Raw genomic sequence first — 115,343 nt, forward strand, 5'->3', positions numbered from 1 at the left:
TTGTTTATAATAATCTCTTTGTTAATCGTTTTGTAATAGTAATGAAGAATTGGCTGTATGGATTATTTTCTGATAGGACTTAGCCTGGCGCGAGAAGCTATAGCCTTCTTTTTTAATTGTCATAAAACCATAGTAATATCTACTCATTTTACAATTTTCCAAATAATTAACATTTTTCAAAAAGGTATTTAATACCAAAAGTAGAATAAGTACATTGTAACTCACGGTTAAAAAAATATTAAAAAGGAGTGTTCTCAAAAATGAAAATTAAGAAACTAGTTCTGAGTGCTACTGCAGCAATAGCTATTGTAGGTGGTTCTGCTATTCCAACTTTTGCCGCATCAGGAAATACTGAAAGCCAACTAACTTCAGCAAGTAACGAACTATCTACCCCATATGTGAATTTAACTGCATATGCTGCAAATTCATCAAGTGTTACTATAAGTCCGCCTGAATGGAAAGCGGTGTCAGGAGCTGTGGTTGGTAAAGGTCAGTATGGTAAAATAAAGCTTTATTCAACTGGGGTTGCAGGTTTAGATGTGCAAGAAAAAATCGGTAATAACTGGGTAACTATGGGTGGTACTGGTTTAACCTTGTTCGAAGAGGGTGGCGAAGCTACGCTAGATTATTGGATGGAAAAAGGTAAGGAGTATAGGATAGAAATAATCTCAGGTACTGCGTCAAAAACAACTGGAACAATAAGAAATTCACTATAAAAATACACTCAATAGAATCAATTTTAAACCTATTTCCCTTATTTTGTATCAAAAACTAAGAAACCGTCTTGCTAAAAGCAAAAGACGGTTTCTTGGTTTTTTCAAGTCAAATTAAAAAGTCGTGCCGTATGGACCGACTTACTATTGTGTGTTCCATTTTTACTTTGGCGGATATCCCTTAATGACATGTTATCTTTTAATAATTACGTTAGAGTACATATATACTCTAAGCTTTTTTAAAATAAATAACCAATACACATCATTAATGGGTATTTCCCTTTTAAAAACGTTAGATTAAAATGACATATTACTATCCATAATTTATACTAAAATATACTAAGGACTAAGTAAATAAAATTCTCGAAGTAGAGATTATAAGTTGAAATTACTATATAGTTTTTAAAAGGGGGATAGAAGATGAAGTATGATGGTTTTATTTCGTTTTTAGAAGAAAAGAATTATAGTGAAACTACTATAGCGAGTTATGAACTTGTTTTAAATCAATTCTTCTCATTCCTAAGACAACTCTATAAAAAGAAAATAGAATTATATGAAATCAAATCTAAAGATATAAGAGACTATCTTTCAACTCAGGGAGATAATCAGAAGGCAATCTCCACAATTAATAAAGAGTTGGCCATTTTAAAATCCTACTTTGATTATTTATGGGAAAGAAACAAAGTACCTATTGATCCAGCAGCAAAAATAAAAAGACTAAAGGTACAAAAACACCTGGATATTAGTTTGTTTTATGAAGATTTACTTAAGGTAAAGGAACTTGTAATAGCAAATACCAATTATTCAGCAAAGCGAAAAGCATTGTTTATACTTGCTATGGAAGGATTAAAAGCCTCCGAATTTAAGTTTAAAAAGGATGATGTTTCTATAATCGATGATAGAATTAAGATTAATCTTTCCAATAGAGTCATTACATTGGATAACATTGATGCAAGTATTTTTCTTGAGTTTTATTATAATAATTTACTAAACGAGTCAGAGTATCTATTCACTTATACGGATTCAGTAAATAATAGAATAATACCTATTACTTTTATGGGAATACACTATCACTTAAAAAATATACAAAAGGATTATGATATTAATCAAAACCTGCAGTTAACAACTATTAGAAAAGCTCTGTGCTACTATTTATATATTAATAAAAAACTCGCAGTCCAACGTATAGCTTTGATTATGGGTATAGAAGAACAAACTGTATCTATCTATTTAAGTAAGTTAACGAAGAGTATGAAAAGCATCTAAAACTTAATTAGAATCATATTAATAATAGGTTGAAATATAATAACTTTATAGGCTATAATACATTTAAATAAATCATTCAATGGGAAGAACCCAGAATAAACAGTTCTATAAAAGAGCTGTTTATTCTGGGTTCTTTTTTTAGGGAGAGAAGTTGATTAATGGAAAGGGAAAACAGCTTTATTAACAAGGTTATTACTGCGTCCCTCTTAAGTGAAGGAGAAAAAGAAATACAATCAAGTTCGCGAAAACTTAAAGTTCCATTTAATAAGAAAAAAATTCTTTATTTATCTAACTTATTAGCAGAATACAAATTAGAAAATAGCGTGTCAGTGCAATTCAAAAAAGGAGAATTCACTATTCATAGTAATGCTTTAGGATTCTTCCTAAGCAATTGGTACATTAAAGACCATAAGATATTTAGTTATCGTGTTGATCCATCATTAATTGATAAGGAAGCTATCATAATTGCTGCTATTTTGTTTGGGGAACGAAAACAGGATTATATTAGCATACACTCCAGCATTCACAAGGATCATCTTAAAACTTTGTGCTTATGTATAAATAAAAACATCAATGTCCCAGTTTCTTTCCATGGGGATCGAATTAGAATTTTTAATGTTAAACAGTTCTTTATGAATGTTTTTAGAAATTCTTCGACTATTCATACAGCGGAACTTGTTGATTTTCTTACAGAACAAGAGAAAAAAGAAATAAAGGAAGGGAGTTTTTTATGAGATATAAACCATTTTACTCTTCACTTTTGATCTCAGGTTTTATCATACTCTCAGGTTGTAGTAATGATCCATTTGTTAAGGAAGCGAAAAAAATAAATGACACAAAGGATACACATGAAGAAACTGAAACTGATAGTAAATCCCAGGACTTAGAATCATTCTATAAGGATCAGGTACGGCCTTTAGATGAGGTTGTCGCTGAATTGGACGGTGAATCTGTCAAAATACTAGATAAGAAAGAAGTGGAAGTAAAATCTTCTTATGAAGATCCAGAGGAGTTTGCAAGGTATGCAGCCGATATCTTATACAAATTCCAATCTCTGCAAATTTCTTCTGAGGACTTCTATAACTTTATTTTAGACTATGGTAGTATTCAGACCGTTGAAGAATTACCACAAAAACAGGATGCCATAAATATTTTCAAATCAATACAAGATTCCTATTTACAAGCTAATGTCAAAGGGGAGTCTTATGATATTACAGTAGTAAACTTAGATAGATTTAAAAGACAGGGGTACTTTTATCGCAAAGTATTAAGTACAGAAGGAATTAATTATTTTATTACTTCTATTTATAAAGAAGATGGTGCTTGGAAATATATTACTGATGAGCCATCAGATCCTTTTTATGAAGAATCCCAAGGAGGAAAAGAAAAATGAAAACTTTAGAAGAAATTCAGCAAAAAACAGAGGAAATGTTGATGTTACACTATCAAACAAATGGAGAGTTTAACAAAGATTTTTTTCTTTTGAACCAATATGTGCGTATACACCTTGAACAATTTATGGACGCAGAGAAAATTAAGGAATATGAGAATCATCTATTTAAAGTATCAAAATCTCTTTTATTTAATGGATATTTTATTGGGATGGAAATATTAAACAATCTAGAAGAGATATTTAAAGATGATGAAATATTTGAACAAAGTAATGCCAACCTTAAACAACAAACTTTTGATATGCTCCGTCAGGTCTTAGGTGAAAGTGTAGAGGATACATTAATTACAGAACCACATAGAAAATTAACTGCAAAACTAGTAATAGAATATGAAAATATTCTTCCTACTTTATTGAACTATGCATTTTATACAACCGTTTTGGGTGTACAACTTGCCTTTCAAGATGAACGGGATAGAAGAGAAATAAGTTTACCGAATCAAAATAAAGAGGGAGGAATATTAGCGAATATAGAAGATACACACTTCCTTTTTCCAGATGTATTTATGAATATTTCAGTTGTAAATAACAATGTAGAGGTATGGACCATTACCCAATCATTCTGGAATGGTTTCGACAAGATAGGGGACATTTTTGTCATTAAAAATTCTATAGGTGACCTCTATTTAAATGTAACGATGAAAAACACTTTACCTCTCGTTCAAAGAAACATGATATTTAACCGTATTGAAGGGATGATAAAAGAAAAAGCAAAAACAGGTAAATTGTTTAAAACTATGACCGTTGGAGAAGAGTTCTTTGATACAAGTGAAGAAAACTTTGATGAACTTTTGGAGGAATGAAAATGAAAAAATTCAAGAGATTTAGGCAGGAAATCTCCAGTGAAAGTAAACTTCGATCTACTCAATATAACCAAAAAGAACCAATCAATTGGATGGATTTTATTTTTAGCAAAATAAATAGAAATAAGGAAATAAAAGCAAAAATTCGTAAAAATTTAGAAACATTTTCAATTGAAGAACTAAGAGAAATGGCTTCATCAGTTTTACTAAATGGCTTGATGTTTTTTAGGTCAACATCAGAAATTAATAGTGAAAGTATGAATAAAGATTTCATTGATTTTCAGTTAGCTGTAAATTGGCATTTAGCAGATTCTCTTCACAATGTACCTGAAGCAATGTATGCAGAGAATAATTTAAGAGGAGACAAACCATCTTTAATATACTATCTTTCTGAGTACTTTAACTTCTTGCATGTATTCGAACAATTAGAAGACAAACCAAACTTTTACTACTATAGAAAATATTACACGAACTTCCAAATAAAAGAGGAATGGAAATTACTTTATGAAAATTAAAAAACTAAACTAGAAGAAAGGGAAAGAAAACTGGAGCTGTGAATGCAACTCACAAACGTAGTGAGATATTTAGAAAGCTTGTTTAAAATTTTTGGATTTTTATTTAGCTTGGAGGGATATTAATGGCTATTTTCGATCGTTTGGTTATTTCTGCTTTAATTGGAGCAGTTGTTGGGATATTGTGGGGGAGTGGGGCATTATTACTTTATTTAGTTTATTTTTTGTTTGATAAAATGTTTTATTTATAAGGCGTAGCTGAGACCTGTTGGAAAATAAAAGAGGTAATCAATCAAGAATAATCTATTCCGAAAATTTCCAAAGAATTTTATTAAATGCGCCTGTATATTAGTGAAAAGAGGAAATGAATGATGGATACTAGAAATTTCTTAACTCCATTCTTTTGGGTGGTAGGGATACTCTCGCTAATAACTATGTGCTTTTATTTTTATGAAGGATATAAGTTCGAATCAACTAGCGTTAAATATAAGGTCGAGTTAGCCAGTAAATTTGCTAATAAAAAAACAGTAATGGAACTTGATCCTGTAATGACAGCTGCAGGTGTACCAATCACAACATCAAAAGAAGAAATTAACTTATACTTTAAAATATTTGTTAATGAAAAGCCTTATGATATATTGGTGACAGAAAATGAATTTAATAACTACAAAGAAGGAGACAAAATTGATATATTGATAGGGTCTGGAAAAGCAAAGTTGGATAATAGCAAAGAGTAAAATAAAAAAGTAGCACAAACAAGTTCTATGTCTGTGCTACTTTTTTTATCCTAAAATCGGTTCACTCTTCATATAACCTCTTTTTGCATGATATAGAATCCTGTGAGTTGATAGACTTTTAGTTTCAAATATTTCATTCAGTACAGTAATTACAGATATAGCACTATAACGATTAGTTATTAATCTCTGAGGATTGGATGCAGCTAGTTCCTGACAACTTAATTGAGAAGGAGCTATTTCATCATTGTCCTCTAAAATATCTGGATATAACGTACCTATTGGTTCTGGAAGTATTTTCCAATCAGACTTGAAACCACAAACCATTTGTCCAGTGAAACCTGAATCTTTATATTCTTCCAATTCCTCTTTCGTCCAGGACTCAATTGGTCTATTTCTGTGATCCTTTGGTAAGATAACATTTTCATTGCCTACATCAAAATATAGTAGGGTCTGAGCGGTGTTAAAATACTCATGGAATATCTTTCTTGAATAGTTATTATCAACACAAGAAATAAGAATAGGGACTATTCTATAGTTATATGGAATTCTTTCATAATTGAGTTGGAACAATGTGTCTATTGTTTTAGTGTCTTCTACATAACCTCCAGTGTAAGTGGCTATGTCTAGTTGATAAGCAGCACGATACCTTTTAGCTAAGACATCTGCTTTATTTTTACCTACATCTTTTGCTAAGCATAGTTGGTTATTTCTATTTTTTTCTTCATAAATATCTGGTTCAGCAATTATTAACTTTGCCGATATCTCAAACATACTTAACATTTGGCACAATTGCTGAATAACAATTCCTCCAGTACCTCCTGCGCCTATAACTAGAATCTGATAATATACTTCACTTTGATAAGAGCGGCTTAAATCTATAGAAATAGGTTGCATCTATTCAACCTCCACTACAGTTAGATCATAGCCATTTACCTTTTGTTTAGTTGTCAATGTAAATTCAAATACTTTGCTACTATCTATAATAATATGTTCATTTAATTCTTTATTGAATGTACGAACTAGCACATCAGGGAATAATCCATTAATATTACCAATAATGGCATATAAAATAGGAGCACGCTGGTTGTCATCGTCTATTTTGGACGGTGTAGGACTTAAAATATGATGTGAATGTATTTCCATTACCTTTGAATACCTTCTCTCTATGAGTTTAAGAGCGGTCTCTTGTGCCTCTTCTGTAATAGTGACTAAATATCTGCTAACTCTTTGGGAAGGAATATCCATAAAAAATTCCTCAGTGTCATGATCAAAGTAAATATTAGCAAATACTTCAGTACCGTGATTATCTGAAAAGTACTTAGCAATATGGATAAAATCTAATAAGATTTGAAATGGAATCTTCTTTTTTTGTTGTTTTAAAGAAGAGTCCTCGAAAGAGAACTCTTTATTATCCATGCTGCCATTTTTCTTTGCTTGCATAATAGGAATAACCACATCTTGTTTTTCTACATATACCAAGGTGGTATATTTAGGTACTAAGATTGGAAAGTCTTTTTCTAATTTCTTTCTAAGTTGTTCTTCACTAATAGGTTTATATTCAATTTCTCCATCCTCAGACGTTTTTTTAGATGGAAGTCCTCTTTCAATTTCGTCCTTGGAGAAATAATTAGTAACTGGATATTCATTCATCCCAAACCGAATAATGGTTTTACTTGTTAATTTAAAGTTATCTTTCTTATTTGTTGAACTCTTTGTAGAACTAGAATTAGTATCAGTCTTTAGCTTTGGTTTATTTTCCTTTATATCATTCATTTTATTAAGGTCAACTTTTTTAGTCTCCACTTCAATATCAAATAGTGAAAAGATATCATCCTGTTTTATTGTCATTTTCAATTCCTCCATATTGTATTTTTATTATAGATTCTCTAAAATTTGAATTTTCGAATGTGGTAATAAGATTTCATCATCAAATTGTTTATTTTCATATTTTTCAAATAATGATGCCACACTTAAATTAGTAGTTGTTTTTGCTCCATAATCTTCTCCAAAAGGTGCCTGCAAAAACAATAAATGCAAACTGTTTAATTGATAGATGTCATCTATTTCAGGAAAAGTATTTCCTCCCATGCAAACATGACCGTCTAAAGATACATGTGAAAAGGGGAAAAGAAATACTTCCGTATCTTTTGTCAAAAATTTGGAGCCTTTAACAGCAACAATGTTTTTCAATTTTACTTTTTTCTCCATTACTTCATATAAGAAGATTAGTCTTGGTAGTCCAACCTGTTTAAATAGTGTTTTTCCATACCGCATATCAAGTTGTTGTTTTGGTACCTCTATATATACTAGTTGATGCTTTGCTAATTCATTAATCCAAACATGTTTCACGCAATTTTTTGGAAGAATTGGAGTTTGAGAATCAATTATGTAATCCTCTATACTTTCTTGAAGAATACTAAAAAGATTAGGGAGGGTAATGTTATATAATCCCTCTATCATTCTTCCATTTAACTTAATCATTTGATCTAATGAATCTAAAGTATTATTGAAATCAGAAGTGATTTGTAACACTTCGACTTGTGCATTTAAGTGCTGTGGTTCATCACTAAGCCGAAAGATAATGTCCATTTTGTTGTTCCTCCAGTTTTTCGTAAATATTATTAGTCTCATCAGCCACCTCTATTAAAGCTGATAATAATTCATGATAAAATCCATCAAAAATGAATCCAATAATAATCCCCAAAGACTCCTCTACAAATGCTTCACATTCTAAATCAATGTGATTCAAAGTTGACTTAATAAAGGCTATATACTCATCTTTTTGACTAGAAAGTAGTATTTTTTCCACTTTAAAGCTATTCAACACTATATACCATTCTGCTTTTGGGTTGATTACACTCTCGATTTGTTTAGCAAGTGAGATTTCTTCTGGATCATCCGTATAAACTGTTGCGTGTTTTGTATCAAAACCTAAATCATTCATACCTCGCATTAAAAAATCGTATCCAGGATTAGACATAAAACCTACTTCTACTCGATAGTTACCGTATCCACTTACATCCACATTAGCGTCATGGAGAATCTTTAACATTAATAAGTTAGAAATTGAATAGTCATAACTTGCTTTAGACTCTGCATCCATCAAAATTGATGTCATTTTCTTCACCTCTCTAAATAAAATCATCCTCATACCAATATATTTTTTTGCTTTCTTGACTCCAACGGACAAAAAATTCTTGGGTTTGCAAATAAGAGGACCACATATTATTTTTTATATTTTCATAGTCTTCTTCAGAAAAATCATCCGTATATTCATCCGATGGTAAATAATAGAATTCATCGAAGGCAAGAATTGCTTCATCATAGGTAAATGAATTGAAATTAATACTATCTGTTTCAGAATGGTTAATAACTATATCCATAAAGTAGGCCATTCCTGCTTCCGATGAATTTGGTTTAACAATAGTATTTTTATTTTTAATTTCCTGTGAGAGTTTCCTCATATTTATTTTCATAAATCCTCCAATAGAAAAAGAAGAAAGGAGAGCCTTTCTTCTAACATTTTGTTATTTATTTCTCACCGGAAGAATCAATTGTATTTCCTCATGAGAAGAATCACAAGGTGTTAATAAAAATGGACGCATAGAACCTTGGTATTTAAAGGACACATACTCTGATTCCATTGCTTTTAATGTATCGATCATATAATTATTATTAAAGGCAATATCAAAATTATCTTCACCTTCTAAACTTTCATAATCGATTTCAATTTTTCCGCTTCCAGTTTGCGCTTGATATGTTGATAAAGTCGCAACTCCATTTACATGGAGTTTAACGATTCCTTTAGTCTCATTATCTGCTGCATTAGTCAAACCACTAATCATTTCAAAGCCTTCCAAAAATTCTTTTCTGCTTATTTTCATTTCAGCAAGATGCTCTTTTGGAATTAAGCGGCTTACATCTGGATAAGTTCCTTCTAATAGACGGCAATAAAAAGTGAGATTATTATTTTGTAAAATAAGCATTCGATCATTTTCACAAAACACAGTAACTTTCTCACTTAAATCAAAGGACTTCAAACTTTCCAATATTGATTTTGCTGGGATAATAATCTTCCTGGACTCCTTATGAGATTCTGTGACGTCAATAACGCCTAAACGGTGAGAATCCGTACAGACAAGTCGTAGCTTATCTTCTGTAATTTCAAAACAAATTCCTTGTAGAACTGGTCTAGCATCAGAACTTGAAGCTGCATACCCTGTTTTTTTGATAAATGAATTAAATTCGGTTCCTTTAATAGACAGAGTTGGCTCTATACCATCAAATCTAGGTAATTTAGGATACTCTTCTGCCTTAAAAACTGATAGTTTAAATTCACTCTTTTTTTTCTTCCCATGTTTTATTACTAATTGCGTATCATCTAACGAAATGCTTAATTCGGTTTTAACTTTCTTAGCAATTTCATATAACTGATAGGGAACAACTACCTTACCTTCTTTATTAATAAGTATTGACTCATCTTCGAATAAAACTGGTAATTCATAACGAATAGTAGTGTTTAAATCAGATCCAATAACGATTATCTTATCTGACTTAACTTCTAAATAAAAACCTTGTAGTATTGGATTTGATGTTTTAGTTTTTACTAATTTCTCTACTTTTGATAGGACCTCTAATAAACTTTCTTTATTAATAATAAATTCCATGTAATTTCCTCCTAAAAAAGGTTAAAAAAATAACACAAAAATATTTTTGTGTTTGTTTACGCTGTTTGATGTTCAAACATATTATTTTTTATATCACCTTCAATAAATCCATTGATTTCTTTAATGTCTTCTCTGTTCAAACGTAGTAAACAAGAATGAAGATTATCGATCCTCTCTTGTGGTTTTAAAATCCTCACATAATTTAATACATTCTCAACTGGTATTTTATAATGAATACTCATTTTAACTAAGTCACTTACGGGTTTTAAGGTTTCATAGTATTTAATTAACTCTTTGTCAGTAGCCTTTTCCTTAATATCTTTTATTTCAACACAATCAGATTTAGTATCAGAATTTATATGATGAAATAACTCCATTGCTGCTCTTGGTTTAAGCTTGATTTTATTTATAAATTCGGTGATAGAAATAAAATAAGAATTCCTATTGAAGGTGTTATTTCCAGTCTTCTTATCAATTTCTCTTTTTTTATTGTTATTATCGCTAGTACTAGTTGTTTCATTGTTTTTTCCTTGTTTTTGCTCATCAGGTGGTAAAGCCCAATCAGGTAAACACGGTGGTTCATAATAACCCACTACTTTGTTTTTTTTATCATTCAAGTAGATAGAATTATTACTTTTAGTTTCAGAAACTTGAACATATATCGGCTCTAATTTGTATAAATAACGCCCAATACCAAACTGTACAGCAGCTCGCTTCATCGCATTCGATAAACCACCCTTAAAGGCTTCAAAATTAGAAGGTTCAGAACCATCCGATTTGGTAATCCATTGGCCATTAATATAACAACTAAGTTCACAAATTATACCACCGGAGAATTCTACGTATGAGTTTTTCCAGCCGCCAATACCAAATACTTCATCTAGTCTATTTTGAATAGCTCTGTTATTCACGTAAGCTACTACAAAAGCATAAGCTCCGTTGTTACCTTTGTTACTTGTTTGAACTTTCCATTCTATATCATTTTGTGAGAATGGTTGTCTTAATTTGTTAAGAATTTCTTCTGTAGATTGCGTCGTCATTTTTTTCTCTCCCTTTCTTAGAATAATTTATAACTCTTTTACATCGATAAACATAAAAAAGCCTTTGGAGAGATAGGGAAAGAATAGCAAAATGCTATTCTTAAAATCTATCAACCCAAAGGCTGTATGTTTATTTTAGAAACCGCAAATCCAAAAGGATCGCCACAAAATTAAAAATATAAAAAAGTTATAATTAAATTATACATTTTGTCTCCAACTGTAACAACTATTAAATAATTCATTCTATATATTTTTTAAAGTCTATGATATACTCTATTTAGATTAATAGTAAACATGAAAGCGATAACCGCTAGTATCCTCTTATCTAAGGGGATATTAGCGGTTTTTTTTATTTTTTGGAAAGAAGGGGAAAAAATGATGAGAAATTTAAACCAAATTTGTATTGAAGATGATGTTGAAAGACTTATTATTTTGAGGAAACGATTGAAGTTAAATCAATTTCAATTCGCGAAAGAGATAGGAATCAGTAGCAGCTATTTAAGAAAAGTGGAAAGCAGAACAATTCCTTTTCCATTTAAATTCCGAAAAAAAATTGATGAATACTTAAAACAGGAGCATTTAATCTATGAAAAAGGTTCTAACCTCTATAAGTGATGAACAGATCATCGGGGCAATACAATCAAATGATGTAGAAATTGTATTCTATGATTCTAACTTCATTAACCATGAAGAAGAAAATTACATCTTTAATTTGTTAATTATTACTTCAGATGAAATAAACAATCAGTTCTTTACGACTCTTAAAGTCCATGATATTTACATTTTGGGTAATTCAAATGACAATAAAGCAAATGGGAGAAACATGTATTTCTTTGAGAATGAGGATTCGCTCAGAAAGGCTCTATTCATCTGGCCAAAAAAAGTAAAAAATAGTCAAGATAAAGATATTAGTACTTCTGAGAATACACTCAATATGGAGGTTCAAGTTGACCAGGGATCTTTACATACTTCAATTACAGGAGAAGCAAAAGAAAATAAAATAATAGACTCCATTGAAACTGTTGATTGTAACAATGCACCACCGGTGAGTATTAAAGATGATTTCCCATCAACGGAATATCCTATTAACATTAGTCATTTCAGTACAAATAAAATTGAAGCTATGAGAAAGCAATATGTATACAAAGGAAAACAATACCCACAAAACAAAACGATTGCTGTATGGTCTCCACTTCATCGTATAGGAGTATCGAGTTTTATTCTAAACTTTGCAATATACCTTCAAGAACAAAAAATACAAACAGCTGTTATAGAGGCAATGCAACCTCCAAAATTATCTAGTGTTTTGTCTAGATATGAACCAATGCCGGTTAATTTTCGTTCTTTTATAGAAGTGTTTCATTTAGAAGAATATGAACTTATGGAATTAGATTATCACAAAACAAATTGGCAATATATGGGAGTTTTATGGTTACCTATTGGAGAAAAAGATTATGTTTATAACTGGACTGAGGACTTTTTAGAAGTGTATTTTCAATTTTTTCGATATCATGATGTAATTTTAACAGATTTGCCAAGTGGAAAGATGACAGAAGAAACAGAAAAAGTACTTAAAAATATTGATGAACTTTGGGTAATGGTAGACAATTCAATTGTAGATATTCTAATGTGGAAAAAGTATATTCACCAATTAAGAGAAAAACATGGAATATCGATGAAATTAATCTATAATCGTAGTTTTCCATTTAGTAAGATTAACTCTTTAGTGAATGGCCTCGAACTCCCCATAATAGGGACCATTCCGGATCTAACAGAAGAATATATTCGATTACAATATAAAAAGAAGCCTCTTATCTCATTTGATGAAGTAAGGGAAAAAGTAAAAGAGAATTATGAAAATCTTATTAAGGCGGGATTTCAATTGGATTCCATATCAAATTCAAAAAAATTTCCTCTCAAAACACTTATCAAAAAACTTTTCCAATCAAGAGGTTGAATAGAACTTAAATAAAGTGCTATGATAAATACATAAATTGTATATATTTTAGTATTTTGTTGCTTTCTTTTTGATAAGCGGTTTAATAATTAATAATAGCGGACTTTGGTTCGTAGTTTTGAGGAGTATTTCTGTCCTTTAACTACATACCAAAGTCTTTTTTTTTGGAGGTGAAGGAGATGAAATTACAAGAAGTAAAAAAAGTACTATTTAGTGGAAAAGGCAAAATTATAATCAGCATTCATACTATGCAGCGATTAGAGCAAAGAGGTTATACCAAAGCAGATATAGTTACTGCCATATTAAATGGAGAAATAGTGGAAAGGCAATCCATTTCAAAAGTTGCAGTACTTGGAAGAGATACTGACGATAATCCAGTGGTAGTAGTAATTGCAAAAGTATCAAATCATCAATTTAAGATTGTTACAACTATGCCACCAATTGATCGTAGTAGATTTAAATATTGTATTTAACAAGACGAAAGAGGAGGATAAGTATGAATTCCTTATATAGAAAAACAAAAGTAAAAGGGTTTTATGAATATTATCGTACTCCTTGTCCCATTTGTGGCAAAACAGGAGCATGCATGACCAATGAAGATAATAGCAAAGTAGTATGCATTCGAGTAGAAAGCGATATTCAGTTTTCAAAAAACTCCGCGTTAATTAGTTACTTGCATGTATTAAAAGAAGATAATAGAAATAAAGTGAATGTTAAGGGAATGGCTGAAGAAGTAAATGGATTTCCCAAAAAGGACCGTATCACACTAGATACCATCTATCATGCGCTTTTAGATAATCTAGTTTTAGATGATTTTCATTATAATCATTTAACTTCAAATGAACGGAAATTGAGTGATGAACAAATAACTATCAGAAATTATAAATCATTCCCTGATAAGCCTTGGAATATTGTAAAGGCCATTAGCAATGATTTAGGGATAAATGATTTTCAAGGAATACCAGGGTTCTATTTTCAAAATGGTTATTGGAGTATAGCAGGAATGAAAGGAATTCTCATTCCTTACAGAAACCAATATAACCAAATCGAAGGCTTTCAATATAGAATTGATAACCCACCGAATATAGTGGAAGTTAAACTTAATGGGAAAGAATTTCAGGCTAAAGTAATCGAACAGCCAAATGTTGTAGAAGTAAAATATAAAGGAAATATCATATTTCAAGGCGAGGTTCCTCTACAAAAGGAATGGACTACTATTACAGATAATAATGAGTTATTGGGATGGATTAGAGTTAAAAAAGCGAATAGATATTACTGGTTAAGTTCTGCCAATAAACCTAATGGGACAGGTTCTGGTAATCCAGCACCTATTCATGTATCAATTCCTAGTACAAAGTTAAAAAAATGGGTTCCTGGTACTCTTTATAAAGCTAAAACCGTGTGGCTTGGTGAAGGAGCTTTAAAAGGAGATATAGCAGTTGACTTAATGGCTAATCTATATGATCCATTAGAGATAGATCAAATTGGAGATACTTTCATTAGTCTTCCTGGTGTAGGAGCATGGAGGTTAGCAATCCCCGTATTAAAAGAGATGGGGGTTCAAACTGTTAATATTTGTTTCGATGCAGATGCTATTGAGAATGTATATGTAAAAAAACATCTATTGGAGTGTGCAAAGGAATTAAAAAAACAAAAATTTCATGCTAATTTAATTGTTTGGAAAGAATCGGATGGAAAAGGGATTGATGATTTATTATTAAACAATAAAATCCCTAACATTAAAAGGATTTATTGATGGAATTTAGTATAAGTATAAAGAAGTTATAATCTAAAAAATTTAAAAGGTGGACCTTAATATGCCAGTATATAGCATTTTTAATAATACTAAAGTGAAAGTAACTCCAACGGAAGCAGCAATAGATGTTGCAGCCGCTTATATAGGAAATAAAACGCTAACCATCTTACCTAGTTTTAACGGACAAGACTATAAAGGTGATACAATCACTCTCTTTATAGTAGGTGGAAGTTATAAAGGACATGAATATTTACCTGAATCGGGTATTACCAAAATACAAATAAGATATAAATATAATTTAAACGTATTCTTATGTAAATTAAGAGAATACTTCAAGGTCAATATTCTTCATGAAGACATAGTTGATTCACTTTCAGATATCAAAATTAGTTAAATGTAACAATTAAAATGGCATTCAAAAATCTCTCGGCTTGATAGGTACATTATTCAACCGAGAGATTTTTAATATTTAGAAAATGTATTTTACTTTCTACACTTAATAAATAAAGAACATTATTTATTAAGTGTAGAACTATCATAACAACCAAAGATAATTTCTTAGATAAAAACTTATTAATAAGAAATTGAAATTCCTTTTTATTCCTTGTGTTTTCTATTGTTGAACAAGGTTCTTTAATTAATAATCTTTTTCTTTCTTCAAGTAACAATCCTACATCTTTGTCTTCCTCTTTTTTTAGTAAAGCTGCATATTAATGTTAATTCAAAACAAATAGATGAACTATTATATGTTATTCGATTGGAAAATATTCTAAGAAGGTATCGATGAGGTTTTTGAGGTCGGTGGAAGTATTGGTTGCATCATATTGGTTTTTTAGATGGAGTAACAAATCATAGTCGTTCAATTATATCCCTCCTTTCATATTAATCTTTCTATTTCATAAGTATATAATCCTACTAGTTCACAATTTATTCAAAAAAAGTTTAATTTTTGGTACACTCTCTTCACTTTTTCCCTATAACTCTTTAGATGTTTAATATTAACCGTTTGTCCTAATAGAAGTTAAGATTGCAAGTATCTAATTATAGGGCTGAAATTACTCGAACATTTTCCGGTTATATATAAAGGACAGTTAACTATAATAAAGTCACGAACGAAGTAATCTATTTACTTAGAAAGTTCAAAGTGAAAGGAGATAATAAAATGAAGAAAAAAGAAGTAATTAACCAATTAGAAAATTTCTTAAATGAGATAAACAGAAGAAAGGAAGATCAACTTTTAAAAAAGTTATATGATAAGCAAATTCTTGATGAATTATCTTCAGATGTTCTTTATATTAAGGTCAGCTTAGAAGGAAGTTCAAATAACGAAATTCTTCTCAGCGAAATGGAAGAATTACAAATTCATTTTGACCATATGAAAGAACTTGTTGAATCAGATCTCTTTAGTCCACTCTATCATTTAATGATAGGTTTAGAGTTCTTTTAGAATAAAAGATCCGTTTAACTGGACTGTGTTAGAAAGATTCCCACTCTTTGGGGAATAAGTCAATACCCTAGGGGAAAATAAACCATATATCATCATAAGGATAAAGAAGGGGTAATCGTCAGGAAAATAGGTTTAGCTTTGCAAAACCGCATTTTCCTGACGCTACCCCATGCTATGAGAAGAAAATTTTAATACTCGCATTTTTTTACTTTATTTGATGTAAAAACTTTGCTTCAATACACCTTCTAGTGAGCACAGTTTATGGTTTTATTATTACATATCAAAACTCCATGATCCTTGTACGACACCAAAAAGCAATAAAAATTCGAGTGAACTAGTAACTTGATGGGAATAAATTTTCTTGCTACCAGTTGGGTAATTCATATAAAATTCATGACTTGGTGCTCTATCATGTTTTCCATAAGCAATAAATGATTTATTAGAAAGTTGAGCAACATAATTATAATCAATTTTAGGAGCAGAAATTTTTGGAACACCCACTGCATGATTCACAGCCCACATTAAGTCATTAGTTTTAACTCTATGTTTAAGTAATTTAATTCCACTATCCGATGCAGTTCCAAGAGATTTTGGTGATGAACAGCTTGAAGCAGTACAATAATGTGATTTTGAAACACTTTTCCATAAGGTTACTGCTGCTGGTTGACTTAACATTGCATATACTCTAGCTTCTGTTCTGTATTTATCAGAATAAGCAGTAGGATTTGATCTATTATCTCCTTTTAAGTAAGGATAGTCATCATTAGTTAAAACATTTGGATTTTTAACTGACTTGAATGGTATATAAGTCCTGTAATCAAATGAAAACTCATTTGATTTAGGAATTGCTTTTGTACCAATAGTGCCGCTACCCTTTGCCTTTTCAAAGATAGGATCCATAATTGGATCTTCAGTCAATGACTCTTCCTCTACGGATGGTATTGCTACTAGGGTAGATATTGAGCCATCATATTCAAACATTTCATCAGTTAATACTATTTTTTCTTTTATTGCTTCATTTTTTATTAAATCTGCAGTTTCTTCAGAAACAACATTATTAATTTTTAGCATGTAATTGTATTCTTTGCCACTCTCTACATTAGTATCAACATAATTTAGATCTGTTGTCTCAGCGATTTTTACATTATTTTTGAATATTTCATAAACATTATCTTCATCTGGAAGTTTAGGCCATTGTATAGTTACTGAATTAGAGGTGACGATAGTTTCTAATCTTGTATTTTGAACTATGCTATCAATATATTCCTCTTTTTCTGCGGTATTCATAGATGTTGGTTCAAAAATATTATGTTTATTATCAGCCGCTTTAACAGAGAGTACCTCGTTTAGTTTACCATTTGAATAGACTCCTATTTTATATTTTTGTGATTGATCAATATAGTCTGTATATTTATTGTTTGTACCACTATATTCTAACTGGTCGTCTTTGTATATTTTATAGTATTCGTTCTTTTTAGGGCTTAACTCTAAGATCACCTTATTATCATTTGTTTTAACAGTTACATCATTGTCAGCGCTAACAATTAAGGGAGACATAGCAAATCCTAAGGCTATAATTGAAGTAAAAATAATCTTTTTTTTTTACATTTTTTCCTCCTTTTATTTTTTAAATTTTCATTACAAAGCTATATATGTATAGTAGTAATGCTATAATTAATTGTAACAATATACATCTATACTATATATAGGTATAACTTACTAATATTGGAATTAGGAGGAGGTACTATGTTTATCATGAAATTAATAAACAACTTTTTTATCAGACTATTAATTTGTTCTGTTTCTTCAGCTTTTTTTCTTGCTCTTTTTTTGTTTTACTTTATTAACACGGTTCCATTTTCTATTTTCGACTCTTTTGATTTAGCTTCATTCTTGTTATTTTTTACAATTTTTAGTTTAATCTATCTAGTAATAGGAGCGCCCATTCAATTTTTCTTTAGAAAGTCCCTAAATAATTCCTATATTAAAAATTTTGTATTATTTTGTATATTAGGTTTTATAGTTAATTTGATTTTCTATCCGCTTGCTACCGATCTAAATCCCCAATTTTACTTAGACCAAAATTTTTATTATATGATCATCTCTAGTAGTGTAATATTTTGGTTGAATGATTTAATTTTCCTAAGAATTAATCACGAGAAATTAAAATTCTAAAATCATATTAATAAATATATCAAGAGCAGCATTATCTAGTATTTCTTTTAATAGTTTTACTTTCTGATGTTTTAAATTAAAGTTGGGTTTCGTATCAGTATATTTTTTGGCTAAAATACCTTGACCATATTTCTTGTTTTTATTATGATAAGGTTACAAGTGAAAAAACAACGGGAAGTCCCCGAGAATTCTATGGCATTGTACATAAGTACAATCTTCCATAGTCTTTTCGGGGACTTTTTTTATTGGTTTTTCCTTGATTTAAAAGGAGGGATTTTAAGAATGAAGACAGGGGCAATCAAAAGAGTAAAAGGGTTAAATGATATTCCTTTTTACCTAGGGGCACTGATACTAACCTATCTTTACTTATTTGTTCCAGAGTCTGCATTAGCAGCATGGAAAAAAGCTGGAATCACCAGTCAAGGGAATGTAAAAGACAGTAAGATATATACCCAGTTAAATAACGTTGTATATCTTATCACAGGAATCGGTGCAATATGGGCACTAGCTTGTATTATCTTTGCTGGAATGAAGTTATCTGGCTCACAAGGGAATCCACAAAATAGAACACAAGGTTTTATTGGTCTTGCAATGGCGGGTATCGGAGTCTTTGTTATTGTACAAGCAAAAGTAATAGCTGGTTATTTTGCAGGATTTGGAGCTTAAATATTGGTTTGAAACCCCTCTATCGTACTTTACATTGAGGGGTTCATTTCTAGGAGGGAAATTATTAAATGAGTCGAAGAGCTGAGGTTCCAATAGATATGGCATCTGAACAAAAAACTATTTTGGGATTCATCTCAATTAGACAATTGATTTATCTAGGAGCAGCAGGGTCAATAGTTTATGCATATATCCCAATGGTATACAAAATATTCTCAAGTGCCGGTGTTATTGTGGCATTGATAGCATGTGTATTTAGTGTTATTCCAACAGCAATTTTCGTAATTGTTTTTGGCTTTTTTAAAAAGAAAAATCTTCATTTAAACTTCGATCAGTACTTTTTAATAAAAATGAACATGAAAAAACAAAATGGCATATGGAGAAAAGGAACGTATCCAAAGAAATGGATGGTGAATAGTTAAAGTGGGAACTCTTTTGATTATGCTGCTCTTTGCAGTTGGTGCATATGTTTTCATGAAAATCATGCTGAAGGAACCGATTATCCCAGGTAGAGGAAAAAAAGCAACACCAATAAAGTTAAATAAGAAAAATAATGAAAATGGGAAGAATAATCCTCTTCAAGCCGAAGAAGATCCAAAAATATTCGAAGAGTTATTCTCAGATGTAAAAGATATATCTAATCACCTTATTCATTATACTGACTATTCTTTTTCTATAATCGCTGAAGTAGACCCTGTTAACTATTTTCTTAAAAGCCAATTTGAACAAGAGGCAATTGATGTGACTTTTGAGAGTTGGACAGCAACACTTAACTATCCTGTAAGTGTTTATCTCCAAAATAGATTCGTTGATGTTTCGGAGCCTATTGAAGCAATGAATAAAGTAATGGAAGAATCCAAGGATTTAAATGAAGCTGCCCTTTCATTTGGAAAAGCGATGATTGCAGATATTGTTGAATGGCAAAAATCCGCACCAAGATTTGAAACTAAAATTTATATGATTTTCACTCATAAAATAAATGTTAACTCTATTAGCGCGGATTCTGAAGAAGAGTTAGAAGAAAAAATTGTAGATAAAGCTTTTGCTGAATTAATGAGAAGGGTTAATTCTGCAAGAAATCAATTGCGAAAAGCCGATATACATGTCTCTCTTTTACCAACAGAAGGTATTTATGAATTACTTTACTATACATTTAATCGTCGTAAAGCTGTAAAAAACCGATTTAAGGATTTGGTTAATCAAGAAAAGGATGCATTATATGTAACTGCAGATCAAACAGACTCTCATATTGACTTAGTAAAGGAGACGATTCAGGAATATGAAGATAATGAAAACGAAAGAGAGAGAGCAAGAGAAAAAGAAGCTAGCTAAAAAAAATACTAGTAAGAAAGCAAAAGGGAATAAAAATAAAAAAAGCAATGAAGTAAAAGATATAGATTATCAAATTGATACAAAACCAACAATGTGGGAAATTATTTCTCCGGAAGGCTTAAAAATTGAGTCGGAAGATTATGGAGTTATAAAGACATCATTAGGTACAAAAACATATTTTAGACCAATGTACATACCTCGAGATGGATATCCACGGAAAATGCAAACCAATTGGCTCAATTCCTTACTATCAAGTGGAGAGGTAGATGTATTTCTTGATATTCATAAAGTTGGTAAATCAGATGCAATCCGTACTCTTCAGCGACAAATTACAATGTTGGAATCTAACCTCTCCTTTCAAACGAAAAGAGGGAATATTGACCAAATTAATGATTTAACAGCAAAGATAAGAGATACAGACTTATTGATGTCTGAAATACAGTTTGGTGAAAATGATATGTTTAATGTTGGAACTTTGGCCATGTTATATGCAGAAAATGAGAAGCAATTAAACTATTTTAGTGAGTCTTTAGAGGATGAATTAAGTAGTTCATTCTTTGGATTAACTAGTACATGGGGCAGGATCCAAAAGGGGTTCAAAAGTATCTTGCCCTTTGGAAAAAACCAAATACATGATTCTCTTAGAAATATAGATAGACGTGCTTTATCTACTTTCTCGCCTTTTATTTCTGGAAGTGGAAAGTACATGGGTGGAGTTCCTATTGGGATAAATAAAATTACTGATCAACTTGAATTTATAAATAGTTTCGGAAATGAAGATTTTCGACCTGATAATTATAATATGTTTATTTCTGGATTTTCTGGTAGCGGAAAGTCCGTTACTCTTAAACTCTTAATTGCAAGAGAACTTACCGGAGCAGATGTATATGCTAGATTAATAGATCCTGAAGGTGAATTTGTTAAAATTACAAAACGTTTAGGTGGAATTAATTTAAATATTAACGAAGAAGAAGATATCTGTATCAACCCTCTTGCATTAAACTATTCTGATATTCCCTTTGAAGATGGAGATGAAGAACTTAGTTTAATAGAAGAAAGCGACGAAAAGGAAATTATAGAAAAGGATGGGAAAATCTATATTCGATTTGTACCTATTCGAGAAAAAATCAATGAGGCAATCGATTTCTTTGACATTATATGTAGAGGTAAAAACCAAGAAGCTGAAGGGTTAGATGTCTTTGAAAGAAACTATTTAGAAGAAGCACTTCAGCATGTTATTCATAACAAATTAAACATAAATTCACACCCTGAATCCTTATTTGAAAACAATGTAAGAACTATCGATAATCATCTTGTTCAATCACGGGTTAGAAAACCAGAACCAACAATAAGTGATGTTAATGAATACTTAATAACAAAATACGGCGAAGAACCAAGGGCGTTTCGCTTAATAGCTGCCATCAAACCATTCTTAAGAACTGGTAGTAAACCTATTTTTGATGGACAAACTTTTTTAGGAAAGGGAGTCACTCAATCATTAGAAAATGCTAGACTCGTAAATTTCAATATTAGTCAAATGGAAGAAGGCTTTTTAAGACCTATTGCTTATCATGTACTCCTTAACTATACATGGGAACACTTTGTTAAGAGTTTGGATAACGCAAAGAAAAAGAAATTTGTTTATGCCGATGAAGCTTGGACTTTAATAGATTCAGAGCAAACTGTTAACTTTCTTGAGAAAATGGCAAGACGTTCTCGTAAGCGGAACGCTGGTTTAAGACTTGCAAGTCAAGATTTTGTTCGTTTTGTTGAAAATAAGAAAGCTAGGGGGATCCTACAAAACACTTACTCTTTTATGTTTTTAAAACAAAGCAAATTGGATTTAAAAGCTATAAGAGAAAATTTTGATTTATCTGAAGGAGAAATTAACATTCTATTCGGTAATCCGGATAAAGGAGAAGGAATTCTCCGAGTCGGAAAATCATCTGTATGGTTACGAACGAATCCTAGTAAAGAAGAATTATTCTTTATTGAATCCAATGAAGCGGTTTATGAAGAAACAATGCAAAGACAAAAACAAAAAGCTAGTAGTTTTTATTAGGAAGGAGGCGTTATCTTGCTTTGAATAAAATCCAGGAACTTATATCCTCACTTTTTTCTGCTATGGGTGATTGGATAGCATCGCCTTTTAAAAGTCTCCCAACATTAAAGAATTTGATTTTTGGAGGGGATGAAAATTTAGCTTTCTTAACTTTTACAGAAAATGAAATTACTAAGGTTTACACTCCAGGAATGAATATTTTCACAGCCTTAGCAGTTACCGCTTTATTAATTAGTATTATTATGGCAGCAATGAAAATTTCATCGACCAGTATCAATCCATCTAATAGAACCTATGTAATTGAGTATTTTAAAGAATTATTATTAGTTTCAGTACTATTCGCAAACTTGTACTCAATTTATGCCATTTTGTTTCTTACTAACCAGGCAATTGTCGGATTATTTGGATCTGATGTAGACTTATTAAATTTAAAAAATGCTATAGAAATGTCTAAATATCCAGGTGGAGTGTTAGGTGTTTTAGCAATTACGATTGTAAAAGTCGGTCTTTGTATATGGGCGTATTTCTATTATTCAATGCGGAAATTTACACTTATGTTGTTGTTAATTACCGGTCCTTTGATGCTGGTATTTTTCTTAATTCCTCAAACAAAGTCCATTACAGTGGCATGGTTTAAAGAATTAGTAGGCACTATATTTGTTCAATCTATTCATGCAGCCGTTTATTTCATAATGGCTGTTATGGTTGGTGCAGCAAATCCGATTGAAGCAGTTATTCTAATGATTATCTTTATTCCAGTAACTGAATCTTTAAGAGCTTTAATAGGTCTTGGAGGAAAAATGAATGATGGCTTCTCAAAAGCAGCTGCTATGATGGGTGGGTCCGCTTTAGTTGGAATGTATGGAGCAGCTAAAGGGGCATTAGAAGGTACATCAGTTACAGATGCTATTAAAAGGGGATACCTTAATGCTAAAAACAAAGGTAAAGGTAACGGAAAAGACTCTGACAATGTATCATCAGAAGATAATGATCCAGTAGGAGACATCAAAAAAACTCTTGCAGGAAATACAGGAACAGATACTGGGACTACTGCTAATGCTGAAAAAATGTTAAAACCAGGAAACATTTTGTCTAGAAGCGGTAAAGCTGTATTTGGGGCTACTGGTGCCCTTGCTGGTTCTGCTCTTGGACCAATGGGTGTGCTAACTGGTTCAACAATTGGTTTTCATGCCGGCGGTGTTGCTGGTGGACTTGCAGGAAGAGTTGGTGGAGCAAGTGCTCAATTATTAGCAAACAGAGGTTCAGCTCTTTTGAAAAGTGGACTTAAAGGTTTTAAAGATATTAATAATGCTGATAAAGCAGCGGATGAACAACTAGCTAATACTATTGCTGATGAAAAAGCTACAGCATGGGCAAATGAAAATGAAGAAGGGTTCAGAAAAGACTTTAAAGAACGTTTCCCGGATGCCCATGAAGAAGCTGTGAATAAAGCTTGGGATAATGAAAAAGCTTCAAAAAAAGCAGGATTTTTAAATGAAGCAAGAGGAATGGTTGCGGGTATGAAAAGCAAAGAAGGGAAAAATGCTAATGCTTCTTCTTTAGTTAAAAACGCAACTAGTAATCTAACAAATAAATGGGCGGAGAAAAATAAAGAACCATTTATGAAGGAATATGATCAGAAAAATCCTCTTCCCGAAAATGCAAGTAAAGAGGAGATATCACGCCATCAAAATGCTCGTGAAAATGCATGGCAATCTCAATTAAAGGAAAAAGAAAGCTCGATACAAAATTTAGCGAGTGATGTTGCTAATGATATCGGAAATGGTGCTTCCCTAAATCATAGTTATATAAATAAAGAGGACTTTGAAAAAAGAATGGCCGAAAGAATGGCTGGTGGTATATCCCAAAAGGCTATTACTAAAACAAGTACAAACCTTGCCAAAGATTGGGCTAAAGATAACAAAGATAACTTTATGAAAAATTATGATGAGAAAAATCCTTTACCTTTAAATGCGACTGCAGAACAAAAATCTGCTCACTCAAATGCTAAAGCAGAAGCATGGAAAAATGAAATTGATAATAAACAGAAAAGTATAGCTAATGTTCTTGGCAATGGTAATTTGAAATTAAGAAATGGGCAAGAAAAAAATCAGCTATTTACTAATCAATTGGCAAAAGATATCGGTTCTATTATAGGTGTAAACGAAAACTCAGAAAAAATGGATCAAATAAGTGATCAACTTCATAATGTGTATTCACCTAATCCGATTTCAACCGCTACTCAATCATTAACATCCAGTTGGGCTAAAGATAATAAAGCTAGCTTTATGAAAAATTATGATAAATCTAATCCACTTCCAGATAATGCGACATCTGAAGTAAAAGCCAACCATGCTCAACAAAAACAGAATGCTTGGGATAACCAGGTACAACAAAAGCAACAAAAACTTGGAAATATTTTAACTAGCCAAAGTAACGCAATAATGAGTGGTAAATATGTTCCACTAGAAAATGTTACAAAGTCAATTGCACAAGAACTAGGAATTAGTACTTCTGATAGTAGTAAAATGAATGCTATTTCATCACAAGTACAAACTGGATTGTCGTCAGTACAAGGTGCTAGTTCAAAAGTAAGCAATACTACTGAAGTATTAGCATCTAGTTGGGCAAAGAACAACAAACAAAATTTCATGAAAAATTATGATAAGTCTAATCCACTTCCTGCCAATGCAACTTCTGAAATGATAACGAGTCATAATCAACAAAAAGAAAAAGCATGGAATTCTGAGGTTCAACAAAAACAACAAAGTATTAGTAATATTATCCGAGATAATAGCAATGCTGTTCTTCATGGAACTCCTTCTCAAATTAGTAAAGTAACTTCAGCTATCGCAAATGAAATGGGAATTAGTTCTAACAATGCAGCTGGTATGAATGCTATTACTCAACAACTTCAAACAGGTATTTCATCACCATCGTTAGTTGATAAAGGGTTAAAATCAATTAGTTCTATTAATAATGTAAAAGATTCAATTGCATCTGTTAAAGGGACTTCCATGTACTCTGGTAAGGAAGTGAATGTTCCTTATGTTAATAATCAAATAGCAAGTATGAAAATAAATGAAGCTAGAGAGACCTTTGCGAATAATAGTAATCTACCACGCGCACAAGCGTATCAAAACTTTGATTCAAGTGGCAAAGCCCAAGAGATTACTTCGTCTGTTCAAAAATCGATGCCTTCTAACATTCCATTAGGACAAAGAATTATTCAGAATTCAGCTGGACGTATTACAGCTGGACTAGGAAATGGATTAGTACAAGGTGTTGTTGGTGCCTCTGGTCTTAAAGAGGTAAGTCAATTTGTTGGAGATACCAAAATTGGCCATGCAACAAAAACACTTGGTATGACTGCTGCTACTTCATTTATTAAAAATAAACCAAACCTAAATAGTCTAGCACAAAATCCTACGCAGTTAGTTTCTGCGGCAAAAGAAAGTATTGTAGATGGCGGAAAAGCCTTTGCAAATGATTATAAGTCTTATACTCCAAGTAATTTAGTAGAGAAGCAAGCGAAATTCCGAAACGCTGTTGCTTACGCAGGTGGTATGGTTGCAGGAGTTGGGGGTTATCAAGTGATGGCTAAATATGCCGCTCCAAGTATGAGCAACTCAAAGGCTTTTGGTCTAAAAGGTTTTAATCCATATAATAATGCAGTTAATAAACAAATAAAAGAAATTTCTGATGTTGCACATATGGCTCAAACAGTTACTTTAGATAATGGCCAAACTGAAATTGCACAAGGGGCTATTCAAATGGTAACTGATAATAAAAATACAGTTGTCCAAGTTAGGGATAAAACTGGTCAAACTCATGTAGTTTCGCGTATGGCTTCAGGTCACTCTGGATTGAAAAATAATCAAGTGGTTTATCAAGATTTAACTGTTAGGGACGGTCAATTATTATCCGCAAGTTCTTCCTACTCTTTAGACAGTGGAGGTGGTAAAGTACCAGCACCTAAAATTAATGTAAATCCAAACCAGTTATTTACCAATAGAAACACTAGTAAGACTCCAAGAGTAGTACAAGAGGTTCAAAGCTACAATCAATTAGTCGATAGTGGACAGTATTACATGAAAGATGCTCTAAACGAAATGGAAAACATCAAAATGGTCATTGATCATAATAGAAGTTATATGATTGGTACTAGAAATGGAACGACTTATCGTATTTCTCCTTACGGTCCAGGGGATGCAAGAGTTCAAAATGATAAAACAATAACTGCTAATTGTGAAGTACGAAATAAAAAATTAATTCCTTCTTTTAGTGATAGTGACTTTACAACTTCACTTAAACCCGAAGATTTAATGGCATATGCTGTACCGAATAAACGTAATTTTGCAAGAAAGCAATTAGAAATGCATAGAAATAAGGCATTTACTAGTTCTTTAAGGTGATAAGTGATGAGTGATAACAAAAATACTCAAGAAACCTTAAATGAAAAATTAGTAAATGGAATGAAGGGATTAGGTAGATTACTATCTAAACCCTTTAGTAAAAAATTTAAACAAAAAGCTGCTGCGGTTGCCAAAAAAGCCATAAAAGTTGCAGCCAAAGTAATTTTAAAAGTACTAAAACAGATTTTTGCTTGGTTAATTGGTACAGTAGGTATTCCTGGTATCTTAATAACTTTAGGAATAATAATTGTAACTGTTATCATCTCTGTTGCATTATCCTTTTTTTGGACTTCAGATGATAATTTAAGTGGTGATGATGCAAAAATTCAAGCGTATATTAAGGAACAATCCGAATCTACTGTGAATATGGATAGTGATTTAGAAAGACCTTATCGTGTACCAGAAGGGTTAATATCCTCAACTATAATGTTAGATTTTTTTGAGCAAAAAGATTACAGTCTTTCCCAAACGAAAAAAATTATTAGAAACATGGCTACTAAACTCGCTCCTGAATTTGAGTATGGTCAATATGATGAATGGAAAGAAAAGCAAGTGACTGTTTGTGAGGAAGGTAAAGAATGTAATGTTGGGAAAGTTCAACATACAAAAAACATGGTAACCAAATTAAATTCTGTAGAATATTGGAATGGTTCAACTATATTCTCCTATAAACCCAAAGTCACAGCGTGGAAATCAAATACAGTCATTATCCACAAAACCATAAAAGAAAATAAAAAAGTTGACTATTGGAAAGCGTTAGAAGTCCCTATGTATCTTGTAGATAGGTCAGATCCTTACTTTCCATTTTATAATTCAAACAGCAAAACGTGGAAATCACTACTAGCAGAAGAAACCAGACAGAAAAAAAATAAGATTAACACTTCAGGTTATGTTAAAGTGTACCTTTTAAAAACTAAGACAGTTAAAGTTGAAAGAATTGTAGAAGTAAAAACTACAACTAAAACTAGACAGCAATATTTTGAATCTAGTAAACAAGTAAAACAAGATTATGCGAATTTTGATGCAATATTAAACTCAATGGGACTGGGCTTGGATGATAAGATGCTTATAGAAGCAAATTATAGCTTCCTTGAAGGAGATATAAATTATATAGATTGGTTGAAAGGGAATGGTGGCGTATACGGGTTTGATGATATCAGTTATGATGGTGACATAATTCCTGGAGCTGGGGTACCTCCGCAATACATGCCTATATACCTTGCTGCAGAAAAAAAGTATGGGGTACATTGGTATACACTAGCCGCTATTCATAGTAAGGAGACAGCCTTCAGTACAATAAAACCAATGCTTTCTTATGCAGGAGCTGTTGGTCACATGCAATTTCTTCCTGCAACTTGGGCAGGATGGAAATACAATATTGGAGGGGGAAGAGTTTCAAATACTACAAATTATACAGATTTGAATGTTATTAAAGCAGGTGGAGGATACGGAGTAGATGGTAATAATGATGGAAAGGCAGATCCTTTTACTTTAGAAGATGCTATTTTCACTGCAGCAAATTATCTTTCAAAGAACGGCTACTCTACAGATAAGAGAAAATCAATTTATCAATATAACCATGCAGATTGGTATGTTAACGATGTACTAGCTAGGGCAGAAAAATTCAAAACAAGCGCTAGTTATAGCGGTGGATCTGATTCTCCAGAACTAAATCCAGGAAGTTTTATTAGACCTACCACAGGAAAAGTTACTTCTGGATTTGGTGCAAGATGGGGTGCTACTCACTATGGTATAGATATTGGATTAGGTGGTAGATCAAACGTGAAAATATATGCTGCTGCAGATGGTGTCGTTCATAGATCCTATCTAAGTAGTTCATATGGGAATGTTGTTTACATTCAACATACAATAGGTGGTAAGAAATATGAAACTGTATATGCACATATGCAAAATAGAGCAGTTTCTGCCGGTACAAAAGTAAAACAAGGGCAGTTTTTAGGATATATGGGTAGTACTGGGAACGTCACCGGACCTCATTTGCATTTTGAAATCCATTCACCAGCATGGACTGCAAATAAAGCAAATGCTAAAAATCCCGCTTTATACATCAAATTTTAAGTTATAGGGGTGAGTATATGAAAGCTACTAGTAAACTACGTTTTTCTTTTCTAATTTTGTCGTTAGTAATAATTTTAAGTGGATGCTCTTCAAGTTCTAAAGCTAATATAAAAGTGACAGAAGATAATATAGACTACCTCATTGAATACGATGAATCGTTACAAACATTTATAACAGAAATGACTAGTATTTTAACAAATTTTAATAATTCTTTAGATGGTCTATACACCCATGAGGTAAGTAATAGTCAATTTGCAACAATAATGAAAGAAACAATAAAAAAATCAAATGAACTTGTTTCCAACGTGGAGGCACTAGATGTTAATCCAGAACTTTTTGAGGCACACCAAAATCTTATTGTTTTAGTCAATCGTTCGCATCAATTATTACTTACAGCAATTGAAAGTGCCAATAATAGTAGTACAGATGAATCTAATACCATGGATAAGGACACATTAAGACAAGAATATATAGAAATTAAAAAGGAACAAGCAAATACTGCTAACCAATGGAAAATACTAAGAGAAGAGCTGGCAAGTGCAGCTATGGAAGAAGAAAAATGATGAAAAAACATTATATTTGGATTATCAGTATCTCAATAATCACAATCTGTATTGCGATATATATCAATGTTTCTTCCAGTCAAAAACTTACTCCAGTTGATTTAAAAGATATGCAAAACAATGTGGCTAAGGAAGTATCATTTAATAAAGAATATCAAGAAAAGACAATGGAGTGGGCAGAAAAAAATGCAAAAGGTGACATGGAGTTAGACTTAGGTTTTTATGAACCAAATGAACATAGTGACGTTTCTCCTCAGAGAAACGTCATCAACTACTTTATGACTGGGTTATTACAAGATAATATTGATTATTTTACTTCTGCATTTGATATTGAAGTTCTTTCACAGGATTTATTCCAATCAAAAGAAGAGGACAAAGAATTAGTGGTAAAGGAAATAATAAACAGAATTTCAAGAAACGGCAGTATTGAGGGATTAAAAATCAAAGAAGCGAAAGAAGGGATTGGTCCTAATTCTAATAGAGTATTATTAGAATTAAAATACTCAGACGGTCTTTCTAAAAGGATAGAAATTCGTATTTCTCCCTCGGAGTACGCTCACTCAGAGGAGCATCACCATTCCACATATTCTATTGTAACTTCCGCTTGGGAAATAGTTAAACAAATAGAAGGTACGGTAAAGTAATTATTCCGTACCTTTTGACATTGTTAGATAGGCTTTATCAATTTCTTCTTTTGCTTTTAACCATGTATCGAAAGTTTTTATATACTTATATGAAGAAGGTAAATTATTTTCCCTTGCAAATTCATCCCACTTTGTTTTAGTAGAATTGAGAAATTTGTATAAATACTCTGGTTTTAATGTAAGTTTTATTAGTTCTTCTTTTGATAAATTAAAAACTTTTTTCTTTCCTACTATATCCAATATTTCATCGTACGTATAATGATTTCTAATTGTTTTATAAGTTGGTAATTTATTCTCAGAAGCATATATATCCCATTGAGAACGTGAAATAAAAAATTCATTATGTTCTTCAAGAATTTCTTTTATTTTTTGCTTTGTATACTTCGGAGTTCTTTCATTCTCTACTCCAATGGCATTTTTAAACGATGACCAATCTTTAAATACTGTTAAAATCTGACCAGGAGAGGGAAGATCTAGTGTTTGATTAGCAGAGTAATCTTTCCACATTCTTATTGTTTTAGCGTGCTCTTTATGTTCCTTTCCGATTTGAATAAGGCTATTTCGATTATATTTTCCCTTTATCTCTGTTCCTAAAGCGCTTCTAATTTCGTTCCAATCATTAAAGAACTTTCTTAATGAGTAATAGGATGGTAGGTTGTGCTTTGAAGCATATTCTTCCCACTTGCCTACCGTTGTTAAATGTTCTTTATGAGGAATTAACAATTCTATTAAAGTTTCTTTATTCATTATTCACTCCTAGTATTTTGGGAGAATCATTTATCATTTTAACTATATCTTCATTTGTTGCATTTAATTCTTTAAGGTCATTAGTAACTTCTTGAAATTTTTCGCTTGATATGTCTCTATATAAAAAATTTAAAAGATGTTGTTTTTGAGAAAAATACTTTTCTACCTTATCTTCTAAATAAATTCGATAATCATTTCTTTTGCCGAAAGAGCTAATGTAATGCTTAATGTCTATTAAATCAAGATCCGGCATATAAAAAGACTTGATATCCCAAAAGTCTATATCCACTAAAAATTCATATTTAATTAATTCACTATTTACATTATACTCGGGATTTTTCTTCAAAGAAATGACCATTTTTTCTGGTCTATATTTCATGATATTAGAATCATCTTTTTTTTCTAACACAACATTTTTCAGAGTAAATGGTACTGCTTTTATAGGAGTAGAATAGTTCCTCCTATATTCGATATCCATCTTTCTATTATATTTCAATAAAGGGTCAGGCATTAAGATATAGAGTGATCCATCATAGGTTTCTCCTAGCATGAAAACTGTATCACCAAAAATGGGCAATCTATTTAACTGACTAATTGTATCCTCTATATAATAAGTAGTGCAGTATTTTTTTAATAAATCAGAAGGGGAAAGACGAGACTCTTCATACTTTAATTGCTCTTCCTTATATCTATCAGAATGTTCTCCAAAAGTCTCTTGATGCCAGTTTTCATATGACTCCTCTGCCTTTTCCTTTTTAGTACGAAATCCAAAACAATAAGCAATATAATATCCTAACATCCATACTATTAAAAGGGGAATCATTATAGTAAGTACCACATATGCTAATAAATTTTGTCCTAACTTAGAAGAGCCAATAATCATTAAAAATAAACTTAGAATTAAAGCTACGGCTAAGAAAAACATTATTACTATTGCTGCTCTTGATAAGAATAACATTATTGCGTACAACGTCGTTCCTGGTTCGCCCTCATATATCAAACCCAAATTATCAAAGAAATCAATAATTTTCAGCGATTCTAAAATTGGATAAGTAATATCCCATCTGTAAACTGCCAAAACAAAAATAATAAGTCCTAATAATCCAGCTAAACCTGTCTGTTTCCCCCTTCGGTATTGAACAAAACCGTTAAGGAATGTAAGTATCGTATTCATAACTGCCCTCTCCCTTTTTATGAACAAAACAATGACTACACCGCTTATAACTGAATTATAAATTATAACCAATGTTTAGTCAATGTTCTTCGCCACGATAAAACTGTAATCAAAATTAATACAATCATACATACTTCAAATGCATAAAATAGACGGGATGGTTATATATTAGTCTTAAAGCATGAATCACCACACTTAAGTCCTTCTAATAAACTGAAGGGCTTTTCCTTGGTTATGTCACCACATTATTCCTCTTTTAACAATAACGTTCTATTTATCGACCAATCTGTCTCTGTTATGATATTAGAAGAGGTGAAAAATCTGTGTTAAACACTCCTTTAAAACCAATGTTATTACAACCATCTGAGGTTATATCAACTGATTCAAATTATATACATCAGTTGAAATTTGACGGACATAGAGCTTTATTCCATTACGATCATGGGAAAATCACTATCTACACCAGACATGGAAATGATGTTACATTAAAGTACATTGAATTACTTAATTTAAACTTGCCTGTCCAAAAATGTATATTGGACGGAGAAGTGATTGTTCTTGATAAGAATGGTGAAATACCCAAACCAAATTTCGAATGCCTAATGGCACGATTTCAAGCGTCTCAAAGAGATAAAATTGTTTCTCTAGCGAAAGCTATCCCCGTACACTTCGTTGCATTTGATATTCTTTTCCTTAATGGAGTATCTACAATACATGATCCCCTAGAAAAGAGATTAGATATCTTAAGTTCGATTATTGATAATGACCATCTAATTTCGGCAGCTACCTCATTTAACGATGGACTAACCTTATTTAATAAAGTGAAGGAGCTAGGATTAGAAGGGATAGTAAGTAAAAAACTCTCATCTAAATATATATTAGATAGTCGAACCTTCGCTTTCCAAAAAATCAAAAATTACCAATTCTTAATAGGAAATATTTATGGATATAAAAAAAACTCTTTTGGATGGTTGATAAAAGAAGGGAACCAATCAAGAGGAATTGTGGAATTTGTCCCCAAAAAGGAAAGGGAAGCCTTTTATAAAATTTCAAAACAATTAATTATCGGAGAAGATAAGAACTTTGTTTATTTAGACCCTCTTCTAAAGGGCGAAATTAAATATCAATGTTTAACTTCTAAAGGTTTTATGAGAAGTGCTAGCTTTCAAAAATTTATCATTTAACACCCTTTACACAATGTAAGGGGTTTTTGTTTGTCCTAATGGAAAAATGGTGTGATATAATGGTGATACAACTACATAGGTGCGGGTGGTATGCACTCTTTTCCTGTCTAAGAGGGAAAGGAGGTGACATACAAATGGATTTCGTATTGGACTTACTCAAAGATGTAGCAAAAATCTTTTTTACTACTCTTGCTGCGGGCTATGCAAATCGCTTTGCAAGCAAAAAGAAGAACAAACGAAAACCCGCCCCGCGCCGTAGGAAGCAAAAGGGTGGGTCTTCTAAATAACTATTTAGCATACCACTCGTAAGTAGTTGTCCAAGGAGTTGTAGCTCCTTGGTTTTTTTAGTTTGATTCTTATATATTATAATATACCCTTACTACAAAAATTTCAATCCGTTAGAATCTAAAATCACAGATAGATAATCCTCTAACATTCTCTATTCATCTTCAATTAAATTCCCCGATAATAGGTATTTTTATTTCACCTTCTTCTTCCATTTTCTCATTTCATCATATCAATTATTTAAAATTCGATAGTATAAATCACACATTCCAGTAAGAAAATAACATTGTAATCGAACATAAGTTCTTATATAATTTTTATATTAATTGGAGGAGATAGTAATGACTTATTCTTTTCTTGAAGAAGAAACAATTTATAATGCAATGGAAACTAATTCTTCGGTTTCTTTTTATGTTTTTGACCATCCAGCACTAGGTGAGGCAATCATAATAGGGAAAACTATATTCATCGATTACAACAATAAGCATTTTCGTTTAGTTAAAGATACAACAGAAGAAATTTTATATCTACCTTTTTCAATGATAAGTAAAATAACAAAATAGGTGATTGTTTATGTTCGACTACTCTCAGTTTCCTCATAAAAACATACTAGCAGTCGATATGAAGTCATTTTATGCTTCCGTATCAGCTGTATTATTAGGTCTCGATCCTCTTACTTGTCACTTAGCTGTAGTAGGAAATACGGAGAGGGAGGGGAGTGTAGTACTTGCTGCCTCTCCTGCTATGAAAAGAGATTTTAAGATAAAAACGGGTTCTCGGAAGTTTGAAATTCCAAAAGATCCTCGTATTGTTGTAGTGGATCCATCGATGTCCTTATTTGTCCGCGTATCTACAGAAATTATTAAGTTATTTTATAAATATGTACCTCCTAATAAAGTACATGTTTACTCCATCGATGAAAGCTTTTTAGAACTTGGCCCTTCTGATAAATGGGGCACTCCAGAAGAAATAGCTAAACAAATTCAATATGATATTTACAGTGATTTCGGACTCCCCTGTACAGTAGGAATCGGTCCAAATATGCTTATGGCAAAACTGTGTCTAGATTTAGAAGCTAAAAAGGTGGATAGTGGTATTGCAACTTGGACTTTCAATGATGTACAAAAGAAATTATGGCCAATATCACCATTGAGTGAATTTTGGGGGATTGGTAAGCGAACTGAAAAAACATTAAACAGTATGGGGATATTTTCTATAGGGCAACTTGCTAGATACGATTTAAAATTACTGGAAAATAAGTTTGGAATATTGGGAAACCAATTGTTTCATCATGCTTGGGGAATAGATTTATCCGAAATTGGTTCACCAATTATGGCTGGGCAAGTCAGTTACGGTAAAAGTCAAATATTACTTCGGGATTACAAGGAAAGAAGAGAGATAGAAACTGTAGTATTAGAAATGTGCGAAGAGGTATGTAAAAGAGCAAGAAAAAATCATCATGCGGTTCGCACTATAAGTTTTGGGTTAGGATATAGTCGAGATGAGTATGGTGGGGGATTTAATCGGTCAAGAACAATCGAAAATCCTACTAATGCAACCATGGATATATATAAGGTATGTTTGGATATTATGAGAGAAAATTATCGCGGACAAACTGTTAGACAAATATCTGTTAGTTTGTCCAAACTCGTAGATGATTACGAAGTGCAATTGGATCTTTTTGATACTAATAGTTGGAAAAAACGAAAAATAGGTTATGTAGTAGACGAATTAAGAAATAAATTTGGCCCCACCTCTTTACTAAGGGCAGTCTCCTATACTCCAGGAGGGACAGCTGTACACCGTTCCAAATTGGTTGGTGGGCATAGAGCCTAATCCCCCCTTAAAGGGGGATTTTATTTTATACCAAGACTCTCCAATGTCTCTCGTACATTTTCGGGGTATACTTCAATATACAATTCCTGTAATTTTCTTCTTAGTTTTCTGTAGATTAAAAATAGTACTAATGAAATGATAACTACTGGAATAGTTGTTAGAAAAGCATAGAGAGGATTAACTAAAATAAAGAATCCGTAACAATGAGAAGAAATGAGATTTATAATCCTATCGAAAGTATTTATCCGTCTTAAACTATTTTCAGTTTTGAAATACCTCTCTGCAGCTGTTAATTCACGGTTGGTTTTCCCTTTCCAAGACCATTGAGCCTTCGCGAATTCTATCCATTCCTCCTTTTCCAATTTCGTTTCCTTTGAAGAAGCAGAATTCCTAATATCGCTCTTTTTTTCTGAGTAGAAATGAGCATATGCTTTCTTAATTTCTTGTCGATAAATTTCCCCCTCGATTTCCTGCACCTTTTTATAAACACCAGTTAAGCGGGATATCAAGTATGCACCATAACTGAAAAACATTACAGCAAGGAATATAAGAATCGTTTCACTAAAGTAATTTGGATATATGTATGTAATAGCATAGATAACTATAAAACTATATATAACATATGAGAGATATAAAAATAATCTTTCTTTACTAAACGGCCAACTCATTATAATTTACAATCCCCTTTCTTATCTACTATTATTATCGACGATTTTAAAATGTTCTTGATATTTAAACGGTGTAAGCTCTTGACACAGCTTTAACAGTTGGGTATAAATATAAGTTCTCCAGCCACCATCAAAACCATGATATAAAGTATCGAATAAACAATTAAGTTTAATATGATCTCTTCTTTGTAATAACATCGATATAGTGAAGAGGCTTTATTAACATATGGAAGGTCAATAAAAATAGTAGTTTGCTTCCACCATTACTCTCTTCAATCATTTCACAAGCATCCCGATTAGTTATCGTTACTTGTTCTGCAAAGGAATGTAAATTTTTCTATTCGTCTTATTAGTTCATCTGGAGGTGCTTTAATTTTTATTGGTTTTGAAATACATAATCAAACTAATGATTTAAAAATAATTTTCAGGTAATGTTCATTTTATAAAATCATCAAATAGGATGAATAGAAAATCTAATATAGGAATAAATTTGTGGCATTAGAGGATAAAAACTTCTATGCTTTTTTGTGTAAAAGCACAATTAATGGTGTTGCAATAGTCTCTCTTTTAGTCTTGTTTATTAAAAAGAAATATAATTTCAATTATCATTGGATTTTTTCTTTAAGTCCATATAGTTCGTAAATTAGTATTTATAATGGAAAAAATTGTAGAATTTTTTCTTTTCCTTGATGTATAATGAAGTAAAGTGTAAATAAATACCCAAAAATGTAAAGAGTTGTGTAATATAAATATATAAATATGAAAGAAGTACAGTTTTATTTCTAAGTAAATCACTAAATTATTACTTGTTATCTACTAAAAGGAGAAATTTAGTTTGGTACAACTATATTCAGTAAAGATTGAAAATTACGAAAATAATATAGAAGATATTCTTTATTTGCTATCAGAAGAACGAAAAAAACGAATATTGAGACTCCGACAAATACCGGATCGAATTAGAGGTGTTGTAGCAGAAACATTAGTAAGAACTCTAATAATTCATAGACTCAATATTGACAATAATGACATTACTTTATGTATTAATAATTTTGGAAAGCCCTATTTAAAAGAGTACCCTGAATTCCAATTCAATATTTCTCATTCGGGTGACTATGTTCTGTGTGCAATATCAGATCGTCCAGTAGGTATTGATATTGAAGAAATAAAAGATATAGATTTAAAAATAGCTGATCGCTTTTTTACTAATAGTGAAATCAACTACATAAATCAAGCAACTAATGAAAATCGTATTAAACGTTTTTATTCTATATGGACAGCTAAAGAAAGCTATATCAAATTTATAGGTGAAGGTATGTCTATACCGTTAAATTCGTTTACCATTGAAATCTTTGATAAGGCAATAAAACTATATGAGTGTAATGGACAAATAATCACTGAACCATCTTGCTATTTTAAATCGTACAATATTTCAGAAAAATACAAGACTACTTTGTGTTCACAAAGCCCATATCATTCAGATGTTATTCATTTCAAGTTTTCAGATTTATTCGAGGAATTTACTAAAATTGCTTACAAATAGTAGCGTATTATTAAACTTTATTAATTCCTAAATCCTTATAAATATCAATTTTACTAAATGAAAAGGAGAGTGAATCTTTGAATAGGTTAGAAATAGAAAAAAAACTACAAATTGCTATTAGTAATTGCTTAAATGTAAATATAGATTTTAACCAAATTGGTAAGGAGGATAATTTATTTAGTCTTGGTTTAGACTCCGTACAAGGGATTAAATTGTTAGTTGTTATTGAAGAACAATTTGATATTGAATTTTATGATGATGAGTATAGTTTGGAAAACTTCAAAAGTATTGGATCAATTATTAATTTAATACAAAGTCATGTTAGTAGTGCTACTCCTGAAATATAAAAAAATTTCCTAAAGAATATTGAAAGGAGGTGTTAAATATGAAGAAGAATGAAACCTTGAGTCAGCTAAAATACTTAATTTCCAAAGTTACTACAGATGCAAAAGGAATGGAATACAGAGAAGTGGAATTTGTTAAAGCTAGTCCTGCTACCAAAGCAGCAAATTAATACAAGGCAAGACAGGATATAAGAGTAGTTTCTTTTATCCTGTTCTTGCTAAACATCACTTTTTTGGAGAACTCTCTGCTTGAAGAACATTATTAAAATATATATTCTTTTTGCAAAAAATTTTATGTTTTCGCTTAATGGCTATATATTAAATGCAAATGGCACTTTACATAAATCAGGTGATTTCCTGTCCTTTAGACCGTTTACTTATTATCATGCTTTACTTTCTAAATGGAGGAATTGAAATGTCCTATAAATATAATTGTTTAGACTTAAGTAATATATTAAATCATAAGGCCTGTTCACTAAAGGACTCTGAAGAAGGAGGATACCTAACAATATCAGGTTCTTCCATTCCCGAAGAATATATGCCTTTTAATAAGGTTTTTGAATATAATACTATACCATTCTATATGGGTAAGCAAAGTAATTGGGATAATTTGGAGTTATCGGGACAACGAGTTTTTTTATCAGATACAGAAGCTTCAGCAATACATGTTATTGGAACATCTAGTATGACAGATATGGAAGAAGAAATAGAGATTTATTACAAAGATACAACAATTCATACTGCACCCTTAAAACTTAGTTATTTTGGAACTGATCCCTCAAAGACTGATAATGAATGCTTTATTCAAATCCCTTTTCTGTATTCAGGAACAAAAGTAAATTCAAAAATCCAACCATGTATTTGGTATACAAAATTAAGTCTTCCAGTCCCATCTCTTATAGACTCTATTTTACTTGGGGAAAACCCCTGTATGCACATTTTTTCAATTACAGTTGAAAAACAAACTGAAAAGGAATAATGATATGTTAAATAATCCCGGCAAGGAAGAATTTTTAAATATATTACAAACTAATGAAGCGGAAAAGTTAGAAGCTAAAGAACAAATTAATATAACAATTTTCACAAATGTAACCTTAAAACCTATATTTGATACTTATTTAATTCATTTCCTCTTACAAAACCAAATAAGTGCTGAATTATCTTTTCTTGATATTGATGAGACTATAATGAAAATACATAAACAACATACTAATCTACTACAACAAGAAAGTGATTTTATAATTATTTTTCCTAATATCAATGCGTTAAATGACAATTTATTCAAAAACCCCTATCAACTGGATAAAAATAAATTAATTGAAGAGACAATCTCTGTTAAACATAATCTATTAACACTTTTAAAGGGAATACGCAAACATTCAGAAGCTATTATACTATGGAATTTGTTTGAATTGCCGAGCATACCTACTGTAATGATAAATTCAAATTTAGATTATAATCCTTATAAAATAATAAAAAATTTAAATGATTTTATGGAAGTTGAACTTGATAAATCATATAACACTTTTGTTATAGATTTGAACCTTGTTTTATATCGTTTCGGAGCCGAGTTTATTTATGACAAACGACAATGGCATTGGAGCCGTTCACCATATAGTAAAGATGGCTGTCGAGAGATAACCAGATATATGGCAAGTAACATATGTGCACTTCGTGGTAAAAGTCGGAAATGCCTAGTGTTAGATTGTGATGATTTACTATGGGGTGGAATCATAGGAGAAGAAGGAATTCAAAATATTCGTTTAAGTCCTTACCATCCTGGTTCTGCTTATTATGAATTCCAGCAAGAAGTGCTAAATTTTTACAATAGAGGAATTCTAATTGCTCTTTGTAGTAAAAACAATGAATACGATGTAATTGAAGTGATACGAAATCACCCTCATATGTTAATTAAAGAGAATCATCTAGCAGCATATGAGATAAATTGGGATGACAAAGCAACAAACCTATTACGAATTGCAAATAAACTTAATATATCATTAGATAGCTTGGTATTTATGGATGATAGTGAATGGGAAGTTTTTCAAATTCAAGAATTACTTCCAGAAGTGAAAGCTATTCATATGCCAAGGAAAAAACCATATTTATTTCGAGATAAGTTACTTGAAGCATATGAGTTGTCAAATCAATCATTAACTTCTGAAGATACAATGCGTACGAAAATGTACCAAGAAGAACAAGATAGAATTCGAGACAAAAGTCTTAAAAGTGATATGGATATTTTGAAATATTATAGAACTCTACAAATGAAAGTAAAAGTTTCATTGGCAGAGCAAATAATAATTCCAAGAGTAGCTCAACTAACTCAGAAGACTAATCAATTTAATTTAACAACTATTCGATGTACTGAGGATGAAATAAGACAACGGTGTAACAATGAAAATTATGATGTGATTGTGATTCAATTGGAAGATCGTTTTGGGGATTTTGGGGTTATTGGAACCAGTATAATTCATTATGAAGGAGAAAAAGCAGTAATTGAACACTTTATACTATCCTGCAGAGCATTAGGGCGTTTAGTAGAAGATGCATTACTCTCATCTATAATCCAGCGTACGAAATATAAAGGTATAACGAAATTAATAGGGGTTTATAAGGCGTCTCCTAAGAATAAACAAACAGAACTATTTTACGAAAAGCGAGGATTCCAACAAACTAGTAAAAATGAGATAAGTACCATTTATATTTGTAATCCATTTAAGTTTAAAAATAGTGAAAAGTGGAGAGAGAGCATAGAAATTTGTTCAACTTTTGAATAGATTAGGGTGATGATAGTGGATAAAAACGAGGAACTATATCTTGCATGTTATCAAACTCTTCTAATGTACTATTTTAAAGAGAGATTAAAGATAAATAATCCAATTGATTATATGTATTGTAATGCACTGGAAACAACTAGCAGAATTTATAAAGGCAGTTTCATAGAGAGAAAATCTAGATTCGACTATGAAAATCAGGTTAAATTATCAAATCTAAAGTATCTTAATATAAATCTTTTCGTTACAACATGTTCAGATTATCAAGAATTAAAATCTAATATGATTGAGCTACTTGGCAATGGTAAAGAAGTATTTTTATATGTTGATGAATACTATCTTCCTTATTCTCTTCAATACAATAAACTTCATACTAGTCATAGCCATATGATCGTCGGATATGAATATGCTGAAGATGGGAGTATGATATTCAATACAATCGATAACGTTGGAGCAAATATTAAACAACAAAAATGTCCTGAAGAGTACCTTAAGCTTGCGTTTAATGCTATAAGGAAAAAGTTTGTTATCCATTTTGAAATTAGTCAAAATTCTAATGAAACCTTAGATAAACACCATTTTATTAATCAGATTAGAAAACTCATTTTAGAGTATGAAGATGATTACGAGGTTTATTACGACTTCATTAATGCTTCTGAAGAGAAGTGGGAAAGCTTAAGGAAGCAATCTGAAGATTTGACTTTTTATTCACATGTTTTTGGATTAATTTCTGGTTCTAGGTACTGTTTCTTAAAAGGGCTAATTTCACTTGGTTGTCATAATCATTTAATTCAATCTTATCTTACTCAATACTACCAAGAAGCAAAGGTACTAATGTTTCTCTTTGGAAAAGCTGTGTTTTCCTCCAAATTAAATATGGAGAATATTAAAACAAAATGTAAACATTTATTGGAATTAGATAAGAACTTAATTAAGGAAATAAGAAGAGATCCATATATTATGGATTTTGCAAACAGGAGTAAAGAGAAAGCTTAACTCTAATTGTCGCTATATGAGTAGAAAGGGAGAGGGTTTTATGTTAGAAGCAGTTTATCAAAACGAACGTTATAATTGCACGCATATTACGATTGCCGCGATGCTGGAAAGGCTAGGGATTGATGTTACACTGCTTTTTAATCAAGCTGGACTCTACTTTGAATTTCAAAAGGGGCAATCTCCAACGATTGTTATAGAACCCTATTTTCAAAGTTTTAAAGATAACATAAAACAATATTTTGGACTGAATGTTGAAACTGAAGAATATCTGGATATAGATTCATTTATACATCGTTTAGAAGAACTGTTAGTCGCCAATCAAACAGTTGGTGTCTTATCAGATGTATTTTCATTAGATTACAGTCGTCTTAACGAAAAGAGAGTTCATTATTTACATAGTTTTGAAATACTAGGAAAAGTAGATAGTAATTATAAAGTAGCTGATCATTATTTTTCTCATAGTGAGAAAATGAACAAGTTTAGATTGATAAATATATTGAATGAGTTTCAAAATCAACTGTCAGGTGGGCGTTTAGTTCTTTTCTTTTTAACTAGAGATACTAATCAGTTTTTTTTACCAGAACAAAACTATATAGAAGTAATAAAAAACAATTGGAATGTAATGAGAGGTGAGCGTTGCTTTTTACTACAAGACACTACTGAATATCCTGGAGTGTTAGGGCTACAAGCTATAAAAAAATGTGGCGACCAGCTATTGAATATTATTAGAGGTAATTTTGATAATAAAGACTTTTTGGTTTCCCACATATATACAAGTCTGAAAGAAGTTTCAAATTCAAGATATAATGCCCATTCATATCTTAATAAATTTGGAGAGTTAGATTTAGCTAAGCTGTATCTAACTAGTCATCAAAGTTGGATTGTATATGCCAATTTACTAATGAAAGCTTTGATGTATCCAAATATAGATATGCAGGATAGATTACAAAAACGTATACAACTACTATTTAGCCACGAGCAAGCAATATTGGAAAATATAGAAAGACTCATAGTTAAAGTTTAAATTAACAGAACAAGGAGGTGTAAAGAAATGATGTTTAAAAAAATCCTATTCTCTCTAATCTGTATTATTTTTTGTTCATTACATGTATATAATTCGGCGTTTGCAATATCTTCTAATACATTAATAGATGATATAGATTCTTTTGTAGAAGAACAAAAAGAGAAAGCAAAGATTCCCGGTCTTGCTGTTGTAGTAATAAAAGATGGTAAAACTATTTATAAGGAGACAAAAGGATACTCAGATATTGAATCTCAGAAGCTGGTGTCAGACTCAACGATGTTTGAAATTGGTTCTAATACCAAAGCTTTCACTGCTTTAGCAATATTAAAGCTTGAAGAAGAAGGGAAATTAAAACTATCTGATCCAATCTCTAAATACCTTACATGGTTTGATGCGACTTTTGAAGGAAAAAGTGCTGATATAAAATTAGAACATTTTTTATATCATTCAAGTGGTATTCCATACTATACAATGGTAGATATTCCAAAGAGTAGTTCTGAACATGCACTTGAAGAGAATATTCGAGCACTTTCAGGTGTTGAATTAAAAGAGGCACCTGGTAAGGAATATCACTATGCAACAATTAACTATGATGTATTGGGCCTAGTAATTGAAAAAGTAACATCTACTAAATATGAGGATTATATTACAACAAATATCTTAAGTCCACTTGGACTTAATGGTATGTCCGTAGGTAGACCTTCTGATGAATCAAATATTTCAACGGGCTATAAACTTGCTTTTGGAAAACCCTTTCCATATAAAGCACCAGATTATCGAGGGAATACCCCAGCTGCATATATACTTACCGATTTAAATAATGCAGAAAAATGGTTGCGTATTCAAATGGGACTTGAACATAAAGAGTGGTTCAATCTTATATCTCAATCGCACCAGCCAGATCGAAGTGTTGAACCAACTATAGATGGTTCTTCATATGCTGCAGGGTGGGCAATTTATCAGGATGGCGATGGAATGGTAGCACACCTTGGTTCTAACCCTAACTATTCGGCTCATACATTATTTCGTCTGGGGCAAAAAAATTATGCAGTAACAGTTTTAGCTAATCTTAGCTCTTCAAATGTACAAAAAATTGGCCAAGGAATCATGGAGTTAATGGATGGTGAAGAAATAAGTGTTAGTGATAGTTTAGACGGCTATATTAAAATAGATTGGGTTAGCACATTAATATTAGGTGTAGGAGCTATATTCACAATATCCCTTATTGCCTTTTTAGGGTTACTGATTAAAGAAGTAATTCAGGGGAAAAGAAAGCTACGCAAGTTAGGAGTTAAAGAAAGTGCAATCATGTTTTTAGCTACTATACTTATAGTTATATATGAGCTTGCTATTTTTTATATTCCAGATATTTTTTTAGGACGAGCGAATTGGGAGTTTATTAAAGTCTGGGCTCCATTTACTTTATCCTTAGCTGGTTGGACTTTAAGGATAATTGGATTTGTATATTATTTATATTTTATTTTTCTACATGTAACTATAGGTACAAAGAATAAAGTAGTTTTTAATTTAATTATTTTAAGTATTGTCAGTGGTTTAGCAAACTCATTATTAATTTTTATAATCAACAGCAGTATTGGTATAGAAGATGAAGATCGAAATAGGATTTTTATGTATTTTATTATGGTTGTGATTGTGTATTTAATTGGTCAAAAGTATGTCCGTGGTGGGTTGGTTACACTTACCAACGAGTTTCTTTATGAAAAGAGAAAAGAATTAATTAATAGACTGATTAATTCTTCATATGAAAGCATCGATAGATCTGTAAAAAGTAATATCTATGCAACATTGAATGGAGATATGGAAGTAATCAGTAGAGCTGTCAATTCTCTTGTTACAGCTGGAACAAACCTTATAACATTACTCGTATGTATAGTGTACTTATCATTTATTCAATTTGAAGGATTTTTGCTATCAGTTGGGTTAATTGTCTTAGGCCTAACTCTATATATTTTGACGGGAAGGGTTTCCCAACGTTTTTGGGAAAAGAATCGGGATGTACAAAACATATTTTATAAATTAATTGAGGACATGATCTCTGGCTTCAAAGAACTACACATGCGCCAAAAGAAGAAGAGTGCTTTTTATAAAGACATAATTGAACAGTGCTTAAAACTTAAAAATTTTCGTATTAAAGGTGACTTGAAATTTATAAATGCTTATGTACTTGGTGAGTTTTTATTCATTATCGTTTTAGGGTTATCGGTATTCCTTCTTCCTAATATAATTGATAGTTTTGAGGACACTACTATTCTAAACTTTGTTGTTGTCTTTTTATTTATTATTGGTCCTGTAAATGGGTTGTTAAGTACAGTTCCAGTTTTATTTCAAGCTAAAGTTAGTTGGGGAAGAGTAGTTCAATTAGAGAAGGAATTAAAAACTTCTGCACATCCCCCTATAGATGAAGAGGTTCTTTTAGAGGAGTTTTACCATATAGAGCTTGAGGATGTAAGTTATCAGTATTTTGGAGAAGATTCTTTTAATGTGGGTCCATTGAATGCTCATTTCCGCTCAGGTGAAGTAACTTTTATAGTCGGTAGTAATGGTAGTGGGAAATCAACACTCGCAAATCTTATAATGGGATTATATGAACCTAGAGGTGGAAGCATTAAAATAAATGGTTCAAGTCTTTCTTCTAAACAGTTAGGTGAATATTTTTCAGCAGTTCAAAGTAACTACTATCTATTTGATCGATTGTATGGTATTGAAACGAACGGACGCGAGGAAGAAATAAAAAGATATTTGAAGTTGTTTAAGTTAGAGGCTAAAGTGCAAATTCAAAACGGTGAATTTACTACCACGAAACTCTCAACTGGGCAGCGGAAAAGGCTTGCTCTTCTAATTTGTTTACTTGAGGATTCACCTATCTATCTATTTGATGAATGGGCTGCGGAGCAAGATCCTCAATTTAGAGATTTGTTTTATCATGAGTTTATACCTGATTTAAAAACAAGGGGTAAATGTATTATTGCAATAACTCATGATGACCGATATTTTGATATAGCTGATCAGGTAATAAAAATGGAGTTAGGGAAAATAGTAGATTCTAATTATTCCTCAAAAACTGGTTATATATATCAACCTAGTTTAAATTAATCAAATGGGAAAATAATGCATTTTTAATGTGAAAGGGGAAAAGGTAAAGGTGGACTACAGACTATCAAAAAATGATGTGGAAGACATTGTGGCATTATCCCCTATGCAAGAGGGTTTATTGTACCACTATCGTATGGAGCAAAATTCGAATCAATACTGTCAGCATTTGATTTTAGACATTGAAGGTCGAATAGATATAGAAAAACTAAAAACAACTTGGATGAGAGTTCAGAAGATTAATGAATCACTTAGATCCATCTTTAGATGGAAAAATATGAAAAACTCTGTTCAAGTTATTCTAAAACAGAAGACATTACCTCTTCATATACATGACTTTCGTGAATATTCATTTCATGAAGCAAATCAGAAAGTAGAAATGGAAAAAAAACATGTTTTTGCAAAGCCGATTCCAATTGATTTAGAACCATTTTGCATTACCATTTATCTTATTACTGATTCATCCGCGGTTATGGTTTTTAGTTATCACCATATATTACTTGATGGGTGGAGTTTAGTTCAACTTCTTCATGAATTTATAAATCTTTATGAAAACGAAAATAGTGCTGAAATAGTTTTACCTAAACCCAAATTAAAGCAAACTGCTAAATGGCTTTTACAGAGGGATAAAATATCACTACAAGATTTTTGGAAGGATTATTTACATGGATCAAATGCCCAAACATTAATTCCTGTTAATAGTAAGGCAATTTCAGATGATAAAAATACTAATGCTGCTATTTATAATCATAAATTAACTTTCGAGAAAACGGATGAAATTTTGAATTTTGTTAAAAGCAATAGCTTTACTTTGTCATCAACTTTGTTAGCAGCTTGGGGGATCTTGACACAAATTTATAATGATACAGATGATGTCTTAATCGGTACAGTTGTATCTGGTCGTAAAGCACCTATTATTGGTATAGAAAATCTTGTTGGAGTTTTATCAAATACGATTCCTTTTAGAGTAAGAGATAATGGCAAGGATACAGTTCGGCAATTTATTAATCGGGTACATGAAAACTATATTAGTTTAGAACCATACGAGAATACTCCACTGGTGGATATAAAATCTTATAGTGGTATAGACAGTAGGAATTCCCTATTTGATACATTAATTGTTATTGAAAACTATCCCCTTCATGACTTATTAGAATTTTCAACTGATAAAAGTATTCAAATAAAATCGTTCGAATTTATAGAAAGTAATCACTTTCCTTTAACCCTAACACTAATGGTGGTAAACGGAAAACTTGAATTTAATTTCACTTATAATCCGGAAGTATTTCAAAGTTCAATCATCAAAAGAATAATTGAGCTTTATGAATCAATTATCAATAAATTTATTAGCCAATCTGAAAGTAGATTAGGGGCAATTAATTGGATTTCTGATAATGATAAAAATCTTCTCATTAATAGTTATAATACAACTGATCATGATTACAAAAATAATTGCCCTATACCTACATTACTAGAAAGTCAGGCTAAGCGTTGGCCAAATCGTATTGCATTAGTCTGTAACCAAGAAGAAATAAGCTATTCAGAATTAGATAATTTAGTAAATCGAATTGCAAATGGTCTCTTAGACAAAGGGGTTCAGCCAGAAGAAGTTATTGGTATTATGATGCCACGTTCTATTAATTTGGTAGCGAGTATGCTTGGAATTATGAGAGCTGGTTGTGCTTATATGCCAATTGATCAAAAGCTTCCATTAGATAGAATACAGTATATGTGTTCAAATGCTGGTGTGAAACATTTAATCTTGGATAACGGTGACACCCTTATAGTTTCAAATGTCATTTCACATCCTATCGATGAACTCGAAAAATATCCATCTGTTAAGGTTAAAATAAATGTAGCTCTAGAACAATTAGCATACGTTATTTATACTTCTGGCTCAACTGGAGTGCCAAAAGGAGTAATGGTTACTCATAAGGCAATCCTAAATAGATTAAATTGGTCACAAACGAAATATCAATTAACCTTAGAAGATACGATACTGCAAAAGACACCTATTAGTTTTGATGTATCCGTATGGGAACTATTTTGGTGGATTTTTGGAGGAGCTAAACTTTGTTTATTAACACCTGGAAAAGAAGGGGATCCGAGTTCATTAATACAGCATTTATATGATAATAATATAACAATAATTCACTTTGTCCCAAGTATGCTTGGTTATTTTTTAGACTACTTGGAAAGAAATCCGCATGAAATAAAGAAACTTAAGAGCCTTCAAAGAATTTTTACGAGTGGGGAAAGTATAAAGCTAAGTCATGTAGAACGGATTAACAAACTGCTAACGATTCCAAATGGTACAAAAGTTACGAATATGTATGGTCCAACAGAAGCTACAGTAGAAGTTTCATACTATGATGTAAACGATATAGAAGAAGGTCTTACTTCAATTCCTATCGGTAAACCAATAAGTAACGTGAACCTTCATATCCTCGATAGGAATATGAAACTTCAACCAATTGGAGCAATAGGAGAGCTTTATATCTCTGGTGTTTGTCTGGCAAAAGGATACATTAATCAGCCACAACTAACTTCAGAGAAGTTCATTCAGCATCCATGGAATAAAGATGAGTTAATTTATAGAACTGGCGACAAGGCGATTCAACTTCCTAATGGGAACATTCAATTTCTTGGTAGAGATGATGACCAAGTGAAAATTAGAGGTTATCGAATTGAAATAGGTGAGATTGAGGAAGCTTTGTTATCTGTACCATTAGTTAATGACGCACTTGTATTAAAAGTGGAAAAAGATGATGATGTCATTCTTCACGCTTTTGTTATTTCTTCTGAAGAATTAGAAGCGGAGAACATTCGGAAGGTATTGTTAGAAAAACTCCCAGAATATATGGTTCCCAACTATTTTCACAAGGTTCTAGAGTTTGCTAAGACTCCTAGCGGAAAAATAGATAGATTAGCTATGGTTAAAAATATTAAAGTGCAATCCAATAATTCAAAATCTCTCAGTCCAGAAAGTGAAACAGAGAGAAAACTCATTTCTATATGGAGCGAGGTATTAGATCTTTCTAATATTGGAGTTCATGATAATTTCTTTGAAGTTGGTGGACATTCACTGTCATTGTTAAAAGTTCAAATGATGATTCAAGATGTTTTTGGAAATGAACTTACTGTTTCGGATATGTTCCGTTTACCTACAATAAAATTTCTTGCAGAATATTTAGATGGAAAAAACCAAGAAAACACTGTAGATATCCAAGAACAACAGAGCCAAAATCAAATAGATAATGATATTGCAATTATAGGAATTGCAGGACGTTTTCCAGGTGCAGATAATACCGAAGAGTTTTGGGGAAATCTAGTAGAAGGTATTGAATCAATTCACTTTTTTTCAGATGAAGAATTAGTGAATTCTGAAATACCTGAAGAACAAATTAGAAATCCTAAGTATGTAAAAGCATCAGGGATTATTAATGATGCAGAATTTTTTGATGCAGAATTTTTTAATATGAGCCCAGTTGAAACTGAGATGACGGATCCACAACAAAGATTATTATTAGAGTGTTCATGGGAAGCTTTAGAGAACGCAGGATATAATCCATTTGAATATAAAAATAAAATAGGATTATTTGCTGGCACTAGCATGAGTACTTATCTCGTAAATCAATTACTCCCTCTCGCAACTTCACGGTCATTGGACGAATATAGATTAATGCTTGGAAATGACAAAGATTTTCTAACAACACGAGTATCACATAAGCTTAACCTGAGAGGTCCGAGTTTAGCCATCCAGACAGCTTGTTCCTCTTCATTAGTTGCAGTACATGTAGCTTGTCAAAGTTTACTTAATAGGGAGTGTACAATCTCATTGGCAGGAGGGGTATCTGTTGAAATCCCTCAAAATCATGGTTATTTGTATCAAGAAGAAGGAATTCGTTCTCCTGATGGACATTGTAGAGCTTTTGATGAAGGTGCATCTGGAACTGTTAGAGGAAGCGGAGTAGGCATGGTAGTTCTGAAGAGACTTAATGATGCTATTAAGGACGGGGATCATATTTATTCTATTATAAAAGGATCATCTGTGAACAATGATGGGGCTGTAAAAGTTGGTTATACCGCTCCTGGAGTCGAAGGACAGGCAGAAGTGATTATGGATGCTCATAATAGGGCAGGTGTGAATCCTGAACAGATTACTTATGTAGAAACGCACGGAACTGGGACAAGTTTAGGTGATCCTATTGAGATTGCAGCCCTGACGAAGGCATTTAGAAAGAAAACAGATAAATATGGATATTGTGCAATTGGTTCTGTAAAGACGAATATTGGACATTTAGATGCAGCTGCAGGCATTGCTGGATTGATTAAGACTGTACTCGCAATTTACAATAGGGAACTTCCTCCTTCGCTTCATTTTCAAAGTCCTAATCCTAAAATTGATTTTGAAACGAGTCCATTTTATGTTAACAACTTGTATAAAAAATGGGAGTCACCTATCTCAGTACCACGAAGAGCTGGTGTTAGTTCATTTGGTATTGGGGGAACCAATGCTCATGTAGTCTTGGAAGAATTTAAATCAGAATTAAAAAATGATAGTAAGGGGAGAACTCAAACTTTAATAGTACTATCAGGCAAATCCGAAAATTCAATTATACAAAATAAAAAAAGGTTAGCTTATCATCTACGTAAACATCCAGATATTAATCCTGCCGACATTGCTTTTACTCTTCAAGTAGGAAGAGCTGCATTTGACACTCGACAATACTTGCTTGTTAAAGATCGTGATGACTTGATTAAAAAACTAGAACAATCCGAACAAAATAAGATTGCCAACATAAAAGAAAATAGTCCGATAGCTTTTTATTTTACTGATCAAGATTCAGCGTATATTGGTATGGGTCGTGAGTTATATGAAACACAAGAGTATTTTTGTGAACAAGTCAATTTATGTTCTCAAATTCTGTCTCCATTAATTGGTTATGAAATTAATAAGGTATTATATCCAGGTGAAAGAAAACCAATAATAGAAGAGAATATTAGTAATTCTTTAACGGCTCCAATGTTATTTACCATTGAGTATAGTCTTGCAAAATTTTTGATTCGCATCGGTATTATTCCAAACTGTTTAATTGGGAATAGTGTTAGTGAAATTACCTCTGCTTGTTTATCTGGAGTATTTTCTTTAGAAGAGGCTCTTTGGCTTGTCACAGAGCGTGAAAAGGTATCTCAATTAACGTTTGCTGATTTCACACAACAATCGAGTCAATTAAATCGTCTTAAGAAAGAACTTCATCAACAGCTAGCTAAAAAGGTAACATTTAATGCTCCAAATATTCCATTCTATTCAAATATAAGCGAGGATTGGATAACAGATGAGCAAGCGACTAGTTCCGAATATTGGATTCAGAATATTTTTACGAATGCTAAGATAAGACACTGTCTGCAGTTTATTGAAAACTTTCATAGTATCTTAATCAGATTGGGTTCGGATAATAATGATACTAATATGATAAATACTGCGAATGTAAAACTTAATACTTTAGCCTCTTATGAAGATAAAAATAGTGATATGTATTACCTCTTAAATACTATTGGGAAACTTTGGATGTTAGGATTTAATCCAGATTGGAATATCTTGCATGAAAGAGAGAATAGAAGGCGTTGTCCACTACCAACCTCTTATTTTGAAAGAAAACGATACATGTTGCATGGTGAAAAAAATTTAAATGTTTTGTTAAATCAGGATTCTAACGATATTTATCAAACTTTTGTAGCAAATTGGTCAAGAGCTTTTAAAAGTATTAATAGGATTGTAGCTACAAATGGACTTTCTTTTATTATTTCTGAAGAAGAGAATGAATTAGAAGAGGAACTAAAATATAAATTAGAAGTGCTTGGTAAGACTGTGTTCATACTAAAAAAGGAACATGATTTTAATTGGGAAGTTGTGCAAGGATACTTGAAGAATATAGAAGTACCAGTTTCTATTTTCGATATAAGAGGCTTATATTCAAAACAGCCACTAATTGCGAGTTGGAGAGATTTATATAAACGATTATCAGCTTTCGATGGAAAGCTAAATTATATTCTTGTTGGGGATAAATACTATAACATAACAGGAATTGATAAAATAATCCCTTCTAAGACTGCGGATTTAGAACTCTATTTGGGGAATATCCAAAAGTCAAAAAATATTATGGTAAAAGTAATTGATATTCCAACGCCTGATAAAATTTCATATGACATAGTAAATCTATTAATACAGGAAGCAGAGATTAAAGAAAGTCACAAACAAATTGTTGGATACCGTGGAGGGAAGCGTTGGATAAGAAGTTATCAAAATATAAAACTTCCACAGGGTGCAAATTTACGAACTGACTTGCAGAAGGTTTTTTTAGTTATTAGTTTAACATCAACAAGTGATGAATGGTTACTCTTAGAAAAGTATTCTGAAATGGAAAATATAAATATTGTTCAAAAAAACATCTCATTTAATGGGAGTTATCGTGAGGAAGAGCAAGATTACAGTAAACTAATCTTGCAAGTTAAAGAGAAGTTTGGGCATATCGATGGAATTATTTTCTCACTTAATGGCTCAGAATTACTTGGAGGCAAATCATTTGAAGAGTGGGAGCATGTAATATCTTTATTAGACTTGGAAGTACGAAGATTGCAAGATTCTATCAGAGATTTAATTTTGGATTATACTGTCATACTTCTAACTGGTCTAAAGAAGTATACGAGTGTATTACATGCTTTTACCTCTTCGGTTGCAAATGTAGTCGCAGCTGAAGGTGAAGTGCATTTGTGGAATAGCGTTTATATAGAAGGAAGTTTAGAGAGTCTTGAGATAAATCATATGAAAGAGATTTTAGGGAATATAGATACAATTATTTTTGATATGGAACCAGCTGATTGGGTTATTTCAATTAAGGATGAAATGACATTAGTTACTAATAAACAAAATGTAAAAGATGACTTAAAGACATTTTATTCAAGGCCAAAGCAAAGTAATGAATATATAGAGCCTAGAGATTATGTTGAGAAATTTATTGCCCAGGTTTGGCAAGAATTACTTCATATTGATCAGATAGGGGTAAATGATCATTTCTTAGAACTTGGTGGAAATTCACTTTATGGCTTACAGATAGTGTCTAGATTACGAGAAGTGTTCCAAGTAGAGTATATGCTTGAAGATTTATTTACCCATCCAACTATTTCAACCACTTACAAAAAATTGGAATCTATTTGGGGGAATAAAGAAATATTGGAGGAAATTGTTAAGGTTTATAACGAAATCATTCTTACAACGAGATAAGTACGATTATTATTATAGTAATAAGGAGCGATAGAGGTGGAATGGTATGCGATTTTTGTTGAATCAGGAAAAGAAGAAACTGTGCAAAAATTATTGAAGTTACATTTTGGTGAAAGTTTCGTCGCCATTATTCCAAAACGTATAATTCCAGAAAAAAGAAATGGAAGGTTTATTAATGTAGTAAAAACTTTATTTCCTGGATATGTATTAATTCGGACTAAAATAAATAACTCTATTCATGCCAATGTTAATTCTTTACCATATATATTTCGTATACTTGAGAATAAAGGAACTTGCGTTCCTCTAGAGCCCAAAGAAATTTCTATTCTATTAAAACTACTTAATGGTCAAGATATTATAGAATTGTCAAAAATTGATGTGAACACAAATATTAAGGTGATTTCGGGCCCTTTATTTGGACTTGAAGGTATTATCCAAAAGATTAATAAACACACTCGGAGAGCAAAAGTCTTCGTTAATTTTGCTGGAAGAGAAACTTTATTTGATGTAGGTATAGAATTTTTGGAGAGGGTATAAATCCCTCTCTGCTTTGTAGAATTAAGGCACATTATATGAGGGATTTTGCAGAAAAAAATAAAGTATTTTAGTGGGAATTATTGAAATATTTGGTTAACATGGTAATATAGTTATATAATATCCTATTATTCTTTTAATGAAGCTTAGGCACATTATAAGAATTGTGGTGTTTATACAAAATAATTAGTTATGGACACAGTTCATGACCGGCGAAGCATGCCTTAATTCGATTATTGTCAGTAATACATCATTTTAATATGAGAATATAAAGGAGGGTTAATGAGTTGGCCACAAATAATACACAGTTTTATCCCTTAACGTATTCCCAAAAAAGAATCCTCAATATTGAATTAGAACATTCTCATTCCTCTTTGTGCAATATTGGAGGTCATGTGACGTTTGAAGGATCAATCCAATTAGCAATTTTGGAACAAGCAATTCAAATGTTTATAGAGGATAATGAAGCTGTCCGAATACAAATTACTGAAATTGAAAGTAATTTTTTTCAAAAGGTCAAAGAATATCAAAGAAGTCCTTTTGAAATTATTGATTTTTCTGAAAGGGGAAATAAACAGGATAACTTTTCTGATTGGATACAACATGAAGCTGAAAAGCCATTTGTTTTTACTAACAGTTGGCTTTTTTATTTTGCACTATTTAAACTCTCAGAAAATAAGTATGGTTATTTAGCAAAATTTCATCATATTATCGCTGATGGTTGGTCTATGCAACTAATGACTGACCAAATAATTGATAACTACCAACTACTAATTGGTCAAAACCTCAACAATAAAAATCAAAAGTTAACAACTTATATAAATTATATTGAACAAGAACAAAACTATTTGAATTCTCAACGATTTATTAAAGATAAATCATATTGGAATAAAAAATTCGAATCACTCCCGACTGATTCGGTTAATACATTAATAAACAAACAAACTAATAGTACAAAGGGCAAACGTCTAGTTTTTAATATTGAAAAAGAAACCTCTTTACAAATAAAAAATTTCATTAAAAATACACCTTACTCATTACAAACATTTTTTGTATCATTGTATTCCATATTAATACACAAAATTAGTCGGAAATCGGATGTTTATCTTCGTATACCCGTTTCGAACCGTACAAATGGTATTCAAAAAAATACTTTTGGTATGTATGCTTCTACTATTCCTTTTTGGATTAATATTTCATCAGATGATTCTATATTAGAAGTCCTGAAAACAGTACATCTTGAATTAAGACGCGATTATATTCATCAAAAATATCCATTTAATCTTATTATCAGAGAGTTACAATCTAACTCCAAAATATCGGATCAAATATTTGATTTAAGTATTAATTGTTACAACACTTATTTAAGGCAAGTAATGGATGGAGTAAAGGTTTATAATGAAGAATTTTATAACGGACATCAAAATTATTCAATGCAACTTATTGTGAGGGAATGGTCAAATTCAGGGAGTATAGAGTTAGATTTTGATTTTAATGTTGGAAATTTTTCCGAAGAAGAAGTAGTTTATTTATATGAAAAACTACTTTTTTTAGTTAATCAAGTATTAAAAACTCCAACAAAGAAAGTTGTGGAACTTAGTATTCTGAGTGATAACGAAATAAGAGAATTACTTGTGGACTTTAATTCTACTGAGTCTTTTTATCCTAAAAATAAATCAATGCATCAGTTATTTGAAGAACAAGTATTACTAAACCCATACAAGATTGCAATAAATTTTAATAATCTAACCATTACATATGAGGAACTTAATGAGAAAGCAAACCAACTTGCAAACTATCTAATTTCACGAGGGATAGGTCAAGGTAGTATTGTGGGAATCTTAGCAGAACATAATCAATATTCAGTAATCGGAATTCTAGCTATTCTTAAATCTGGTGGAGCATACTTACCAATTGATCCAACATATCCTATTTCTCGTATAAAGTTTATCCTTGAGGATTCAGGTACTAAATTAGTTTTAAGCGATAATGTAGAAGTTGAGCAACAGGTCGAAGTTTACGATGTGGAATTTATGAAATTAAATGACGGAAAATTTTTTTCTGGGAAAAATCGCAATCCTGAGTCTAAGTCTAAACCCAATGATTTAGCCTACGTAATTTATACATCTGGTTCAACTGGACGTCCAAAAGGGACACTAATTGAACATCAATCACTTGTAAATTATATATGGTGGGCAAAAAAAATGTATGTAAGTGATATCAATGAGATTTTTGCATTATTTACTTCCTTTGCATTTGATTTAACTGTGACTTCTATTTTTACACCCTTAATAAGTGGTGGAAGTATTGCAATTTATAATAATGATGGAAAAGATCATGTGCTTCGCAGAATATTAAATGAGAATAGAGTAACGGTTCTAAAACTTACCCCTGCTCAATTATCGTTAATGCAGAAATTCGATGAATTAACTAACAATACATCTATTAAAAGAATGATAGTCGGAGGAGAAGAATTAAAATCGAATTCAGTTCGCCTTCTATATGAAAAATGGAAGCGACCAATTGAGATTTTAAACGAATATGGGCCAACAGAGGCAACTGTCGGATGTATGATAGCAAAATATAATCATAAAAATAACCATTTGAAAAGTGTACCAATTGGAAGACCAGCTGATAATGTTCAAATTTATTTACTAGATTCCTATAAAAAGCCAGTTCCAAAACAAGTAGAAGGTGAAATATATATTTCTGGAGAAGGATTAGCAAGAGGTTATTTGAATAATCCAAAGCTAAATGAAGAAAAGTTTATTGATAACCCATTCATACCTGGTAAGAAAATGTACAAAACTGGTGATAGGGCAAGGATGCTGTACAATGGCGATTTAGTGTATTTGGGTAGGAATGAAGACTTTATAAAACATAAAGGTTATAGAATTGAATTAGGTGAAATAGACAGTATTTTACTATCGTGCGAAGGCGTGCTGGAATCAGTCACATTGCAGAGGATGGATAATTCCGCTAATGCATATCTTTGCTCCTTTGTCGTGTGTGCTTTTCATAGAACTGAAAGGGAACTAATGGAAGAACTATCAAAGCAAATCCCTTATTACATGATACCAGAAAGTATTAACTTTCTTGATAGAATGCCTTTAAATAAGAGTAATAAAATTGACAAACATCGTTTACTCACATTAGAAACTCATATAAGCAAAATAAATAAAACCTCATATGAAGAGAGAGTAGCTGTACTAGTTAGTGTAGTATCGAAGATTCTTCAAGTGAAAAATGTGTATAAGGAAAGTAATTTTTATCATCTTGGTGGGGATTCGATTAAGGCTATACAAATAGCATCTGCTTTAAATGAGAAAGGATATCAGATTCTTGTAAAAGATATTATGACTAATCCTGTTATTAAGGATATTGCAATCTATATGTATTCACAGCAAAATATCGAAAGAACTATAGAGTCAACTCAGGGTAATGTTCCTTTAACTCCTATTGTTTCGTGGTTCTTCGAACAAAAATTTGAATTTCCAGAGATGTATCACCAAAGCATTCTTTTGCAAGTAAATGATGATATAGGAGAAAGTGACCTAAAATTAATGTGGAGTGAAATAATAAATATTCATGATTCATTAAGAATGGTTGTAAACTATGATACTGGTCAGTTAATGTATCAGAAAGAACTGGACCATCATAAGCTTTTCTTGAAAAAAGACTTTAGTTGTCTTCCATCCGAAACCCAAGAAGAAAATATTCAGAAGACTATCCAGGAAATAAAGCGATCAACTGACTTAGAGAAGGGTCCATTGGCTAGGGCTTGTCTTTTTGAATTAGGCTCGATGGGGAAAAAATTATTACTAACTGCTCATCATCTAGTTATCGATGGTATATCTTGGAGAATTATATTAAAAGATATGCAAACTATAATCTCCCAATTAAGGGGAAATAAAAACTTAACTTTTTCTAATAAGTCTTCTAGTTATAAAGATTGGGCTCTTAAAATAAATCATTATAATTGTGCAGAAGAGGAAAGTTATTGGAAACAACAGAGCGAAAAAATTTATATGACATTACCGTATAAATATACTGATTCTTTTGGAAATCAAAATATATGCGTAGTACAAAATTTACTTGAGCTTGATGAAACCAATGATTTATTGTACTCAGCTAATCAAGCATATCGAACTGAAACCAATGATTTACTATTATGTGCACTTTTTTTAACGCTATTTGATTTTTGTAATACCAAAAAAGCTGTTGTTGAGATAGAAGGCCATGGAAGAGAAGAATTGTTTCAAGGTATAAATCTAAATAGGACTGTTGGATGGTTTACAAGTTTATATCCTTTTGCTTGGGAACAAACAAATGAGGATCTTTCCTTACAAATAAAATCAATTAAAGAAAGATTAAGAGAAGTACCAAACCATGGAGTTGGTTTTGGAATTCTAAAATATATTCAAAAAAAGAATAATATGAATCATCCACTAATTCGATTCAATTATTTAGGAGAATTTATTAATGAAGGTAATGAAGAATTTTGGAAGGTACTTGATATATCAGGTATCACAAAGAATACAAAAAATATAGCAAATCATTTATCAACGGAAATTGATATACAATGTATCGTGTTGAAGAATAGATTATCCATTTCAGTGAATTATAGTCTCTCTTCCTTTACTGAAGATACTATGCAATCTTTCTTACAAGCTTATATGAATCATCTCCGTAAAATCATCCAACATTGCTGTAATCGTGAGTCTTTAGATTTTACACTCTCTGATTTTGATGGAGTCCAATTATCTGAAGAAGATTTTAATAAAATCTTCGAATAGACGTAAGTGAGGAATATTAGATGAAAACAAATTTGTATGTACTTCCATATGCTGGTGGTTCTTCAACTCTTTATATGAAATGGGCTCGTTATCTTAATAAGGACATTGAAATAATTCCAATTGAGCTTCCAGGGCGGGGTAAGAGAATCAATGAACTCCTACTGGTTAATTTTGACGAAATGCTCCAAGATATAACCCATAGTATATCAGAAAAAATTTCTAGTGATGGAGATTCTAGGTACGCAATTTTTGGATACAGCATGGGGAGTCTTCTTGGTTATGAATTGTATTATCAAATAGAAAAAAAGAAACTCCCTTTACCTAAACATATGTTTTTCTCGGCTATGGAGGCTCCGCATTTGCTAAAAAATGAACTTATTCATACTCTTTCCAATGAACAATTATGCAATAAAATTGCTACACTTGGGGGGACCACGCAACAATTTTTTGAATCAAAGGAGTTACTAGAATTTTTTCTACCGATAATTAGAGCAGATTTTAGTGTAATTGACTCATATCTTTTTATACCAAAAGCAAAAAAAATTAATTGTGATATTTCAATCTTATATTCACAAGATGATGTAGAAACTAAGGTAGAGAATGTACAAGAATGGAAAGATTATTCTAATAAAGAATGTAGTTTTCATTCTTTTAGTGATGGTCATTTTTTTATTAATAAATACCCAATAGAAATTATGCAAATTATAAATAGAACGCTCTTATGAAAATGAAAGGTTGGGAATGCTAGATGACCAGATTATCTGATCAACAAGTCAAGCAATTCACCGAGATTTTGAAGGATAAAGGAATATTAACTTCTAAACAAAGCTATATTCCAATACGAGAACAAAATGGTATGGCTAGACTCTCTTTTGCTCAACAAAGAATATGGCTATTTGAACAGTTAAATCCAGGGAATACAGCGTATCTAATTCATACTGGAGTTAGAATCAAAGGCCATCTAAATTATGATGCTCTTTGTTTTAGTATTAAAGAACTAGTTAAACGTCACGATATGCTACGAACGACTTTTAAAAATATTGATGGTCAGCCGATGCAAATAATGGATCCAGATATAATAATAGAACCAGAGGTAATTGATATTACTGAATTTGATTCGAACAGCGTTCAACATGAAATTAAAAAATATTCTAGGCAGGAAACAACAAAACCCTTTAATTTATCATCAGAACCATTAATGCGAGTTAAGATTCTAAAAATAAGTCCAACTAACAATATAATGTTTATTACTATTCACCATATAATTTCTGATAGTTGGTCGTTAGATATCATGTTGAAGGAAGTAGCTGTACTTTATGATGGTTATATTAATCAGAAGTTATCTTACCTTCCGGAGAATAAAATCCAGTATGCTGATTATGCAGAGTGGCAGCATAAATTAAATTGGGATTCACAAATTTCATATTGGACTAACAAACTTAGGAATGCTCCACATGTATCCGAATTACCAACTGATTTTCCTAGGCCGGAAATACAGGAATATAACGGTGGATTATATCGTTTTCAACTTTCAAATGAACTTACTTATAACATTCGTAAATATTGTAAACAAAATAATGTGACCCAATATATGTTTTTTCTAGCTGCATTTAATGTACTTATTATGCGGTATACAGGTCAAGATGATATTTTAATTGGAACGCCAATTGCTGGGCGTGAACATGCTAATCTTGAAAATTTGGTAGGTATGTTTGTAAATACTACTGTAATTAGAACTCGATTAATTGAAAATATGACATTTAAGCAGTTAGTAAATCAAACAAAAGAAACAACTCTTGAAGCGTTCGAAAATGGAAGTCTACCATTTGACAAATTAATTGAGAAAATTGCACCTAAACGTGATAATAAGAGGTCACCTCTTTTTCAAATTATGTTCATGATGCAAGAGTCTGCTGTTCACTCATTTAATATGCATAATTTAAAAATATACAAAATTGATACTGATTATGGTACTTCCTTATTCGACCTTTCTTTAGCTTTTAAACTAGAACAAGACTGTTTCTTAGGTGTTTTTGAATATAATAGTAATTTGTTTCAAGAAAACAGTATCCAACGTTTACAACAACATCTAATTAATTTACTTAATCAAATTTGTGTTTTTCCTGATAAACCAGTTGTGGAATTATCTTTTTTGACCCAGGCTGAACTTCAATATAATGAAAAATTGGAATTAACACATTATGAACAAAACAATAACATAGAAGGAATCCATAAAATTTTTGAAAAACAGGTTATTAATTTTCCGAACCATGTTGCCATTACTAACGGGGAAGAGTCTTTTACCTATGAAGTATTAAACAATAAAGCGAATCAACTAGCGCACTACATAAGAAGAAATGAAAAAAATACTGGTAACGAAATTGGAATAATGCTCGGTCATAGATTAGATACTGTTATTGCGGTTTTAGCAGTTTTAAAGGCCGGATATAAATATATTCCTATTGATGTTAATGCACCAATGGACCGAATATCGATAATTTTAGAGAATCATGAAGATTGTTTGGTCATTACTACATCAGAATATTCTTCAGTTTTAGAAACTCTTGGAGTAAATTTTATACTGACAAGTCCTAACGCAAATGAGATATATAATGAATCACTGGAGAACTTAGAGTTAAATACTTTTCAGAATGATGCATGTGTTATTTACACATCTGGCTCAACTGGTAAGCCGAAAGGAGTAAAACTGAGTCATAGGGGGTTAATAAATGTCACAGAATCATTTATTAACTCATATAATGTGACCCCAAAGGATAGGATTTTGCCCTTATCATCTGTTGCTTCAGCGAGCTTTGTTGGAGAGATATTTCCCATGTTGTGTGTAGGTGGTAGTATTGCCTTATTTGAACATGATGGGATATTGGACGTGGAAAATCTATATAACAGAATCAGCGAGAATGATATTACAATTATCAGTACTGTTCCATCTTTTATTAGGTATTTAAATCAACATCAACATCAAATTCCTTTGTTACGTTTAATATTGAGCGGCGGTGAACCTTTGTATTTTAGTGATATTTATAACCTAATTAATGAAAAAACCATTGTAAATGGATATGGTCTAACAGAAACAACAATTTGCTCAACTTATTACATTATTAGTAAGGAAGATTCAAAAATAGATGGACCATTACCAATTGGAATACCTATTCAAAATACACAGGTTTATATTCTTGATAGAAATAGAAATATAATGCCGTTTGGTTGTATTGGCGAGATTTATATTTCTGGTAGTGGAATTTCAATGGGTTATATAAATGATAATGAATTGAACGATAAACGTTTTATTGAACATCCATTTATAGTAGGAGAAAAAATCTTTAGAACAGGTGACCTTGGACGCCGCATGTCGGATGGAAAAATATTGTTTATAGGTAGAGAAGACTATCAAGTGAAGATTCGAGGTTATAGAGTAGAGCCAAATGAAATTGAAGCCTGTCTTCAACGCCATTCTGATATTCAGAAAGCACTCGTAATAATTAAGGAAGAAGATAAACATGAAAAAGTAATCTCTGCATTTATTCAAACAAAGAGCGGACAAGATATAGAATTAAATGGTCTAAGAAATTGGCTAAGAGACAGATTACCAGAATATATGGTTCCAACAAGGTACCTTTATCTTGAGGAATTTCCAATAGGAGTTAATGGTAAGGTTGACATTCAGAAACTCATGAATAGTCAATCTTATTTTAATTCTAGCAATGAAATTTTGGAGGAAGCTGGTACATTAATAGAACAAAAGATTGCTGAAATATGGAAAGAGGCATTATCAATAGAAAAAGTCGGAATCAATCAAAACTTCTTTGACATTGGAGGACACTCATTGATGCTAATAAGTCTAATGTTGAGGATTAAAAATGAAATCTATTCTGAAATAAAAATTGTTGATTTATTTAAGTATCCTACGATTGCTTCATTGTCCAACTTTTTGGATAATGAACACAAGGATCAATTCAGTGAAACCAATTCCATACTGGAGAGGGTAGCTAAACAAAAAGCAATGATCAAGAAAAGACATGAATTTATAGACAATATAAAGCTCAGAGGGAGGGATTTAAAAAATGACGAATAAGCCTCAAGAGGAGAATATCGATGGAATTGCAATTATAGGAATGGCAGGGAAATTTCCTGGTGCCAAAAACATAAGGGAGTTTTGGGAAAATCTAATTCAGAACAAGGAAAGTATTACATTTTTTGAAGAGGAGGAGCTTCTTCAAGCAGGAATACCTTCTCATCTATTAAAAGACCCATATTATGTTCGTGCTAGAGGAGTTTTAGAAGATATAAATTTATTTGATGCATCATTTTTTAATATGACTCCTAGAGAAGCGGAAGTTACTGATCCTCAACATAGATTGTTTTTAGAAAGTTGCTGGGAAGCCATGGAAGATGCAGGTTATAACACAGAAAGATATCCACATCGAGTCGGTATTTTTGCAGGTGAGAGTATGAATAGCTACTTAATTGAAAATGTTTACCCACAATTTAGTGGTGCCCTTGGTGTTGATTCGTTACAGATGGCTATAGGTAATGATAAGGATAGCTTAACAACAAATGTATCTTATCGTATGAATTTAAGAGGACCAGGTATAACCATACAAACTTCTTCCTCGACTTCTCTTGTTGCTATAGCAATGGCATGTCAAAGTTTACAAAACTTTCAGTGTGATATGGCATTGGCTGGCGGCGTTGCTGTTGGAGCACGCCAAAAAACAGGGTACTTGTATCAAGAGGGTGGAATACTTTCTCGAGATGGACACTGTCGAGCATTTGATGCAAACTCTAGCGGATTTGTTACTGGGAGTGGAGTAGGTTCTATTGTCCTTAAAAGACTAGAGGATGCTTTAGAAGATAAAGATCAAATTTATGCTGTTATTAAGGGATATGCTGTAAACAATGATGGTTCTAAAAAAGTTAGTTATTCAGCTCCGAGTGTTGAAGGACAAGCAGAGGTGGTTTCAGAAGCTCTTGCTTATTCTGAATTTGAACCGGAGAGTATTGGATATATTGAGGCACATGGTACAGGAACACCAATGGGAGACCCAGTAGAGTTAGGGGCATTAACTCAAGCATATCGGATGATGGGCGCAAATAAAAATCAATTTTGTGCTATTGGTTCAGTAAAAACCAACATCGGACATCTTGATACAGCAGCTGGAGTAGCAGGCGTAATAAAAACAGCTCTATCATTAAAGAACAAAAAGATTCCAGCAAGCTTACATTTTCAATCACCAAATCCTCATATTGATATAGAGAATAGCCCTTTTTATGTAAATACAAAATTAACTGATTGGAATGCTGAAGAATATCCTAGACGTGCTGGAGTGAGCTCTCTTGGAATGGGGGGAACTAATGCCCATGTTGTTATAGAAGAAGCACCAGCTAGACCAGCTATAAAGGAAACTAGTAATTCGAAATTATTACTGATCTCCGCTCGAACTGAAACAGCACTACATTCCATTGCAGATAATTTAGCAGAATTTTTATTTGATAACCCACATGTCAATATGGATAATGTTGCTCATACACTCCAAATTGGTAGAAAAGAAATGGAATTTAGAAGTCATATAGTTTGTAATAATGCGAAAGAAGCTATTCGTATATTAAATGAACGAAAATATGATATGAGTATTGTTGGCGGAACTTCTAGTATCAAGCCTATTACCTTTATGTTTAGTGGGCAAGGCTCCCAGTATGTAGATATGGCTAAGGACTTGTACAACCAAAATGAAGTATTTCGTAAGACAGTAGAAGAATGTTCAACTATCTTAGAACCATTGATTGGTTATAAGATAGAAAAGATTATATATCCTGAAACCACTGAAGTAAAGACAGATATTGAAAACCTCATAAATCAGACAATATATACGCAGCCTGCAATCTTTACCATTAGCTATGCGATAGCCTCACTTTGGATTGAAATGGGGATAAAACCAAATTATTTAATTGGACATAGTATTGGTGAAATAGTCGCAGCTTGTATTGCAGGGGTTTTCCCGCTAGAAGATGCATTAAAGTTAGTTGCTGGTAGAGGGCGATTAATGCAAAATATGGAACCTGGGGCAATGTTAGCAGTAAATTTATCTGAAGCTGAAGCTTATGAAATTGCGGGTGATAAATTATCAGTAGCTGCGATAAATAGTCCAAACCTCTGTGTTATTTCTGGGCAAATCGACGAAATAGATCAACTTCAAAATAAATTAGAAACAAATGGAGTATTCTACAAAAGGTTACGAACGTCACATGCATTTCATTCTATTATGACAGAACCGATACTAGATGAATTTAGGAAACTTGTGAATATGATTTCATTTAACTCTCCAGAATTTACTATTATTTCTAACGTAACAGGACGTATTATCGGAAAAGAAGAAATCACTGATCCAGAGTATTGGGTAAAGCATATGAGACAGCCTGTGAATTTTGACGCAGGTATAAGAGGATTATTAAAAAAATCTGAAATGATTTTCTTGGAAGTGGGGCCAGGGGACACACTATGTTCTTTGGTTCAAGAACAATTGTCCATTGAAGATAAAGAGCAGGTTTTATCATCTATTAGGTCAACATTGGATAAAGTTAATGATTATGAGTTCTTTTTAAATACTGCAGGAAAACTATGGGGTAATGGATTTAAATTTGGAGATTCAGCTTTTTATCAAAAAGATGAAGCATCAAGAATTTCTTTACCTACCTATCCGTTTGAACGAAAAAGTTATTGGATAAAGGCTAAATATGAGCATAAACACATTATTGAGAACAATAACAATATAGAAATACCCGAAACAATTGATACTTCAGAGAGAGTAACGCTTAGGTTAAATACTTATGAACAAAGGCCACGACTTTCAAATGAATTTGTTAAAGCTGAAAATGAATCTCATCAGAAAATTGCGAATATATTTACTGATTTATTAGGAGTTGAACCAATAGGGATTTTTGATAACTTTTTTGAGTTAGGAGGCAACTCATTACAAGCTACCCAATTAATATCAAGAATTCAAAAACAATTTGGTGTCAGCCTTCCTTATCAAAACTTTTTCGAGGAACCAAATATAAATAATATTAGCAATTTTATAGACTCTCTAACAAAAGAAGAGGATACAATCGATTCTATTCTCGAGGAATTAGAAGGACTGACTGAAGAGGAAGCGGCCAAAATATTTATTCAGTTCAATACTGAGAAATAAGAGGAAGTGATTGCATGAAGACTATTTCTGATAGAATTTCTCAATTATCTCCAGAACAAATTATACGTCTTAAAGAAAAATGGGAAAATCAATTACAAAAAAATATACCAAATCAGGATACTACCTCTCTTTTGTCATTAAATCAACAGAGAATCTATTTACATCAACAAAATTATCCTGCTGATAGTTCCTATAATATGACTTACGCCGTTGAGCTACTTGGTCCAATAAATATATCAGCATTAGAACATGCAATTAATAGAGTAGTTTCTAGACATGAGATATTAAGAAGTCGATTTATTGAAAGAGAAGGTAAACCTCAACAAATAATTGAATCTTCATTAATTATTGATCTTTCTTATGAGGATTTAAACAAGATAGATTTTAATGAAAGAAAAAATGAAGCAATTAACAAGATTAAAAATATACAAAACATACCATTTGATTTAGAAGTTGGTCCTTTACTTAGAGTAACGGTATTTGAACTTGAGAAAGAGAGATTCATATTTTCATTAATGATGCATCATATTATTTCTGATGGATGGTCCATTCAAATTTTTGTTAATGAACTTTTGTCATTTTATAAGGAAGCTGTAGGGTTTATCCAAGTAAAACTACCTCCTTTAAAGATGCAATATAAAGATTTTGCAGAATATCAGAGACAGTGGATGAAAAGTGAAGAATTTAATCATCAAATGAACTATTGGAAAAGTCAATTAATGGACTCGACAGGTTTCCTAGATTTACCTACAGATTTCTCCCATCCAGTTAAGATTTCTAATTCTGGAAGTGTACATTCAGCAACTATTGATTCTGATAGATTAAATAAACTTAGAATGTTAAGTCAGAAAAATGGTACAACAACATTCATGACAACTCTTGCTGTTTTCAATGTACTTTTATATCAATTTACTACCCAGTCTCGGTTAGTAGTAGGAGTACCTTTTTCGGGAAGAACTAATTATGACTTTGAATCTATCATTGGCTTTTTTACAAACACTGTGGTATTCGATACAAACTTAAATGGAAATCCAGAATTCAGTAATGTATTGGAGCGTATTTCCAAAACGAGTATAAATGCTTATAGTAATGCGAATATTCCTTTTGATATGTTAGTTGAAGAATTATTTCCAAATAGACCACATGGGAAAATCCCTTTATCTCAAGTTATGTTTATTTATCAGAATATTAAAACTACAAATATGAATTTGGATAACATTCAGATTAATAATGTACCTATAGAGAGTTCTACCTCAATGGCGGAACTTTCATTAGAGTGTATTGAAAATGAAAACACAATTGAGCTTCGATTTGAATACAGAACAGATCTTTTTAAATCAAAAACTATTAAACGCTTGGCTGATCATTTTTTAACATTGGTAGATATCATTGTGAGTAATCCATCTATTAAGCTTTCAGAGTTACCTTTACCAGTGGGAGATTGTAAATTATTGAGCATGTGGAATCAGACGAGAGAAGATTATGAGTTGGAAAGTACCATTCATGATCTTTTTTCAGTTCAGGTATCTGATCATCCTGATTCTGTGGCATTTATTCAAGGCAATCGCTCTATCACATACAGCGAATTAGAAATTAATTCAAACAAATGGGCAAGATATCTTAAGAAACATGGTGTAATGAAGGGAAGTAAAGTGGGAATTTGTTTAGAGAGATCGTTGGAATCAATGATTTCTGTACTGTCTATCCTAAAACTTGGAGCAATGTTCGTACCATTGGACATTAATTATCCAAAAGACCGTCTAAAGTACATGATTGAAGATTCAGGTATTAAGACTATTTTAACCAAGGCAAAATACACTTCCTTATTGCCTATATCTACGAATCAAACTGTGATTTGTGTGGATGAACATCAATATAGCTTGATGCAAGAGTGTAGTGAACGTCTAGGTACAATTATAAATTCTCATACTCCAGCGTATATGATGTACACATCTGGGTCTACTGGACGTCCTAAAGGAGTTATAGGTACTCATCGAAATGTAATTAACCGAATAAAATGGATGGTCAATAAGTATCCGTTTGAGGAAACGGAAATATGTTGTCATAAGACATCTTCCAATTTTATTGATTCGATTTGGGAGATGTTTGGTCCACTATTAAATGGGATACCCAGTGTAATTATTTCTGATGAAACAGTAAGAGATATCAATCAATTTATATTTGTGCTTCAACAGAACAAAATAACAAGAATTGTCCTTGTTCCTTCGGTTCTTAAGATGATAGTAGAAAATAATATTTATATTTCTAGGGATTTGCCTTTCCTAAAATTTTGGGTTGTGAGTGGAGAAGAGCTAAATATTACACTAGTAAATAAATTTAGGCAGCTTTCAAATCAATGTACTAAGCTAATTAATTTATATGGTTCCTCAGAAGTCATGGCAGATGCAACTTATTTTGATACCTCTGATTTAGTTCAAACAAATCAAAAGGTTCCTATTGGTAAGCCAATAGGAAATACAGAGATATATATTTTAGATTCTGAAATGAAACAAGTTCCAATTGGTGTGGTTGGAGAAATATATATCGGCGGAGAAGGGGTTGCAATAGGTTATAACAAAGAGGATTTAACACAAGAAAAATTTGTTATGAATCCATTTAAATCAGACAAAGGAAAAGTTTTATTTAAATCGGGTGATTTAGCAAAGTTTTTGGAAGATGGGAATATAGAATATATAGGACGTAAAGATTCCCAAATTAAACTTAATGGAATTCGTATTGAATTAACTGAAATTGAATCTGTTTTATTGAATCACAGTGAGATCATTGAAGCAGTAGTATTAATGAATAATCGAATAAATACTCTTTGCGTATACTTTGTGGGAGCTATTGATAAAGAGGAATTAAAAAAATATCTTAGAAAACATCTTCCACAGTATATGATACCTCATTTGTATTTACGTTTGGAAAGGTTGCCATTACTACCAAACGGTAAAATTGATAAAAAGAAACTTGTATCGATGGATTATTCATACACTAGGGTCAATGAAGATCTTCCAAAAAATAAAATAGAAGATAAACTTTTAAAAATATGGAAAGAGGTATTAAAACAGGACTCAATTGGAACTAATATTAGTTTCTTTGAATATGGAGGTAATTCAATTAAGGCTTCCCTGCTTTCAGTTAGCATATATCAATCATTTGGAGTCCAAATTCCTCTAAGGGAAATATTAGAAGGGGTAACAATTCAAAAACTAGCTACAATTATCAATAACCATGATATTCAGATGAAATTACCGAAAATAGACAAGCAATCAAATCTATCAAATTACAGAGCAAGCTCATCACAATCAAGGCTATTCTTTATGAACAGATTAATGGAAAATGGAATTCATTATAACCTTCCAAATATTATTCAATTTGAGGGAAAACTAGATGTGGAGAGGCTAAGAAACTCAATTGATATTTTGATTTCTCGTCATGAGATTCTTAGAACATCATTCCAACTAACAGCTTCTACTGTAGAACAGAAAGTTCATGATGATATTGAGTTTGAACTGGTAACAATCTATGAGGGAATAGAATTTTTAGAAGCTAGAATGCGTAAGTTTGTAAAGGAATTCGACTTAACAAAAATTCCGTTGTTTAGATTTCTATTAGTAAACCATGGGGAAAATTTTCATTCTTTACTAATTGATATGCACCATATTATTGTGGACGGGATTTCTATAGATTTATTACGTACTGAACTTTTAAGTTTATATAATGGTGAAGAGCTATCCCCTAAAACATTACAGTATAAAGATTATGCAGTATGGCAAGGAAACTTACTACAAACTGATGAAATGTTAAATGGTGAACAATATTGGTTAAACAAATTTAGTGACGGTGGTCCTATTCTTCAGTTGCCTACTGATTATTTACGACCACCAATAAAAAAATATGAGGGCGAAGAACAGGAATTTGTGATTGATTTAGAAAAATTAGCTTTCTTAAGAAAATTGGCATCAGAATTGGGTGTTACCCTGTATTCTCTTGTTTTATCGATATTTGGAGTTCTGTTAGCAAGAAATTCGGGTCAAGAAGATATAGTTATAGGTACAGCTGTGTCTGGAAGAAGGCATCCTGATATTACTGATATGATAGGTGTATTTATTAATAATGTCGGCTTGCGGATTTACCCAAAATTAGAAAAAACTTTCAGATCATATCTCTATGAAGTAAGAAAGACTGTTTTTGATGCTCTTGAATATCAGGATTATCCTTTCGAAGAACTTGTAAACAAGATTCCTTTAAAGAGAGATTTGAGTAGGAATCCTCTGATTGATGTAATGTTTATTTGGCATAACTATAAATCTGACGAACATATATCATTTCCAGATTTAAATGTAAGTTATGTAAGACCAACATCACTTGGTGCTAAATATGACTTAACTTTAAATATTTGGGAGGAAAAAGAAAATCTAACCTGTCACATAGAGTACGATAAAAATTTATTTAAACCAGAATCCATAGAACGCATTAGTGAACAATTTCAATTAATGATAAATGTAATTGGGGACTATATTGATAAGGAAATATTAAGAATTCCTTTAGTAAGAGAAGATGAAGTTTCTGATATTACTAGTACAAGTCATTTGTCTTCATCTAAAATTGAATATCATACTATCCTAGAAAGCTTTGATGAATGTGTTCGTACTATGCCAAGTAAAGCCGCTATTGTTTTCAATGAGAGAGAGTATACGTATATCGATTTATATAGAGATATAAACGAATTAGTTAGAACTCTTTTAGAGTCTGGTGTTGGCCCCGAACAAATTGTTGGTGTAATGCTTGACCGTTCATATACTACTGTTGTAGCAATACTAGCAATCCTTAAATCGGGAGCAGCATTTCTTACAATAGATCCAACATATCCTGCCGAGAGGGTATCGTATGTTCTACGTGATAGTAATACATCAGTAATAATCTCTGAAGATAAATACAGAACCAGTTTGGATTTTAATGGGAAGACTATCTATATCAATAGTGATAATAAAAATGTCAATCAGTCTATCCCTGTAAATCCAATAAAATTGGAATCAAATAACTTAGCATATGTTATGTATACATCGGGATCAACAGGGGAACCAAAAGGTGTGATGATTGAACATAAAGCTTTGAATCACTATATATCAAGCATCAGTAGTAGATTAAATTTAGACAGCACAGCAAGGTTTTTAGCATTAACTACAGTGTCATTTGATATTTTCATAACAGAAATGTTGTTTCCATTAACTTTGGGAGCGAGTGTGGTAATTAGTGATGAAGAACAGCAGAGAGATATGCAAAAGTTAACTGAGTTAATAATTGATAATAAAGTAAATGTAATTCAAACAACCCCTTCTAGAATTCAGCTAATGTTATCTCACTCAGGTTGTAATGATATTTTTAACAATTTGGACCTGTTAATTGTTGGGGGAGAGACATTTCCGAATCAAATGCTACCAAAACTGAGAGAGAAATACAAAGGAACACTTTTAAATGCGTACGGACCAACAGAGACTACAGTTTGGACGACAATCAAAGAGTTAAAGAATGAAGACAAAATCACTATTGGTCAACCATTACCAGGTTATAGATGTTACGTATTAGATGAATATCAACAATTATTGCCTCAGGGTGTTCCTGGTGAACTCTATATTGGTGGGCCAAGTATTGCACGAGGGTATAAAAATAATGAGAATTTAACTCTTGCAAAATTTATCAATGATCCTTTTAATCCAACTGAGCGAATTTATCGAACAGGAGATAAGGCAATAAAATTAAAAAATGGAGAAATCGAGTTAATTGGAAGAACAGATGACCAAATGAAGATAAGAGGTTATCGAATTGAACCAGTGGAGATCGAGAATACTTTAGGTCTTTTAGAAGGAGTTAACCAAGCGGTAGTATTAAAAAAGAAAAAAGGAACTGAAGATATATTATTTGGTTATTATGTATCTGATGAAGAGATTGACACAAAACTAATGCGTCAGTTTCTAACCACTAAATTACCAGCATACATGATTCCACAGTATTTGATTCGCTTAGATTCATTACCCTTAACTCCTAATAATAAAATTAATAGAAAAGTTCTTTCTGAAAGAAACGATAATTTAAAGGGTGGAGATTTTTCTAAATTAAAATTTCATCCAGAGAATGTAGTTCAAATATCTCTTCTTAAAATATGGAGTGATATTCTCCAAACAGATGCCATTGATATTGATGATAATTTCTTTGACATTGGGGGGAGCTCGATACTGCTTATGCAAATGCATGATCGAATTAACATAGAGTATCCAAATAGAATTACCATCACTGAACTATTCGGATATCCAACTATTCGTATAATATCCGAAAAATTATCAAGTACTCCGGAATTAACAAAGCATATTGAAGTAAGTAAAATACCAAATAATTATGCCTATTCCGTCCTAGCCAATCGTCCTAATGGAAAGTGTACTCTAAAGTTGGATTCCTTAATAGTCAAAGAATTAGATACCTTATCCCATATTCAGGGTTGTGCTTTGGATGAACTATTATTAGCGGCTTATATCTATACTCTTAGTGAATTTAGCCAAGATAGAGTGCCAAGTATATACACTTGGGTTACTTTAGATCAACAACTTCGACTAATATCTGTAGATTTAAATAGCCATAAAATAAATGGAATAAAGACATTTATTAAAATTGTTAGTAATCTTTATAATCAATCTTTTCATACAAATATTTATGAATACCTTACCTCTCAAAAGATAAGATTAAAACAAAATGAATTTTTACCGGTTTTTTCTAGTTTTGAACATAAAGCAACATTAGATGGAATTCGACACATTTCAAGATTACCTTTCTACTATTCTCGAAATAACGAGAAAATATTTATTATATGTGAATACGAAGGTAAGTATATTCGTAAGGAAGGGGTTTTAGAAATGCTTGATATATTTTCTAATGTACTCGAAAGCATTATAGAATCTATAGGCCCGAATGGAGGAGAAGTAATTCATGAATAGAACCGCATTGTTATTTCCAGGTCAAGGTTCTCAGTACGTTGGTATGGGACAAGATATATATAAATCTAGCTCTATTGTAAGAGAAACATTTGAAGAAGCTGAAGAAACAGTAGGTATTGAACTTTCAAAAATCTGTTTTGAGGATAATAATGGAACTTTGACTAGTACAGAAATTGCACAACCTGCAATTCTTACACTTTCAGTTGCTCAATTTAGACTCTTAAATGAAAGGTATGAGATAAATCCGAGTCTTTTAGCTGGACACAGTTTAGGTGAATATTCGGCCCTTTGTTGTAGTGAGGTATTTTCATTTTCTGATGCTCTCAAAATTGTACAAAAACGTGGACAATTAATGAAAGATACTTCTCAAATGAAAGGTACAATGGCTGCAGTTATTGGCATTGATTCTAATGAAGTAACCAGTGTTTGTCTAGAACTACTGTCATTAGGCCATATAGTAGGGATAGGAGCATATAATTCCCTGACACAATGTTCTATTTCGGGAGAAAAGAAGGCGGTAGAAATGGCCAGTACGCGACTTAAAAAGATGGGTGGAACTGTTATACCATTAAATGTAAGTGGTGCATTTCACAGTTCTTTAATGAATGAAGCAGCCACTGAATTAAGAAAAACTCTTGAAAAATACCGATTTTCAAGAATGAAATGGCCAGTACTTTCAAACGTTACTGGGGAACCTCACCATGGAGTTAACAATATTATTGATAATCTTGTTTTACAAATGACTGCACCAGTTCAATGGATCGAGAATATGAACTATCTATTGAAGAAAAATATTACTCATGCCATTGAATTAGGTCCAGGCACAGTACTTAATAATTTATCTAAGGAATTTAATGGTCTAGAGGTATATTCATATGACACTGAAAAAGATGCAGAGATATTAATAAACTTATTGACTCCTGAAGAGGACAGATTGGCATTCATAGGAAGAGCGTTAGCTACTGCTGTTTGTATTAAAAATAACAACGACGATGTGGAACAATATAAACTTGGTGTCATAGAACCCTATCAACGCATTAAAGAAATGTACTTGTTATTAGAAAAGAAACAGGAAACACCAACAATGGAACAACTAAAGGAAACAATTGAAATGTTGCTAACAGTTATCCAGACTAAAAAAGCTGATATGCAAGAATGTAATATTCGAATAAAGTCCTTACTCTATGAAACTGGTACTAAGGACTTGCTTAAGGAGATTAATCTTCCATTTAATTTGATGCATTGAAGCGAGGTTAAAATATGTTGAAATTGAATTACAATAAAAAATATAAAAGTGGTGATTTTTTACAAGAAGAAGAATCATTACATGAAATAGCTGTTATTGGTGTTTCGGCAAAACTGCCACAAGCAGACAGTCCTGATTCATTTTGGGATTTATTATGTAGTGGAACAGATGCAATTAGCACTTTTCCTAAATCCCGAATACCAGATGTTTCAGCTTATATGAAGTATAAAAATAATTACCCACATAACTCGTATTGTGATGGAAGTTACCTTCCACATATAGATTATTTTGATCATGAATTCTTTAATATTACGGCAAAGGAAGCTTCTCTAATGGACCCTAATCAGCGGATTTTTCTTGAAGTAGCTTGTAAAGCTATTGAAGATGCTGGATATGGCGGGGGAAAATTATCCGGAAGTCTAACAGGTGTTTATGTTGGATATTCAGGTAATGGTGAATATCAAACGTTTATTTCAGATGTCCAACCAGAATCCGTAATCTTATCTGAAGCTGGAAATATTCAATCAATTATTGCTAGTAGACTTGCTTACACCTTGGACTTAAAGGGTCCCTCTTTATTGGTTGATACTGCTTGCTCTTCTTCACTTGTTGCTGTACATATGGCATGTCAGGCTATTAGAAGTAATGAATGTGATATGGCTATTGCAGGTGGGATTAAAATATCATTTCTTCCTTTTGAGTCTGATGACAAACTTGGGATTGAATCTAGCAGTGGAAAAACAAGAACTTTTGATGATAATTCTGATGGAACTGTATTTGGCGAAGGAACTGTAGCCTTGTTGTTAAAACCTTTACAACGTGCTCTTAATGATCATGATCATATTTATGCGGTGATAAAAGGGTCTGCAGTGAACCAAGATGGACGCTCGATTGGAATCACCGCACCTAATGTACTGGCTCAAGAGAATTGTATTACACAAGCTTGGGATAATGCAGGTATTGAACCGGAAACCGTTTCTTATATGGAAGCGCATGGAACTGGAACAAAGCTTGGCGACCCTGTTGAAGTAGATGCTATTTCGCGTGCATTTAGAAAATATACAAATAAGCAACAATTTTGTGGTCTGGGTTCTATCAAATCGGTTTATGGTCATTTAGATCACGCTGCAGGAATATTAGGATTACTTAAAGTAATATTAATGTTAAAAAATCGTAAAATTCCACCTACACTTAACTTTTCTTATCCTAATAGAAACATTGACTTTATTAGTTCACCAGTTTACGTTTCTGATAAAGTTCAAGAATGGGAGACAGTAAATAATCACCCAAGAAGGTGTGGAGTAAGTTCTTTTGGTTTAAGTGGGACCAATTGTCATGTTGTTTTAGAAGAAGCTCCAGCTTACCAGGTAAATGATCATTCGAAAACAGTAAAGGAAGAAAAAATTCACCTATTTAGTCTTTCGGCTAAGAAGAAACATGTTCTTGAGAAAATGGTGACTATTCAAAGGAAATTTATAGAAAACAATATCCAAGAAGATATAAAGAATGTTTGTTATACGGTTAATACTGGTAGAACACATAGTATATATCGTCTAGTTATTTTAGTAAGGAATATGGATGAGCTCTTAATCAAGTTGAAACATCTTGAATATCATGGATTGAATACTTTTGAGGATCAAGATATATTTTACGGATCTCATTTTGTTGTGCCCAATATTAAAAACCAACTTGAAAATGGAGAGATGTACGGTTCTGATAAAGTTTATCTTACAAGCGCTTTAAATAATTTTATTAAAGGATTGTCAAATAATCTTACCCCTATCGATTTTCGGAAGATTTGTAACCAATATATTCAAGGTGCTGATATATCATGGCATTCTTTTTACAGCTTATTTTCGGATACTTATTACAAATTAAGTATGCCTGGATATATCTTTGACAATATAAGATGTTGGCCAAACATTCCTAGTACTAAATCGGCGATTAGTATAAAGAAGGAAAAATCAGCTAAGGATTTCGGACATCCCTTTATTGATGAATGCGCAATAGTATCATTAGAACAAGACATTTATGTGAGTAAGTTCTCAATGAATGAACATTGGGTACTTAGAGAGCATAAAATTTTAGGGAAAAGTCTGTTGCCTGGAACTGCTTATTTAGAGATGATAGAAACAATTTGCTCTAGGTACTACCCTACTGAATATTCATATGAAATTAGGGATGTCTTCTTTCTTAACCCATTAATAGTAGAACCAAATACAGAAATTGAAGTTCAAATGATAGTAAAAGAACGAAAAGATAAACTAGATATCATTATTGCATCAAAACAATCAGAATCCCATCAATGGGTTAAATATTGTGAGGCTAATGTCTATTCAATTCAACTTCCACTCGTGAAATCAATGACCTTAGATGATTTATATACTCAAATGCAACCCATAAATGAGAATAACAACAATAGTGAGGAAAGCTTTTTTGATTTCGGTCCACGATGGACTACACTATTAGATCGGTTATATGTTGGAAAGGAAGAGGTTTTAGCTGAATTTAGTCTACCGGATTGTTTTTCATCTGATTTAGAAAATTTTCGTTTACATCCATCTTTACTTGATGTAGCTGTAAATGTTGCTAGTCAAGTATCAGGAAACGGCTTATACCTACCCTTATCTTATAATTCAATAAGGGTGCATTCAGCTCTACCAGGAAAAATTATCAGTCATGTACGTAAAAAGAAAGTTAGTCATTCGGATGCTGAAACTATGTCTTTTGATGTAACGATATACGATTCCGAGGGTAATATACTATTTGTTGCCCAGGACTTTACAGTAAAAAGAGTAAATTCAATTGATTTTCATCAAAGTAGTGATGAGATATCTTCAACAAAGTTCTATCAAATAAATTGGGTTCAGCTTCCAGATCTTCCTAACAATAAATTATCTGAAAGAAATGGAAAGATGTTATGTATCCGATTTGAAAATAGTTGTAACGATTTATTAAATCATTTTTCAGTTAGCTCGAATATAATAGATGTCATCATTGGAAGTGAATTTAAAAGAATTAGTCCAAATCAATATATTTGTTCAGGAACAAAAGAGGATTATGACAAACTTTTTAGTATGTTAGGTGATGTCGATATATACAAGATTCTTCATATGACAACACTATTACATAAAGAACAGATTAAAGAGAGGAGAGATATAGATAATATAATTCAGAATAGTGTATACAACCTAAAAAATATGCTAAGAAGTATGATTGATAGCCAGAAGAACAGGGGTATAGAGATTATACTTTTGAGCAAGAACGGATTTCAGGTTACAGGAAATGAAGCATTGATTCATCCATTAAATGCTGCATATTTAACATGGGGGCAGTCAATTCCTGATGAATACCCTAACTTGTCTTGTCGATCCATCGATATCGACGATAATACTTTGCTAGAAATAATCGAGAAGGAAATTTATTTTGAATCACAGCAATATATTACAGCAATCAGAAATCAAGTGCGTTATCAAAAGGAAATATCAGTTCTCAGCCAAATAAATAGTACTATCAAGAAGAACCTCCCTCTGCGTCAAGAAGGGGTTTATTTAATTTCTGGAGGTACAGGGGCTCTAGGGAATGAGGTTGCAAAATTCCTTGCAAGAAAGGAAAAAATCCATCTGGTTCTTGTAGGTAGAACCACTGAAAAAGAAGGAAATATTAGTTATACCCAGAGAATACAAGATACCAAAAAACATATTAATGCTTTGGGTTCTACAGTTGAATATCTTCCTGCCGACATCAGCAATGAAGAACAAGTAAAACGCGTTGTACAACATATTAAAGGGAAGTATAAAAAAATCAATGGAATTATTCATGCTTCTGGAATAGCCTCAAAGGGATTTATTATCAACCGAACAGATGAGGAAACTGACCAAGTGTTGAGTTCAAAGATTTATGGTGCTTGGCTCCTTGATAAGTACACAGTCAATGAGGAAATGGATTTTTTTATTTCCTTTTCTTCAATTTCAAGTTTATATGGTTCAGCTGGCCAATCTGATTATGCTGCTGCAAATGCTTACTTAGATGTTTTCTCAGATTATAGGAACTCTCATGGGCGCAAAACCTTAACAATAAATTGGGCACCATGGAAGGATATAGGTATGGCAGCTGAGAATAATGTTCAGGACAATGGAGTATTCAAAATGCTGGATGTTTCAGAGGGAATTGAAGCATTTGAAAATATCTTTGGGCATGAAGCGGGTTCTGTTGTTGTTGGTAGGCTTAATGAAAAGTTATTAGCTACTAAACTTAAAGAGGTAGATATATTGTTTGATAACGAAATAATTTCTAGAATTCAAAAGAGTGTATCTACTGTTAAAACTATTAATCCTAAAGAGGAAAATGGTTCTACATCTTTCAAAAAGAAAAATTCGTCAAGAAATGAAGATGTCATGAATACGATTTCAAATATTTGGCGTGATATTTTAGGTATAGAAGAGGTTTCAATTTATGATAGTTTTGGTTCTTTAGGTGGGGATTCTATTACTGCCACGAGAATATATAAAGAAATAGATAAAGAGTATCCAGGAAAAATTGATATAGGGAGCATTTTTGCATTTCCATCGATTCTAGAAATATCAAAACATATTGAAAATCAGATTCAACAAGACCTAGCTGAAAAAACTGTTTCTAATAAAGATAGAGTAAGCCATGGGTCTGATGAGTTAATAGACGATGTACTAAAGCAACTAAGAGATCAGTCACTATCTGTAAGTGAAGCAATGGAATTAATTTAAATTCAAAAAGAATTAAGGGGAGATGTTGTAATGTTTATTGATGATGTGGTAACGAAAATTTGGGAACCAGTTTCTGATGTTTATGAAATCGAATTTAATAATGCTTTAAAATATGAACCGGAAAAGTTAGCGGAAATTATCATTGAAGAAGTAAAAAAAGTTGATACCGTTGTCTTCCAGAGTAGGGAGCTAAATATGATTGCACTCGTAACTAGCGGTTGTCCTCATAATGTGAGAAATGGAAAAATGTCAGGATGCAGTTTTTGCGATTATAATTCTACTGAAACAAAAGGGGTTGCAATGTTGAATGCTCTTAAGAGAATGAGCCCTGAATTATACGCTAAAGTTGTAAGTTTTAGTATTGAGAATGCAAGAGATAAAATTCATAGACCTAGTGCGGTAGAGCTTATTACGGCATATGACTGCTTAAATCCTCAAGAAATCCCGGAAAAAGTATATGAAGATGTTATTGATAAAGGACAAATGTTTAACAGAAAAGTCCGTCCATTTAAAACTATTTTTGAAACAAGAGCATCAAGTATGAATTATAACAAAATCATGTCTTGGAAAAAGAATTTAGGGAAAAAGGTAATGATAGAATTTGGGGTAGAAGTAGGTGATGAATGGGTAAGGAATCACTGGGTAAATAAGAATTTAAGTGCTGCACAAATCGAAAAAGCTATCGCAACCATTCGTAAGGCCGAATGTGAATCTAGTGGTAACTTGCTTATTGGTGTTCCAGGTTGTACAGAAGAGCAGTCAATTCAACTATTCAAAGATTCAGCTATTATGCTAGCAGACCTAGGTATCGACCACATTTTATGTTCTCCTTTAGGAAGAAAGGAAAGAACTTTACAAGGATATCTGCACACTAAAATGGTAAATAATGAGCGATTAAATGAGTTTGGACTAGTAAATGGAGATCAGACAGGTATGCCTTGGATATTTACTGTAGTTAATGCTCTTTATGCTGTTGGAAGTGAAAGACCAGACATTATCCCGAAACTAACTACTAGCCCAGCAAATTTACCACCATATTTAAGAACAACGGAACTTCTTTATAAAGGAACTGAATTAGAAAAATGTATTGATATTGCGGGAAAAACACTTAAAGAATTCTATAATATCAATCAAGATTTTGAAAAAATCAAAGTACTATACCATGAAATGATCAATGATCCAGCTTATGCTATCTATGAACAATTCTTAGAAAAACAGAAGAAAGCTGGAAGTCTTAAAGATACATTAGTTATATTAGCAGAAGAGTTGGCAAAAGAATTTTGGGATGAGGATTGGGAAGAAAGAGTAAATTCATTCCGTGAAAATGAGCTTTCAAACCTCGGTGCTTAAGGAGGAAACTCAGTGGATCAACTAAAACAATATATTTTACATCAGGTCGCAAACCATCAACTAACAATAGAAGAAGCAAAAAAATTATTGAAGGAACTTAACCAGAAAAACACAAGTAATGAAGAGACTTCAGATGACATTGCAATTATTGGTATGGCCGGAAGGTTTCCCAAAGCAGCTGATATCAAAGAGTTTTGGAATAACATTTTGAGCGGTGTCAATTGTATTGACAGACCTTCAATATTAAGAAGAAAGGGCTGGGAGGATGTTTTAAAAGACCATTTTCAATTAGAAAATCTCTCGGAAGAATTACTATCTTTTGGCGGTTATCTTGATGATGTAAATGCCTTTGATGCTGAATTTTTTGGAATATCAAAAAAAGAAGCAAAGTTTATGGATCCTTGGCAAAGAAACATGTTAGAAACCGTATACCTCGCATTGGAAGATGCGGGGTATGGGGGTCAAACCGCTTATGGAACTAATACAGGAGTGTTTATAGGTAGGGACCATGCTGTTGAATCTTCCTATGCGAAAATCGCAGGAAATGTTCATCCATTAGTTCTTACAGGATCATATTCATCTATACTTGCTAGTAGAATATCACATACATTTAATTTTCAAGGTCCAAGTATTGTCGTAGATACTGCTTGTTCATCCGCCTTAGTTGCTATTCATCAAGCATGCCTCGCATTAAAGAATGGACAATGTAACTTAGCTGTAGCTGGTGGCATAAACCTTAGGGAAAACTTTATAGAATCTCCAGACCAACCAATGCAAGGGATATTAACAGAAGAACCAATGGTAAGGACCTTTGACAAAAGTGCAAAAGGAACTTTGTTAAGTGAAGGTGTAGGTGCTATTTTACTTAAACGTTATAAAGAAGCTGTTAAGGACGGAGATAGGGTCTATGCTATTGTAAAGGGTTCAGCTGTCAATAATGATGGTGGTAAGATGGGTATTGCTACCCCCAATGCAAATATGCAGCAAAAAGTAATTGAACAATCATGGGAATCTGCTGGAATAAACCCAGAATCAATCTCCTATATAGAAGCACATGGAACAGGAACTCTCTTGGGCGATCCAATAGAAGTTAAAGCAATAACTGAAGCTTTTAAAAAATTTACTAACCGTAAACAGTTCTGTGCAATCAGTACTGTAAAAACAAACGTAGGACATACTGTCGCTGCATCTGGAATAGCTTCTTTAGTTAAAGCAGTATTTGCGATGAAATATAAGAAAATTCCTTATCACATTAACTTTAAAGAAGTAAATCCATATATAGATTTTACAGATAGTGCAGTTTATGTAAGTGATCGTACAGCCAATTGGGTTGATTCATTAGAACCACGTAGGTGTGGTGTAAATTCATTTGGGTTTAGTGGAACAAATTGTCACATAGTGTTAGAAGAACCCATGAATAATGGAAACTCTTCGAATGGATGGGCAATAGAGGAGCCTTCTTTTCCCTATTTATTTTCAATTTCTACTAAGAATGAGAAGACTTTAAGGGAACTTGTAAAGAGCTATAAATATTTTCTTGAAGATGTGGATTGGCAAAGCTTAGATCTACAAGATATGTGCTATACAACACTATGTGGAAGAGGACATTATGAATCCCGTGTACTTTTACAGGTTAATAGCATTGAAGAGTTATATAACAAAATTCTTCTTCTACATAATTGTGATGATTGGGAAGAAATTGATGATAGTAATATTCATTTTGGATGGCATCGAATAATTAAAAATTACGAAAATGTAAAACAAAATGGAGAGATAACAGATAAAGATTTAAATGCGCTAAATGATGAGGCATCCTATATTCTAAAACTCTTATTAGACGGTGATAATCTCAATTGGAAAAAGTTATCGGAGTACTATGTAAAAGGTGCATCAATAGATTGGAAAAGTCTATTTCATCACAAAAAAACATTTAAAACTGAACTACCATTGTATCCGTTGGAGCGTAAAAGGGTCTGGATCGATGGTTCAGAGAAAAAAATGAAGTCAGCGAAAGAAAGAAGACGTGAGCGACAAGAGGCATCCATAAGGCGTAAAGCTAAACTAGTTTCCCAAGAAAACCAAAATGAAATTATATCTCCTGTAACTGATGATGAGAAAATAATGATTTCTATTTGGAAAGAGGTTTTAAATGTAGAAAAAATTGGTGTACACGACAACTTTTTCAGTCTTGGTGGTGATTCAATTAAAGTAATACAAGTTACATCTAAAGCTCAAGATCAAAGTTTTAATATGTCGGTACAACAATTATTTGAGAATCAAACTATATATGAACTAGTTCAGGCAGTTGGAAAAGAAAAGAAAGAACAAAAACCTGTTTTAATAAAGAACTTTGAATTGATATCTGACGAAGATGTATCTAAAATACCATCAAATATAGAAGATGCGTATCCAATAAGTGCACTCCAAACAGGTATGTTATTTCATAGTATCTGGTCAACTTCATCTGAATCTTTTCATGATATTTTAAGTCTACATATCAAGGAAAAGTTAGATGAAACTAGTTTCAAAAAAGCAGTCAACATTATGGTAAGTAAACATCCAGTATTACGTACTACATTTGATTTTATTAATTTTAGTAAGCCATTACAATTAGTCCATTTTAACGCAAAAGCTCCAATTTATATTGAGAAAATTACTGGATTAACCCAAGAAGAGCAGGATGCATACCTTGAAAAGTGGCGTTCAAAACAAAAAGATGAAGGGTTTGATTGGTCGAAACCACCGCTTTTACGAGTATTTATTCACTACAGAAGTGACGATGCATTCCAGTTGTCATTAATTTTTCACCATTCTATTTTAGATGGGTGGAGTGTATCTAGCCTATTGACGGAATTGTTCAAGTATTATTCATTACTAAAAGTAGGAGTACCAATCTCGCAAGATTCACACTTAGAAATTGGTTTCAGGGATTATATTGCAGCAGAAAGTAAGATGATTCAATCAGACGATGCTCCTAAATACTGGAAAGAAAAGCTAGATGGATTGGAAGCTATAGATTTACTAAGTAAGCGGATGAACGATGATAGAAATGAGCATAGATTTCTCCAAGAAATTAGATTAACTGTGAATGAGCAACTGGTTGAACAATTAATAGAAGTGAGCAGAAAAATTTCTGTTCCATTAAAAACAATTTTTCTAGCAGCACATATTAAAGCATTACAACTAATTAGTGGTAAAAATGATGTATTATCAGGAATTGTAGTAAATGGAAGATTAGAACAAAATGGTGGGGATAGAGTCCTTGGTTTATTCCTAAATACCCTACCTTTTAGATTTAACAGTTCATATTCAACTTGGGAGGAATTGCTAAGAAGTGTATTCCAAAATGAACAAGAAGTGATTCCATATCGCAGGTATCCTCTCGCAGAAATTCAAAAGACTACCAATAAGCCTATAGTAATATCAAGTATATTTAACTATCAGAACTTCCATATCTATAATGAGGTTAATAATTATGGGGAGTTGGAAGTACTTTCTGATGAAATGTTTGAGGTAACAGATGTTCCTTTGTATGTAAGATTCATTCAAGGGAGATTTAACAAAGAGGTTACATTAGGATTACAGTACGATTCAGATATCTTTACGGAATCAGAAATAGATAGAATAGGAAAATACTATTCAAATATTTTATGTGCGATTGCGTCAGACTCAATGGAAAATAGTTTGAAGACTAACTTACTTACAGAAATAGAACAGGAAAAAATTAAGCACTGGAATAGCACAGAAACAACTTTTCCTAAGAATAATCTATTAAACATGATTGAAACTCATGCTTTATCAACACCTGACAAAATTGCTCTTACATACGGAGAAAGTCATTTGAGTTTCAGCGAAATGTACGAGGAAGTAAATCAGAAGGTTAAGGTGCTAAAGAAAATTGGTTTGAAACCAGGAATGCATATTGGAGTTTATATGAATCGAAGTATCGAATCGGTAGTAAGTTTACTGTCGATATGGAAAGCTGGATGTGTATATGTTCCACTTGATCCAGTATATCCATCTGAGAGAATTGAATATATGATAAAAGATGCTAATTTATCCCTAATATTAACTCAAAATGAGACAAACGATTTCCTATCTGAAAAAGATGTTTTGGTATGGAATGTCGATAATGTTCCGAACTTTCAAAATGAAAATCTAATGCAACAAGAATACAATAGCTATCATGATGATTTAGCTTATATTATATATACCTCAGGTTCTACGGGCGTACCTAAAGGTGTAATGGGTAGGCATAGTGGACTATTAAATAGGTGTGAGTGGATGTGGGAGAAGTATCCATTTAGAGAAGATGAGGTTTGTTGTTGTAAGACTTCTATAAGCTTTATCGATTCTCTTGCAGAAATTCTTTCTCCTCTAGCTCAAGGCATACAATTAGTTATATTCCCAACTGAGATTGTCATGGACCCGAGTTCACTTGTTCAAGAAATGTTCACCCATAAAGTATCTAGGATTGTAGTAGTTCCATCTCTTCTAACTTTACTACTAGATTTATATGATGATTTATCCAATCTCTTACCACATCTACAATTATGTATAACAAGTGGTGAAGAGTTAACATCATCTATTGTACGACAATGGAATAAAAAAATGCCTGGACGAAAACTAATCAACTTATATGGTTCATCAGAAGTTTCAGCGGATGTCCTATATTATGAAATAAATACAAATGAAATAGAAAATATAGTCGTCCCACTGGGGAGGCCAATCTCAAACACTAAAGTATATATACTAAATTCAAAGTTAGAACAAGTACCTATTGGTGTTGTGGGATATATATATATTGGTGGATCTGGATTGGCAATAGGATACCACAATCACGAAAATTGGACGGAGGAACGATTTGTTACCATTTCAAATGGAGATATACAAGAGCAAGTATACAAAACTGGTGATCTTGGTTACTTTAATTCTGATGGTGAGGTTATATTCAAAGGCCGTAGAGATAACCAAATTCAACTTAATGGTTATCGAATTGAACCTCAGGAAATTGAAACTGTACTTAGAAGATACAAAACGATTAAAGAGGCAGTGGTAAAGGAAAATCAGGATTCAACTAATAATATTTTGTTGGTAGCATATATAACAGGAAATTCTACTGATAACTATCCATCAAATGTTGAATTAAAAGAGTTTCTACAAAAATATTTACCAAATTATATGATACCAAATGTATTCTGTTTCGTGGAATCTCTACCAAAATTACCAAATGGTAAAATCGATCGTAATTTATTACCTTCCAACATCGAACAATATACAGATATTCCGGGTAGGAATCAATCATTGACAGCTATCGAAAAAACATTAATGGAAATCTGGACTTCTTCGCTTGGACAACCTGCACGTAGTATTTATGAAGACTTTTTTAATGCAGGTGGTAATTCCTTAAAAGCTATGCGATTTATCTTTATGGTTCAGCGAGAATTTCAGATTACATTTACAATGAGGGAATTTTATAGAAAACCTAAAATTTATGATGTTGGATTATATGTTGAACAATCTCTTCAATCTAGAGAGAAGATTACTGAATTAGATTCTTCTCTAGTGAGTTTGAGTGGGGATGAGATTTCTGAATATTATCCACTAACAACAGCCCAGGAGAAGATATGGACATATCAGCAATTAAACTCAGATAGCTCAGCCTACATGTTAAAGATGAAAATTGACATTAAAGGTGATTTGGATATCAAAGGATTAGAGTGGAGTCTAAATGAATTGTTGAAAAAACATTCAGTATTACGTACCAAAGTGATTTTTAATGGCGATGTACCTTTACAAAAGGTTCTAGAATTCTCACATTATAAGATATATTTTCTTGATGTTAGTAATGAAATAGATATTGATGAAAATACTATTTTCCAAAGAATAGAAAACGAAATGTATATAAAACATAGACAAGAATATATGTTTCACATGCAAGGAATTAAGTATGCTCAGGATAAATATCAATTATTTTTCATGATTGAACATTTAATATTCGACTTTTGGTCAATTGGTCTGTTAGTCAGTGAATTAGCTGATCTTTACGGAAAATGGTTATCTTTTAGAGTTGGAAATATTTCATTTCCCGAAACTGAAATTATTGAGATACCTTTCCGAGATTATGTACAATGGGAACAACGACTAAAGAACTCAGATGTAACTGCTGATAAGTTGAGATATTGGGAAAAAATGCTTTCAAATCCTATACCGAATTTGCGATTACCTACTGATAGACCTCGTCTAGAGAATGTTCTATATACAGCAAAACGAACTGGCCTTCTTTTCCCAGCCCAACTTACAGATAGAATTTATCAGTTTAGTCAGAGCCAAAATACAACAGCATTCGTAACACTTTTATCGGCTTTCTATGCATTAATGTACAAATATACTACAAAAACAGACATAATTGTTGGTATTCCTGTCTCAAACCGAATAGAGGAAGAATTTGAATCCTTAATAGGTTGTTGTATTGATACATTGGCACTACGAAATAAATTTGAAGTGAATTCTAATTTCGAGGAGATTATGAGAGCTTCCAAAGATACATTCATTAATGCATATATTTATAATCGTCTTCCTTTCGATTATATCGTTCAGAAAATTTCGACTAACAAAGGGTATACAACAAATATTTTTCAATATATGTTCAATTATATGAGTGAGCAAGATTGGAATGTCAAAATGCCAGGTAATTTAGATGTTTCTACATCTATGGTTCCGTCCCAGCATGCAAAATTTGAGTTATCAGTAGAGGTACTTGATACTTCAGAAGGAATGATACTAGAAGTTGAATATGCAAGGGAGTTATATGATGCTTCGACCATTGAACAAATCAAGCAAGACTATTTATATTTGATAGAGAAGATGTTAGAAGATAAAAATAAACCATTATCTGAAATTAAACTTAGGCACGAATCAAAATCTCTAAATGTTCCATTGGAGGAAGAAGCAACATTTGATTTTTAATAGTAAGGATACTACTCTAAAGCTAGTGACCCCCTTAACAGGGTGTTCCTAGCTTATTAAAATTATTTTGAGGAAAAAATTTTAATTAGAAAACTATTAATATAGAAAATTATAATCAAAGTAATAATTAATTATATATATCTTAAATGTCCTTCTTTGAAAACTCATCTAAAAAAGGAGAATATTAATGAATTTTTCTCATCAAGTGTATTGGTTAAATAAGTTAAAATCATTTGAATTAGCCACAAAATTGATACCCGATCTAATTTCAAATAAAACTGAGGAAGCAGAATATGCAACTATTGAGGCAGAAGTTCCAAAAAATCTAGCTGAGTCAATTCTAAAGTTAGGAAAGTATTCTCCTATTTCAATTTTTATTATCGGAGCTACTCTATTGAAAGTTCTTTTACAAAAGTTTTCGGGAGAAGAAAATACTGTTATTGGAATACCTACTTACCCATCTATTGATAAGACTTCCTTTTTACCATTATTTACAGAGCAGAAAGAAGAAACTACCTTTAAAGAATTTCTTCTACAAGTAAAAGAGACTATTTTGGATGCATTCAAGCATCAAGATATTTCTTGCCAAGAGTTAGTAAATCTTTTAATGCAAGAGAATGAGATAAAAATAGAAAACTTATTTCACATCATTTTTAAATCTCAAGGCTTACATGGTTCTAAATCAATTGATATACCAATTGGTACGGATGTTTGTATTCAATTAGATGAATCACCAAATAGGATGAGACTACTCGCAACATACAATACGAAAGTATATAAAGAATATTCCATTAAAAATTTTTTAGATCGGTGGATATTTCTTGCCCAAAACATTATTGAGAATCCAAATATCAAATGTTCAGATATAAAATGGATGGATGAAGTAGAACAGAAGTTTATTCTGGAAAAATTTTATTATGAGAATAATAGCTATCCTGTAAATACTCCTTTGCATATACTATTTGAACAACAGGTACTTAAAACACCTAATAGTGTTGCAGTAATTTATGGAGAGACTGTACTTACTTATGATGAATTAAATAAGAAGGCTAACAAATTATCAGCAAAGATTCTTGAAATATCTTCACAAAAAAATGAAGATAACACATTTGTTGGAATTTATAAAGAAAGAAGTACGGATTTCCTAGTTGCTATGCTTGCAATTTTAAAAGCTGGTAAAGCATTTATTCCTATAGATCCTACATATCCTGAACAGAGAATTCAATACATGCTCACTCAAAGTGGGTGTAGTATTGTGATAGTCGATGAATATGTTAGAAATAACACCGAGTACCTATATGAAAAACTTGATTCGGTGATTTTCATTTCTAATCAAGATACAGACTTGGAAGATTATCCATCCGATAATTTGAATTACCCTATTTCAGCAAAAAATCCGATTTATATGATGTATACATCTGGCTCGACTGGACTTCCTAAAGGAGCAGTTCTAAGGCACGATGGAGTAATAAATCATATATATGCTCAATTTGAATATATGAATCTACATGATGATCTTGTGTTTTTACAAAGTGCACCTTCATCATCTGATATTTCAGTCTGGCAATTCCTTTCACCCATATTAATAGGCGGAACTACCGTTATAGTAGATAAAAATAGTTTATTAAATCCAAATGAACTTTTTGAACTAATACAGTTACACAAGATTACAGTCATTGAATTTGTACCCCAGCTTCTAGAAATGTTTGTACAACATGCAATGTCTCAATCTAATAATACGTCGATACTGTCTTCATTACAATGGATTATGGCAACAGGTGAAACTTTATCTGTGTCATTACTCAATATGCTATTGGAATTCTTTCCACATACAAAGATAGCAAATGCATACGGTCCAACTGAGGCTTCCGACGATACAATGCAGTATAACACCAAAGAACGATTAACTGAAAATGAAGCAAGAGTTCCAATAGGGAAACCATTACCGAACGTACGTGTTCATATACTTGATGATAAGTATATGTTAGTCCCAATAGGAGCTCCGGGTGAGATTTATATATCAGGTATTGCTGTTGGTAAGGGATATTGGTTGGATGACGAAAAGACACGAGAATCCTTCATTTCTGATCCTTATTTTCCTAATCAAATGATGTATAAAACCGGTGATGCTGGAAGGTGGTTACCCACTGGAGATGTAGAGTTCTTAGGAAGAATTGATAAACAACTAAAAATACGAGGATTTAGAATAGAACCTAGTGACATAGAACATGAGATACTTAAACATCATTCTATAAGACAATGTGTTGTAGTTGCACAGGAAAAAACAAATGGGGACCATATGCAATTAGTTGCTTATTTGGTGATTGAGGAAAGTAAAGAATGGGATTCTTCTTCATTTAGAAAATGGTTGGAACATCGCTTACCCCAGCATATGATTCCTTCCCAATTTATTAGAATAGATAGTATACCTCTAACACCAAGTGGAAAAGTAGACCGTGTTTTACTTTCCAACCATCAACTTTTAGTAGAAGATAAGTATAAATCTAAAGAAATAGTCCAACCACGTAATAAAACAGAGGAAATATTACTAGAGGTTTGGACCGAAATACTTCCAAAAAAAAAGATAGGCATTTATGATAGTTTTTTTGATTTAGGAGGGGATTCAATACAAAGTATTCAAATTGTAGCAAAGGCGAAAACAAGGCATATAAACATTACGCCTAAAGATATTTTTGAGCATTTAACTATAGAGAATATAGCTAAAATAGCCTCAAGGCGTGAAGATGTTACAAAAATGAGCGAAGAGAGTGACGATCCTGTCCTACTTACCCCTATTCAAAAGTGGTTTTTTGAACTTAATTTACAAAATCCGCATCATTTTAACCAAGCGGTCATTTTGAATTTAGATCCAAGAATATCTTTCGAGATGGCGAAACGAGTAATTCATACTATTGTTAAGCAACATGATGCGCTGAGAATGTATTTTAACGAAAAGGATGATGTCATAAATGTTATCGAACCAAGTAATGAATTGATTGAAGAAGAATCATTATTATTAGTAAAAGATATATCAGAGTTAAACAGCGAAGAACAAAAAATCGTAATTGAAGATTACGCTGCAAAGTTACAAACAGAGATTAATATTTTTCAACCTTTTGTTTTCAAATTTGCATATATAGAAACCGGATTTGGTCAGCCTTCGCGACTAGTATTGATTATCCATCACTTAGTGGTGGATGGTGTGTCTTGGAGAATCTTAATTAATGATATATTTACATGTTTTCAACAGTTACTAAATAATAATAGAATAAATTTATTACCATCATCTACTTCATTTGCAGAGTGGTCACGTACTCTGCAACAGTCATTTTCTGTAAATAGATTAGAATTAGAAGTAGAATACTGGGAAAAAATTATCAAGCATTCTAACAAAGGAAAAATATTATTCGAAACACCGAATGTTAAATATGGAAAAGTTCGTGAATATACAAATTTTATTTCACAAGAAAATACTAGTAGATTTCTAAATATCGTCCCTAATTTCTTAAAAGCTAGAATAGAAGAGGTTATTCTTTCTGTTTGGATAGAGACACTTTATAAATATTTTAATATAAATTCTATTCTAATTGATATGGAAGGTCATGGGCGTAACCTTTCAATGGAAGAAATTGATTTGACTCGTACTATTGGTTGGTTTACAAGTCTATATCCATTGCATATAGAGCGGAAATCAAACTGGGATTATTTTGATTTGGTTCAAGAAATTAAAATGGCTTTATCTAAAGTACCACAGAATGGAATAAACTTCGGTCTACTCCGATACATGTCCAAAAAACATACTCTTTCTACTTTCCATAGTTCGGGAATCAGATTCAATTATGTTGGAGACCTAGATTCAACCCTACCATCAGGTAAACTGTTATCAATTTCATCAGAATCACCTGGTGAGTCAATTGGTAAAGGTAATCGAACTAACTATGTATTAGATGTAAACCTTGGTATAAATCGAGGGAAAATTCACTATAATTTCGTTTACAATGATTCGTTTTTAAGTGTTCATGAAATAGAAAAAATTTCAGAAATTTTAATAAGCGAAATAGATATAATGACTCAGTACTGTGAAACACAACAGAGTTACAACTACACTATTCTTAGTATCCCGCAAAATGATATAAAACGAAATGACATTGAGCAGATTGTAAATAGCGAATTTGAAATCGAGGATATTTATCCTGTAACACCTATGCAACGCGCTATCTTGTTCCATAATATTTTTTATGCGAATAAAGGTTTAAATAGCCAACAAATTTATTGGATACTTGAAGGAGATCTTCAAGTAGAAATATTTCAAAAGTCATGGGAAAAGGTAATTAACGCCCACCCTATACTTAGAACATCATTTAGATGGAGAAAACTTAAAGCTCCGATACAAATTTTATATCGTCGAATTCCATTTGATTTTGAGTATATTGACTGGTCAATGATGGACACCACTAGTCACCAAAGTAGAATTAATGAGTTCATAGACTACGAGCGAACAAAAGGTATAAATTCTACACACTTGCCACTAGTAAGATTTAAACTCATTAGACTATCAACCAATGAGCATTTCTTTATGTTTACTTACTCAACTTCTTTATTCGATAATTGGAGCTGGAGGAACATAATGAATGATGTTATTGAAACATATGACTTTCTTAACATGGGTGTTGATGTAGAAATTACAAATCAAGGGAAATTTGTGGATTATGTTAAATGGTTTTTCAGTAAAAATACGGACTTAAGTAGGTTATATTGGCAGAATGAATTTAAGTCTATGAAATTATTCACTACTGAATCGTTAAATTTAACTAGTAATCAAACCTTTATTTCAGGAGAAATAGAACTTGAGTTTAGTAGCGAGGAAACTAATGATGCTGAAAGAATAGCTAAAAAGTACGGTATAACTCTAAACAGTCTATTACAAGCAGTATGGGCTATGACTTGGTGTTGCTATGATAATAACCATGATGTATTATATGGAATTCTTAGTTCAGGGCGCACATCTGAAGTTCAAAATGTTGATAGAATTTCCGGACCGCTATCGAACTTTCTGCCAATGCGTAGTAAATTAAAGGATGAGATAACTGTGATTGATTGGATTCGTAATTTACAGATATGCCAAATTGAAGCGCTTCAACATGATTTCGTTTCTCCGGAACAAATAGCTAAATGGACACATGTAAACCTTGATTATATACAGCAAGCTATATATGAACGTTCATTTATCTTCGTTGGTGAATCAGATGAATCATATATGAATCATATTAAACACAGGAGTCTTAATATTCGTGATATAAGCAATACTCTAACTCACAATGTACCTTTTAGAGGGTATGCAACTAAGAATAGGTTCATATTAATGTCCATCAAATTTGATAAAAAGAAATATCCAACTTCAAAGGTAGAGTTATGGCTTCAAAATTATAAGAAACTTTTTAATTATGTGGTTAATAACATTAATTCTAATATAAATCTTGAACAAATCATAGAAAACCATGCTTGCTTTAAAAAGAATATAAATAAAGAGGGATAATAATTATATTTATTCAATAGCCATTATTAAATGTAAATATATAAGGAAAAAACAGGATGCACCTAACAAGCCTTAGTAATCAATCTCAATTAATTTAAATGGGGTTTGTACAATGGGGATATACTGGAATTCCTAGTTAATACAGTATGGATGAAATTTAGTTCCGAATTGGCACCTGCCAAAATTAATTAAAATAATACCTATAATAACTTAATAGTCCAACAATGAATATGTGGTCAGCCTCTTTATGATTTCACTAGTACTCAACGCTATTTGGAAATCATGGAAATATATAACCCTTATGGTAATATTTATGGTACAATTGGTTAAAAAGAATATTGCTAGGCTTTTATTTAGTGAAAATAATTGAAAAATTAAATTTATTCTGAGATGGAAAAGAGAAATAAAGAAAGAACGTGAAAAACAATTGAGTCCACAAGTATAGGAGGAGAAAAAAGTGGGGATTGAAATATATAAAGATAATATTGGTGAACATGGATGTTATTGTATGAGAAGTATGAAAAAGTCTGATGGGTACAAACAAAAGGTACAATGGACGGAAGAAGAATCAAAAAACGGTCTAGTATATATGCAATTCAAAGATAATGGGAAACAATTAGGCTTTATAGAGTATGCTCCAGGGGAAGACTCTTGGAGAGCAGTACATGCGGACAATTATTTAGTAATTCATTGTATATGGGTTGGGGAGAATAATTTGGGTCTCGGATCACAACTTATACAACAGTGTATCGATGATGCGAAGAACCAGAATAAAAATGGAGTCGTAGTAGTTACAAATCCAGATACTGGTTGGGCTCCTTCAAAAGAAATTTTTATTAAAAATGGTTTTAAGCAAGTTGATAAAGCACCTTACTCTTTTGAACTATTAGTTTATAAAATACTGGATAAACACGAGAACCCATACTTCCCAACGAATTGGAATGAACGCTTAGATCGTTTTAATCAAGGATTAACTATATTACGTACTAATCAATGTCCATATTTAGACGTGGCTACACAAAATGCATTAAAAGCGGCAGAAGCTGTAAAAATCAAACCAAATATTATTCAAATTAAAGACCGATCAGAAATGATGGAATTATCTCCAACGCCTTATGGTGTCTTTAATGTGATATTTGAAGGGGAATTAATATCCTTCCATAGAATGACTCCCCATTCATTTGCCAAAAGATTAACGAAGGTTAAATCCAAGTAGGGGAAGGTTAGTGAAAAGATGGAGGATATCGAAACTAGAATTAAAGAAGTTATAATTGAATATATTGATGAAATAAATGATATTTCAGAAATAAGTAATGAAGCAGATCTGTTTACATTAGGTATCAACTCTGTCACCGGATTAAGAATTTTTGTAGCAATAGAGAATGAATTCGGATTCGAATTTGATGATAACAGTTTAAATCCTGAAACTTTTAGTAATGTAAATCAACTAAGTACTTACGTTAAGCAAAAGGTAATAGCGATGAATTAAGATGATGGTTCTTTAAGTTAAAATGTTGTTTCGGGTAGGAGCTTGTATAATTCCTACCTTTTTATATTTTGTAAAACATAGATACTCAGTAATATGAACACCTCATGCGAAAAGTAAAATAACTCAAGGAGATATAAACAATGTCAACTTTAAATATTATTGAAGATTTAGAGTCGGGAGTACGGAACTATGTAAGGAGTTTCCCTACTATGTTTGTTAAAGCGAAAGGGTATAGACTATACGATCATATCGATAGAGAATATATCGATTTCTTTTCTGGGGCTGGGGCTTTAAACTATGGACATAATAACCCTAAACTCAAAGAGAAGCTCCTTGAATATATTATTAATGACAATATTACCCATAGTTTAGATATGGCTTCATTAGCTAAAACAGATTTCATCGAGAGTTTTAATAGGATTATTCTTAAACCTCGAGGTCTGGAGTATCGTATGATGTTTACAGGTCCCACTGGGACAAATGCAGTAGAAAGCGCCATAAAGTTAGCAAGAAATGTAACAGGTAGACATAACGTAATGGCATTCACCAATGCTTTTCATGGAATGACTCTAGGCTCTCTTGCTTTAAATGGAAATAAATCTAAACGTAAGGCGGGAATTCCCTTAAATCATGTTTTGCGTATGCCTTATGATGGATATTTTGGTGAAGACTTCAATACTTTAGAGTATATTGATAAATTACTAAGTGACCCAGGAAGTGGAATGTCTTTACCAGCGGCTGTTATTCTTGAAACTGTACAGGGTGAGGGAGGATTACATTCAGCGAGTATTGAGTGGTTAAAAGGTATTGAAAGGATATGTCGTAAATATGGAATGTTGTTAATTGTAGATGATATACAAGTTGGGTGTGGTCGAACTGGTTCATTTTTTAGTTTTGAAAATGCAGGAATTATACCAGATATCATATGCCTCTCCAAATCCATTAGCGGTTATGGCCTACCAATGGCATTAAACCTTATTAAACAAGAATATGATGTTTGGTCACCAGGAGAACATAATGGTACATTTAGAGGTAATAATCTTGCATTTATAACTGCTGCAGAAGCTTTGAAATATTGGGAAGCAGATAATTTTAGCCAAAATATAAAGATCAGCTCTACAATTATTGAAGAGTTTTTAGATGAATTAGTTAGGAATTTTCAGGATCTACCTATTAGCAAGCGTGGAAGGGGAATGATTCAAGGTCTTGCTTTTGAAGTAGATGGTTTAGCAACTACAATCTGTTCAATTTCATTTAGCAATGGTTTACTAATAGAAACTTCGGGTTCAAAATCGGATGTAATAAAGCTGATTCCACCTTTAACTATTGATCAAAGAGGTTTAGAACAAGGATTAAATATATTGAATAATAGTATCAATGAAGCACTTTTTCATACATCAAGTTGAGAGTAAATTTGATAAGGAAGTGAAGATATACACGTATAACTTCGGACAAGAAAATCATAATATTCTCATAAAAAAGGAAGAAGTAATTTATGGGATGCATAATGACTAGTCCATTTTAAGTTTCAAGCGCCGACCGAAGCAATAATTGCATATTATTCATTACAACTGGTGTGTTATATAAAAATGAAAAAAGTTCGTAATTTACCGATATCAAATTGAATCGCACCAAAAAAAGGCAAGCAAAAAGTATAAATAATATTTATGTATCTGAATAGATCAAACATATAGGATAAGGGCAGAGAGTTGATTACCTGAATATCTAAGTGATCTTGGATTGCAAGAGCCATTGTACTAGGAAACCTCTTTTGTTATTGCAGCACAATGTCCACTTAAAAATCAAGATTGATAACAAATTTATAACAATAGCTAATAGAAAGGAACACGCCCATGTTTCGGACGATGATGAATGGAAAAATCCATAGAGCTACAGTAACAGAAGCTAATTTGAATTATGTTGGCAGTATCACAATTGATGAAGACATACTTGATGCTGTGAATATGCTACCTAATGAGAAGGTACAAATTGTTAATAATAATAATGGAGCTCGCTTTGAAACATATATTATACCAGGAAAAAGGGGCAGTGGAACTATCTGCCTTAATGGTGCGGCAGCTAGATTGGTGCAAGTTGGTGATATGGTCATTATTATTTCATATGCTGTTATGTCAAATGAAGAAGCGCAACATCATAAGCCAAAGGTTGCGATTATGGGTGAGAAAAACCGGATTTCTGAACTGTTGAGACAGGAGCCGATACACACAATCAAGTAAAGTTATAACACTACAAAAGATTAAAATCGAGTAGGAGGGAGTGATTAACTCCCGACCTCTCACACCACCGTACGTACGGTTCCGTATACGGCGGTTCAATTAAGATAAATGACGCAGAATTTATAACGAGTTTGTAGACTTTTAAACCCTTGATTATTCCAATAGGAAATATCGAGGGTTTTATCTAATATAGGACTATTCGAGACGCGCCAATAGCCCTTCCGGCTATTTCCCCATTCATAAGCCTTCCCTTTTGGGACACCTAAATGTATAAGGTTGCGATTGTCTTTGGTTTCTTCCAGTCTTTCCATTGGCACATGCGAAGTCTTCTTCGTATCCAACCATCAAATTTTATAAACAGTGATTTAGTATCCGCTAATGCAAAATATCCACACCAACCCATTAGATATTGGTTTAATTTCTCCATCCGATATCTCATAGAATAGGGCATCTTTCTGGAAGTGATTTCTCGTATTTTCTTCTTCATTCGTTTTAAGCTTTCTTTTGCGATACGAACCTTTGGTTCTTTAGAAGACGTGAAGCTAAACCCTAGAAACTTCCGTTTCCATGGTCGGTCTACTGCTAATTTCTTCTCATTCACTTTTAATCGAAGTTTCTTTTCGATGAATCGTTGAATGCTTACCCTTGTTCGTTCTCCTGCCCGCTTCGATTTTACGTAAACATTACAGTCATCCGCGTAACGAACGAATTTATGCCCTCGACTTTCTAGCTCTTTTTCTAGTTCATCCAGAACTATGTTAGAGAGTAATGGACTTAATGGTCCGCCTTGTGGCGTTCCTTTTTCTGTACTTGAAATAACTCCATCCATCATAACGCCCGCCTGTAAATATTTGCGGATTAGCTTTAATAGTGGTTTGTCCTTGATTCTTTTCGCAAGTGTACTCATGAGTCTATCATGGTTGACCTTATCAAAGAACTTCTCTAAATCCATATCTACAACCCATCTATATCCTTCTTTGATATATCCCTTTGCTTCCCTTACCGCATCATGGGCGCTTCGGTTTGGTCGAAAGCCATAGCTATGTTCGGAGAACATCGGGTCATATATCTTCGATAATACTTGGGCAATGGATTGTTGAATCAAACGATCTTTCACGGTTGGAATACCTAGTAGCCGAAAACCTCCACCAGTTTTCGGGATTTCGACTCTTCGGACAGGCATTGGCTCATAAGTACCCTTGAAAATAGCCTCTCTGATAGAATGCCAGTTTTCGACTAGGTGCTGTCGTAGGATTTGTACGGGCATCCTATCTACTCCATGACTTCCTTTATTCTGTTCTACTCGTTTTAATGCTTGAAGCATATTTTCCCGTGACAGGATTTGATTTAAAAGCATCGTTATTCTTCCTTCCGTGAATAGCTTATCTTCTTATGCCAGTGGTCACTCCACCCTCCAAGAGATCCCCCACGGAATTCACCGTTTCCTTCCTCAAGTGAGGTACTATGTTTTCTGTGTTCCTCATGACCTACTGAAAGCCAAGGGCTATTCTCTCCTAATTGTTCCGTCCTTCCAAATCGTTCTAGACCGATTTGTACTATGACATCGGCTGACTTCTGATGGTTCAGCTACTTATCGCTAAGTAGGTTAGGAAGTGTACTTCCCGTATCCATCAGACCTCCCCGGGTAAGAGTGCAATCTTTCCTTCCATCTATCTGCTTCATTTACTTTGTATCACCTTCGGCAGAAAGGACTTTGTTTTGTTTGGCAAACTCATCCAATGATACCTAGCCTTCTATGAAGTTCGTGTCCCTCAGACCGGAAGTTTGCCGCCCGCTTCCTTCAGATTCCGCGTCACCACGGACACCCTTGCGTTAGGCTAACTACTACTTCTGCCTTCGCAGTTCGGGACTTTCACCCTAAAGATTGCACACATGCCGGGCACACCAAAAAGGAAGCATAAAGTTTTCACTTTAATGCTTCCTTTTTTATTTTTTTCTCCTTTGATCAAGTTGTTCTGCAGCAAGCTTAGCTTTTTCTCTAGATGTATTGATATAAAGCAAGGAAATGTCAGATTGTGTATGACCCAATTGGTTCATAATAAGCGGAATGTCTCCTCCTGTTTGTTCTGCTAAATTAGTAGCGTAAGTATGTCTTAATTTATGGGGGGCCATTCGTTTATCAAATGATTTGGTATATTTATAAACTATATTCTCAACAGCACGTGCAGTAAGAGGGAGTGTATCTCCCTTATATTGTTTAACAAATAGATACTGACTTTCCTCATTTCCTGCTTTATATCTTTCATTTCTTATAGATAGATAATCTAATACATCTAACATAGAAGAAGGAGTAACTGGAATAGTATCTTTCTTACCGCCTTTTCTAATAATACTTATTTCGTTATTTTTACTATCGATATCTTTAAGGCGTAATTCTATCAGTTCATTTACTCTAATTCCGCTACCCAAAAATAATGAAATGATAGCAAAATTTCGTTCCTTGTCACGATTAAAGAACTTTAATTCTGAAGGGGAAAGAGTGTTTTCATATTCATTTTTTATATACTCCAAAAAATTGAGATCTTCATTTCCTATAAAAATCTTCTCCGAAATCTTTCGTGCTCTTTCATTAAAAGTTTCCGAAACTTTCTTGATAGGAATTTTTTTCATTACATTTCGATGAAAGTATGGTTCACCTTGTGTTCCTAAAACTTCTGCTTCAATCGTTAAATAATTGAAAAGCGAACGAAGGGAGGACTTATGCCTATTAACCGTTTTTGAACTTATTTTATGAGATTCATTTGCTTTCTCGTACTTTTTTCGACTGACATATTTAAAGTAATCTTGTGCATCTGATAGGGGAAGAGATCCTAACAAGCTTACTGGAAATGTTTTTAAACTAGACCATTTGACCCTTTCATCAGCCATTAACCAAGATAAAAACTCCTTATAATCTCTAACATAATTGAATAGGGTAAGAGGGGAGCGATTATCCATTTTGGCCTCTACATATTCATTTATAAAGTCTGGCATTTCCTTTAGAAGTTCCGCTAATCGCTTTTCATAATATTCATGTTGTTTTGTTATAGCCAATTCTATCACCCCTAAATAAGAACATTTCTTTACATAATGTATAATAACTCTTAAATAATTTCTAGTGGTAAACGTCTAAAACCTTGGTATATAAGGGATTAGACGTTTTCTTTATTATATCATAATTCAAATTAAGAAGGATTAACGCTTATTACTGCTTGAAACTGTGTATTTAACAGAGATAAGTATTTATTCATATGTCAAAATGGTAGATTAGTTACCGTATAGAGGAATAAGAATAAAGGAAATGTTCGAATATTGTAAATTAATATATGTTAATATATAAATAATTAAATAGAGTTACAAAATTTAACTATTAAGGAGTACTTTAATGTTTATATCAGAACTAAAAGTTACTAATTTTAGAGGATTTACTAGTGAACCAACTGTTATTGAATTTAAAGAAGGGATTAACGTGATAATTGGTCAAAATAACGCAGGGAAGACTACAATAATTAAAGCTTTAGAAATCTTGTTTGACAGTAAATCCTCTAGAAAACTAAATATTAATGATTTTAATCACAATTTAGCATTAGATAAATTAAAATCTAATCCTCCCAATATCTCTATATCCGCGAAATTAATGGAATCAGATAATGAAGAATCGTACTCGGATGAATTGGTTGCAGTTTCTAACTGGCTGACAAGTATAGGTACTCCATATGAAGCTACTATAACATTCAATTTTTTCTTACCTGATAATGATGTAGATACATACAGAAAATTAATGAATGAAATATCTAGTACTGATATAAATGATTACTGGAAAGTAATCGAGCAACATTTTTTAAAGAAATATGTTAGCAAAACATATGTGGGAAATGCAGATTTAAAAAATCAGGTTAATGTCTCAGAACTATCTAGATTCGACTTTCAATTTCTTAGTGCAATAAGGGATGTTGAAAGGGATTTATTTAAAGGTAACAATATGTTATTAAAAGAAGTAATAGATTTTTATATGGACTATGAAATTAAAAATGATGTAAATTTAGAAATCCAAGAAAAGCTTGATAAAATTCAACAAAAAAAAGATAGTTTTGCTCAAGAATCAAAGAAATTAATAAAGTCATTAAAAGATAGAATGACTCAAGGTGAAGAACAAATTCTGAAGTATGTAAAAAATACGGGTGCAGGTATAGACAATTCGAAACCCGTTTTTGAAGGTGAAATTCTCGATAATGAATTATATTCGGCTTTAAGATTAATTGTAGAAAAGGAAACGGGTGTTAAGTTACCCGCTACAAGCAATGGTTTAGGATATAACAATTTAATCTTTATATCTTTATTGCTTTCCAAAATGCAAAAGGACTCTTCTGGAGAGTATCTAGGATCTAATTCTAAAGTATTTTCAATTTTAGCAATTGAAGAGCCAGAGGCTCATTTACACCCTAGTATGCAATACAAGTTTTTACAGTTTCTAAAAAGAAATAAAGAATCTGAAGTAAGACAGATATTTATTACTTCTCATTCTCCTAATATAACAGCCGCTGTTGACTTAGAAGATATAATAATTATGCAAAAATTAAAAGTTAACATTGGAAACGAAAAACCTATAGAAGTTATAAGGCCGGCTTACCCATATAAAGTTTTTGAAACTAAAGAAGGTAATACCTATTCTGAAGAAGATCAGAAGTCTAGAGATTATGTAAAAAGATTTTTGGATGTAACTAAGGCGGATCTATTTTTTGCAAAAAATATTATACTAGTTGAGGGAATTGCAGAACAACTAGTTATACCAGAGTTTGCTAGTAAACTAGGGTTATCTTTGGAAGATAGCCATACAACAGTTTTAAATATTGGTGGCAGATATTTTGATCATTTCTTAAAATTATTTAATACTATTAAATCTCCTTATGCAATTAATAAAAAAATTGCTTGTATTACGGATTTAGACCCGGTGAGAAAGAAAATAATTGAAGGAACATCAGCAGAAGCAAATGCTAATTATGACACTACAGAAGATGATTCAAGCAATTGGGAAAAATGTCATCCTATTTTTTTTAGTATAAATAATGAATTATATGATTACAAAGAAACATCGAATCACCTTATCAGTAACAGAGAAAGCTATTCATCTAACATAAGAGTATATACACAACCAATTGGTTTGAGCTCTACTTTTGAATATGAAATGATCAGAACAAATTATACCAATGATATCTTAGTAACAAGTTCAATCTCTAATAGTAATGAGTTGAAAGAATTATTTAAAATGGTTGACCGAGAAGAAGCTTTAGAAGAAATGATAAGTAGGATTAGAAAATCAAAATTTAAAACGGAACTATTAGAATCGGTAGAAAATGGAGTTTTGAAAGATTCTAAGGAAAATAGAATTGCACTACTTGCAAGTAGATTTCTTTTATCAGTTAAAAAAGGGGAAGCAGCACAAGAAATGGCTTACTTAATTAGTAACGATGAGGAAAACTTAATTAGTCCCCCAGATTATATAAGGGAGGCGATAAAATGGATATCTCAGTAGCAATTGAATTGGAAAATAGCTTAAGTGAAATTCCTATTGACCAGAATTTTAAACTCTATGCAGGTCCAGGTGCAGGGAAAACTACTTTTTTGACAAATCATATTAGAAATATTCTCAAAAAGTCACATAAACTAAAGAAATCCAGACAAATTGCTTGTATCACTTATACCAATACAGCGGTGAATACTCTAATTCAAAGATTGCAAGGTTGTACAAATTCTACAGAAGTTTCCACAATTCATAGTTTTTGTTATAAATTTATTGTAAAGCCATATATTTGGGTTTTAAATGATCCTTTAATTCCTTTAGAAAAAATAGATGGGCACGAGGAAATTAAGCTAAGAAAAAGTCAGTTAAGAGATTTTAAAACAAGGAGTCAGCAGTTACATTTTGCTGATGATAAATCTTTAGTAGAAGCATTAGGGAAACTAAAATGGATTTTAGAAGCTGGGGAACCAGTACTTAAGTTTATAAAATTTAATGATGGACGAATTGGAAGCTATTCAATTAAGAAACAATCGTATATGCTTTATAAACAATTATATTGGACGGAGGGTAAAATAAGCCACGACGATGTCCTTTATTTCACCTATCGTATTCTTAAAGAAAAACCAGAAGTCATAGAAATTATAAGAGCTAGATTTCCTTATATTTTGATTGATGAATTTCAAGATACTAGTCCAATCCAAACAGAAATATTAAAAATGATTGGTGAAAGGGAAACTTGTATTGGGATTATTGGTGATATATGTCAATCTATATATTCCTTTCAAGGAGCTAATGTGGATTTATTCAGAGAATTTTCTTTAAATGAAATGAAAGTTTATATTTTGTCTGGAAATCGACGATCTACAAATCAAATTATTAATGTATTAAACCATATGAGAGAATCAGTGGATTTTAAGCAATATTCCCCTATTAACTTAGATGGTCCAGCACCGATGATTCTAGTTGGAGATAGTTCAGAAGCAGACTCTTATTTAAAAGATAATTTAGGGCAGGTTATGTTTTTATCGTATAAACATACCAATCAACCCAATGTGAATATTTTGGTAGATGATTCAGATGGAGATAGAAGTTGGAGAATATATTATTTAGTTCAAGCTTTAGAACTAGCTAAAAATCTTGATATAAAGAATGCATTAAAATATATGAAACAGGCCTATCGGAAGACAATTGGGTTTACTGAAAAGGAAGCTTTAGAAAACTTAAGGAGACTTATAAATGATTATGAAGTTATCCAAAATGAAAGTATTACCGATCTTCACAATAATTATATAGTTGGTCATTATGACGTAACAGGGAAAATTACTAGAGGTAAAGTAAAGGCTTTATATGATAAATTAACTTATATACAGCTAGTCTCGCAAATAAAGATTATAGAAAATGGATTGATCAATTTTAAAACTATTCATCAATCTAAAGGTGAAGAATATGAGACAGTTTGTGTAAGTCTACCTTCAAAGGGTGATGGCAAAGAAATTGATTTTCTTATTAATCCGGATATGAATAAAGAATCACATAGGGTTTACTATGTTGCGTTGAGTAGAGCTCAAAACAGGTTAATAATTAAAATGGAAGCTATCAGTGATGAAAATAGGATGAAGCTTGTAACTTTAGGTTTTGAAGTAATTCAACTAAGAGAAAAAAGTACATTAATAACATGATAAAAGGTAGTTAATTATAATATTATATGGAAGTAATTATGCTTAAAGATAGATAATGAGAGGCTTGTTAAAAGAGGTAATAAAAAATAAAAGATGTTGTGTATTGTAAAATAGAAGAGCAGAGATCTTCGCTTTATAAAAAGGATAGCTCTTCAATTCCCTCAACTGCAATAGGGCCAAACTAGCTTATGGAAGAAAAGGGGCAGCAAGCAACCCTGTAATAAGTGAAACCCTTGCTAATAATAGATAAAGGGGGGCGATTGTTGAATATAAGGACTCGTACTTATATATATCTAATATGTATGAGTCCTTATATTCTCTATATTATTTTAATTTTATTCTTTATGACAGGAAATCTTCTTGCTACAGGTATTCTTCAACAAGTTTCACTAATAACGGCGTCATTAGGAAGATAAGATAATATTATCCTTCGATTAACTTCTATATACAAATAATTCTAATCTATAAAAGGAGCTGATTATCTGCGACTCCTTTTTTTGAGGTAATCAGGTTTTCAGAAGAGATATAGGATATTCCTCTTTCCAAAAATTAAAAATGGCCATAGATTGATTAAAGCTAATAATTAACCTTGCTCTTGTTTTTTCCAATTGTTACTAAACTTCTAGAACAAAAATACGATATAAATATTAGAAGATTTATTAAATTTAAATAAGTATAAATTTATATTGAAAGAGAAAGAAATACATAAATTATTGGTAATAGATTTGAGGGTTAATTATGAATCAGGAACTACTAACAGATTTAGAATTATTAAATAAATTTAAACAGATTAATTTTCATAAGCTTGATAATTTTTTCAGTGACTTTTTTATAGAATATAGTGACTCTATTGAGATTAGGCATTTGAATTTAATGGAGGATTTATATAAAAAATTGAAAAATGCGCCAGTTCCCAATTTTTCAAGATTTGGTATGAAACAGTTTTATCATCGTGAATTTTATTTCGATGATGAAGATTTTTTTAGTTTATATTGGGATATTGAATTAGCTACCAAAATAATAAAAAGGAATAAACTAAAACCAGAGGCTGTACCAGTAAAATATTTACTTGATGGACTAACACAATTAAACCCTTCAAAAGTACAATCTTGCATCAATTTCACAAAAGTTAATCCAATATTTATCGTTGCATATGATCCTCATAATACTGTAATTGTTATCGATGGAAATCATAGAGTCAAAGCACAAGAACTTAAAAGGAATCCATATATTGATGCTTATTTACTAAATGATACCCTTTCAATGGAATGTATGGCAGGAGATATATTTAGATACTTATATGCAGTTCATACAAATGCCACTCTACTAGTTAATTCTATAGAAAACCAATCCTATAATGGTAACCTAGATGATTTATTGATAAAACTCTAACATAATTTATGGTCAACACTTACACTAAAAATTATATTTAAACAAAAAAAACCGAATAGCAATATCTACTGTCCAAATTTGCCAAACCAGGGTGTTGTTGTAAATATCTAAGTCGCCCAGGTCAGAAATTTGATGTTCTCGATTCTCTTATGAAGTAATTGTAAATCGAATAATAAAGTAACTAATACGATAAATGGAGCATGAATAAAGCCATGCTGCCATTTTATCTAACAAAAAGTTGTAATAAGGTAAAGTTGAGGTTATACAAGAAGATAACGGTCATTCATATTTCCACTTTTATGATCCAAATGGTAATTAACTTCAAGTACATTGGTAGGAAGAAAATAAATTTCCTTATTGCATTAACGGGCTCTTTATTTAAATAAAAGGATAAATTAATATTATAAGGTGAAAATAGGAATATTTATTAAAATAATATATTCCATAAATAACAAATATATTTTGTATAACCGAATAGAACAAACATTCGTATAATACAATTTTTACGAATGTTTGTTTACATAATTATATTATTGGCAACATCAAAACAATTAGTTTAATAGATATGTATTACGACCAATTCCATTGATTTGATCTTTATAACCTAATAATTGCCTTAATCGTGTATTGGGATATTGAAGCATAATTCTCAAATCTCTAGTAGATATCTTCGGATACTCCACCAAAATTCTTTGAATTTTAGTCATTTCTTCAATGTCATAATTTGCTTTATGGATAATAAAAGGGGATACGTACTCTGCAATATTAATTGGAGTAAGTTCCTCATTACCAGTCCACTTAAAAAGTCGGATTTGATTTTGAAATCGTATAATATTATCATCAACAGATAAAAAACGATAAATTAAATCACTTTTTACAATCGAATGATCTGAATCTTCAAGGTATCCTTCTTCTAACAGAAATACAACTATCCCCATAAAAGTATCTACAATTTGGAGGGGAATAGACTTTTTAGAATCCTGAGATATTACCTTGTTGACTCTATAGTTTTTATTTCGATATGCTGAATGTGCATTCATTTGTTCAGTTATTTTATCATTAAGAAATAGTTTATCATATTCATCATTGCTATCAATTTTAATCTTAACATTGACAGGGTCAATATTATTACCTATATGAGATAAATCACGCGTTAATCCATAGAAAAGCCGTTCTGGTATTTTAATATAAAATAAGTTTCGGAGTTCACTAGCTGATAAACCAATTTTATCAGCTGCTGAGAATGCATCAGTATTGTTCACTATTAAAATGTTTATTCTAATATTTTCTTTTATAACTGTATGTAACGTTTGTAAGTACTTTTTTATATGTGTATCCTTTGTATATTCTCTAAAATGTAATTCACTATTAGAATTACTGTTCTTAAAAATGACCCTTATTTTTTTTACAAGATTGGCAAGAGCCAAGTCAGTACCACTATATGCACCATAATAAGAAAACTCTTTATTAAATTGATCAATTTTGTTTGATTCATCGAAATATATTAAATAATTCATATAAACACTTCCTAGTGCTATTAATTTGACTTTTAGTACATAAATGTTATAATTACATCATAAATTATATGATATTACTTTCTCCGCTACCGTTTATGTAGAGCTGGTAATATACGCGCAAGAATAGCTTTTCCCCGCTACCGTTTTGGCAGGGCTGAGCTATTTTTTTGTTTTAAATCTATAATTATATTATACCAAACTTACATTTTATCCGTCCACATTCTATTGTTCGTAAAATTTATATTATACGAATAGTTAAAAGTAAAAGATTAAAAGATATTAACCCCCGCTCATTTTATTGTTGTGTAGGAAGGTTCTTATCTTTTATTAAAATTTTATCCTTTATATTTATACTAAATATTAATACTAAGTTATTTATATTATTTCTTCTTCAACTTAAGCATCCTTCTGTGTAAGTACAAAGTTTCATAAATTTATTCTAAGATAAAGCCATTTGTTAACAATTTCCCTAGGTTTATTGTGATTATCTTCTCCTTAGCTGATTCTTTAAATATAAGTAAGATTTCATCTGTACAAATAACTTGTTCTTTTAGAGGAACTATTAGACGAGAATCATTTAGAAGTTCCTTGAGCCTATCTTTGGTAATATTTATCGCTAAGAAAACCCCTTTTTGATATTCATATTTGTTTATAAACTGATCGATTTTCAATATATCTTTTTTCATATCTTTTATAGTAAGGCTAGGGTTGGCTTTAACTTCGATAATTAAGCCATTATTCATTGTATTAGGTTCATGTACTAGGAAGTCAGGATAATATATTTTATCGATACTTTGTACTTCACAATATTCTTCAATTTCACTACCTATTGGCCCTTTGCGGGGTTCACCTTGCAATATCCATTCTTCGGTCAGTTCATTTTGTTTTTGTTCCATTATTTTGCGAAATTGATGATAAAGCTCATAGCAGAATACTCTCTCTTGATGCCTACTCAAATACGGTATTAACTCTTTTCGGTCATCCTGGGATTCAATCTTATTCTCATGATAATTAAGCATAGAATCTATCCAAGCCTTATTTCCATAATAAACGTCTTCGACATTATTGATTGCTTTTCGCAAAAAATCTATATATTTACCAATATGCAAGTAATCATCACTCCTATATTATTTATGTACCAAATTCTTTGTCATAAATTAAGCAGAAGGTTTACTCTTCATTGATTAAATCTATTCTTAAGAAATATTAATAATCTATGAGAGTAGTAATAACTTCTTAATGCACCTTTCCCTTACTCTCATAAGGCAGATTTCACTAGTACATAACTATGCACTTAAAATATTCTTTCTCGTTTTCGACAAATCCCAAATCAGATTCTAATACAAGTTATATTGCGGATAATAGTTTCATTTCACAGAGAGATTTTAATTGTTCGCTATATATTAGAATTGTTTCATTTACCTAGTTATCTATTAATCCAGAATACTTTATTTAAATGTTTTTGGATTCTCTATAAATTCAATTCCAGCTAATTGATAGCGATAGAATGCATTTTGGCCATCCCAACCATTCTGCATATTTGTTGAAGGTAGAGAATTATCTTCTTCCTTTGTCACAGTACAAGTATAGTAATATCTCATTAGCACTTTATAGATTTCATCATAAGTTAATATTTTTTTTCTTGCTTTTTCCACTAGCATATTTAAATAAAGATTTTTGGGTATCATATGTTCAAAAATTAGTTTGACCTTTTCTTTTTGATGCATAAGGAGTAACGCTTGAGGTGTAATAAAGTCAGTCATACTGTATTTGCCATTATACAAGCCTTTCTGACGATGAAAGCTCTCAGTTAGATAGTATAAGTCATCCCCTAACCCTTTAGGACTTAAATGGTGTTGCTTTAATCGTTCATCGCTTATTTGGAGCTTTATGTAAATAATTTGCTCCAAATTTCTGCTTAAAAACTCAATGAATTCTATTCTGGAAAATTCACTTTTTTGGAGCGTATTTAGAGCTACCAGTTGTTGTTCCCTTTTAAGATTAACATCATCACTTAATTTACAAATTTTGTAAACATTTCCATCTGTGTGCATATAACTAATGTTATGCTGAATTCCCTTATTGACGATTGACCAGGGAATCTGTTTTCGACGTAGTTCTGCTTTCATAAAATGTGCTGCCTTTTGAATTGTTGGAAATTGTGCAAGTTTCTCATTATTTTTGAATATAATAACTGCTTTCATGCTAACTCCTTATTTATCATGATTTAGACGTTTATATTAGAGCTATTGAAGCCTCGATAAATATATATAAAAATTATAAAGTAAACCATTCACTTGTTTATTTTGGTAAAAGATAATAAAGGGTAAGATTCTTTAGATCTTATCAATTTTACTGTAAGTTGTTAATCTATTATCCCTCTTACTTTTGATTTATTGAGGATTATTATTAAGCCAAATAAACTGCCTTGCTAGCAATTCGTTTCTTTCGATATCAAAGGATGATGGATACTCCTCGTCATTTGGTAATAAAGGGTATTTATCAAGTAAATGATCAATTATAATTTGTGGGTCTATTAATCTGCAAACTGCCTTATAGTTATCTATTTCAAAATCTCCTCTATTTCTCCCACTGTAGGAAACAGGCGTATATCTTTCTAGGAATTCAAAAACAAAAAATTCATCTTGCTGAAGTTTTTCAATCAAATAGTCCGTAGCTTCATTATCTAAACCGTAGTCATTCCATATAGCAAACATGTATGCTAAATACTCGCTCGCTCCCTTAGTTTTACCGCCATATAACCTACTTGCAATGATTTCTGTTAAATATCTTGCAAGTTCTTTATAGTCGTTTTCAGAAAGTAAATTCTCATGAGTGAAATTTTTATTATTTTCTTTTTCTGGATTTAATAATATAAATGTTTCGATAGAAAAATCTAAATTATCTATACTCTTTAAAATATATCTACAAATAGAAAGTCTTAACTCACTGTCTTTAACAGAAGAAATACACCCAACAATTACATATGCCGCATTACCAAACTTAGTATTTCGCATAAATCCGTCAATTATTGGCAAATCATTTGATATATTAGCTAAAGCTAAGGCGATATGTTTAACCTGATTAATCGTGAACCATCTAGTCTTGCGTCTTAATTTAGTCATTATTGATTCCCTATTTTGTTCGGTAATTATCTTATTAAATTTTTCTTTAACTTTTATTTCATTTAAACTATCAGCAATTTTTAGCAAGTCATCCAGAACCATATCTGAAATATCTTTATTATTTACTGAGTATGAAAAATATCTTTGGAAATAGTCTTTTGCAGAAATTCTTTGTTTTAAACTCAATTGATCTTCTTCTTCACCAATAGAAAAGATTGTATAGATACTATTCAACTGGGGAAACAAGTATTTTAATAGATTCAACATTCCTTCAAATTCTTCATTATCTAGACCTTTTAAAGCTTCCTTAATTCTTTGAACTTTTTCTTCTTTATCTGTTTCTGAACTAGTGTTTTCAGATAAAAACAAATCTTGGTTATCCCTTATGAAGGAATAGATTATTGGAGTAAAAACTCTTATCCCTTCAATTAGCATTAAATCAACTACATTCACTTCACCTTTAAGTAAAGGTAATGAAAAGGTAAGAATATTCCCATATAATTTTGCTTGCCTTGGAGTACGAAGAAATAACTCCAAACTAGTTGTAAAGTAATGATAAAATTCCTCTTTTTCACTATAACTTAAGTCTATCTTATTTTTTTCAAGAATATGTTTTAGTTCATTCAAACAGTAATCCCTTAAATTTTCTAAATCTGCTGCTGGTAATTGTAATGGAACTTGTATGATTTTTTCTAAGAAAGAGGCTCCTGTGAAACTGCTGCTATAAGAATATTTATCTTGCAATGCTGAGGTTACAACCTCTTTATCAAAGGCAAGCACATATGCTGTATATTTAAAATCAGCAGTCAATTTAATAAGTCTAAATAAGGAATGTATTTCATTTTTATCTAAACGGTCTATATCATCTACTAACACAACAACTCTTATCTGCTCCTTATTCAGCTTTTCTTCTAGTCTAGTTTTAAGTTTATCTAAATTAACCCCGTTAGCTAAAAATGGGCTTACACCTTCAGCTATAGTATTAAAACCAGTAGCTTTTGCTATGGGAATACCATATGTATTAATTAGATTAGATATTTTATCCTTTTTTGTTTCTAAAGAGCTATCAATTGCGTCTGCTAAATAGTTAAAAAAGTTTATTAGCATCGTTTCTTCTGTTCCAAACCTCCATGGATTAAACTTTAGACATACTATTTCAGTATATGGTTTTAATTCATTTTCTATGAAGTTGAACACCGATGTTTTACCTTCACCCCAAGCTCCATTTATTCCTATAACAATACTACTTGGGTCAGTCCTTCCAGATATAACTTCAGCAATTCTCTTTGCAAATGGATACCTATTAAATTTATCTTCACTCAAGTCCATTATTGGTGCATCTGAAGAGTAATTATTAGTGTCTTCCAATATATCATCCCCCGAATAATTTAATTACTATATTTTGATTTTTGCCTAGGTGGTATCTAATTAAGGTAATATCATAAAGCCTTAGAATTAGAGCTAGTAAAAAGGTCAACCAATAACTGGTTAACCTTTTATACTAACTCGTCGTTTAATTGACAATAACCAATATAATATATTCTGGATAACATTCTCGTTTAGATTATTACGCACATACTTTATAGAAATTGAATTTTTATCTTAATACACTATTTTCTGCAGTAGTAATTCTATACATACTTTGAGGCTTATACTGGATTCCAACGCTAGAACAAATTTTTTGTTGTTCCTTAAAATCAGTTTTAAACATATACAGATGTCTTTTTACAAAATCTCTTAATAAATCTTGACCAATTTTATTATCGTTTAATAATTTATATAGATTTTTTATATCATCATATGGAAATTGATCATAATGTTCAAGTTTAATTGCGGCATTTATCAATCTTGCAGAATTAATATCTAGAACATCTTCAACTTTTCTTAATGTTTCATCTAACTCCTTAGATCCGACAGATAAAGAAACCTTCATTATTGTACCGCTAATAACTAATTTTGACATATTATATAAGATTCTTTTGGATCGCTTTGTAATTTCTTCATTTGATAAATTTGCATCTCCCTCTTTAGATATTATTAAATCTGTAATGAATTCAATTAAACTATCTTTATTATTTTTTAAATCCCCAATTATAGAGTTAGCTGTTCTTAAACCGATTGTGAAGGCTTCGCTACATAGGTTTTTCTTTTCTTCGCCCTTCATAGATCCATAATAATTCTTTAAAATTTGGCCAATTAATTCAATCATTTTAAATGCTTTATTCATTTCATTTATAATTTGAAGCTGATGGTTTTCAACATCCTCTTCTGATTCCTCATTGAAGTCATCTTCTGATTCATCTATTTTTGAGTCATATAAATTATCCGCACTTTTATTAACTTCATAACGGTTCGTTTTTACATCAATATCATGAATTACCATTGCTGGAATTGAATCCATAAAATCATTAATAATGCTAACATCTTCATCAAGTCTTAATTCAGTTAACGATTCAAAAATACCTTTTGCAGCCTCTTTCACTCTGAACATTATGGATGAATCTTTAGATAAATGAACTAAGAACATTAATATATTTGCATTTTTTTCTACATATAAATTCTTGCAAAGATTTGCAATGATTTTTTGCTCTTCTTCCTCTTTAACATTCTTTGCTAGATATTGAGCTATAAAATAATAATATATGTAAGAATAAGAAAACCTAAATCCGTCATTATGACTTTCCAGAATTTTTGCTCCTAACAATTTTTGCTTATAAATTGTAAATGGCAGTTGCTCATTCGTTAAATCATATTCTAATCTATATTTATCATGAAATTTGTCCCATTCAAGTGGTTTTATTTTCTTTAACTTGAATTTATAAAAGTAAAATGCTAATTCCGTCAAATAATTATTCATCGTTTCAATATCTTTGTTTTGTATCTGTATTTTCATCAATGCTTGCTTAATTAAGACTTCATAATAATAACCATTTGTGCTTTTATCTAAGTTATGTTCTTTACCACTTTCAAAGGTCTGCAGCATAACTAATATATATAACGGAAAAGTAGGAATGTAATTTGAACCAATAACCGAATTTACCATTTTTTCAAATTGATCAATTATGCGGATTTCTTGTTCCTCATTCAAGCTCTCTTCCTGACCTAATTTTACCCATTTACCAATCAACTCAGCTCTTTTTACATATCCAAACTCCGATAATTTAAACTGTCTTATCTTCAAATTTTCTATTGTTGTTGTTCTTAATTGCAGCATTTCTTTAATATTTGAAACTGAATCAGAAAAAAACACAATGTTATTAAACCACTTATTAGCATATTCTAAAAATTTTGTTTTCAATTTATCATTCAATGCTGCCTTCTGCCAATTATCAATGATTAAAACTCTATCATTTCTTTTTAATTGTAAATAACGTTCATAATTGCTTTTTCCGTATGTATCCCATACTGGTTCTTTCAGTAACTTTATCATATCTTTAATAAGTGCAGGTTTAATTCCTTGACCATCAATAAGAAGCGGATAATATCCTAGTTGATAAAATTCATTAAAGTACTTCTTGGATAACGTCGTTTTTCCTGATTCCTTTTCTCCAGTAATAAAAAAGTGTGTACTTGTATTTAGTTCACTCAATATGTGATCAGCATTTTTTTGTGATGTTACCTCATTATTCTTTTCTTGATAAAGCAACTCTTTCATATGTGGATAAACATAAATATCACTAATACTTACGTCCTCTACTCTGGGATGAGTAAGCGGAATTTGCAAATTGTTTATTTGATTTAAATAACGATCTGTAGGTTCTAATATTTCTGAATTATTACCTTTAACTGAGTGATTGTACTGCAAAGTGTTCTCCCAATCAGTTTCCATAATTCTTGAATAAATATCACCCTTCCAACCAATACAGACAACCTTTTGATGTTGATTTTCTAAATTAAAATGAATTACATTATAAGATGAGATACTATCGTCCCAATTCTCTTGAAGCGCTCCTCCTTCATGGTACTGAATTTTTCTTTTATTCCAATATTCAACAGTACTATTTTCCCCCGCATGTTCATGACCGCTTAATATAATATCTGAAGAATTTTCAATTGATTTACGAAATGCTTTTCTATTATCAGGGTCTAACCAGTTATCAGGATGATGTATTAAAGTTATATTTACATCTCCTAAATTATCTTCTATAGAATCTAACATATTTATAGGAAATATCATTTTCCCTGGATTTTCTTGTAATTCTGAAATCCATGAATTATTAATAAGATTAAAACAAATTTTTTTATTTTCTAAGATTAGAGTTACTTTTTCAAATAATTCATTTTTATATACTAATTTACAATTTTTCCAATCCTGATGAAATATCTCTTTAAATTCTTCGAAATATTTCTGCTGTTTTATCATTTTTATAATTGATTCTTCAATTGGAGAATCTTTCTTTTTTCTTACATCTTCTATGAGTATTTTGCGAGGTTTTTCAAATTCTTTATTGCTAAAATCACAATCATGGTTTCCTGGTATAAATAAAAACTCAACTTCTTTATTTAATTCATCATATATCTCTTGTTTTAAGTTATCAAAAAAGGAAAATGCCTTATTATAATATTGATCTTGCAAACCTGAATAAGCTATATCACCAGTAACACAACATACTATATAATCCGAATCTCTTAAGTTTGAAATTACAGATCTATAAAATTTGTCCAGCTTATCCTCAAGGGAATTATGCTCATTTTTAAAGTGTATATCTGAAATATGTAAAATTGTAAATATCATGAATTCACCCACCCTTTTATATAATCTCTTGAACTATCTCTAACCATTACAAAAGTTCTCCATTATCCTTTAATATAAGGAAATTACTTATCAATAATTTGATATTCTCTCTATTTTAAGTACTTTCGATAACACTAACCACTTCCTTTGTTGTCTTTGACATGTAAGTCGAATCCACCAAAATAATTTAAAGATTTATCATCTAATTTTTCTATTCAAATTATTAAGTGATTAAATAGAGGATTGGACATGTTTTTTATAAAAAAATACTTGGATTAAAAGAACGATTGAAAAATACATTAAAATCCTTTAGAACACCAAAGAACAGCAGTCTCAGAGAATTTATTATTATAATTTCATTGCTCTCTTCGCTGCTTCATTAGCCTCACGTTGCTTTAAATTTCCCTGTTGACTCTGTTGTGTATTAATATTATATTAAGCCTGTTTACCTGCAAGTTTCCAAGCATAATCAGCTTCTTAAAATTAAGTATATTATACCATGTTCCATACTAATAAATGGAAGATTACTTACTAGTTTTTCCTATATACATATATTCTTTTTAAAATCTTTGTTTTCTTTTAACTTTTGAAATATTCCTCTTGTATAAATTGTAACTTTCACTTTTCTAGATAGATATTTCCCATACCTCTCCTCCTTCAATAGATAGAAAAATTATAGAAACACGATGAGAATAATTTCCCCTCTACTAATTAATTTATTTTCTACTATTGTATATTATTATTTATTGAAGGTAGTGTTCTTGTACAGCTAAAGTTAGTCAACATTTACTTCGATAAAAATTGTAGTAGTTAAAATGCCCTCTGCAGCAGTAAACGGTAAAGCTATAAACACACCATATGAACCCCATTCCGAAGGAGCATCATATAATTTCATAGAAGCATGAAAAATTATCAAATTAAAGGTCAAAGTTATCCACTTCTTACTTGGCATATAACGGGTACAAATCCGGAAAGATATGGTTATCGATATTTAACTTGCAAAATGCCCTAAAGAAGAAACCG

72 protein-coding genes and 1 pseudogene are annotated in these 115,343 nt (G+C 31.7%); 54 read left to right on the top strand and 19 right to left on the bottom strand.

Translation table 11 applies throughout. From position 1 onward, the window contains the following. Window positions 1-260 precede the first annotated feature (260 nt). The 8 genes from NX902_RS24670 (at window position 261) to NX902_RS24705 (ending at window position 5,481) form a co-directional block, all read left to right on the top strand. Window positions 261-716, top strand: a complete 456-nt coding sequence (locus tag NX902_RS24670) for a hypothetical protein (RefSeq protein ID WP_341123829.1) — start codon at window positions 261-263, stop codon at window positions 714-716. Window positions 717-1,133: 417 nt separating this feature from the next. Next, the gene (locus tag NX902_RS24675) at window positions 1,134-1,979 is read left to right on the top strand and encodes a tyrosine-type recombinase/integrase (RefSeq protein WP_171510392.1); all 846 of its coding nucleotides are present in this window, start codon (window positions 1,134-1,136) and stop codon (window positions 1,977-1,979) included. Between the two features lie 158 nt (window positions 1,980-2,137). Beyond that, window positions 2,138-2,713 carry a hypothetical protein gene (locus tag NX902_RS24680; RefSeq protein WP_047943199.1) on the top strand — a complete coding sequence of 192 codons (576 nt, stop codon included), beginning with the start codon at window positions 2,138-2,140 and terminating at the stop codon, window positions 2,711-2,713. Continuing rightward, window positions 2,710-3,372, top strand: a complete 663-nt coding sequence (locus NX902_RS24685; protein ID WP_144545548.1) for a hypothetical protein — start codon at window positions 2,710-2,712, stop codon at window positions 3,370-3,372. Before NX902_RS24680 ends, NX902_RS24685 begins: the two co-directional genes overlap by 4 nt. Further along, window positions 3,369-4,232, top strand: a complete 864-nt coding sequence (locus NX902_RS24690; RefSeq protein ID WP_341123828.1) for a hypothetical protein — start codon at window positions 3,369-3,371, stop codon at window positions 4,230-4,232. The genes NX902_RS24685 and NX902_RS24690 overlap by 4 nt, the downstream gene beginning before the upstream one ends. 2 nt (window positions 4,233-4,234) lie before the next feature. Next, window positions 4,235-4,747, top strand: a complete 513-nt coding sequence (locus NX902_RS24695) for a hypothetical protein (RefSeq protein ID WP_341123827.1) — start codon at window positions 4,235-4,237, stop codon at window positions 4,745-4,747. 122 nt (window positions 4,748-4,869) lie between these two features. Further along, window positions 4,870-4,995 carry a hypothetical protein gene (locus NX902_RS24700; protein ID WP_341118176.1) on the top strand — a complete coding sequence of 42 codons (126 nt, stop codon included), beginning with the start codon at window positions 4,870-4,872 and terminating at the stop codon, window positions 4,993-4,995. A gap of 117 nt (window positions 4,996-5,112) precedes the next feature. Next, complete coding sequence (locus NX902_RS24705; RefSeq protein ID WP_341153310.1) at window positions 5,113-5,481, top strand: hypothetical protein; 369 nt, start codon at window positions 5,113-5,115, stop codon at window positions 5,479-5,481. Window positions 5,482-5,526: 45 nt separating this feature from the next. On the opposite strand, the gene NX902_RS24710 is transcribed toward NX902_RS24705, so the two are convergent. The 7 genes from NX902_RS24710 to NX902_RS24740 are packed head-to-tail and all read right to left on the bottom strand — an operon-like array spanning window position 5,527 to window position 11,188. Continuing rightward, window positions 5,527-6,375 carry a ThiF family adenylyltransferase gene (locus NX902_RS24710; protein ID WP_341123825.1) on the bottom strand — a complete coding sequence of 283 codons (849 nt, stop codon included), beginning with the start codon at window positions 6,373-6,375 and terminating at the stop codon, window positions 5,527-5,529. Then, window positions 6,376-7,329: a hypothetical protein gene (locus NX902_RS24715; RefSeq protein ID WP_016204961.1), complete on the bottom strand. Its 954-nt coding sequence runs from the start codon at window positions 7,327-7,329 to the stop codon at window positions 6,376-6,378. Between the two features lie 27 nt (window positions 7,330-7,356). Next, a complete protein-coding gene (locus tag NX902_RS24720) occupies window positions 7,357-8,070 on the bottom strand; it encodes a hypothetical protein (protein WP_341123823.1) in 714 nt (237 codons plus the stop codon). Next, window positions 8,048-8,599, bottom strand: a complete 552-nt coding sequence (locus tag NX902_RS24725) for a hypothetical protein (protein ID WP_016204959.1) — start codon at window positions 8,597-8,599, stop codon at window positions 8,048-8,050. The genes NX902_RS24720 and NX902_RS24725 overlap by 23 nt, the downstream gene beginning before the upstream one ends. A gap of 13 nt (window positions 8,600-8,612) precedes the next feature. After that, window positions 8,613-8,957, bottom strand: coding sequence for a hypothetical protein (locus NX902_RS24730; protein ID WP_016204958.1), 345 nt, complete (start codon window positions 8,955-8,957; stop codon window positions 8,613-8,615). Window positions 8,958-9,008: 51 nt separating this feature from the next. Then, entirely contained in the window at window positions 9,009-10,148 is a 1,140-nt protein-coding gene (dnaN, locus tag NX902_RS24735) for a DNA polymerase III subunit beta (RefSeq protein ID WP_341123822.1), read from the bottom strand. 56 nt (window positions 10,149-10,204) lie between these two features. Beyond that, the gene (locus NX902_RS24740; protein WP_144545533.1) at window positions 10,205-11,188 is read right to left on the bottom strand and encodes a Rad52/Rad22 family DNA repair protein; all 984 of its coding nucleotides are present in this window, start codon (window positions 11,186-11,188) and stop codon (window positions 10,205-10,207) included. A 375-nt stretch (window positions 11,189-11,563) separates the two neighbouring features. On the opposite strand from NX902_RS24740, the gene NX902_RS24745 reads away from it, so the two are divergent. The 6 genes from NX902_RS24745 (at window position 11,564) to NX902_RS24770 (ending at window position 16,348) form a co-directional block, all read left to right on the top strand. Further along, window positions 11,564-11,803: a helix-turn-helix domain-containing protein gene (locus NX902_RS24745; RefSeq protein WP_040344260.1), complete on the top strand. Its 240-nt coding sequence runs from the start codon at window positions 11,564-11,566 to the stop codon at window positions 11,801-11,803. Continuing rightward, window positions 11,775-13,145, top strand: coding sequence for a hypothetical protein (locus NX902_RS24750; RefSeq protein WP_341123821.1), 1,371 nt, complete (start codon window positions 11,775-11,777; stop codon window positions 13,143-13,145). Before NX902_RS24745 ends, NX902_RS24750 begins: the two co-directional genes overlap by 29 nt. Before the next feature lie 179 nt (window positions 13,146-13,324). Then, window positions 13,325-13,618 (top strand): DUF4258 domain-containing protein, encoded by a 294-nt coding sequence (locus tag NX902_RS24755; RefSeq protein ID WP_016204952.1) that lies wholly within the window; start codon window positions 13,325-13,327, stop codon window positions 13,616-13,618. A gap of 23 nt (window positions 13,619-13,641) precedes the next feature. Then, window positions 13,642-14,901, top strand: coding sequence for a DUF3854 domain-containing protein (locus NX902_RS24760; RefSeq protein ID WP_341123820.1), 1,260 nt, complete (start codon window positions 13,642-13,644; stop codon window positions 14,899-14,901). A gap of 61 nt (window positions 14,902-14,962) precedes the next feature. Then, complete coding sequence (locus tag NX902_RS24765; protein WP_016204923.1) at window positions 14,963-15,295, top strand: hypothetical protein; 333 nt, start codon at window positions 14,963-14,965, stop codon at window positions 15,293-15,295. A 768-nt stretch (window positions 15,296-16,063) separates the two neighbouring features. After that, entirely contained in the window at window positions 16,064-16,348 is a 285-nt protein-coding gene (locus tag NX902_RS24770; RefSeq protein ID WP_341123819.1) for a hypothetical protein, read from the top strand. Between the two features lie 273 nt (window positions 16,349-16,621). Here NX902_RS24770 and NX902_RS24775 read toward each other — a convergent pair whose 3' ends face one another. Continuing rightward, a complete protein-coding gene (locus NX902_RS24775) occupies window positions 16,622-17,905 on the bottom strand; it encodes a hypothetical protein (RefSeq protein ID WP_341123818.1) in 1,284 nt (427 codons plus the stop codon). Window positions 17,906-18,805: 900 nt separating this feature from the next. Here NX902_RS24775 and NX902_RS24780 point away from each other — a divergent pair. The 8 genes from NX902_RS24780 (at window position 18,806) to NX902_RS24815 (ending at window position 30,281) form a co-directional block, all read left to right on the top strand. Continuing rightward, entirely contained in the window at window positions 18,806-19,189 is a 384-nt protein-coding gene (locus NX902_RS24780; protein ID WP_016204246.1) for a pilin, read from the top strand. 68 nt (window positions 19,190-19,257) lie between these two features. Beyond that, on the top strand, window positions 19,258-19,608 hold the full coding sequence (locus NX902_RS24785; RefSeq protein ID WP_016204245.1) for a PrgI family mobile element protein: 351 nt from the start codon (window positions 19,258-19,260) through the stop codon (window positions 19,606-19,608). Between the two features lies 1 nt (window position 19,609). Next, window positions 19,610-20,518, top strand: a complete 909-nt coding sequence (locus NX902_RS24790; RefSeq protein WP_341153309.1) for a hypothetical protein — start codon at window positions 19,610-19,612, stop codon at window positions 20,516-20,518. Beyond that, entirely contained in the window at window positions 20,466-22,580 is a 2,115-nt protein-coding gene (locus tag NX902_RS24795; RefSeq protein ID WP_047944562.1) for a VirB4 family type IV secretion system protein, read from the top strand. Before NX902_RS24790 ends, NX902_RS24795 begins: the two co-directional genes overlap by 53 nt. 62 nt (window positions 22,581-22,642) lie before the next feature. Next, on the top strand, window positions 22,643-26,995 hold the full coding sequence (locus NX902_RS24800) for a hypothetical protein (protein WP_341161087.1): 4,353 nt from the start codon (window positions 22,643-22,645) through the stop codon (window positions 26,993-26,995). 6 nt (window positions 26,996-27,001) lie between these two features. Continuing rightward, window positions 27,002-29,074, top strand: a complete 2,073-nt coding sequence (locus tag NX902_RS24805) for a peptidoglycan DD-metalloendopeptidase family protein (RefSeq protein ID WP_341123816.1) — start codon at window positions 27,002-27,004, stop codon at window positions 29,072-29,074. Window positions 29,075-29,091: 17 nt separating this feature from the next. Next, window positions 29,092-29,637, top strand: coding sequence for a hypothetical protein (locus NX902_RS24810; protein WP_016204239.1), 546 nt, complete (start codon window positions 29,092-29,094; stop codon window positions 29,635-29,637). Then, window positions 29,634-30,281 carry a hypothetical protein gene (locus NX902_RS24815; protein WP_047944560.1) on the top strand — a complete coding sequence of 216 codons (648 nt, stop codon included), beginning with the start codon at window positions 29,634-29,636 and terminating at the stop codon, window positions 30,279-30,281. Before NX902_RS24810 ends, NX902_RS24815 begins: the two co-directional genes overlap by 4 nt. Here NX902_RS24815 and NX902_RS24820 read toward each other — a convergent pair whose 3' ends face one another. Together NX902_RS24820 and NX902_RS24825 are read right to left on the bottom strand one after the other, a co-directional pair. Continuing rightward, on the bottom strand, window positions 30,282-31,028 hold the full coding sequence (locus NX902_RS24820) for a hypothetical protein (protein ID WP_341123814.1): 747 nt from the start codon (window positions 31,026-31,028) through the stop codon (window positions 30,282-30,284). It lies immediately after the preceding gene. Beyond that, the gene (locus tag NX902_RS24825) at window positions 31,021-32,274 is read right to left on the bottom strand and encodes a hypothetical protein (protein WP_341161088.1); all 1,254 of its coding nucleotides are present in this window, start codon (window positions 32,272-32,274) and stop codon (window positions 31,021-31,023) included. The genes NX902_RS24820 and NX902_RS24825 overlap by 8 nt, the downstream gene beginning before the upstream one ends. A 275-nt stretch (window positions 32,275-32,549) precedes the next feature. Between NX902_RS24825 and NX902_RS24830 the strand changes: the two genes are divergently transcribed. From NX902_RS24830 to NX902_RS24845, 4 genes are all read left to right on the top strand, one after another. After that, window positions 32,550-33,386, top strand: coding sequence for an ATP-dependent DNA ligase (locus NX902_RS24830; RefSeq protein WP_341123812.1), 837 nt, complete (start codon window positions 32,550-32,552; stop codon window positions 33,384-33,386). Window positions 33,387-33,520: 134 nt separating this feature from the next. Then, window positions 33,521-33,673: a hypothetical protein gene (locus NX902_RS24835; RefSeq protein WP_162837595.1), complete on the top strand. Its 153-nt coding sequence runs from the start codon at window positions 33,521-33,523 to the stop codon at window positions 33,671-33,673. Window positions 33,674-34,012: 339 nt separating this feature from the next. Beyond that, a complete protein-coding gene (locus NX902_RS24840) occupies window positions 34,013-34,234 on the top strand; it encodes a hypothetical protein (RefSeq protein WP_047944556.1) in 222 nt (73 codons plus the stop codon). Window positions 34,235-34,244: 10 nt separating this feature from the next. Continuing rightward, the gene (locus NX902_RS24845) at window positions 34,245-35,507 is read left to right on the top strand and encodes a Y-family DNA polymerase (RefSeq protein ID WP_341123811.1); all 1,263 of its coding nucleotides are present in this window, start codon (window positions 34,245-34,247) and stop codon (window positions 35,505-35,507) included. Between the two features lie 20 nt (window positions 35,508-35,527). Here NX902_RS24845 and NX902_RS24850 read toward each other — a convergent pair whose 3' ends face one another. Further along, entirely contained in the window at window positions 35,528-36,175 is a 648-nt protein-coding gene (locus NX902_RS24850; RefSeq protein WP_341153307.1) for a hypothetical protein, read from the bottom strand. An 835-nt stretch (window positions 36,176-37,010) separates the two neighbouring features. On the opposite strand from NX902_RS24850, the gene NX902_RS24855 reads away from it, so the two are divergent. From NX902_RS24855 to panD, 25 genes are all read left to right on the top strand, one after another. Beyond that, window positions 37,011-37,715, top strand: coding sequence for a 4'-phosphopantetheinyl transferase family protein (locus NX902_RS24855; RefSeq protein ID WP_341123809.1), 705 nt, complete (start codon window positions 37,011-37,013; stop codon window positions 37,713-37,715). A 77-nt stretch (window positions 37,716-37,792) separates the two neighbouring features. Further along, window positions 37,793-38,062: an acyl carrier protein gene (locus NX902_RS24860; protein ID WP_341123808.1), complete on the top strand. Its 270-nt coding sequence runs from the start codon at window positions 37,793-37,795 to the stop codon at window positions 38,060-38,062. 38 nt (window positions 38,063-38,100) lie between these two features. Beyond that, entirely contained in the window at window positions 38,101-38,229 is a 129-nt protein-coding gene (locus tag NX902_RS24865) for a hypothetical protein (protein ID WP_341123807.1), read from the top strand. A gap of 79 nt (window positions 38,230-38,308) precedes the next feature. Continuing rightward, window positions 38,309-38,473 (top strand): hypothetical protein, encoded by a 165-nt coding sequence (locus NX902_RS24870; protein ID WP_341123806.1) that lies wholly within the window; start codon window positions 38,309-38,311, stop codon window positions 38,471-38,473. A gap of 1 nt (window position 38,474) precedes the next feature. Further along, on the top strand, window positions 38,475-39,038 hold the full coding sequence (locus NX902_RS24875) for a hypothetical protein (RefSeq protein WP_341123805.1): 564 nt from the start codon (window positions 38,475-38,477) through the stop codon (window positions 39,036-39,038). Further along, complete coding sequence (locus tag NX902_RS24880) at window positions 39,013-40,839, top strand: HAD-IIIC family phosphatase (protein WP_341161089.1); 1,827 nt, start codon at window positions 39,013-39,015, stop codon at window positions 40,837-40,839. The genes NX902_RS24875 and NX902_RS24880 overlap by 26 nt, the downstream gene beginning before the upstream one ends. 15 nt (window positions 40,840-40,854) lie before the next feature. Beyond that, entirely contained in the window at window positions 40,855-41,832 is a 978-nt protein-coding gene (locus NX902_RS24885) for a BtrH N-terminal domain-containing protein (RefSeq protein WP_341123803.1), read from the top strand. Window positions 41,833-41,872: 40 nt separating this feature from the next. Continuing rightward, the gene (locus NX902_RS24890) at window positions 41,873-42,856 is read left to right on the top strand and encodes a BtrH N-terminal domain-containing protein (protein ID WP_341123802.1); all 984 of its coding nucleotides are present in this window, start codon (window positions 41,873-41,875) and stop codon (window positions 42,854-42,856) included. A 27-nt stretch (window positions 42,857-42,883) separates the two neighbouring features. After that, on the top strand, window positions 42,884-45,970 hold the full coding sequence (locus NX902_RS24895; RefSeq protein ID WP_341123801.1) for a cyclic peptide export ABC transporter: 3,087 nt from the start codon (window positions 42,884-42,886) through the stop codon (window positions 45,968-45,970). A gap of 49 nt (window positions 45,971-46,019) precedes the next feature. Then, window positions 46,020-53,252 (top strand): non-ribosomal peptide synthetase/type I polyketide synthase, encoded by a 7,233-nt coding sequence (locus tag NX902_RS24900; RefSeq protein ID WP_341161090.1) that lies wholly within the window; start codon window positions 46,020-46,022, stop codon window positions 53,250-53,252. 36 nt (window positions 53,253-53,288) lie between these two features. Next, window positions 53,289-53,789 carry an antiterminator LoaP gene (gene loaP / locus NX902_RS24905; RefSeq protein WP_341123799.1) on the top strand — a complete coding sequence of 167 codons (501 nt, stop codon included), beginning with the start codon at window positions 53,289-53,291 and terminating at the stop codon, window positions 53,787-53,789. A gap of 284 nt (window positions 53,790-54,073) precedes the next feature. After that, window positions 54,074-58,582, top strand: a complete 4,509-nt coding sequence (locus NX902_RS24910; protein ID WP_341123798.1) for an amino acid adenylation domain-containing protein — start codon at window positions 54,074-54,076, stop codon at window positions 58,580-58,582. A 20-nt stretch (window positions 58,583-58,602) separates the two neighbouring features. Then, on the top strand, window positions 58,603-59,307 hold the full coding sequence (locus NX902_RS24915; protein ID WP_341123797.1) for a thioesterase II family protein: 705 nt from the start codon (window positions 58,603-58,605) through the stop codon (window positions 59,305-59,307). 23 nt (window positions 59,308-59,330) lie between these two features. Next, window positions 59,331-62,675: a non-ribosomal peptide synthetase gene (locus NX902_RS24920; RefSeq protein ID WP_341123796.1), complete on the top strand. Its 3,345-nt coding sequence runs from the start codon at window positions 59,331-59,333 to the stop codon at window positions 62,673-62,675. Continuing rightward, complete coding sequence (locus tag NX902_RS24925; RefSeq protein WP_341123795.1) at window positions 62,665-65,790, top strand: type I polyketide synthase; 3,126 nt, start codon at window positions 62,665-62,667, stop codon at window positions 65,788-65,790. Before NX902_RS24920 ends, NX902_RS24925 begins: the two co-directional genes overlap by 11 nt. A gap of 14 nt (window positions 65,791-65,804) precedes the next feature. Next, window positions 65,805-72,782, top strand: coding sequence for an amino acid adenylation domain-containing protein (locus NX902_RS24930; RefSeq protein WP_341123793.1), 6,978 nt, complete (start codon window positions 65,805-65,807; stop codon window positions 72,780-72,782). Next, complete coding sequence (gene fabD / locus NX902_RS24935) at window positions 72,775-74,028, top strand: ACP S-malonyltransferase (protein WP_341123792.1); 1,254 nt, start codon at window positions 72,775-72,777, stop codon at window positions 74,026-74,028. The genes NX902_RS24930 and fabD overlap by 8 nt, the downstream gene beginning before the upstream one ends. A gap of 14 nt (window positions 74,029-74,042) precedes the next feature. After that, window positions 74,043-78,770: a type I polyketide synthase gene (locus NX902_RS24940; protein ID WP_341123791.1), complete on the top strand. Its 4,728-nt coding sequence runs from the start codon at window positions 74,043-74,045 to the stop codon at window positions 78,768-78,770. Window positions 78,771-78,800: 30 nt separating this feature from the next. Beyond that, a complete protein-coding gene (locus tag NX902_RS24945; protein WP_341123790.1) occupies window positions 78,801-80,120 on the top strand; it encodes a hypothetical protein in 1,320 nt (439 codons plus the stop codon). A 12-nt stretch (window positions 80,121-80,132) separates the two neighbouring features. Next, the gene (locus NX902_RS24950; RefSeq protein ID WP_341161091.1) at window positions 80,133-87,089 is read left to right on the top strand and encodes a type I polyketide synthase; all 6,957 of its coding nucleotides are present in this window, start codon (window positions 80,133-80,135) and stop codon (window positions 87,087-87,089) included. Window positions 87,090-87,276: 187 nt separating this feature from the next. Beyond that, the gene (locus NX902_RS24955; protein ID WP_341123787.1) at window positions 87,277-92,625 is read left to right on the top strand and encodes an amino acid adenylation domain-containing protein; all 5,349 of its coding nucleotides are present in this window, start codon (window positions 87,277-87,279) and stop codon (window positions 92,623-92,625) included. A gap of 508 nt (window positions 92,626-93,133) precedes the next feature. Next, a complete protein-coding gene (locus NX902_RS24960; RefSeq protein ID WP_341123893.1) occupies window positions 93,134-93,841 on the top strand; it encodes a GNAT family N-acetyltransferase in 708 nt (235 codons plus the stop codon). A gap of 18 nt (window positions 93,842-93,859) precedes the next feature. Continuing rightward, window positions 93,860-94,114 (top strand): acyl carrier protein, encoded by a 255-nt coding sequence (locus NX902_RS24965; RefSeq protein ID WP_341123786.1) that lies wholly within the window; start codon window positions 93,860-93,862, stop codon window positions 94,112-94,114. A gap of 140 nt (window positions 94,115-94,254) precedes the next feature. After that, entirely contained in the window at window positions 94,255-95,520 is a 1,266-nt protein-coding gene (ectB, locus tag NX902_RS24970; protein ID WP_341123784.1) for a diaminobutyrate--2-oxoglutarate transaminase, read from the top strand. A 447-nt stretch (window positions 95,521-95,967) separates the two neighbouring features. After that, complete coding sequence (gene panD / locus NX902_RS24975; RefSeq protein ID WP_341123783.1) at window positions 95,968-96,351, top strand: aspartate 1-decarboxylase; 384 nt, start codon at window positions 95,968-95,970, stop codon at window positions 96,349-96,351. Window positions 96,352-96,446: 95 nt separating this feature from the next. On the opposite strand, the pseudogene ltrA reads toward panD, so the two are convergent. Together ltrA and xerS are read right to left on the bottom strand one after the other, a co-directional pair. Beyond that, a pseudogene (ltrA, locus tag NX902_RS24980) lies at window positions 96,447-97,708 on the bottom strand (group II intron reverse transcriptase/maturase). Window positions 97,709-98,298: 590 nt separating this feature from the next. Then, window positions 98,299-99,414, bottom strand: a complete 1,116-nt coding sequence (gene xerS, locus NX902_RS24985) for a tyrosine recombinase XerS (protein WP_341123892.1) — start codon at window positions 99,412-99,414, stop codon at window positions 98,299-98,301. A 322-nt stretch (window positions 99,415-99,736) separates the two neighbouring features. On the opposite strand from xerS, the gene NX902_RS24990 reads away from it, so the two are divergent. The 3 genes from NX902_RS24990 to NX902_RS25000 all read left to right on the top strand — a co-directional run bounded on the left by NX902_RS24990 (window position 99,737) and on the right by NX902_RS25000 (window position 104,943). Beyond that, entirely contained in the window at window positions 99,737-101,884 is a 2,148-nt protein-coding gene (locus tag NX902_RS24990; protein ID WP_341123891.1) for an ATP-dependent nuclease, read from the top strand. Further along, a complete protein-coding gene (locus tag NX902_RS24995; protein ID WP_341123890.1) occupies window positions 101,869-103,551 on the top strand; it encodes an ATP-dependent helicase in 1,683 nt (560 codons plus the stop codon). Before NX902_RS24990 ends, NX902_RS24995 begins: the two co-directional genes overlap by 16 nt. 738 nt (window positions 103,552-104,289) lie before the next feature. After that, window positions 104,290-104,943, top strand: coding sequence for a hypothetical protein (locus NX902_RS25000; RefSeq protein WP_341123889.1), 654 nt, complete (start codon window positions 104,290-104,292; stop codon window positions 104,941-104,943). A gap of 551 nt (window positions 104,944-105,494) precedes the next feature. Here NX902_RS25000 and NX902_RS25010 read toward each other — a convergent pair. From NX902_RS25010 to NX902_RS25035, 6 genes are all read right to left on the bottom strand, one after another. Continuing rightward, on the bottom strand, window positions 105,495-106,460 hold the full coding sequence (locus NX902_RS25010; RefSeq protein WP_341123888.1) for a DUF3800 domain-containing protein: 966 nt from the start codon (window positions 106,458-106,460) through the stop codon (window positions 105,495-105,497). 434 nt (window positions 106,461-106,894) lie between these two features. After that, complete coding sequence (locus tag NX902_RS25015; RefSeq protein WP_341123887.1) at window positions 106,895-107,569, bottom strand: hypothetical protein; 675 nt, start codon at window positions 107,567-107,569, stop codon at window positions 106,895-106,897. Window positions 107,570-107,908: 339 nt separating this feature from the next. Next, on the bottom strand, window positions 107,909-108,664 hold the full coding sequence (locus tag NX902_RS25020) for a hypothetical protein (RefSeq protein ID WP_341123886.1): 756 nt from the start codon (window positions 108,662-108,664) through the stop codon (window positions 107,909-107,911). Between the two features lie 189 nt (window positions 108,665-108,853). Further along, complete coding sequence (locus NX902_RS25025; protein WP_341123885.1) at window positions 108,854-110,953, bottom strand: KAP family P-loop NTPase fold protein; 2,100 nt, start codon at window positions 110,951-110,953, stop codon at window positions 108,854-108,856. A gap of 229 nt (window positions 110,954-111,182) precedes the next feature. Then, the gene (locus NX902_RS25030; RefSeq protein WP_341123884.1) at window positions 111,183-114,320 is read right to left on the bottom strand and encodes a metallophosphoesterase family protein; all 3,138 of its coding nucleotides are present in this window, start codon (window positions 114,318-114,320) and stop codon (window positions 111,183-111,185) included. Between the two features lie 775 nt (window positions 114,321-115,095). Then, complete coding sequence (locus NX902_RS25035) at window positions 115,096-115,236, bottom strand: hypothetical protein (RefSeq protein WP_341123883.1); 141 nt, start codon at window positions 115,234-115,236, stop codon at window positions 115,096-115,098. Window positions 115,237-115,343: the final 107 nt, after the last annotated feature.

The sequence above is a fragment of the Niallia sp. FSL W8-0954 genome (assembly GCF_038005605.1).
Lineage (GTDB): Bacteria > Bacillota > Bacilli > Bacillales > Cytobacillaceae > Niallia > Niallia circulans_A.

Coding starts and splice junctions, on each gene's coding strand:
- NX902_RS24670 (WP_341123829.1), top strand. CDS start 261: ATGAAAATTAAGAAACTAGTTCTGAGTGCTACTGCAGCAATAGCTATT.
- NX902_RS24675 (WP_171510392.1), top strand. CDS start 1,134: ATGAAGTATGATGGTTTTATTTCGTTTTTAGAAGAAAAGAATTATAGT.
- NX902_RS24680 (WP_047943199.1), top strand. CDS start 2,138: ATGGAAAGGGAAAACAGCTTTATTAACAAGGTTATTACTGCGTCCCTC.
- NX902_RS24685 (WP_144545548.1), top strand. CDS start 2,710: ATGAGATATAAACCATTTTACTCTTCACTTTTGATCTCAGGTTTTATC.
- NX902_RS24690 (WP_341123828.1), top strand. CDS start 3,369: ATGAAAACTTTAGAAGAAATTCAGCAAAAAACAGAGGAAATGTTGATG.
- NX902_RS24695 (WP_341123827.1), top strand. CDS start 4,235: ATGAAAAAATTCAAGAGATTTAGGCAGGAAATCTCCAGTGAAAGTAAA.
- NX902_RS24700 (WP_341118176.1), top strand. CDS start 4,870: ATGGCTATTTTCGATCGTTTGGTTATTTCTGCTTTAATTGGAGCAGTT.
- NX902_RS24705 (WP_341153310.1), top strand. CDS start 5,113: ATGATGGATACTAGAAATTTCTTAACTCCATTCTTTTGGGTGGTAGGG.
- NX902_RS24710 (WP_341123825.1), bottom strand. CDS start 6,375: ATGCAACCTATTTCTATAGATTTAAGCCGCTCTTATCAAAGTGAAGTA.
- NX902_RS24715 (WP_016204961.1), bottom strand. CDS start 7,329: ATGACAATAAAACAGGATGATATCTTTTCACTATTTGATATTGAAGTG.
- NX902_RS24720 (WP_341123823.1), bottom strand. CDS start 8,070: ATGGACATTATCTTTCGGCTTAGTGATGAACCACAGCACTTAAATGCA.
- NX902_RS24725 (WP_016204959.1), bottom strand. CDS start 8,599: ATGACATCAATTTTGATGGATGCAGAGTCTAAAGCAAGTTATGACTAT.
- NX902_RS24730 (WP_016204958.1), bottom strand. CDS start 8,957: ATGAAAATAAATATGAGGAAACTCTCACAGGAAATTAAAAATAAAAAT.
- dnaN (WP_341123822.1), bottom strand. CDS start 10,148: ATGGAATTTATTATTAATAAAGAAAGTTTATTAGAGGTCCTATCAAAA.
- NX902_RS24740 (WP_144545533.1), bottom strand. CDS start 11,188: ATGACGACGCAATCTACAGAAGAAATTCTTAACAAATTAAGACAACCA.
- NX902_RS24745 (WP_040344260.1), top strand. CDS start 11,564: ATGATGAGAAATTTAAACCAAATTTGTATTGAAGATGATGTTGAAAGA.
- NX902_RS24750 (WP_341123821.1), top strand. CDS start 11,775: ATGAAAAAGGTTCTAACCTCTATAAGTGATGAACAGATCATCGGGGCA.
- NX902_RS24755 (WP_016204952.1), top strand. CDS start 13,325: ATGAAATTACAAGAAGTAAAAAAAGTACTATTTAGTGGAAAAGGCAAA.
- NX902_RS24760 (WP_341123820.1), top strand. CDS start 13,642: ATGAATTCCTTATATAGAAAAACAAAAGTAAAAGGGTTTTATGAATAT.
- NX902_RS24765 (WP_016204923.1), top strand. CDS start 14,963: ATGCCAGTATATAGCATTTTTAATAATACTAAAGTGAAAGTAACTCCA.
- NX902_RS24770 (WP_341123819.1), top strand. CDS start 16,064: ATGAAGAAAAAAGAAGTAATTAACCAATTAGAAAATTTCTTAAATGAG.
- NX902_RS24775 (WP_341123818.1), bottom strand. CDS start 17,905: ATGTCTCCCTTAATTGTTAGCGCTGACAATGATGTAACTGTTAAAACA.
- NX902_RS24780 (WP_016204246.1), top strand. CDS start 18,806: ATGAAGACAGGGGCAATCAAAAGAGTAAAAGGGTTAAATGATATTCCT.
- NX902_RS24785 (WP_016204245.1), top strand. CDS start 19,258: ATGAGTCGAAGAGCTGAGGTTCCAATAGATATGGCATCTGAACAAAAA.
- NX902_RS24795 (WP_047944562.1), top strand. CDS start 20,466: ATGAAGATAATGAAAACGAAAGAGAGAGAGCAAGAGAAAAAGAAGCTA.
- NX902_RS24800 (WP_341161087.1), top strand. CDS start 22,643: ATGGGTGATTGGATAGCATCGCCTTTTAAAAGTCTCCCAACATTAAAG.
- NX902_RS24805 (WP_341123816.1), top strand. CDS start 27,002: ATGAGTGATAACAAAAATACTCAAGAAACCTTAAATGAAAAATTAGTA.
- NX902_RS24810 (WP_016204239.1), top strand. CDS start 29,092: ATGAAAGCTACTAGTAAACTACGTTTTTCTTTTCTAATTTTGTCGTTA.
- NX902_RS24815 (WP_047944560.1), top strand. CDS start 29,634: ATGATGAAAAAACATTATATTTGGATTATCAGTATCTCAATAATCACA.
- NX902_RS24820 (WP_341123814.1), bottom strand. CDS start 31,028: ATGAATAAAGAAACTTTAATAGAATTGTTAATTCCTCATAAAGAACAT.
- NX902_RS24830 (WP_341123812.1), top strand. CDS start 32,550: ATGTTATTACAACCATCTGAGGTTATATCAACTGATTCAAATTATATA.
- NX902_RS24835 (WP_162837595.1), top strand. CDS start 33,521: ATGGATTTCGTATTGGACTTACTCAAAGATGTAGCAAAAATCTTTTTT.
- NX902_RS24840 (WP_047944556.1), top strand. CDS start 34,013: ATGACTTATTCTTTTCTTGAAGAAGAAACAATTTATAATGCAATGGAA.
- NX902_RS24845 (WP_341123811.1), top strand. CDS start 34,245: ATGTTCGACTACTCTCAGTTTCCTCATAAAAACATACTAGCAGTCGAT.
- NX902_RS24850 (WP_341153307.1), bottom strand. CDS start 36,175: ATGAGTTGGCCGTTTAGTAAAGAAAGATTATTTTTATATCTCTCATAT.
- NX902_RS24865 (WP_341123807.1), top strand. CDS start 38,101: ATGAAGAAGAATGAAACCTTGAGTCAGCTAAAATACTTAATTTCCAAA.
- NX902_RS24875 (WP_341123805.1), top strand. CDS start 38,475: ATGTCCTATAAATATAATTGTTTAGACTTAAGTAATATATTAAATCAT.
- NX902_RS24890 (WP_341123802.1), top strand. CDS start 41,873: ATGTTAGAAGCAGTTTATCAAAACGAACGTTATAATTGCACGCATATT.
- NX902_RS24895 (WP_341123801.1), top strand. CDS start 42,884: ATGATGTTTAAAAAAATCCTATTCTCTCTAATCTGTATTATTTTTTGT.
- NX902_RS24915 (WP_341123797.1), top strand. CDS start 58,603: ATGAAAACAAATTTGTATGTACTTCCATATGCTGGTGGTTCTTCAACT.
- NX902_RS24920 (WP_341123796.1), top strand. CDS start 59,331: ATGACCAGATTATCTGATCAACAAGTCAAGCAATTCACCGAGATTTTG.
- NX902_RS24925 (WP_341123795.1), top strand. CDS start 62,665: ATGACGAATAAGCCTCAAGAGGAGAATATCGATGGAATTGCAATTATA.
- NX902_RS24930 (WP_341123793.1), top strand. CDS start 65,805: ATGAAGACTATTTCTGATAGAATTTCTCAATTATCTCCAGAACAAATT.
- fabD (WP_341123792.1), top strand. CDS start 72,775: ATGAATAGAACCGCATTGTTATTTCCAGGTCAAGGTTCTCAGTACGTT.
- NX902_RS24940 (WP_341123791.1), top strand. CDS start 74,043: ATGTTGAAATTGAATTACAATAAAAAATATAAAAGTGGTGATTTTTTA.
- NX902_RS24945 (WP_341123790.1), top strand. CDS start 78,801: ATGTTTATTGATGATGTGGTAACGAAAATTTGGGAACCAGTTTCTGAT.
- NX902_RS24955 (WP_341123787.1), top strand. CDS start 87,277: ATGAATTTTTCTCATCAAGTGTATTGGTTAAATAAGTTAAAATCATTT.
- NX902_RS24960 (WP_341123893.1), top strand. CDS start 93,134: ATGAGAAGTATGAAAAAGTCTGATGGGTACAAACAAAAGGTACAATGG.
- NX902_RS24965 (WP_341123786.1), top strand. CDS start 93,860: ATGGAGGATATCGAAACTAGAATTAAAGAAGTTATAATTGAATATATT.
- ectB (WP_341123784.1), top strand. CDS start 94,255: ATGTCAACTTTAAATATTATTGAAGATTTAGAGTCGGGAGTACGGAAC.
- panD (WP_341123783.1), top strand. CDS start 95,968: ATGTTTCGGACGATGATGAATGGAAAAATCCATAGAGCTACAGTAACA.
- NX902_RS24990 (WP_341123891.1), top strand. CDS start 99,737: ATGTTTATATCAGAACTAAAAGTTACTAATTTTAGAGGATTTACTAGT.
- NX902_RS24995 (WP_341123890.1), top strand. CDS start 101,869: ATGGATATCTCAGTAGCAATTGAATTGGAAAATAGCTTAAGTGAAATT.
- NX902_RS25000 (WP_341123889.1), top strand. CDS start 104,290: ATGAATCAGGAACTACTAACAGATTTAGAATTATTAAATAAATTTAAA.
- NX902_RS25010 (WP_341123888.1), bottom strand. CDS start 106,460: ATGAATTATTTAATATATTTCGATGAATCAAACAAAATTGATCAATTT.
- NX902_RS25020 (WP_341123886.1), bottom strand. CDS start 108,664: ATGAAAGCAGTTATTATATTCAAAAATAATGAGAAACTTGCACAATTT.
- NX902_RS25030 (WP_341123884.1), bottom strand. CDS start 114,320: ATGATATTTACAATTTTACATATTTCAGATATACACTTTAAAAATGAG.